The following is a 115343-nucleotide window of genomic DNA, read 5'->3' as shown; positions in this document are numbered from 1 at the left end:
TTCGGCGAGCAGGGTCCGCGGCGGGGTCTTGCGGTGGGACAGGAGTGCGCTGATGCGCGGATCGCGTGCGCTGATGTGCGCGACGGCCATGATGTTCTCCGGACGGAGGGTACGGCTGAGGCAGGCGCGTCGTCCTCATCGGACGGACCTGCTCTCCAAGGCGTGTTGCGCCGGAACGGCGCCCCCGGTTGCGCGCGGTCTACCGGGTGCCCTGGCCGTACATGGCCGAGATCATGTGCGCAGGTTAGCCGCCGCCGAAGCGGCGGCGCACCTGGATTTCGGGTCAGCCGAGCTCCTTGAGCGCGGCCGTGAGCGACTCCGGTCCGGCGGGCAGGAGCGGGAGCCGCACGTCCGGTGTCGGGATCCGGCCCTTGGCGTGCAGCACGGCCTTCGTCACCGTCGGGTTCGGTTCGGCGAAGAGCGAGGCGGACAAGGGGGCGAGGCGGTGTCCGATGGCGCGGGCGTTGGCGACGTCCCCGGCGTGCCAGGCGGTGATGAGCGCGGCGAAGTCGGCGGTGGCGACGTGCGCCGAGGCGAGGATCCCGCCGTGGGCGCCGATGGCGAGCAGGGGCGAGATGTAGATGTCGTCGCCGCCGAGGACGGTGAAGCCGGGCGGCAGGTCGGCCATCAGCGCGATCGTGTCGGGGTTGAGGCCGCCTCCGGCGTACTTCACGCCCGTGACGTTCGGCAGGGCGGCCAGGCGGCGCAGCGCGTCGGCGGAGAGGTACTGGCCGGTGCGGTAGGGGACGTCGTAGACGATCAGCGGCACGGGGGAGCCGGCGGCCAGTCGTTCGAAGTGCGCGACGACTCCGGCCTCGCCGGGCCGCACGAACGGTGGCACGACCGTCAGCGAGGCCACGACCTCCGGGTGCTCGCCGAGGGCGGCCAGCGCCTCGGGTGTGGCGGCGCCGACCACCAGCGGCGCCGACCGTTCGCGGCTCACACGGGCCGCGACCTCGATCACCGCGCGCCTCTCGTCCTCGGTGAGCGATCCCGGCTCGCCGGTCGTGCCGAGCGCGACGAGGCCGGTGGCGCCGTCGTCGAGGACGTCGTTCGCCAGGCGCTCCAAGGCGGCCAGGGCCACGGTGCCGTCCTCGGCGAAAGGCGTGATCAACGGGATGTACAGGCCGTTCAGTGTCATGGTCCCCATGCTGCCCGCCGAGAAGCAGAAGCACCAGTTCCGATTCCTGACGGGATGCGTAAGCTGAGCTTATGCTCGACGTTCGCCGTCTGCGTCTCCTGCGCGACCTCGCCCACCTCGGCACCATCGCCGCGGTCGCCGAGGCGCACACCTACTCACCGTCCGCCGTCTCCCAGCAGCTCGCGGCACTCCAGCGCGAGGCCGGCGTGCCACTGCTCGAACGCGACGGTCGCGGCGTCACGCTCACCGCGGCCGGAGCGGCGCTCGTCGAGCACACCGAGACCGTCCTGGCCGCCCTCGAAGCCGCCTCGGCGACCCTCGCCGCCGCCCGCACCGGCCTGCGCGCCACCGCCCGCATCGGTGCCTTCCCCACCGCCGTGCGCACCCTCCTGCCCGCCGCGCTGGTCGCCCTCGCCCGCGACCACCCCGGCCTCGACCTGATGGTCACCGAACTCGACCCCGTCGACATGCCCGCCGCACTGCGCGACCGCACCCTCGACGTCGCCCTCGTGCACGACTACGACCTCGCCCCCGCCGCCCCCGACCCGACACTCGACTCGACACCACTGCTGGACGAGACCGTCTTCCTCGCCGTACCCGAAGGCACCGACCCCGGCGCCGAACCCGTCGCCGGGGTCCGCGACGCCCACTGGATCCTCGGCACCCCCGGCACGCTCTGCCACACCGTCGCCCTGCGCACCTGCGAGGCCGCGGGCTACACACCCCGGGTCCGGCACCACGCCGACGACTTCACCGCCGTCCTCGCGCTCGTCGCCGCCGGGCAGGGCGTCGCACTGGTCCCGCAGCTCGGCGCGGTCGCATCTCCCGCGGCCGTGCGGCTGCTCCCACTGCCCATCCGCCGCCGGACGCGCGTCGCGCACCGTCGCGGCACGAGCGCCCACCCGGCGGTCGCGGCCTGCGTCGCGGCCATCCAGGCCGCCGCCGCGGACTACCCGCGCGCCACATGACTCAGCGCGCCAACGCCAACTCGATCGCGGCCTCACAGTGCAGCCGCGTCGTGGGGAACACCGGCACCGGGCTGTCCGACGGGCCCACCAGCAACTCGATCTCCGTGCAGCCCAGGATGACGCCCTCCGCACCCCGCTCGACCAGCCGCGCGATGACCTCGCGATAGGCCACACGCGACTCCTCACGCACCACCCCGAGGCACAGTTCGTCGTAGATGACCTCGTGCACGACCCGCTGGTCGTCCTCACCGGGCACCAGCACCGTCGGCCCATGCGACGCGATCCGCCCACGGTAGAAGGACTCCGACATCGTGAAACGCGTACCGAGCAACCCGACCGTGCCCACCCCGGCCGCCGAGACCGCGGCGGCCGTCGCGTCGGCCAGATGCAGCAACGGGACCGAGATCCCGCCGGCGATCTCTCCCGCGACCTTGTGCATCGTGTTCGTGCACAACAGCACGAACTCCGCACCGCCCGCCTCCAGCGCGCGAGCCGCGGCGGTCAGCTCCCCGGCGGCCTGCGACCAGCGCCCCTCGGCCTGCATCGCCTCGATACCGGCGAAGTCGACCGAGTACAACAGGCACCGCGCCGAATGCAGCCCACCCAGCCGCTCCGCCGCCAGCTCGTTCAGGATCCGGTAGTACTCCGCCGTCGACTGCCAGCTCATCCCGCCCAGCAGGCCAATGAGCCGCATGGGAACCGCAGCGCTCGTCACCGCCGTAACCCTAGACGCCGCCGCCGAACCCGCCCGCCGGCCCCGAATTGCTCTACGGTGGGGGACTCCGGCACCGACCCGCATCGGCAGGAGGCCCCCGATGACCGGCGGCGAACCCATCGGCAGGCGCGTCCAGTCGCGCATCTACCGCAACGGAGCCCTCGGCGTGCCCATGGCCACGCCCCGCTCGCCCGACGGACTCGAACGCGCCGCCCGCCGCCGCATGAGCGCCCGCGCCTTCGCCTACGTCGCCGGATCGGCCGGCGCCGAACGCACCGCCCGCGCCAACATCGAGGCCTTCGACCGCTGGCAGATCGTCCCCCGCATGCTCCGCGACGTCGGCGAACGCGACACCTCCGTCGAGATCTTCGGACGCCGCCACCCCACGCCCTTCCTCCTCTCACCCATCGGCGTCCAGGAACTCGCCCACCCCGAGGCCGACGTCGCCACCGCCCGCGCGGCCGCCGCGACGGGCGTCCCGATGGTGTTCTCCAGCCAGGCCTCGCGCCCGATGGAGGAATGCGCCGCCGTCATGGGCGACGCGGCCCGCTGGTTCCAGCTCTACTGGAGCAGCGACGACGACGTGGTCGTCAGCTTCCTCGAACGCGCCGAGGCGTGCGGATGCGAAGCCCTCGTCGTCACACTCGACACCCACGTCCTCGGCTGGCGCCCCCGCGACCTCGACCGGGCCTTCCTCCCCTTCGCGCACGGCATGGGCATCGCCCAGTACACCAGCGACCCGGCCTTCATGCGCCTCGCCGCCGCCCGCGCCGACAAGACCGACCCGAACGCGCCCCGCCCACGCCCCACACTCGCGGCGATCCGGACCCTCCTGGCCATGTCCCGCCGCCACCCCGGCCGTTTCAGCGACAACCTCCGCTCGCCCATGCCCCGCGCGGCCGTGGAGACCTTCCTCGACGTGTTCTCCCGCTCCACACTGACCTGGGACGACCTGGGTTTCCTGCGCGAGCACACGACACTGCCCATCGTCCTCAAAGGAATCCAGGATCCGCACGACGCCGTCCGCGCCGTCGACGCCGGCGTCGACGGCATCGTCGTGTCCAACCACGGCGGCCGCCAGGTCGACGGCGCCATCGGCTCGCTCACCGTGCTCCCCGAGATCGTCGCCCGCGTCGGCGGCGCGCTCCCGGTGTTCTTCGACAGCGGCGTGCGCACCGGCGCCGACGCGTTCAAGGCCCTCGCCCTGGGCGCCACCGCGATCGGCATCGGCCGTCCCTACATGTACGGCCTCGCCCTCGACGGAGCAGCCGGGGTCGAGGCCGTCGTCGACCACTTCGCCGCCGAACTCGACCTCACCATGGCACTGGCGGGCGCGAGCCGCGTCGGTGACATCGACGCGGGTTTCCTGCGGCACCGCTGAGGTCTAGGCGGGCGCCGGTCGCACCTCGATGGTGAGCCCCGGACTGAACGGGATGCGCTTGGCCAGCGCGATCGCCTCCTCGCGGTCGGCGCATTCGAGGATGAACAGGCCGCCGATCTGCTCGGCCGTCTCGGCGAACGGCCCGTCGGTGACCAGGTCGTCGCCGTCGGCGGAGCGCCGCACGGTGAAGGAGGCGCCGCTGCCCTCCAGCCCGACACCGGCGACGAAGCGGCCTTCGGCGCGCATCTCGGCGCCGAAGGCCTCGTGCAGGCGCACGACGCGCGTCAGTTCTTCGGGCGGCAGGCTCCGCTCGGCGTTCTCGTCGGCGTAGCCGAGGAACAGGTAGCGCATGGCCGGGGTCCTTTCGGTCGGGATCGGATGTGCTCGCGATCCTTGACGTTCCAGACCGCCCGGAATCGACAACTCCGGCCCCTCATCTTCCCCGCGGCACGCCTCCTAGAAGAAGTACTGGTCGCCGTAGAGGTGCACGGCCGTCCAGGCGAGGGTCGCGTTGTCCATGCACGACGCGACCGCTTCACCGGCGGGGTAGGTGTCGATGCACGCCCGGTCCATCTCCTCGTGGAAGCGCGCGTCGATCCAGTCCTTGGTCTCGCGGGTCACGCTCAGTTTGAGGGCGTAGTGGGCGCCGTAGTTGCGGTAACCGAAGTCGTGCTGGACGCAGGCGTTGTGGAAGATCTGCTCGGTCGGGCCCGAACACCCGTCGTTGCTCCACTCGAAAGGGGCATCGTGGGGTGCGCCGACGAAGTCCCCGGCGTGCATGTTCATCAGCGCGTCGGCACGGTCCCGGACGTCGTCGGCCTGCGCGGCCGCCGGGAAGAGGACGGCGACGGCGAGGGCGGCGCCGAACGCCGCGATACGTGATCTTGAGGTCATGCCGCCTTTCTACGGACCCCGCCGACGCCCGTCCCGCCGAAGCGCGAGCGCTGGCGGGTTGCCGCCGACTACGGCGAAGTCACCCCGAGGCCGGGGTCACCGCGCCCGCCTCGTATGCCGCGATGACCAGCTGGGCCCGGTCGCGGGCGCGAAGCTTCGCCAAGAGCCTGCGCACGTGGCTCTTCACCGTCGCCGGGCTCAGGTACAGGCGCGCGGCGATCTCGTCGTTGGACAACCCGCGCGCGATCAGCACCAGCACCTCGTGCTCGCGAGCCGTCACCCCCTCCAGCGAAGCGGCCCGAGGCCCGGCGCCCCCGGAGCCGGCGAACTCGCGAATCAGCCGGCGGGTCAGCGCCGGCGCGAGCAGCCCCTCACCCGACGCCGAGACCCGGATCGCCCGCAACAGGTCCGCCGGCGGGCAGTCCTTGAGCAGGAAACCGCTGGCCCCGACCCGCAAAGTGGCGAACAGGTACTCGTCGAGGTCGAAGGTCGTCAAGACCACCACCTTCGTGGCGTCCCCGGCCGCGCAGATCAGGCGCGTCGCCTCCACACCGTCCATCTCCGGCATCCGCACGTCCATCAGCACCACGTCCGGCGACAGGCTGCGCACCGCCCGGACCGCCGCGATCCCGTCGGCGGCCTCACCGACGACCCGCAGGTCCGGCTCGCCCTCGATCAGCACCCGGAAACTGGCCCGCAGCAGCTCCTGGTCGTCGGCGATGAGGACCGTGATCGGCTCGCTCACCGCGCCTCCCCGGGCATGTGGGGAAGCCGCGCCGACAGCGCGAAACCACCACCCGGCCGCGGACCCGCGCAGAACTCGCCCCCATAGGCCTCGACGCGCTCGCGGATGCCGGTCAGGCCGTGGCCACCGGGCAACTTCGTGACGCGGGCGGTGCCGTTGTCGGTGACGTCGACGCGAACGTGCCCGTCCTCGACGCGCAGCAGCACCTCGCAGGCGGCGGGAGCGGCGTGTTTGACGACGTTGGTCAGCGCCTCGGCCACGATCCGGTACACCGACAGCTCCATTCCACCGGGCAGTGGTGGCAGCTCGTGCGGAGGCATGCTCACCTCGACACCGGCGGCCTCGGCGCGGGCGACGAGCTCGGGCAGCTCGGCCAGGCCCGGGTCGCCGAGCGGCGTCTCGGTCTCGGCCCTGCGCAGGGCCTCCAGCAGCTGCCGGACCTCGGCGAGCGCCGTCCGCCCGGTCCGCTCGATGACGCGCAGGGTCTCCACCGCTTCCTCCGGCCGTTGTTCCGCCACGTGCAGGGCCACCCCGGCCTTGACCGTGATGACGCTCAGGTTGTGCGCGACGACGTCGTGGACCTCGCGGGCCAGGTGCAGGCGCCGGTCGGTGTGGTCCTGCCGCTCGGCCTGCGCCTCGGCCAGCGCGGTCAGTTCCCGGTGCCGTCGCACCATCGCCCCGAGCACCCACGCCACGCCGCACACGACCCATCCGATCACGGCGTGCGGCCACCCGTACTGCGCCGGGACGTCGTGCACGTTCCACACCGGGGCCAAGGCCAAGACCCCGGCAATGGCTGCCATGCACACACCGAGGGCGGGAAGCGAGCGCCGTCGCGGATCGTCCCTGGCGACCATGTACAGCGCGTACGCCGTCACGCCGGAGGCACCGGAGACGACCTGAAGTAGGTCGGCGGCGCACGCCGCGGTCAGCACCACGCCAAGGACCGGCAACGGCCACCGCCGCCGCAGCCCCAGGGGCAGCCCGAGGGCGAGCGCGACGGTCACGCCGGCGACCCGCAGCCAGCCGGTGAAGCCCGGATACTCCGGATCCGGCGGTTCGAGGACCGCCAGCAGCGCCGGGAGGGTGAGCAGCACTCCGGCGACCACGTCGAGGCCGACCATGAGGGCATCCCGGTCCCACATCCCCCAAGGCGTGCGCCGCTCGACTCGGTCCATGCCACGACCGTAGCCAGCGGTGTCACGGGCGGACATCAGCCCTGGAGATGACTCCCGGGGGCGGAGACCGGCCGCGTGAGTGCCGCCCGTGAGGTCATGTCGCGGGCGCCCGGCCGCAACAGGCTTGGCGGCATGAGCAAACGCATCCCCGCACTGGCGCTGGCGGCACTGTCGGCGGCGCTGGTCGTCGCCGTTCCCGCGCCCGTCTCGGCCGCCCCTCCCGAACTCACCGCCGCCAACGTCGCCGCCTTCTTCGACGAGCGCCTGCCGCCGCTGCTGGACGGCGGCCCCATGCCGGGCGCGGCCGTCTCGGTCGTGTCCGGCGGCGAGCAGGTCTTCACCGGCGGCTACGGCGTCGCCGACGTCGGCACCGGCGAGCCCGTCGACCCCGAGCGCACCGCCTTCTTCATCGCCTCGGTCACCAAGCTCTTCACCGGGACCGCCGTCATGCAGCAGGTCGAGCGCGGCGTCCTCGACCTCGACACCGACGTCAACGACTACCTCACGACCTTCCAGATCCCCGACACCTATCCCGGCGAGCCCATCACCCTGCGCCACCTGCTCACCCACACCGCCGGATTCGACGGGCTCGTCCTCGGCATCGGCGCCTCCGATCCGGCCGACGTGATCCCGCTCGGCGAGTACGTCGAGAAGTTCCTCCCCGACCGCGTCCGGCCGCCCGGCGAGGTCTCCTCCTACGACAACTTCGCCGTCTCACTCGCCGGGTACGTCGTCGAGGCCGTCACCGGCACGCCCTTCGCCGACCAGGTCCGCGACCACCTCTTCACCCCGCTGGGCATGACCGCGACCTCGCTCGCGCAGCCCGCTCCCGCCGAGATCACCGACGCCCTCGCGCGCGGCTACACCCCCGTGGACGGGAAACAGGCCGAGATCGGCGGACAGTACGGCTTCGACGCGCCCGCCGGAGCCGGGACGATCAGCACGGCCGCCGACATGGGCCGCTTCATGATCGCCCACCTCGACGGCGGCGGAGGCGTCCTCGCACCGGCGACGGCCGCGATGATGCACCAACGGCAGTTCGGCAACCACCCGGCGATGCCCGGCCTCGGCCTGAACTTCATGGAGCAGAACCTCGGCGGGAACCGGGTCGTCGAGCACGGCGGCGACTCCCCGGGCTTCCACAGTGGACTATGGCTCTTCCCCGAGCGGGACACCGGCGTGTTCGTCACCTACAACGGCGACGGCGACGGGACCACCGACCTGCGCGGCGAACTCATCACCGCCTTCACCGAGCACTTCTTCCCCACCCCGGCCGAGGCGCCCGCGCCCTTCCCCGGTGACTCCGAGGGACTCGCCGGCACCTACCAGATCGCCCGCATGAGCCGCACCGACGCCACACGCGTCCTCACCGTCATCACCACGGTCACCGTCGCCACCAAGGACGACGGCACCCTCGACATCGCCGGCGAGACGTACTCCCCGGTCGGCGAGGACCTCTACCGGGCCGCCGACGGCGTCCTCGCCGGATTCCGCCGCGACGCCGAAGGACAGGCCGCCTACCTGTTCTTCAGCGACCAGCAGGCCGAGACCTACGAACGCCTCGCCTGGTACGCCGACCCCGGCCTGCACCTCGTCGTGCTCGCCGCGCTGGCCCTGGCGCTGCTGTCGACCGTCTGGTGGCTCTTCTCGGCGCTGCGGCGCCGCCGCGAAGCCCCCGCGCCCCTGGGCGCGCGGCTCGCCCGCATCACCGTCGCGGTGTTCTTCGCCGCGGTGCTCGGCGCCGTCGTCACCGCGATCCAGGCCGCGGGGGACGAGGCCGCCACGATCGTCGCGGTCCTCGAAGGCGGGTCCGCCCTGCTCAACCGGATCCCGGCATTGCTGACGGCGGCCGCCCTGGCCGGCGCGGCCGCCGTCGTGTTCGCCGTGCTCGCCTGGCGGCGAGGCTGGTGGACCCGCCCGCTGCGGGTCCACTACGGACTCGTCGTGCTGTGCGCGCTGGCGTTCCTGGCCGTGGCCGGGTACTACCAGCTGCTCGGCTGGCCCGTGACGGCCCGCCTGTGAACGGCTACGTCGCGGGCGGCACGAAGGCCGAGGCGGCCGAGCCGGGTTTCCCGCCCGACATCGTGAGGAACCCGCCGTTGACGTCGGTGGTGTACATGCCCTGGTCGGTGTCGTCGGTCAGGCTGACCACGATCTCGATCGCACCGGCGGGGGAGTCGCCGACGATCGCGCGTGTCACCGAGACCTGGAGTTCGGTCGGCGCGGTGATGCCGGTGGCCTCCATGGCCTTGTCGACGAGCTCGGGGATCTTGCGGTAGTCGACCTCACCGGCGTCGAAGAGGGCGGCGAGGGTCTGCTCCGGCGTGGCCTGGAGGGGCTCGTCGGAGCGGGTCGCCTCGCCCTTCTCATAGGTGTAGATGTTCAGGATCGTGGCGCCCGGCTCGCTGGGCGCCACGGCGGTGACCTTGCCCTTTTCGAACATGAGCTGGGCGACCTTGTCGGCTCCGGCCTTCTCGGTCAGCGCGTCGACGGCGGCGTCCTGGCGCCAGTTGCGGGCGTAGTCGTCGGGATCGATGTCGCCGAGCACGCCTTCGGCGCCGACCCGGAAGTCGTCGCGGAACACCCCGACGGGCGCGGCGACGCCGATGGCGAGGGCCAGCGCGTAGAGCACGACGCGCAGCGGCCTGCGCCGCTTGCCCTTACCGAGCAGGGGCTGGCGGCCGATGGGCTTGCCGTCCTTACCGGGCAGCCAGAGCGGCGCCTCTTCGGGGACGTCCTCGCCCTCCTCCTTGATGCGCTTGCGCCACTCGCGGTCGGGACGGCGGACGATGAAGGCCTCGGGCCGTTCCTCGTCGGGTCGGGCGACGAGCTTGACGAGCCCGGGCTGGTAGTCCGAGGTCTCCTTGGGGCCGACGAACAGCTGCGCGCGGGTCTTGTAGGCGTCACGATCCTCGGGCGCGACGACCAGCGTGATGTTGCACAGCGTCGCCTCGTTGATCTCGACGTCGGTGCGGTTGACGCTGGTGATCCTGGCCAAGGCGCCGCCGTCGGCGGCGAGGGCGGCGGCGACCGCCTTCTCCGAGGGCTCGTAGTTGCCGCGCCCGCCGATGCGTGGAATGCCGATCGCCGCGCTGCCCACCGCGACGAGGATCGCCGGCAGCCACAGCCACACGAAGCTCGCGTCGAGGGTCACGTACTCGAGCGCGATCGCGCCGGCGGCGAGTCCGGTGGATAGTAAAAAGACGATGATAAGCATGATGGGCGCCACCTTATAGGCCGCGACGCCCGCGCGCGAGCGGCCTCAGCCCTCGACGCGCCGGAGCGCGATGACGGGGATGTCGCGCTCGGTCTTTTGCTGGTAATCGTCCCAGCCGGTCCAGACCTTCTTCAGTTCCGGCCAGACCCGGGCCTTCTCCTCGGCGGACAGGGTGCGCGCCTCGGCCTCGAAGCGTTCGGTGTTGACGCGCAGGCGCACGCGCGGGTTCTCCTGGAGGCTGAGATACCAAAGGGGGTGCGTCTCGCTGCCGCCGTTGGAGGCGACCACGAGGTGGTCCTCGCCGTCGCGCCCGTACATCAGGACCGTCCGGTGCCAGTCGCCGCTGCGGCGGCCGACGTAGTCCAGGAGCAGGCAGGGGATGCCTTGCGTGGTGGTGCCCTTCGTGCCGCCGGACTCCTCGTAGAGCGCGGCCTGCTTGGCGACCCAGGCGGACTTGCTCTGGCGTACGGCGCTGTCGTTCGGCATGGGTTCTCCTCGCGCGTTTCGGTGGACGCAGCAACCCAACCTCCCGGCCGCGACGGGTATTCCGCGGTGGGAAGGCCGGGTCCACTGTGGCCGGTCAGTCGCTCCCGCGCCTGCCCAGGGCCGCGCCGAGCAGGATCATGCCCAGGGCCAGTCCGAGGTGCAGCCAGTTGTCGGCGGTGTTGACCGGGATGAAGTTGGCGGCGCTGTCGTGGTCGACGATCAGGCCGAAAAGCCAGATCAGCCCGTATACGACTCCGCCGCCGAGCAGGAACGTGCGTGCCCCCGCCCAGGTCCGGGCCATGGCCACACCCGCCACACCGAACAGCAGGTGTACGAGGTTGTGCAGGATCGACACCTGGAAGACGCCGAGCAGCATGGCCCCCGAAGCGTGGCCGGCGAAGGACATCTCGCCGAAGCCGGTGGTGAGGCCCGGGATGAAACCGGCGATCCCCGCCAGCAGGAACACGACGCCGATGGCCAGTGCGGCGATCTGCACGGGCGTGTGCGGAATCGCGGTGGTCGACGGCCGGTGAGCGTGAGCGGTCATGGTGACCTCCTCAGGGCCGGGTGCCCACGAAAAGAGGGCGACCGGATTTAGGCCCTTTCGCCCCCATTCTACGGTCCGGTGGCGCGGTGAGCGCCACCGGACCGCGCCTGGTTCACCAGCCGACGGTGATGGTCAGTCCGCTCGGCGGGTTGGCGTTGGGGAGGATCTTGACGCTGCTCTGGTCGTTGACGTCGTCGTAGGGGAACCCGTAGGCCCGGTTGGCGAGGCCGATGGTGTGGAAGAAGGCCGAGTACTCGTTGTCGGTCGCGCCGGCGTAGTACGCCGAGGCCTGCCACCAGGTCGCGGTGTTGGCGGCGACGCCTCGGTTGAAGGCGGCGCAGAACTCCGCGCCGAGCTCCAGTTCGGTGACGTTCATGCCGGGCGAGGCCAGCGCCCCGGAGCAGGAGAAGACGTCGGCCGATGTCGGCTTGTTGAGGTAGAAGGGCCCGGCGCCGTTCTTGGTGAACTGGAGCCGCCCGCCGCTGACGCGACCGGTGAAGGTCTGGCCGAGGCGGTTGAGGGTGAACTGTCCGGTCGTGTACTGGTTCCAGACGGCGTTGATGTAGCCCTGGAGGTAGCCGGCGTTGGCCCCTCCGGGCCGGAAGGCGGGCGAGCTGCGCGGCGCCAGGATGCGGCGGGAGTCGAGGAGCCCGTCGAAGGCGCTCGACACGGCCTGCGTGAACCGGGCGCGCACCTGGTCGCGGGTCGCGGTGATGCCGACGGTCTGGTCGTAGCCGATGGCGCTCTGGGTGAGGCGGGCGGTCATCGGGAATCCGAACATGTCGACCTGGGTGGTGTTGCCGCCGAAGGGGACGAGGCCGTGGATGTAGGTGAACTCGTACCAGTCGAAGGCCGTCTGGAGGTTGGGGTCGCCGGGGTTGTTGATGTCCGGGCCGCCCCATCCGCGGTCGTCGGGGGAGATGGGGAAGTACATGGGCTCGCCGTAGGAGACTTACATGCGCGCGCCTTCGATGCGCGGGGGCATGGCGACGGTGCGCGCCTGGGCGAGCGTGTAGGACATGTTGGCGTAGTTGCGGCCGTTCTTGGTGAGGTGGCCGGGGGCGTTCTCGTCGTTGTGGTTGATGGGGCGCAGGGTCCCGTCGGTGCGGAGATAGGCCCACTGACCGGGGGAGGACTGGCCCATCACGGTGATGTACACCTGGGCGTCGGACCAGGTGCCGCGAGTGTTGTTGACGACGGTGACGGGGAAGGAGCCGGCCGGGGCGGCCGAAGGCGCGGGGGGAGCGGCCAGTACGCCCGCGACGAGGGCGACGGCGGCGGTCAGTGCGGCGGTTAAGCGGGATGCGGGAGTCATCGGAAGGTGCCTCCTGTGCCGGGTGGCGACCCGTTACTAACAGGTCAGTAACTTTAAGGCCAGGCTAGCGGATATCGGCTGAAATGCAACGGATCGCCGTGGGGAGTGCGGGGATGACACGCGCTGTGGTCGGGGGAGATGTCCCCTGTGGTGGCCCCGGCGCCCCGGCGCTCCGGATCAGCCGGTGACCGGCGGCCGCAGCCCGTCGAGGGCCAGTTCGATGAAGCGGCGCCAGTCGCCGATGCCGTCGCGGCCGATCATGGCGACGGCACCGACGAGCATGTAGAGGTCGGCGGTCGTGGCGTCGGCACGGAACCGCCCGTCGGCGCGCCCACGGGCGAGGATCTCCTCGCCGAGTTCGACGAGCTTCGCGCCCACCTCGCCGCGCGGTTCGGTGTCGCCGAGGACCGCTTCGATGGCCCCCGACAGTGCCCGCTCCCGCTCGTGGACCTCGGCGACGTGGGTGAGGAAGCAGGCCAGCGCGCGCCGGGCGTCCGGCTCGGGCAGGCAGACCCGGCGGGCGTGGTCGAGGATGCCGGTGAAGCGGCGTTCGGCGGTGGCCTCGATGAGCGCGCGGCGGGTCGGGAAGTGGCGGTAGACGGTGCCGATGCCGACCCCGGCTTCGCGCGCCACGTCGGCCATCTGGACCTCGTCGCCGCGTGCGGCGAACAGCGCCGAAGCCGTGTCGAGGACGTGCTCGCGGTTGCGGGCGGCGTCGGTGCGGAGCTTGCGGCTGGTCGGGCTCGGCATCGGAGTCTCCGTCGGAGGGTCGGGGGTCGCGAAGGAGGTTACCCGGCGGCCGGGCGCGGGATGGGGGAACGCGTGCGCTCCAGCACGAGGGCGGCGGCGAGGAGCAGGAGCATGACCAGCGCGATGAACAGCTGCGGGTCGAGCCCGATGAGCTTGAGGCCGTCGGCGTGCTCGGGATCCTGGGCGGCCGTGCCGGGGAAGAGCAGCGCCCCGAACATGCCAAGCCAGGTGACCGAGGCGAGCGCGGCGGCGACGAGGAACTGCCCGCGGAGGTTCCCGGTGCGCCGCCACAGGATCGCGATGCCGACGAGCCCGATCAGCGCGCCCATGACGATGTACTGGGCGTCGTGGAACTTCGCGTGCGGCGGCCACGCGGGGTTGTGCAGGTGGCGCTCGGCGATGTCGGGGACGACGAGGTCGGCGAGGAGCGGTCCGAAGAGGGTGAAGAAGAGGACGACGCGCACCAGGATGCGGGGGAGTGTCCAGTGGCGGGTGGGGGCGGTGGCCGGCATGGGTGGGTCCTGTCGTCGACGAGAATGGAAGCGGAATCCGATTCCGTTTGGAGTGTAGGCGGGAGATCCCACGAACGTCAACGGCGGGGCTCGGGAGGTGGACGCCACCTGGGACCATCCGGCATGCCCACACGCCGCAAGCTCCTCATCGCCGGTGGCGCCGCCGCCGGGCTGACCGCCCTGGCCGCCGGCCTTGTCGAGGCGCGGGTCCTGCCCGGCCGTGCCACCGTGCACGAGTTCCTCGGCCTCACCGGCGAGGACGGCGTCGTCCCCGACATCGAGCCCGGCGAACGCCTCACCGGATCCTTCGTGTCGGCGGCGATTCCCGGAACCGAGACCGCCTGGGCCGTCGCACTCCCGCCGGGCCGCCCGGCGGACGGGCTCCCCGTCGCCGTGTACCTGCACGGTCGCGGCGCCGACCACCGGCACGCCGAGACCGTCGGCCTCGGCCACTTCCTCGCCGCCGCCGTCGGCGCGGGAGTCCCGCCTTTCGCGCTCGCGGCGGTCGACGGCGGCGCCGACGGCTTCTGGCATCCCCGCGCGTCGGGTGATCCCGAGCGGATGATCGTCGAGGAATTCCTGCCGCGACTGTCCACCCTGGGTCTGTCCACCGCCCGGATCGGCCTCCTCGGCCACTCCATGGGCGGATTCGGCGCGCTCTCCGTCGCCGGGCGCCACCGGGACACCGTCGCCGCGGCGGTCGCGGTGTCACCGGCGATCTGGCGGGGCTTCGACGAGGCCCAGCCGGGTGCCTTCGACGACGTCGCCGACTTCGACCGGCATGATCTCTTCACGCGCCGGCCCGAACTGGCCGGACTTCCGCTGCGCGTCGACTGCGGAAACGACGACCCTTTCGCGCCGAACGTCGCCGACTACCTCGACGGGCTCCCCGACTGCGAAGGCGGCATGACCCCCGGGCTGCACACCGACGGGTTCTTGCGCCGGGTCGCGCCCGCGGGGCTCGCCTTCCTCGGCGAGCGGCTCGCCCGCTGACGCATCCGCCACGCGAGCGTCGCCGCGCCGAGGGCCGCCAGCCACGTCAGGCCGAGCAGCCAGCCGCCGAGCACGTCGCTCGGGTAGTGCACGCCGAGGTAGATCCGCGACAGCCCGACCGCGACGGTCCCGACCGCACCGGCCGTCCACGCCGTCGCCTTCGCCGTGGCACTCCCGGTCACCAGGCAGAGCAGCCAGGCGATCACGGCGAAGCCGACCAGTGACGTCGAACTGTGCCCCGACGGGAACGAGAAGCCCGTCGCCGTCACCAGGTGCATCGGCGGATTCGGCCGTTCCCGGGCGATGATGAGCTTGATCCCGTTGACCAGGATCTGGATCCCGCCGAGCCCGGCGAGCGCGAGCAGGACCGGCCCCCACGAGCGCCTCGCCCGCGCGACCACGAAGGCCGTCACCGCCACACCGGCGGTCAGCAGCAGGGTGCCGCCGAGGTCGGTGACCGCGATCTCGACCTGGTTGAGGACCGGCACGCGCCGGTCGGCCAGCCAGTCGACGGTGGGCGCGTCGACGACCGTCATGTCGTCGCCCTCCACGACACCGTCGAGGATCTCGGCGAACATCGAGCCGAACAGCAGCACCGCACCCGCTCCGGCGATGAGGATGAGCGCCTCCGCGGCGACCCACACCGTCAGCCGCGAGAACCCGGCGCGGCCGCGGTCGCCCGCCGCGCGAGCCCACGACGTGCCGCCGATCCGGGCCACCGCGGGCCGCAGGGACCACACGATCGCATAAGCGAAGGCGACTACCTGAGCGGCGATCACCAGGCTCGCCAGCAGGCTCCACTGCACGGTCACTCCATCCGGACGGGGCCGACGCGGGCGACGATATCGCGGATCGGCGGCCCCCGGAGTCGATCTTCAGCGGGGCTTCAGCCTCGCGGTTCACCGAACCAGCGCCAGTCGGTGAGTCTCGGGCGGCCGGGGAGCTCACCGCGCCCGGTCGCCCAGAGCAGCGTCGCCCACGGATCGGTGTCCACCGGCACCGCCGGGAACAACCGGTACAGCACCCGCGCGCACAGCTCCGGCGGCGGCGCCCACGCGAAGCCCAGACCGAGCGAGAGATCGTGGGTGTGGACGAGGGTCTCGACCACGCCCATCGCCGCGAAACCCTCCGGGTCGGCCACGCCGTGCACGTGATGCGCGCGCGTGTCCGGTGAGACCGTGGCGACGACCGCCGACAGGAAGGTCCCGCAGGCCTCGATGATCTGCACCAGCCCGGCCGGCCCCGCCTCCGGATCCCCGAAGACGCTGCTCGCCGGCCCACCCGGAGTCTTGCGCTTCCAGGCGAAGGCGACGTGGGTGTCCAGCGGCGGCCGGCGCGGCCCGAGCTGCCCGGCGTAGGCGAACAGGTCGTCGGCCAGGTGCTCGGCGGTGTCCCAGCAACTCCAGGTCAGCTCCCCGGCGCGAGCCGACCAGTCGGCGTCGAGCACACCGCCGAGCGCGTCGGAGCACAAGGCGACGGCGGCGCGCACGTCGTCAGGGGTCACGGGACCGGGAGACTCGGGCATCCGGCGAGGTTACCGGGTCACTCGCCGAGCAGACCGGCGTCATGGGCCAGCAGCGCGATCTGTACCCGGTTGTTGAGGTCCAGTTTGGTCAGGATCGCCGAGACGTGCGTCTTGACCGTCGGCACGCTCAGGTGCAGCGCCCGCCCGATCTCGGCGTTCGACCGCCCCAGCCCGACCTGCACCGCGACGTCCCGCTCACGCTCGCCCAGGCCCGACAGTCGCGCCTTCGCCCGCGCCCGCCGGTCGTCGCGGCCGTCCTCGGCGACCCGCGCGATCAGCCGCCGCGTCACCGACGGCGACAGCACCGGCAGCCGCCGCGCGACGAGTCGCACCGCCTCGACGATCTCGGCCGGCGGAGTGTCCTTCAGCAGGAAACCGGCCGCGCCGGCGCGCAACGCGCGCAAGACGTGGGCGTCGGCGTCGAAGGTCGTCAGCACGATCACCTCCGGCGCGTCCGGGCGAGCCCGGACCGCCTCCGTCGCCGCCAGCCCGTCGACCGTCGGCATCCGGATGTCCATCAGCACCACGTCCGGAGCGAGCCGGTCGACCAGCGCGAGCACCTCGCCCCCGTCACCGGCCTCGCCGACGACCCGGATGTCCGCGGCGCCGCCGAGCATCATGATCAGCCCTGCCCTCACCAGCGGATCGTCGTCGACGATGAGCACGGAGACGACGGCGGAATCGGGCGAAACCCGGAAAGGCGGGACGGTCATGGCGGCCAGGGTAGCGACGCCCGCACCAGCCACTCGCCGTCCCCCGGGCCGTAGGCGACCTCACCACCGGCGAGGGCGACCCGCTCGGCGAGACCGATCAGGCCCTGACCGCCCTCAGCGGCGACGGCACCGGCGAAGCGATTGCGGACCACCGCGGTCAGACCCCGACCCGGCGCACCCGACACCTCCACCGTCACCGCCTCGCCCGGCGCGTGCTTGCGCGCGTTGGTGAGCGCCTCCTGAACGACCCGGTAAGCCGTCCGCCCGGCCAGGTCCGGCGGCTCCCCCTCGACCGCGAAAGCGAGTTCCACCGGCGTCCCCGCCCGTACCGACTCGGCGACGAGGCGTTCCACGTCGGCGATCGCCGGCTGCGGGAGCTCGCCGACGGGCGCGCGCAGGACACCGATCACCTCGCGCAGGTCCTGCAGCGCCAGGTGCGCGTTCTCGCGGATCACCCCGGCGGCGCGGACGACGTCCTCGGCGGGTGCGTCCGGCCGGAACTCCAGTGCCCCCGCGTGCACGCTCAGCAGCGACAGGCGGTGGCCCAGTACGTCATGGATCTCCCGGGCGATCGCGTCGCGCGTGTCGCGCTGCGCCTGCTCCGCGCGCATCTGCGCCTCGTTCTCGGCACGCGTGGCCCGGTCCCGCAAGGATTCGACGAGCCTGCGCCGGTGGTGCACGAACAGCCCCCACCCGACCGCCGCCGCCATCAGCGACGTCCCCATGAGCAGCGAGACCTCTCGCGGGGTGTCCGGGTCGGGGCGCACGATGACGTAGACGACCCCGGCGAGGACCGCCAGCCCGAACACCGTCATCGACACCCGGGGCCTGCGGTGGACAGCGACGGTGAACAGCGCGATGAGCATCGCCCCGGCCACCAGCTCCGAGATGGTCGAGGCCAGCACCAGGCCGACCGCCAGCTGCACCGGCCAGCGCCGCCGCAGCCACACCGCGCCGCAGCCGATCGCGCCGAGGACCTGGTCGACGTCGAAGAGCCACGCCGGTTCGGGCAGCGCGTTCGCGTCGATCCGCATCCCCGACAGCGTCAGCCCGAACAGGACGGCGAACGCGAACGCGGCCGAGTCCACGATCCAGTCGCGAGCGCCGCGCTTACGGTCCATGCCACGAACCTACCGACGCCTCTCCGGCCCGGCACGCGTTCCCACCGCCGCCGATACCGAAGTCGAGAGACCCGATACCTAAGTCGCGGCGGCCGCGCGCGAGCGGCTACCTCCGTCGCGACATCGCCTGCCGACGGCCGATCCGCTCGAAGGCCCTCGATCCATAGCGTCTGAAGACATGCGAAAGACAGTAGAGACCATCGGATTCATCCTGGTTCTCATGGGCGTCAGCGGCGCCGTGGACCGCCTCTGGACCCAGCCGATCATGAGCCTGTTCCTCAACGCCTTCGACCGCTGGGTGATCCCGCACCTCCCCTTCGCGACGGGCTACGAGGTCTACGCCAACCTCATGCTCGCCGTCGTCGGCGGCGTGATCATCCTCCTGGGCGGGAGGCTCAAGGCATGACCGGGCCCGACCGGACCGTCCCACGCCGTATCCGCTGGTCCCTCGCCCTCGGGCTGATGATCCTGTCGCCGCTGTGCGCCGAGTACCTCGTCGGCTACGACGACAGCACCGGCGACCCCCTGGCGCTGCTCGGCGGGCTGTTCATCTTCATTCCGCTCTACGGCGCCCCGGCGCTGCTCATCCGCGAGGTCGCCCGCCGCTGTGACCTGAACTGGCCGGGGATCCTGGCCCTGGCCGCGGCCGCCGGTGTCGCGCAGGCCGCCCTCATCGACCAGAGCGTCTTCAGCCAGTCCTACCGCGACATCGACTACTGGTCGGAGATGACCGGCCCGACCTACCTGGCGCCCCTGGGCCTCAGCGCCGCCACGACCCTCTCCTTCGTCGCCGGGCACGTCATCTGGAGCTTCGGCGCGCCCATCGCGGTCGTGGAGTCCTTCGCGCGTGACCGGCGGCCCTGGCTGAGGGCGCCTGGCCTCATCGTGGCCGTGGTCCTCTACCTCCTCGCGGCCGCCGTGGTCCTGCGCTGGCATCTCAGCGGTGAAGACGACCACGCCACCGCCCCCGAGCTCATCGGGGCGAGCGCGGTGGTCCTGCTGCTGGTCGTCGCCGCGTTCGCCTTCGGGCGGCGCGCCCGCGAGCCGCGCGAGGCCTTCACGCCGCGCGCGCTGCCGCTGGGGCTCGGCGCCTTCGTGCTCGGCCTGGGATATCAGTTCATGCCGCCGACATGGGCGGGCGTGGCGGGCTCGGCCGTCCTGCTCGGTGTCGCTGCGGTCGCCGTGGCGCGGTTCGCGCGGTCGCGGCGGTGGACCCGCGGGCACATCGCCGCCCTGGCGACCGGTGCGCTGGCCGCTTCGGCGACGACCGGGTACTTCGCCGACCCGATCGGCGAGGTGAGCCGGACGGCCCAGTTCGCGCACAACTCCTTCTTCTTGTTCGGGGTGCTCGTACTCGGGTTCTTCGCCTGGCGGAGTGGCCGGAGTGAGCGATAGGCCCTCGTCCCGCTCGCTCGCAAGCGCACTGTCGTGTGCGACACGTTCCGGTGCGCGCCACTTGTCACCCCGCTCTACCGCTTCGGGGGCCTCGCGCGGCCCGTCTGTGACCAGCGACACGGCTTATTCGATGTGGCGATCGGGCCCTCGCTGGGAAGACTTGGGCCTGCCTGACCCATCACTTAAGGATTCATTGATGTCCACCGTTCCGAACGGTCCAGCAGCCTCCGAGAAACTCGACGGCGGCGTGCTCAAGATCGCCGGGGTGGTCGTGCTCGGCCTGGTGATGTCCATCCTGGACATCACCGTGGTCAGTGTCGCCCTCCCGACGTTCACCACAGAGTTCAACACGAGCCTCGCCACGGCGGCGTGGACGATGACCGGCTACACCCTGGCCCTGGCCACCGTCATTCCGATCACCGGATGGGCGGCGGACCGTTTCGGGACAAAGCGCCTGTACATGCTCGCCCTGGTGTTGTTCCTGGGCGGGTCGGTGTTGTGCAGTTTCGCCTGGGACATCAACTCGCTGATCGGCTTCCGGGTCGTGCAGGGTCTCGGCGGCGGCATGCTGATGCCGCTGGGCATGACGATCATGACCCGCGCGGCCGGTCCGGCGCGCGTCGGCCGTGTGATGGCCGTGCTCGGTGTTCCGATGCTGCTCGGCCCGATCGGTGGCCCGATCCTGGGCGGCTGGCTGATCGAAGAGGTCAGCTGGCACTGGATCTTCCTGATCAACGTTCCGCTCGGCATCGTGGCCCTCATCTTCGCCGCGATCGTGCTGCCCAAGGACGAGCCGCACCCGTCGGAGTCCTTCGACTTCGTGGGCATGCTGCTGATGTCGCCCGGTCTGGCCCTGTTCCTGTTCGGTGTCTCGTCGATCCCCGAGGAGGGGACGGTCGCCGCGGCCCGCGTGCTCATTCCCGCCGCGATCGGCCTGGTGCTGATCATTGCCTTCATCTGGCACGCGTTCCGGCCGCGCCACCCGCTGGTCGACCTGCGCCTGTTCAAGAACAAGCAGCTCACCGTCGCCACGGTCACCATGTTCCTGTTCGGCATCGCCTTCTTCGGTGCCATGCTGCTGATCCCGACCTACTTCCTGCAGGTCCGCGGTGAGTCGACCCTCCACGCCGGCCTGCTGGTCGCGCCGCAGGGTCTCGGCGCCATGATCACGATGCCGATCGCCGGCCGCCTGGTCGACAAGATCGGTCCCGGAAAGATCGTCCTCGCCGGCATGGTGCTGATCCTCGGTGGCATGGGCGTGCTCACGCAGATCGAGTCGACGACGCCGTACCCGGTCCTGCTCGGTGCGCTGTTCGTCATGGGCCTCGGTATGGGTGCCACGATGATGCCGACGATGACCGCGGCGATGCAGACGCTGACCGACCACATGATCGCGCGCGGCTCCACGCTGCTCAACATCGTGCAGCAGATCGCCAGCTCCATCGGTTCGGCGATCATGTCGGTCGTGCTGACCAACCAGATCACGAGCTCGATGCTGGCCGGGCCGGCCATCGCGGCCCAGCACGACCCCGCCGTCGCCGCCCAGCTCCCGCCGGGCGCGAAGGAGCAGGGCCTGGCCGAGGCCGCCGAGGGCTTCGGTGCGACCTTCGTGCTGGCCTTCGTGCTGATCGTCGCGACCATGGTCGCCGCGTTCTTCCTCCCGAAGAAGAAGGCGCCGGCCCCCACCGGCGAAGCCGGTGAGGAGCGCGCGCCGGTGATGGTCCACTAGGACGCACCAGTTCGACAAAAGGGCCGCCCCGGGAGGGCGGCCCTTTTCGCGTGTGACGAACGGTCAAGATCAACCCGTAGACCGGTCGACCCGAACCCGTCGACGCCCAGGAGCGAGATGACACCGGAACAGGAGAGCGACTTCGAGGAATACGTCGCAGCCCAGTCGAAACGACTGTGCCGTTTCGCCTACCTGTGCTGCGCCGACTGGCACCAGGCCGAGGACGTCGTGCAGACGGCGCTGATCCGGCTCTACGGCGCCTGGGCGCGGTCCACCCGATCCTCGGTGGACGCCTACGTCCGCAAGATCATCGTCAACGCGCTGATCGACGAGCGCCGCCTGTTCCGTTTCCGGCGCGAGCAGACCCGCGACGAACTGCCCGAGAATCCCCAGCGCCCCGCCGGGCTGCCCGAGGAGCGCGTCGTCCTCATCGACGCGCTGCTGCGACTGCCCAAGCGGCAGCGGGCCGCCGTGGTCCTGCGCTACTGGGAGGACCTGCCCGGCGAGCAGGTCGCCCGCGTGCTCGGCTGCTCCAACGGCGCCGCCCGCAACCTGACCATGCGCGGCCTTGCCGGACTCCGGGAACTGCTGTCCGCCGAAGCCCTCGAACTCTTCGAAGGAGTGCCGTCATGACCACCGAGGAACTCAACCGAGCGCTCGACGAGGAGCTCGACCGCAGCACCCCCGAGGTCTCATTCCTGCCCGCGGAGGTCCTCCGGCGCGGGCGACGGAGGGCGCGGGCAAGGCTCGGCGGCTATGCCGCCGGGGGAGTCGCCGCCGTCGCGGCCGTCGCCGTCCTGCTGCCCGTGGCCTTCGGCGGGGGCATCGACCCCGACACCGGCTCCTTCGGTTCGCGACAGCAGGACCCCGGCGAATACCCCGTCGCGCTGGACCCGGACGTCGAGTACATCTGGGGTGCCGACGAATCGCGCTTCGACGAGGAGGAGGAGGTGAACGCCTACATCACGACCCCTCTGACCGAAGAGCTGACCGCGGCCTGGACCGCGGCGATCGCGGACCTCGGTATCCAGACGCGGCCCTCCTTCATGGACGAGGTGCAGCGCTACAACGAGGTCCTCACCCCCGACCAGGACCAGTCGGGCGCCTTCGGCGGGTGGGGAGGCGACGAGTCGGTCGTCCTCGCCGAACGCCCGGTCTACGGGGGGCAGGCCGAGAGCGAGGAACGCGTCATCACGATGAGGGTCTACCCCGCCGGCTCGTTCCTCCGGGGCGCGGGGACGCAGTCGAAGAACCCCAACTACCTTCTCCCGGACGCGCGCTATCTCGTCCCGGGCTGTGACCCGTACACCGAGACCGTCCAGTTTCCAGAGCCCAAGCAGGTCGAGACCACGTTCGAGTGCGTCGACGCCGACGGCCCCGACGGCGAGCAGATCCTCAGCGTGCGGCCGACGGAGATCATCGACGGGAACACGATCCGTACGATCACCTACCTGGCCGTGTACCGCCCCGACGGTTCGGCGGTGCTCATCCGCGAGCGCGTGTGGAACGAGCAGAGCGAGCCCGTGCTCACCGACGAGCAGCTGACCGGCCTCGCGCTCGCGCTGCCGTCCGTCCCGGTGGAGTGAGACCGGTGGCCCGGCGCCCGGACGGGGGCGCCGGGCCACCTCACGCGCCGATGAGTTCACCGTCCTCGGCGCGGTAGAGCAGCAGACGACCCGGGACCGGTGCCAGCCGCACGGCGGCGCCGGGCTCGGGTTCGTCCTCCTCGGGGACGGTCGCGCCGACCAGTTCGTCCCCGCAGTCGACGGTCACCAGCGTCGTCGTGCCCAGGTGCTCCAGGATCGAGACCTCGCCCGCCAGACCCTCGCCGGAACGGCTCAGCCGCACGTACTCCGGCCTGACCCCGACGATGACCTTCTCCCCGTCGGTCACCAGCCCCTCGGCCCCGGCGGGGACCGGCAGCGAACCCCCGGCGACGTCCACGGTGGACCCGCGCACGACACCGTCGAGGAGGTTCATCGGCGTCGAACCGATGAAGTTGGCGACGAAGGTGTTGGCGGGACGCCCGAACACCTCCCGGGGAGTCCCGAGCTGGCGAATGCGACCGGCCTCCATGACCGCGATCCGGTCGGCGAGTGCCAGGGCCTCGGCCTGGTCGTGGGTGACGAAGACCGTGGTCACACCGAGTTCACGCTGGAGGCGCTTGAGGAAGGTACGGGCCTCCAGCCGCAGCCTGGCGTCCAGGTTGGACAGCGGCTCGTCGAACAGGAACAGCGACGGGTGGCAGGCGACCGCGCGGGCGAGCGCCACCCGCTGCTGCTGTCCCCCGGACAGCGCCGCCGGACGCCGGTCCATCAGGTCGGCGAGGCCGAGCTGGACGCCGATCTCGGTGGCCCGCGCGTGCCGGGCAACGCGCGCCTGGCGTTTGATGCGCAGCGGATAGGAGATGTTGTCGATGACGGTCATGTGCGGGAAGAGCGCGTAGTCCTGGAAGACCATCGCGACGTCGCGCCGGGCGGGGGTCACGTTCGTGACGTCCCGCCCACCGATCAGGACCGACCCGCCGGTGGCCTGCTCCAGCCCGGCGATGGTCCGCAGCAGCGTCGTCTTCCCGCAACCCGAGGGGCCGAGCAGCGCGAAGAACTCGCCGTCGTCGATGTCGAGGTCGAGCCGGTCGACGGCGTGCACACCGCCGGGGTAGACCTTGTCGAGTTTCCTCGCCGAGATTCCGGCCATCAGCTCTTGATCCCTCCGTGGAAGCGGAAGCCGTACTTGCGGGAAACGTAGAGGTACATCGCGATCACCGGCAGGGAGTACAGCAGCGAGAAGGTCGACAGCAGCGCCAGGTTCGGCTGCCCGGATTCGGTGTAGAGCGTCCGCATCAGCACCGCCGCCGGCTGCTTGCCCGGATCGCGCAGCAGAATGAACGGGACCAGGAAGTTGCCCCACACGTTGACCACGGTCCACACCGCGATCGTCGCGAGGCCGGGCGCGATCAGCGGTGCCACGATGTCCTTGAGGATCCGCAGCGGCGAGGCGCCGAAGACCCGCGCCGATTCCTCATAGGAACGCGGGACGGTGTCGACGAAGTCCTTGAGCATGAAGATCCCGGCCGGCAGCAGGCCACCGGCCATCACCAGCATCACCGCGAAGCTGGAGTCGATGCCCAGCGCCGGATGGACGCTGTCGCCGATCTCGGAGACCAGCAGGAACAGCGGGACCATCGCGGCGGTACCGGTGACCACGCTCGACAGCAGCAGCAGCACGTAGAGCAGGGCGTCCCGGCCCGGCATGCGCACCCGCGACAGGGCGTAGGCCGCCAGGGCGGCGCCCACGACCACGAACAGCGCCGTCCCGATCGACAGCACGATCGAGTTGAACATCGACCCCCAGGCGTAGGGGTTGGCGTTGATCTCGGCGAAGTTGTCCAGCGTCGCCTCCGGCACGTCCACGGCGTAGGTCGGACTCGCGTCGAAAGGCGCGGTCACCAGCCACAGCAGGGGAAGCGCGAAGAACACCGCGATCAGGCAGGTCAGCGCGTAGAACCCGATCCGGGCGGCCATGCGCCAGGCCGCGCGGCGGGCGTCGTCGTCCGAGATCGTCATGACACGCTCCGTTTGCGCAGCATCCGCAGGTACAGCAGGGCCAGCACGACGTTGGCGACGAGGATCAGCAGCGAGATCGCGCCGCTGTAGCCGAGGCGGCCGTCGCGGATGGCGGTGTTGTACACGTAGACCGACACGATCTCGGAGTCGTCGCCCGGGCCCCCGGCGGTGAGCAGGAAGGGCGTGAAGTCGTTGAAGGTCCACAGCGTGATCAGCAGGGTGTTGGTCAGCGCGTGCCCCCGGATGTGCGGGAACACCACGTCGCGCAGGGTCTGGAGACCGGAGGCCCCGGCCAGCCTCGCCGTCTCCAGCTGCGAGGGCGGCACCGAGGACAACGCCGCGCCGTAGAGCATCAGCGAGAAGGCCGTGCCACGCCAGATGTTGAAGATGATCAGGCTCGCCATCGGATAGTCCACGAACCACGCCAGACCGGGCGTGCCGAGCAGCGCGTTGACCGTCCCGCCGTCCCGGTCGAGCATCGCGATCCACAGGAAGGCCACGACAGAGCCGGGCAGGATCCACGCGAACAACACCAGCGTCTCGACGGTCCGCCGCACCCACCCGGCGACGTTGCGCAGCGACCAGGCGAGGGCGAAGCCGAGTCCGTTCTGGCCGATCACCGCCGAGAAGCCGACGAACAGCAGCGACAGCCACAGCGAGTTGTAGAACGACGGGTCGGCCAGCACATCGGTGTAGTTGCCGACGCCCACGAAGGACGGGCTGACGTGCTTCGGGCCGGTCCGCTCGTAGTCGGTGGCTCCGATGTAGAGCGTCCACAGCGCGGGGAACAGCAGGAAGACGCCGATGAGCAGCAGCGCGGGCGCGACGAACGCGAAGGCCCGCGCCCGGCCGAGCCCGACCACGTCGGTCGCCGCGGCGGCGGCGAGCGGCGGATCGACGGCGACCGCGCCGTGGTGGCTCGTCCCGGCGGCGGCCCCGGCCGCCGGGCCGTCGTTCACGCCGGAGGGGTCACTGTGTCGCGATGTGTTCGGCACCGACGATGCTCTCCAGCGTCTTCTGATAGGCCGCGGCGGCCTCCTCGACCGAGGCGCCGTCCACGATCGCGTAGGTCGCCTCCTGGAGCGCCGTCGAGACCTGCAGGTAGGACAGCTCGCCCGGCCGGAACCGGGTCAGCGGCACGACCTCGGTCGCGATGAAACTGAGCATCGGGTCCGCGGCGAGGACCTCGGCGTTGACGTCGTCGCGCTGGGTGATGCGCGGAGTGTCCTTCACCAGTTCCTTGACGGTGTCGGCCGAGGCCATGAACCTCATCAGCTCCCAGGCCTGCTGCGGGTACTCCGTGTTCGGGTTGAGGACCTGCGCGGCCCCGCCCGACATCGACACGAAGTCCTGCCCGCCGATGCCCGCGCCCGGCGTCATCGCCGGGATCTTGGCCCAGCCGACCTTCTCATCACGGTCGGGCATCGGCGCCACCGCCGAACCGGGCTTGATCACGTCCCGCCAGAAGTAGTCGCTCTCCAGGAGCATCCCGATCCGCCCCTTCGAGAAGCCCTCGAAGGACTTGTCGCGCCCCTTCGCCTCCTGCTGGAGCGTGGCGTCGCCGAGGTCGCCCGAGTAGACCTGGTGGTACAGGTCGAGGACCTGCCGGACGGCCGGGGAGTCGCCCTGCCACTTCCCGTCGGCGAAGATCTCCTTACCGGTGCCGGCCAGCAGCGGCAGGACACCCTGCATCGTCGTCGCCTCGCCCATCGCGGTACCGGCGTTGAGCTGGATCGGCGTCGCGTCGGTCTTCTCGGCTATCGCCTCGGCCGCGGTGATGATCTCCGCCCAGCTCGACGGCTGCCACTCGGCGGGCAGCCCGGCGGCGGCGAAGACGTCCTTGTTGAAGTAGATGACGCGGCCGTCGGTGCCCGAGGGGATCCCGTAGCGCTTACCGCCGTAGGAGGCGTTCTGCTGCACCGAGGTCTGGATCTGCGTCCAGCCGTCCCAGCCGTTGGCCGCGTCGGCACCGGCGACCTCTTCGAGCGGCTTGATGAAGTTCGAGGCGGCGAACTCGCCGACCCAGATCCCGTCGATGTCGATGATGTCGGCGCCCTTGCCGGCCTCCAGGTCGAGGCCGATCTTGCTCTTGTACTCGGCGTCGTCGACCCCGTTGGGCTCGAAGTTTATGTGGGCGGTGACGCCCTGCTCCTTCTGCTGCTCCACGAACTTCGGGATCACGTAGTTCGCGAGGAAGTCGGCGCCTTCGGCGTTCTTGCCGCCCGCGATCGCGTTGGAGGTGACGGTGAGCGTGTACTCCTTGGCGTCGGCGTTGCGATTCGGGTCGGTGGACGCCTCCTCGGCGCCGCCGCCGAGGCATCCGGCGGCCGCCGCCGCGGTCAGTCCCGCGAGGGCCAGGACGCGGCCGGCGCGTCGCACCGGCCCCCATGTCGGTAACGAGCTCGGTCGGCGCATCGCGGGTCACCCTCTTCACTGAGGCGGCGTCGACGGCCGCCGGTGGGCTTGGGATCACCGAACGAGCCGGTCGTCTTGGAGGCCCGACCCTAGTCAGGACAAATCGTCGATGTCAACAGTTCGGCGCGGTGGCACCGGAAGCCGCCGATCGGGGACCCGGTCCGGATATGCGCTCGTCTGTACGTTCCGGGGGTAGCGTCCGGGCCGTCCCCTCCTACACCGCGCACGGTCAAGGGAGAAGCCATGAAGCTCCGCTCGATTCCCGCACGACTGCTCGACCGTCTCGTTCCGCGTGCCTCGGCGGCGGCCCACTGCGTGTTCTGCGCGCCGCGGTGCCGTCCCGACGGGATCCTGGAGATGTGGTGCCGCAACCAGTGCACCGACGAGCAGTACAGCGGCGGCGTGATCGGCACCTGCGAACCGCCGAAGTAGTCCTCGCCCGGTCCGGTGGCGGTCAGCCGCCGCCGGACCGCGGCAGCCGGCCCAGTTCGGCGCGCGAGGCGACCCCGAGTTTCGGGTAGGCCTTGTACAGGTGGTACCCGACGGTCCGGGGGCTCAGGAACAGCTGTGCGCCGATCTCGCGGTTGGTGAGTCCGTCGGCCGCCAGCCGCACGACCTGCGACTCCTGCGGGGTGAGCCCGGCGAAGGGGTCGTCGGGTCCGGGGGCCTGGGCGGTGACGCTGTCCCCGGCGGCGCGCAGTTCGAGGCGGGCGCGGTCGGCCCAGACGGTCGCGCGGAACCGCGCGAAGGCCTCGGCGGCCTGCCGGAGGTGAGGCTTGGCGTCGTTGACGCGTCGCCGCCGCCGCAGCCATTCGCCGTAGAGCAGGGTGGTGCGGGCGGCCTCGAACGGGCGGTCGCCCGGCAGGGCGTGGGTGGCGAGTGCCTCGGTGAAGTGCTCCTCGGCGTTCGCGTCGTCGAGGAGGGCCCGGCAGCGGGTGACGACGGCCCTCGCCCAGGGCATGCCGGTGGCGGTCGCCCAGCTCTCGAAGAGCTCGAAGGCGTCACCGAGCTGCGGTGGGCCGTTCAGGCGGGTCGCCGATTCGACGAGGTCGGGGACGTAGGGGATGAGGTCCAGCCGGTGGGGCCGCGCCAGGGTCGTCGACAGGCGTTCGTGCGCGGCCTCGAAGCGGCCCAGTCCGAGGTCGAGGAGCGCGAGTGGGCCTTCGCCGATCGAGCCGGCGCGGTCGCCCGACATCGCCAGGATCTCGGCCATCAGCCGCGTGCAGCGCTCCTCGTCGCCTTCGATGGCGGCGAGGTAGGCCAGGACGCTCGCGGGCACGCCGAACAGGAGGGCGCTGGAGCCGATGTCCTTGGCCAGCCCCACTCCCTCGGTCGCCGCGTCGAGAGCCTGGCCGTGGGCGCCGCTGTACAGGCGGGCGCGGGCGAGCAGCCCCAGCGCTCGGGGCAGCACGCCGAGCGCGCCTCTGGCCCGGCAGCGCGCCACGAGGTCCTCGGCTCGCTCCAGTCCGGTGACGTGGTCGCCGAGCATGAGGTGCCACACCACGACGGTGGTCCCGTCGGCGAGTGCGGTCGGGCCCTTCCCGGTGTGGACGACGCCGAGCATGCGGCGCAGCGCGTCGAGCCCGTCGGCGGGGGTCTTTCCGGCGCGGCCGTTGATGCCGGCGGCCGTGGTGGCGATCGCGGCGACGCGGTCGGCGTTGCGCAGACCGAGTGCGGCGGCGCGTTCGGCGTCTTCGGCGGCGGCGGGGAAGTCGCCGGTGAGCCAGGCCAGTTCGGCGGCGTTGAAGAGCAGGTAGCTGGCGTTGTCCTGCGAGTGGGGGGCGACGCGGAGGGCGGCGTCGGACCAGATGCGGTGGGCGGCGGCGGGGCTGCCGCGCCAGTTCGCCGCCGAGCCCCGCACGCGCGCCACATGCGCGAGCGCGATCTCGTCGGCGAGGTTGCGGGCGGCCTGGTCGGCGAGGGCGTCGGCGCGGTCGAGCTGCCCGGCGTCGAGGGCCGTGCGGGCCGCGGCGAGGAAGCGGCGGCCGCGTTCGGCCGGTAGCGGACTCAGCGCCGCCGCACGCGCGTAGCCGCTGGTCACGGCGGCATATCCGCCGCGGGTGAGGAGGGCGTCGGTCTCGGCTTCGAGGAGGGCGGCGACGGTCTCGTCGGTGCCGGTGGTCGCCGCCGCGAGGTGCCACGCGCGCCGGTATCCGTCGACCTGGGCGTCGAGGACCGTGGCGAGCGCCTCGTGCGCGGCGGCACGCTCCCGGGTGGCCGCCCCCTGGTAGGCGGCGGCGCGGATCAGCGGGTGCCGGAAGAGCAGCTGCTCACCGGCCGGGCGGAGCAGATCACGGCTCTCGACGAGGTCGAGGTCGTCGAGGGTCGCGCCGAGCCGCTCGGCGGCGGCCAGGACGGTCGTGGTGCTGCGGGTGTCGTCGGCGGCGGCGATGAGCAGCAGGTTGCGGGCGCCTTGGGGGAGAGCGGCGATGCGGTCGCCGAAGCTGCGCTGGATGCGGCCGTGGGTGGGCAGGCGGGCGATGCCGGCGGTCTCGGCGCCGAGGTGCCCTTCGCGCTGGGCGGCGGCCAGCTCGCGCAGGGCGAGGGGGTTGCCGCTGGATTCGGCGCGGATCAGGTCGCGGACGTACCCGGGCAGGTCGGCGGCGTGCGCGGCGAGCACCTCACCGGAGGCGTCGTCGTCGAGCGGGGACACGGTGAGCTCGTCGATGCCGTCGGCGGCGAACGCCGGCGCGTGGGAGTCGCGGGCCGTCAGGATCATCACGACGCCCTCGGCCTGGAGCCGCCGGGCGACGAAACGCAGGACCGCGGTCGTCTCGTGGTCGAGCCAGTGCACGTCGTCGACGAGGCACAGCACGGGCGCGTCCTCGGCGAGTTCGGTGAGGAGGCTGAGGACGGCGAGGCCGACGAGGAACCACTCGCGGTCGCCGTCGGCGGCCAGGCCGAGGGCGGCGCGGAGGGCCGCGGCCTGCGGCTCGGGGAGCGACCCGATGCGCCCGACGTGCTCGCGCAGCAGGAGATGCAGCCCGGCGTAGGGAAGCTCCGACTCGAACTCGGCTCCGGAGCTGCGCAGGAGCGTGAACCCATCGGCATGGGCGGCGCAGTGGTCGAGGAGCGCGGACTTGCCGATCCCGGCCTCGCCGCGAAGGACGAGCGCGGCGCTGTGACCGTCCCTGGCCGCGTCGACCAGCCGGTCGAGTCGGGCGATCTCGGAGGGGCGGCCGAACAGCATGGGCGCGATTCTATGCGGAGTGACCTCGGCGGGAACGTGAACGCCCGTCCGGTTCACCCCGTTCATGGCGATCGGTGCCGGCGGGGGCCCGCCTGAACGTGTGGGGGGTGATGGAGGCCACCACCCCGCCACCGGACCGCCGGCCCCCGCCGGCGGTCCACACCACGGCTACGGGACCAGTACGACCTTCCCGACAGTCGACCGACCTTCCAGGGCGGTGTGCGCCGCTGCGGCCTCCGCGAGGGGGAACTCCTCGGTCAGCGCGATGAGTCGTCCGGCGGCCCCTTCGGCGAGGGCCTGGGTCTCCAGGCTGCGGATGCCGCCGGGGCGGGCGACCATGCGCGGGCCGAGGGCGACGGTCACCTGCAGGGACTTGGCGTAGAGGTCGTCGGCGGTCAGTTTCGTGGCCTCCCCCGCCGACCAGCCGTACATGATGAAACGGCCGCCGGCGCCCAGCAGGTCCAGGGTCTCGCGCCCGGCCGCGCCGCCGACGCTGTCGAAGGCGACGGTGATCGCTCGGCCGCCGAGGGCCTCGCGGACCAGTTCGGGCCAGTCGGGCCGCGTGTAGTCGACGGTGATCGCCTGCGGCGCCACGGACTTGACGTGTGCGAGTTTGTCGCCGCTCGCGGCGGCCACGACGACCGCGCCGAGCCCGGCGGCGGCTTGCACCAGCAGCGACCCGATGCCACCGGCGGCGGCGGTGACGAGGACGACGTCGTCGCCGCCGAGGGCCGCCACGTCGAGGATCCCGACGGTGGTCCGCCCGGTGCCGACGAGCGCGACGGCGGCGGCGTCGCCGAGCCCGTCGGGGATCGCATGCACGGCCTCGGCCTCGCGGACGGCGAGTTCGGCGTAACCACCGCTGGCGATGCCGAGGTGCGTGACGACCCGCCGCCCGATCCAGGCGGTGTCGACGCCGTCGCCGACGGCCTCGACGACTCCGGCCACCTCGCGGCCGGGCGTCATCGGCAGTTCCGGGTCGGCGAAGGGGTGGCCCCCGGCGGTGCCGCCGCGGATGGCGGCGTCGAGCAGGTGGACCCCGGCGGCCTTCACCCTGATGAGCAACTGCCCGGGACCGGCGACCGGATCGGGCACCTCCTCGAAGCGCAGCGTCTCGGCGGGACCGACCTCGTACTGGCGAACGGCGTGCATGGTGTGGGCTCCTTCCCGGAGGCTCAGGCGGCGTAGGCGGTTTCGAGGCGGGCGGCGCGCAGGGCCCGGCCCCACCAGGCGAGCTGGCCGAGCATGCCCTTGGCGGCACCGGCGAGGGCCTCCGGATCGGCGAAGCGGCCCTCGGCGTCGAGCAGCGACCAGTAGTTGACCAGGCCGATCGTGTCGCGCACGGTCAGCGCGTGCACCTCGGGGAAGATCTGCCGCAGGTGCTCCACGGCGCGCTGTCCGCCGACCATGCCGCCGTAGGAGACGAAACCGACCGGCTTGGTGTGCCATTCGCTCTGGTAGTGGTCGATCGCGGCCTTGAGGGAGGCGGGGTAGCTGTGGTTGTACTCCGGCGTGACGACGATGAACGCGTCGGCGTCGTGCAGGCGGGCCGACAGGCTCTTCACCGTCGGGTGGTCGTCGCTGTCGCCGGTGATGCGGTGCGGCAGTTCCAGCTCCAGCAGGTCGACCACGTCGACGTCGAAACCACCGAACGCGCGGGCCTCCCCGGCGACCCACTCGGCCGGCACGGGCCCGAAGCGGCCCTCGCGGGTGCTGCCGATGATGACGGCGAGTTTGAGGTTGTCGTTCATGGAAGGGCTCCTGTCTCGACGCTGTGAGCACCGGTCTCGGTGCCGGGCCAACGCTATGGACGCCGCGACCGGCCGCCATCTGTCGCGTGACTGGGGTCGGTGACCGGTCGCCCGCACGTCACCGGTGACCGAGGTCCCGGTAGGCGTGACCAGTCACCCGACAGATGCCTCCCCGGGTCGTTGATCCATAGCGTTCGGGCATGACTCAGCCGCACACCCCCACCACCGAGACGGCCGCCCCACCGCGCTGGGCGCCCGTGTTCGCCCTCGCCCTGGCCATGGTCGTGGTGACCTCCGACCTCATGCTCGCCGCCGTCGCCCTGCCGAGCATCGGCACCGACCTGAGCGTCGGTCCCGCCGCCACCGCCTGGGTCCTGCTCGGCTACGCCCTGCCCATGTCGGCCGCGGCGATCCCGGCGGGCCGCTGGGCCGACCGCGCCGACATCCGCAAGGTCTTCCTGCTGTCGATGTTCGGAGTCGGTGCCGCCAGCGTCCTGGTCGCCGTGGCCCCCACCTTCTGGTTCCTGATCGCCGCGCGCTTCGTCCAGGGGCTCGCCGGATCGCTGGTCCTGTCGGTCTACATGCCGATCGTGGCCGCGGCCGTCTCACCCGACCGGCGCGGGCGCGCCATCGGCTACATCATCACCGTCATGACCATCGGCTCCATGGTCGGCGCGCCCCTGGGGGGACTCGCCGTCGGCGCCTTCGGCTGGCGCGGGCTGTTCCTGCTGAAGCTGCCCGTCGTGGCCGCCGCCCTGTGGCTGGGATGGCGCGCGATCCCCGGCAACGGCAAGGGCCTGCCCGTGCCCGACCGCGTCCTGATCCGCGACGCCGTCGTCATGGGCGGTGCGGTCGCCGCGATCCTGCTCGCCTTCGACCGGATCAGCGAGCAGCCCGTCCTGTCCGCCGTCCTCGGCGCCGTAGCCGTCGTCCTGGCCGCCGGGTGGCTGCGGCTGCGCAGTTCGGCGCCGCTCGTCGCCGTGGTCCGCCGCCGCACGATCGGGATGGCGTTGCTCGGCCTGTTCCTGATGTCCTTCTCGATCGGGCTGATCTCCTTCCTGCTGCCCTACTTCGTCGTCGACGAGATGAGGCTCAGCCCGGCCATGACCGGCGTCGCCCTGCTGTTCCTGTCGGGCGCCATGGCCCCGGTCGCGCCGATCGCGGGCAAACTCGCCGACACCTTCGGCGCCTACAAGGTCGCCGTGGCCGGCGCGGTCGTCTCCGTGGCGACGCTGGCCACGATGCTCACCATCGACGCCGACTCCGGACTCTTCGGCCTGATCTGGCGACTGGTCCTCATCGGCATCGGCTCCGCCCTGTTCAACGGCCCCATCAACACCGCCCTCATGGCCGCCACGCCCGCCGACGCGATCGGTTCGGCCGGGGGAGCCTTCGCCACCGTCCGGACCCTCGCCTCGACCGTCGGGCCCGCGGTGACCGCCCTGGCCTGGACCGTCGGCGGCGGCGGGATGACCGGCTTCACCATCGGCGTGACCACCCTCGTCGTGGTCTACGTCGCCGGCACCGTCGCGCTCCTGGCGGCGAGTCCGTCGCGGGGGAAGACGCGCACGGCGTGACGACCCCGCACGGCCGCCGGACCCCGCGACGGGACGGCGGCCTATTCGGTCAACGTGAAGACGTCCAGCGCGGCGGCCCGGACCTCGGGCTCGGCATGCCGCCGCAGGCGCGACAGCAGCCCACGCCACGGCGGGTCGGCCGAGGACCACCCCGCACCGAAACCGGCGCCGCCCTCGACCAGCGCGAGCGCGAAGAACCCCCCGGCGACGTCCCCGCGTCCGGCCAGGGTCTCGGCGGCCGACCACAGGGCACGCGGTGAGTCCGGCCGCCGTGTGCTGATCGCCCCGAGAAGGTCCTCCCGCGCGCGGAAGGCCGCGATCGGACGGCCCGCGAACAGGTCGGCGACCGGCCCGAGCGCACCGGCGATCGCGTCGGCGTCGGCCGAGGCGAGATCCACCGACGCGATCAGCAGCCGCGCCGCCGCATCCAGGTGATCCGGGGCGGCGGCGAGGAGCCCGCCCGCGCCGACGAGAGCCGGTCGCACCGACTCCCGCGGCGCCCAGCGCAGGCGGTACATCACGATCCGCACGAGCTCGCCGAGCCGCTGCGCGGCCGGTCGGTCCCGATCAGGGGCCTCGACGTTTCCGGCCGCCAGGAGCGCCGCCACCGCGACGGCCACCGCGTCGGTGTCCGGGACGACCACGACCAGTTCGGCCAGGGCCTGCGCGGCGGTCCGCCAGTGCGCACGTTCGTCGAGATCGGCGACGGCGGCGGCGATCCGCGCGCCCGCGTCGGGCGCCCACGACGCCCACAGCGGATAACCGCTCCAGGCCGCCGCCGCGACCGTCACCCGCGGATGATCGCAGGCGGCGGCCACGAGCCCGCCGTAGCGACCGCGGTGTCGTGGCGCCGTACCGAGCGGATCGGCACCGACGACCGCGAGCGCGACGGCCTGTTCGTCGTCGCCGACGGCGTCGTCGAGGATCTGCCAGGCACGGGGATCGTCGAGATGCCCCCGGACGGCCGACACGATCGCGACCTTGAGGTCGCGGTGCGGCTCCGGCCGCCAGACTCCCGCCAGCGCGTCCATCGCACCGGGCACAGACAGACCCGACAGCAACCGCGCGGCCCCCTTGCGCGCGGTGACCTTGCGGCCCTCGGTGAGGACGCCGCCCAGCAGCGGGGCGAGACGCGACGGTGGAGTGAAGCGGGCCGCGCGCCCGGCGGCGTGGACGGCGACGTGGGCACGGTCCCCGTCGACGTGCGCGAGAAGGAGCTCCAGGGCGTCGGCGGGCCGGTCGGTCCAGGCGAGCGCGCCGAGCGCGGCCTCGGCGAGGGCGACGTTCGGGGAGTCGACGTACTTGGTCACGGGCGTCCACCCGTGCCCGGGGATTCGCGCGGCGGCCTGGACGGCGGCGGCCCGCCGGTGCTGCGGGGTGCCGGCGTCGGCGGCGACCGCGGCCAGCAGCTTCGCGTATACCGCGCGTTGCCGTGGGAGCCAGCGGCCGAGGTGCCAGGCCCAGTCGGGCACCCAGCGGGCGCCTTCGGCGATGTGGCGGCCCGAGGGTGCCTTGTCGAGGACGAGGTCGATCAGATCGGTGCGACTGCCGCACAGGACGCTCCACACGATCGGCAACGTGACCGTGGAGGTGTCGCCGCGGACGATCTCCTCGACGCGGGCCGCACGGGTCTTCGGGTCGTCCAGCCAGAGGTGGACGCCGCGTGTGATGACCGGGACGACGTTGCCCGGGTCGCAGGCCTCGCGCAGCAGCCGCTGGAGTTCGCCGAGGCCACGGGCGCGCCGGCCCAGCGCGCTCGCCACCGCGAACAGCGGCTCGAAGCGGGAGCGCCGCACCCCGGCCTCGACCCACGGGAGCACCGCGCGCGAGAAGTCCCGCTCCTGCCCTTTCCGCAGTACCCGGTCGAGCCGCCCGAGCTCGGGCGTCCCGGAACCGAACAGCAGGTCGAAGGTGCCGGTCGCCCAGGCGAGGAGTGGCCCGTCGCCGCTGTGCGCGCCCAGGATCCGGGCGGCGAGATCACCGAGCGCCGCACGTGTCGCCCACGATGAGTCGCGGGCTTCGACGGCGTCGCGGACGAGTGTCCCCAGTACGGCGGCGTCGGCCGGGTGGAACCGCGCGGGCGGCACGGACGCGAGGGCCGCGAGCACCGGTGCCCGGACCGGGTCCTGCTCGTTGCGAAGGCGGTCGAGCGAGTTGAGGGCCACGGCGAGCGCGCCCGGGCCGGACGAGCGGACCGCGCATGCGATGAGCAGGCGGTAGGCCTCCGCGCGGTCGGCGGACTCGTGGCGGCGGGTCGCGGTGAGCAGCACCGGGTGCGCTTCGGCGAAAGGCAGGAACGCCGTGTACCGCAGTACCGCGTCCTCATCACCGGCCACGACGGGCAGCGCGAGGCATCGGCGGGCCTCGGCGACGCGGCGTTCGTGCGGAAGCGCGGCCAGGACCGGTGTCGCCAGGGGCTCGGGACTCTCCTCGCGTTCGGCGGTGACGGCGTCGAAGAGTTCGCCGCGGCGTGCCGGTGGGAGCGCGTCGAGGAGTTCGGCGAGGCCGTCGTCGCCGGTGAAGGAGCCGATGAACGCGGCCAGCACCGGTGTGTCGGCCTTGGCGATACGGCGCAGGACGCCCGATTCGCGCCATTGGCGCCGGGCGGCGGTCTGCTCGGTGTCGGTGAGGAGCCGGACGGCGCGTGCGGGGTCGGCGGCCGCGATCCGGCCGAGGGCGATGTTCAGGCCTGAGACCGACGGCAGCCCAGGGTGGGTCTCCAGCAACTCGGCGACGCGTTCGGGGAAGGCGCCGGCGGCGGTCAGGACGCCTGGGCCGTGCCGCGACCACCACCGGGAGCGCAGGGTGTCGGGCAGGGCGCCGAGCAGGCGCCGGGTCTCGTCGAGGACCGGGCCGGGATGCCGTCGCGCGAGCACCGTCCAGGAGGCGACCGAGGCGCCCAGCTCGGGGAGCAGCCTGGCGACGGTGCCGGTCGCGCAGCCCGCGAGCAGTTTCGCCGCCTCGCGGTCGCCGAAGCGGGTGCGGACGGGCCCGATGAGGGCCTCGGCGACCGGGGCGGCGTGGCGGGCGAGTCGATACACGCGTGCCCGCAGTTCGGCGGGAGCGTCGGTGATCACCTCGGCCAGCAGGCCCGGGTCGACCGGCCGCGCGTGGATCACGCGCAGAGTCCGGGCCATGATCCGCGGGTCCTCGTCGCGCAACCCGGTGAGAACGGACGCCTCATCGCGGGAGACGGCTCCCATGGTCACCGCGAGGTGGCGGTGGTCGGCGTCTCCGGACCACAACTCACCCAGCAGAGCCGGGAGGGTTCCGGCGGCCGCGAGTTCCCGCGCCCTGGCGGCCAGGAGCCGCATGCGTCCGGGGTAGGGGAGCGGGTCGAGTTCGGCGAACAGCTGGGAGACCTGGGTGGCCGGCATGCCGTCATCCTGCCCCAGGCGCGCCACGGCGGGCACGGGCTTTCGCCGCACCGGAAACCGATCACCAGGAAACCACTGAACACTTTGTGTTTATGGCGTGATCACCATGGGTAGTCGGGTTGATGACAGGCCTACGCGAGCGGATCTTTCGGGGGGATACCAATGATCGGCCAAGCGCAACTCGCCCAACTCCACGACGCGACCGTGTACGACTCGGCCGGCGAGAAGATCGGCGGGGTGAAGCAGGTCTTCGTCGACGACGCCACCGGGGACCCGGTCGTGGCCAGCGTGCACACCGGCTTCTTCGGGATGAGTGAGAGTTTCGTCCCGGTTCACGACGGCGACCTCAGCGACGACGGTCGCGTCCGGCTCAGCGTCGACAAGGACAAGGTCCGCGACGCGCCACGCCTCGAACCGTCCGGCGACGGCGACGACGTCCATCTCAGCAACGAACAGCTCGGCGAGCTGTACGCGTACTACAACCTGCCCTACGGCGGCGGCCGTCGCGGCTACGACCGCGCCGACATGCAGGACACCGGACAGCCGATGGCCGGACAGAACACCGCGCAGGGTCGCGCCGAGGTACCCGGCACCGAGGCTCAGGACGCGGCGATGGCCGGCATGGCCGGCTCGGTCGCGGGCGGCGCCGCCGACACCGACTCGCCCGAGGTCACCCGGTACGAGGAGCAGCTGCACGTCGGCACCGAACGCGTCGAGAGCGGCCGCGTGCGACTCCGCAAGTACGTCGTGACCGAGAACGTCACCAAGACCGTCCCGGTACGTCACGAGGAGGTCCGGGTCGAGCGCGTCCCGGTCGAGGGCACCGCCGGCGGCGAGCACGAGTTCACCGACGAGACGATCGAGGCGACGACCTACGCCGAACGGCCCGTCGTGGAGACCGAGGCCGTACCGGTCGAGAAGGTCCGTCTGGAGAAGGACGTGCGGACGACCGATCAGGAAGTCACCGGCGAGGTCCGGCACGAGGAGATCGACGTCGACGACGGACGTCGCGAAAGCTAGCCCACCGCGGCCGGTGCCGGGGCGTTCACGCGCCCCGGCACCGTCACCGTCCTCCGACGGCCGCGTGCTCAGGAGACGCCGTAGTCGGCGTCCCGGACGAAGATCGTGACGTCGTGCCCGATCCAGTCGTGCAGGAAGGACGCGTCCTCGCGGGAGAGCAGCTCCACGCCCGGCGGCGACCAGTCGAGCGAGTACGACTTCCGGCGAGCCTTGCACAGCCGCAGCGCGATCCCGTCGGGGAAGTCGTCCAGACGCCGGTCGGACTCCACCACCAGCTCGCCAAGCGCGAGCACGAGGTAGAGCACGGCGCCGAGCACCTCCCGGCGGTGCCCGGCCGCGCGGGCGAGGGCCCGGTCGCCGAGCGCGAGCACGGCGGGCACGAAATCCGGGTCGCCGGGCATGCGGGGCAGCGTGGTGAGCTGGTGCAGGCGATGCGGATGGCGCACCGAGCGGTGGACGTAGGCGAGGTCGCGCAACGCGCCGGTGCGCGAGGCGGGGTCCGTCCCGGTGAAGGCCGAGGCCAGCAGCGCCATCGCCGAGGAGTACGGCGGGCGCCGGGTGTAGGCGTGCAGCTCGCTGCCGAAGAGGCGGTCGAAGAGGGTCTCCAGGAAGTCGACGGGCAACTCGCGCAGCGGCAGCGATCGCTGCTCCAGGCAGAACTCCCACAACCACGGATGCGCCTGGCACAGCTGCCGCACCTGCCCGGGGTCACGCGCCAGACGTTCGGCCGTGACCGCGGCGAGCACACCCGGGACGGCCCCGGCGTGCCGGAAATGCGGCCCGAGCAGCAACCGCAGCCCGCCGTGCGCCGACGAGGTCGGCATCCGCTCCAGGAAGCCCGACAGGACACCCCGCAGCGCCTCCCGGTTCAGCGGGACGGTGTCGGCGGTCAGGATGCAGAACTCCCGTAGTACACCCGCCTGCGGCTGTTCGGCCCGCTCGGCCTCGGCGAGCAGCTCCAGGATCATCTGCGAGGACCCGGCGGCGCTGTTCTGGCTGACGATGCTCACGCACATCTGCGCCAGGACCGGGTTCTTCTGCGAGACGATGTGCGGTACGAGTTCCCGGGCGAGCCGGTCGACGGAGGCGGCGTGCCGCACGTGGTGCCGCGCGGCGAAGTACTCCATCAGGCTGCGGTGGGTGAAGGCGAAGATCTCCTCGGCGTCGTCGTTGAGGCCGATGTCGGTGAACAGCCAGCCTCGTCCCCGGCACAGTTCGATGACCTCCCCGGCGAGCCGTTCGGCCTCCCGGCGGTCGGCGACGACCTCGGAGAGCAGGTTGCGGGCGGCGACCGTCCGCAGTTGCCGCTCGGTCATCCCACCCTGGTACTCGGGCGTGTGCAGCATGAGCGCGGCGATCTCGATCAGCGCGATCTCGTAGGTGTCGACCTCCCAGGTCCCGTCGACGATCCCCCGGGAGAGGTCCCAGTCGCGCAGCAGCAGTTCGACGCACTTGCGGTAGATCTGCGTGCGCCGCCGGGGGATGTCGGCGTGGCCCCGGTAGAGCACGCAGATGAACGACAGCATGAGCGGATTGCTGCGCAGGTCGTGGATCGAACCGCTGGTCTCCATGAAATGAGCCGTGGAGTCTTGGAGGGCCTTCCCGTCGAGCCCGGCGGCCAGGCGGAACCAGCGGCGCGCGTACTCCTCGACCCGGTGGACGTCGAAGGGTTCGATCTCCAGTTCCCGGAACAGGTCGGCGTCGAGCCGGATCGCCGGGTAGCCGATGCTGCGGGCGGTGACCAGGATCGCGCTGAGCGGAAAGGCGTGGCCGACGGCCTCGATCGTCCGTGACACCGACTTGCGGCGGGCCAGGGAGGTCACCTCGTCGACCCCGTCGAAGACGACGAGCGCGCCGCCCTCCAGCAGCGTCCGCTCGACCAGCCCGCGCGGCGGGCGGAGCTGGAAGCCGCGGGCCAGCCGCCGCTCGATCTCGCGCACCACGTCGAAACCGGAGGGATCGAGGTTCAGCTCCCGCACGGGCAGCAGGAACACCGGGCCGCGCTCGCGCGACCAGCCGATCCCGACGATCCGGCTCAGCGTCGACTTCCCCGCGCCGGGGTTGCCCACGATCACGGTCCGGTCCAGTTCCTCGACGATGCGGTCGACGCCCGTCGGCTCCGGCGCCTCCCGGCCCGCCGTGCGGCCCGGTGGGCGCACCCGGACGTCGACGCGCGCCGACGCCGGTGGTGACACCTCCGGCTCGACGTACAACTCGGTGTGCGGCACCTCGCGACGGGTTCCCAGGTCGGGGAGGGGGATCCGCCCGTACGCCCGCTCGAACTCGCCGCGGTACTTGGTCAGCCAGCGTTCGTCCTCGCCCTCGTCGCCGGTGTCGGCCAGGACGGCGAGGTAGCGCTCGATCGACTCGACGGTGGCCAGCGAGAGCGTCGCCTGGGCCCAGTTGAAGGACTCGCCGGGCTGCACGGGGTATTCCGTCAGCTGTGCGGCGACCCGCTCGCAGGCGGTGTCGAGGCTTTGCCACAGTGCGTCGAAGGCGGGCCGGAACGACGCGTCGAGGGCGCGGCGGCGTTCACCGGTGTCGTCGCCGAACAGGTGCCCGGTGAACAGCGCGAAGAGGGCCTCGCGCAGGCGTTCGGCACCGGCCCCACCGGGCCCGGTGATGCGCAGCGCGATGAGCTGCTTGGCGAAGGCCTGGAAGCGGGGGAGCCCGACGACCTCCAGCAGCCGTGCGTAGGTCACCGTCGGCGGCAGGTCGAAGACCAGCGACAGCGCCGAGAAGTCCCCCGTGTGCGGCCCCCGGATGTGCTGGAGCCGCCCGAAGGCGTCCGGACCGCGCACGTGACCCTTGCGGATCAGCGCGAACCACGCCCGCTGGACGAACGGGCGGGCGGCCGCGGTGAGGACGTTGGTGAGGATCGGGACGAGCCTGGTCAGGTCCACCCCACAGAGGCTAGGCCCGGCCCAGGCGGCGATGCCAGGGCCGAACGGGCAGCGGCCTCAGCGCGGTTCGGCGCTCACCCGGAAGTCCCGCGCGGTCGCCTCGATCGCCGCGGTCACCTCGCCCGATCCCCTGCCACGGAAACGGAAGCGCCCGCCGACGTGCTCGTAGTAGGCGTCGGCGGCGGGCAGGATCTCCCCCGGCCGCAGCAGCGCCTCGGCGTAGGGACCGGGGACGCGGCCGGTCATCGGCGTCGCCTCCGTGATGCGGCAGGGGCGGGCCGCGGGCGCGGGGACGAGCAGCCACCCCGCGGTCTCTCCGGCACGGAAGTCCCGCCAGGGCAGGGGATCGAGGCCCATCGACAGGCGGAATGCCGCCTCCATGAGGTCATAGCCGTGCACCTCGCGCCACAGGAAGGGGATCTCAGCGCCGCCGACGCGGGCGCCCACTTCGAGGAAGGCGCAGTCGCCGCTGTCCTCGTCGACGAACAGCTCCAGGTGGAAGGGCGTCGGGCCCTCCGACAGTGCCGACAGGACCCTGGTGGCGAAGGCGCCGATCGCGTCGAGGAGCGCCTCGTCGTCCTCCTCGACCGAGCCGAGGACGTCGCCGGTGCGGAAACCCAGGCAGGTGTTGAGATAGCGCGACGCGCGCCAAGGACCGAGCGCGACCCCGTCGAAGAGCCCGTCGACGTGGAAGATCTGCCGGGCGTCGAAGGACTGGGCGAGCAGCGGCTCGTCCTCGAAGTCCAGCATGGACAGCGCGTCGGCGGTGTCCACCAGGGAGACTCCCTCGCTGGCGCTGCCGATCCGCGGCTTGAGCACGACCGGCCGGCCGTGCCGCCCGGCGAAGGCCGCGACCTCCCCGGGCGAGGACACCGTCGCGAACGCGGGCGAGGCGATCCCGGCGGCGGCGACGGCCTGGGCCATGACCAGCTTGTCCCGGAAGGGCAGCAGCGCCTGTGCCGAAGGACCGGGGCAGCCCCACTCGGCGCGCAGCCGCGCGGCGACGAGCAGGTCGTCCTCCTTCAGCGCGACGATCGCGGCCGGCGGCCCGTGGTCCTCGGCGAGCTGCTTGACGCGATCGGCGACCCCCGGCAGGTCGTCGGTGGCGGCGACGAGGACGACCTCGGCCGCGTCGGGCGGGACCGCGACCGCGCCCACCTCGGTCGTCACATAGGTGACGGCGTGCGTACGGTGGTCCAGGTAGCGCTCGTACTCGGCGTAGCGCGCCGCCCAGCGGTGGATCACCACGACGTGCGGCCGCTCGGTCATCACGACTCCGCCACGTCGTAGAAGCCCGCGCCGTCGAGGTGACGGAAGGTCCCGAAGTCGCGGTCGACGATCTCCTCGACCGGGTGGCAGAAGTTGGCGATGAAGGGCGTGGACAGGTCGTCCACGGTCGGTGTGAGCCGGTCGCCCGGCTTCACCAGCGGGCGCACGTCGTAGAGGCTCTCCAGCGCCTCGACCCGGTCCAGCAGCGGGTAGGAGCGCAGTTCGGCGTCCACCGTGGACACCGCGAGCGCCGAGATGAAGTGCCGCTTCAGCTCGTAGTCGTCCTTCCAGCGCGCGGCGAAACGCTCGGGCCGTACGTAGGCGTCGACGACCCACTCCATCTGCGCCTCCCCGATGCACTCGGTGGCGTAGAAGGGCGTGTCGAAACCGGCCGTGCGGGCCCCGACCTCGACCAGGCACGGGCCGTCCGGGGTCAGTTTGAGCTCCATGTGCGCCGCTCCGTGCCGGATTCCGAGCGCGTCGAGGACGTCGAGGGCGTAGGGCACGATCTGCTCCTGCACCGGTCCACGCCGGGGCAGCAGGCGGATCCCGCAGCTGAGGTCGGGGATGCCGTTGGCGCTGAGCTTCTCGTACTTCCACAGGTCGGTGACGTGGTGCTGCCCGTCGAGCCCGACGGTGTCCACGACGTACTCGCCGCCGATCAGGTACTCCTGGGCGATCGCGCCCTCGTTGCGGGTGGAGAAGACGTTCTCGGCACCGAGGATCCGCCGGTAGGCGGCGACCGACTCCCCGGGGGTGTCGCAGAACGTGACGCCGTCCCCGGCGGCGCTGCGCACGGGCTTGACCACGATCCGGCCGCCGAGCCCGCGATGCCACTCGGCGAGTTCCTCGGCGTCGGTGATCAGGAGCTGGCGCGTCGCGCGCAGACCGGCGGCCCGGACGGTCTCCATCTGCACGTACTTGTCGCGCCGTGCCGGGCTCAAGGCCGTGCCGTTGGTGAGCAGGCCCATGGCCTCGCTGAGGGTGTCGGCGAGTTCGACGCCCATCTCGCCGCCGGCGACGACCGCCTCGGGGGCGTAGGCCCGCAGCGCGTCGACCGTGGCGGCGACGTCTCCACTGTGGACGATGTTGGCGGCATAGGGCGACAGGTCGAATCCGGTCCGGTAGACCCGCGGTGGTTCGGGGGTGGACTGGACCCGCACGACCTCGTATCCGGCCTTGGCGAACTCCGGGGCGAGGCGCCGGTTGGGCGCGTACACGTCGACGATCACGACGTGCCTTGGCGAGCTCATGGGAATCCTCCACGGGTCTGAAGATGCGCGACCGGGCCAGGATCGCCGTCGCCGCTACAGATCCGCCACGAATCGGCCGGGCCCGGCGCGCAACGGATCCGCAGCGGATCTGCAGGCGTCGTTGCCAGACTCGCCCGGTCTCCACCCCGCCTGACACGGCGGTTCCCCTCGACCCGGATCGGTGAGCGATGACTGAGCTGACGAGCACCCTGCGGCGGATGATCTGGCTGTTCCCAGATCGCGAGTCGACGCGCACGAGAGTCAAGTGGAGCGCGGCCTTCTGGGAGACCTACGCCGAGCTCGCCAAGGAGATCGGCCTGACCTTCGAGCGCGTCGCCCCCGAGGCCGTGGTGATCGACGCCATGGACCCCAAGCGCCCCAAGGTGTACATCGACCGGGAGATCGTCACCCGCGAGGAGACGCTGTTCATCACGTCCCCGTACACGCTGCCCTACCAGTCGGCCGACACCTTCAACCAGCTGACGCTGTACCAGGTGCTCCACGAGGCGGGCTTCTACCTTCCGCACCCGGCGGACATGGCCGTGCTGTTCAACGACAAGCTCGCCACGATGTTCCGCTTCGCCGACTGCCCGGTGCCGTCGGTGCCGACGATCCGGATCGGCTCGGGCCGCGACCTCGTCTACGACGACTACGAACCGGCCATCGCCGGCCTGCCCTACCCGGCCTTCGCGAAACCGGCCGGGTGGTGCTCCTCGCGTGGGATCAACCTGGCCCGCGACTCCCACGACGTGCGGGGCCTGCTCAGCCTCGCCCACGGCGGCGACACCACGATGGTCTTCCAGCCCTACCTGGGCAACGGCACCGCCGACTACCGCGTCTTCATGATCGACGGCGAGCCGCGCGGGGCCATGCTCCGCGCGCCCGGCGACGGCGCCCTCTACCCGCAGTTCAGCACCGGCGCGAAGGTCCGCTGGGTGGACGTGCCCGACGAGCTCGCCGAGGCCGTCGCCTACTTCGGCGACAAGCTCACCGTCCCCTTCGCCTGCGTCGACTTCCTGCACGACGGCGAGCGCTTCTACTTCTCCGAGATCGAGCTCGACGGCAGCATCCTGTGCCCCGATCCGACCGATCCCGAGGCCGTCCGGATCCAGCGTGAGCTGATCATCGCTCGCTTCGAGGCGTACCGCTCCGGCCACGCACGCCTGTTCGCCGCGAAGGGCGGCGCGTGATGTCGGGCTTCCACTCCACCTACCCCGGCGGACGCGACACCGCCCGCGCGATGCTCGGCGGGCTGCGCACGGTCCCCGCGCTCGCCGACCGCTACAGCGACCTCGTGGCCCTCGACAGCCTCGAAGACCTCGTGCACGTCCCGGTGATGTTCAAAGAAGACCTCAACATCGCCCTCGACCACCTCCAGCCCAGGGCCCACGAGGGCGCGACCTGGATGTTCCAGAGCGGCGGCACGACGGGCTCCCCTCAACTGGGCTTCGCGCCCAGCGGCCTGTACATGTCCGAGGTCCACGACCAGTGGAAGCCCATCGGTCCCGACGACCTGTTCGTCAACGGCTGGAGCGCCGGGCGGATGTGGGGCGGCCACTACCTGGTCAGCGCCTACGCCGACCTGACCGGCTGCACCGGGATCGGCCTGGGCGCGGTCGGCCGCGCGGAGTACGACGCGTGGCTGGACTTCTTCGCCAAGCGGCGGGTCACGTCCTTCGGGGGCGCCCCGAGCACGCTGCGCCAGCTCTTCGGGCACGCGCGGGAGACGGGCGTGAAACTCCCCGACCTGCGGACCGTGCTGTGGCTCGGCGAGGGTTGGCACCCCCAGCTCGATGAGGACATCCCGGCCGTCGCACCCAACGCGCGGCGCTGGGGCCTCTACGGCAGCACCGAGACCTGGGTGATCGCGACCAACACTCCCGACTGCCCCGACGACACCTGGCACCCGCTGCCCTCGCAGCTCGTCCACATCGGACCCGACCAGCTCATCGACTTCACCTCGCTCAAACCGCACGGCCTCAACCCGGTGCTGCGCTACCAGACCGGCGACGCGGGGGAGTGGGTCGTGTGCCGCTGCGGCGAGCCCGGCCCGGCCCTGCGGCTCCTCGGCCGCCGTGACGGGATCGTGTTGTTCCGCGGCTTCGGACTCGACGTCGACGCCACCATCGGCGACCTGTCGGTCCAGCCGGGCGTGTCGCGGATCCAGCTTCGCATGACCACTTTCGAGACCAGGCTCGACCACCTGGAGATCCTGGTGGTGCCCGCCCGCGACGCCGCCTCCGACCTCGCCGAGCGGCTCCGCGCGCACATCCTCAGCGGCGGCTTCGGACCCGGCGTGCTGTTCCAGAACGACCCCTCGTCCTTCGAGGTCCGGCTCATCGACGCGGCGATCACCAACGAGCGCACCGGCAAGAGCGCCAACCTGATCCGCCTCAAGGACGAGTCGTGAGCGCCGCGAAGATCCGGCTCGGCCGCGACTTCAACCTCCTGTGGGCAGGCCAGACCGTCAGCTACGTCGGCGACAAGGTCAACATGTTCGTCGTCCCGACGGTCATGATCCTCTTCCTCGACGCCTCCGCCTTCCAGGTCGGCCTGGTCGGCATGGCGCAGTGGGTCGCGATCCCGCTGCTCAGCCTCGTCGCCGGGGTCCTCGTCGACCGCTGGAATCTCCGCTCGACGCTGATCTGGTGCGACGTCATCCGCTTCGCGGTGATCTTGATGCTCCCGGTGGCCTACTGGCTGGACGTCCTCAGCGTGCCGCTGGTGTGGGGGAGCGTCGCCGTGGTCAGCGCGGCCTCGGTCTTCTTCAACATCGGCTACACCGCGACGATCTCGGCGATCACCACCGGCGAGGGCCGCGTGAAGGCCTACTCCAACATGGAGACCAGCCGAACGACCTCCGAGGTCGTCGGCCCGGCCATCGCCTCCGGTCTCTACCAGCTCATGGGCGTCGCCTCGCTGCTCGTCGACGCCGTCACCTACCTGCTGTCGGCCGCCGGGATCCGCGCGATGCGCCCCTACGGCGGTGGCGCCGGCCGCTCCCAGTCGATGCGGACACGCCTCAAGCGCGGCTTCCTCCTCAACTGGAACGACCGCGTCCTGCGCGGCACGATGCTGGCCACCCTGCTGTCCAACATCGGCGGCCCGATCTTCGTCGTCGTCATGCCGATCCTCGCCTACCGCGGCCTCAACCTCTCGGTCGGCGTCTTCGGCACCGTGATGTCCGTGGCCGCCCTCGGCGCCGTCGGCGGGGCACTGCTCGCACAGCGCGTCAGCCGCTGGTTCGGCGCCGCCCGGGTCATGCCCTGGGCGATCTTCCTGCACTCCTTCGTCGGCCTCGGCGTCCTGCTCGCACCGGCGCTGCCCGCCGCGATCGTGCTCGGCGCGACGCTGACCTGCTACGGGATGACGATGGTCTGGTACAACATCAGCACCGCCGCGATCCGCCAGGCCCGCGTCCCCGCCGAGGACCAGGCCGTCTCCCACGCCGCCTTCCGCACCGTCACCTGGGGCATCATCCCCCTCGCGGCCCTGTTCGGCGGGATCGTCGTCGAACAGCTCGACGGCCCGCTCGGGATCCTCGACGCCGCCAAGTACACGATGGTCGGCGCCACCCTCATCGGCACCTTCCTCGCCTGGATCCCCATCGCCGGGAGTCAGCGCCGCCTCGACCGGGAGAAGGCCGCCGCCGAGGCACTCGCCGCCGACGGCGAGGAGAAGGTGAGCGCCACGTGAACACCGGCCGGGTAGTCCTCATCACCGGAACCTCCTCGGGAATCGGCCTCGCGGCCGCCGTCCAGGCGGCACAGGCCGGCTACACCGTCGTGGCCACCATGCGCGACACCACCCGCTCCGACGCGCTGCTGAAAGCCGCCGCCGAAGCCGGGGTCACCGTCGACGTCCGCCGCCTCGACGTCACCGACCCCGAATCCGTCGCCGCGTGCGTCACCGCCGTCGCCGACTCCTACGGGCGCCTCGACGCGCTGGTCAACAACGCCGGCCGCGCCAACACCTTCGCCACGATCGAGACCTGCGACCTGGCGACCTACCGCGAGGTCATCGAGGTCAACTTCCTCGGCGTCGTCGCCGTCACCCGCGCCGGCCTGCCCCACCTGCGCGCGGCGGGCGGGCGGATCGTGACGGTCGGCAGCACCCGCGGCCTGATCGGACAACCCTTCAACGAGGGCTACTCGGCGGCGAAGTTCGCCGTCGAGGGCTTCATGGAGAGCCTCGCGCCCACCGCGGCCGGCATGGGCGTCCGCGTGGTCATGGTCGAGCCCGGGCCCGTGTTCGAGACCGCCTTCGGCGCCAACTCCGGCCTCACCCGCGAATCCCTGCTCACCGAGGCCGGGCCCTACCGCAGGGTCTTGGAGCCCTACCTCGACTGGGTCGCGCGCGGCGCCCACCCCGGTGCCCAGACCGGAAGGGAGATCGCCGAACACATCGTGACCGCCCTCACCGACCCCGAACCGCCCTTCCGGGTCCTGACCAGCGACTGGGCCCGCGAGTACACCGCGATCAAGTACACCGACCCCGAAGGCGGACGGGTACGCGCGATGACCGCGTCCTGGCTCGCCCGCGAGGAGGACTGAAGCCGTGACCGTAACGACCACAGTGGACACCGGCGACCTGGTCGAGGCACTCGCCGGGCACCGGCACACCGGCGGCACCGCGATCATCCATAACGGGCACCCCATCGGCCACGCCGAACTGGCCGAGCGGATCGACGCCATCGCCGCGACGCTCGGGCCCGACCCGGGCACGGTCGCCGTGCTCACCTCGCGCACCCCGGCGACGGTCGCCGCTCTCTTCGGGATCCTCACCGCCGGTGGCGCGTACTGCCCGATCGATCCGGCCTACCCACCCGAACGCCAGGCGGCGATGCTGGCCGCCGCCGGATGCCGCACGATCCTGCTCACCGCCCAGGGACAGCGGGCGCCCGACGGGCCACGCGCCATCGACGTCACCGACACCCCCACGGCACCGGTCACACCGGCCGCCACCGGACCCGACGACCCCGCCTACGTGCTCTTCACCTCCGGCTCCACCGGCGCCCCGAAACCCGTGCTCACCCCCCGAATGGCCATCGCGGCGACCACGGCCTCCCTGCGCGACCTCTTCGCGATCACGCCCGCCGACCGGGTCCTCCAGTTCGCCTCGCTGAGCTGGGACACCTGCTTCGAGGAGATCCTGCCGACCCTCACCGCGGGCGCGACACTCGTCTTCGACGACGAAGCCCACACCGGCTCCTTCCCCCGCCTCCTGCGCATGATCGCCGCGCGCGGCATCACCGTCGCCGACCTGCCCACCGCCTACTGGCACGAACTCGTCCACCACCTCGCCGACCACCCGGCCCACACCGAAGATCCCCTGCCACCCTCCCTGCGGCTCCTGATCATCGGCGGCGAGGCCGCGAACCCGGCTCGGCTCACCGACTGGCACGCCCTCCCCACCGGCGGTGTACGGCTCCTCAACACATACGGCTGCACCGAGACCACCCTCATCACCCACGCCGCCGAACTCACCACCGAGACCGGCGGACCCGTCCCGATCGGCCGCGCCCTGCCGCACGTCGTCGAACACGTCACCGCCGAAGGCGAACTCCTCATCGGCGGCCCGGCACTCGCGCTGGGCTACCCGGGACTGCCCGAGGCGACTACCGAGCGCTTCACCACGTTGCCCGCCGGGCGCTTCTTCCGCACCGGCGACCGCGTCGAGCGTCGCCCCGACGGGCAGCTCCGGCACCTCGGACGGCTCGACGCCGAGCTGAAGATCCGCGGGATCCGCGTCGACCCGGCCGAAGTCGAGGCCCACATCGGCGCCCACCCCGACGTCGCGGCGGTCGCCGTCACCGGCGCCACCGCGGCCGGCCGGACCGTGCTGGCCGCCTACGTGGTCCCCGCGGCCCGGGCCGCCCGCGACGGGCTGCCCGCCGCGATCCGGGCCCACCTGCACGCCACCGTCCCCGGCCACCTGGTGCCCGGGCGGCTGACGGTGGTCGAAGAGCTCGCGCACACCGCGAGCGGAAAAGTCGACCGGGCGGCCACGCACCGGCGCTATGAGAGGGAGGCGAGACGATGAACGTCGACGGGGTGATCGCGATATTCCGCCGGGTGCTGGAGATCGAGGAGATCAACGCCGACTCCGACTTCTTCGAGCTGGGCGGCGACTCACTGCTCGCGACCCGCGTGCTGAGCGGGGTGGCGCGCGGAAGCGGCGTCGAACTGACCTTCGACGACTTCCTGCTCTCACCGACGCCCGGCGCGCTGGCCAAGCGGATCGGCGCCGGGGAATGAGGGTCGTCGTCATCGGCGCCGGCCTCGCCGGACTCAGCGCCGCCGCCCGCCTCACCGAGGCCGGCGCCGAGGTCACCGTCCTCGAAGCCCGCGACCGCGTCGGGGGACGCACGCACGGCATCGAGGTCGCGCCCGGAGCCTGGGCCGACGCCGGCGCCGCCTACCTCGGCGACCGGCACACCGAACTGACCGCGCTCATGGCCGCGCTCGACCTCAAGGCGACGCCCACCGGCATGGTCGGCGACAGCCGCTTCGAACTCGGCCACGGCAGCGAGACCCGGCACGGGCGTTTCCCACCGCTCAACGCCGTCGCCCTCGGCGAACTCTTCGACCGCCTCGCCGAGGTCACCGAGACCGTGCGGACCGACGCGCCCTGGCTCACCCCCGACGCCGCCACACTCGACACGACGACGGCCGCCGACTGGCTGGAGGGTCTCTCACCCCACCCCGACGCGAAACTGTTCTTCCCACTGTTCCTCGGCGAGATGATGGCCGCCGACCCGGCCGCCGTCTCGGTCCTGCACATGGCCTTCTACCTGCGATCCGGTGGCGGGATCCGCTACCTCAACGCCTTCGAGGGCGGCGCCCAGCAAGACCGCGTCGACGGCGGGGCACAACAGATCTGCGCACGTCTCGCCGCCGGACTCGACATCCGGCTCCGGCGGCCCGCGCGCGCCATCGACTCCGGCCCCGACGGCGTCACCATCACCACCGACACCGAGACCTTCCACGCCGACTCCGTCATCGTCGCGATCCCGCCGGTACTCGCCGACGCCATCGACATCCGCCCGGCCCTCGCCGTCCCGCGCTCGACCACGCGGACCGCACCGGGCTGCGCGGTCAAGGCACACCTGATCTACCCCGCCCCACTGTGGCGTGACCACGGCCTGTCGGGCTGGTCGGTCAACGCGCACGGGCCGCTGCTGTCCACCGTGGACGACTCACCCGACGGCGGCCCCGGCGTCCTCACCGGCTTCGTCACCGGCGCCGAGGCACACCGATACGCCGCGCTCTCGCCGCGGGAGCAGCGGGCCACCGCCATCGCGCAGGCCATGCGGCTGTTCCCCTTCCTGCCCGAACCCGACGGGTTCCACGTCACCGACTGGCTCGGCGAGACCTACAGCCGCGGCTGCTACGCCGCCCTGTTCGGACCCGGCGACTGGACCCGCCTCGGACCCGCCCTGACCACCCCGCACCACCGGGTGTACTGGGCCGGCACCGAGACCAGCCTTGAATTCTTCGGCCTCATGGAAGGCGCCATCCGCTCCGGGCACCGCGCGGCCGCCGACATACTCACCGACAAGCAGAGGACCACGTCATGAGCGACACCACCTCGATCGCGCCCATAGCCGCCCGCCGCCGCCTGATGGACGAACCCGGCCTCGGCGCCGGGAACTTCCTCGACCACGCGATCGCGGCCAACCCGAACCGCGCCGTACCCTTCGTCCACACCCACCACCTCGACCACCGCGGCCAGGTCGTCCTGCGCGCCCACAGCCTCCTCGACCTCGCCGCCCTCCGCGACCGCTACGCCCGCTGGTACCACACTTTCGGCGTCAAGCCCGGCGAACCGGTCGGCGTCGTCGTCGCCGAAGGACTCGAACCGCTGATCCACTTCCTGGCGCTCTCGGCGCTCGGCGCGATCCCCGCGATGATCAACGACGCCATGCGGCCCGACGTGATGGTCCGCTACCTCGACCACGTCGGCGTGGTCGGCGTCGTCGCCGACGACACCACCCGCCTCGCCTCGGCCTACCGCGCCGACCCGCGCAACCGCCCGCGCTTCCTCGCCCTGGCCGCCGAGGTCCAGGCCTTCGACGCCGAGTCGGCGACCCTCCCGGAGGTCTACCCCTACCGGCACGACGCCGACGACATCGTCGCGCTCATCCACTCCTCGGGCACCACCGGGACCCCGAAGTCGACCATGCTCGGCCACCACCAGTTCTGGGACGGCAAGCAGCCGCGCATGATCCGCTTCCCCGCCGAACCCACCGACCGGCTCATGTCCCTCATGCCGCACACACACGCCGGCGGCCTGAGCTACTTCCTCACCGCGACCCTGCTCGGCCTGCCCCAGGTCATCATGGGCGACTGGCGCCGCGACGTCGTCGAACCGGTCATGGAGGCCTTCCAGCCGACCATGATCGCCTCCTTCCCCCGCACCTTCGTGGAACTCGCCACCGGTGAGCTCCCCGTCAAGGGCGCCGCGAAGATCCACTCCTGGTTCAACACCGGCGACTCCGCCCACTACGGCCACATCCGCCGCCTGGTCACCCTCGGCGAGCGGCCCGCCGGGCTGATCAAACCCTGGCTGCTGCCCAGCGAGGCCGCCGCGGAGCTGGCCCTGCCCGGTTCGCAGTTCATCGACGGCCTCGGCTCCTCCGAAATGGGCATGGCCCTGTTCGGTCAGGTCACCACGCCCGAGTCCGTGCGCGACGACCGCTGCGTCGGCAAGCCCACCGAAGTCGTCCGCGCCGCCGCGGTCCTCGACGACGACGGCGCGGAGGTACCCGACGGAACCGTCGGCATGCTCGCCATCCAGAGCCCGTCGCGCACCCCGGGCTACTGGAACAACCCGCGCCTGACGGAGTCCTTCGAGCTCAACGGGTACTGGCTCACCGGAGACGTCGCCCGCCGCGACGCCGAAGGCCGCTTCTACCACCTCGACCGCACCGTCGACGTCATCGACACCGCCGCCGGACCGGTCTACAGCCTGCCCCTGGAAGAAGTCCTCATCGCCGACTGCGCCGACCTCGTCGCCGACTGCTCCGTCGTCGGCGTCCCCGCCGCCGACGGGATCGGGCAGTCCCCGATCGCCGTGGTCCGCCTCCAGGACGGCGCCGCCACGACCGGCGACGCCCTCGCCGAGCGGGCCAGCAAGGCCCTCGCCGACGCGGGACTGGCGACGCTGGCCGCCGTGCGCGTCGCCGTCGAACCCGGCGACTTCCCGCTCGGACCGACCGGCAAGGTTCTCAAACGCGAACTGCGGACGCGGCTCGCGGGCATCCTCGCCGGTGATGGAGCCGCCGCCCGATGACACACGACGCCGCCCGGCAGCCCTACCGATACGTCCGTACCCCGTTGACCGAACCGGACTGGCGGCGGCTGCCGGGCTGGCGGCACGTCACCGCGGCCGAATGGCGCGACGCCCGCTGGCAGCGCGCCCACTGCGTGAAGAACGTCCGGGAGTTGCGCGAGGTCTACGGCGCCCTGATCGGCGACCGCTTCTACACCGACCTCGCCGAGGACACCGCGCGATTCGCCACGATGTCGATGCTCCTGCCACCGCAGATGCTCAACACCATGGCGCCCGGCGGCGAACCGGACACCGACGCCCTCTACGCCGACCCGGTCCGCAGCTACATGCTCCCCGTCGCCTCCGACCGAGACCCCGAATGGCCCTCGCATCCCCTCGCCGAGCGGGATTCGCTGCACGAGGCCGACATGTGGGTGACCGAAGGCCTCACCCACCGCTACCCGACGAAGGTCCTCGCCGAACTGGTCTCCACCTGCCCGCAGTACTGCGGGCACTGCACCCGCATGGACCTCGTCGGCAACTCCACGCCCCAGGTCGCCAAGAACCGGCTAGTCCTGCGGCCCGCCGACCGCCAGGAGCAGATCCTCGACTACCTCAAGCGGACACCGGGCGTCCGCGACGTCGTGGTCTCCGGCGGCGACGTCGCCAACGTGCCATGGCCGCGACTGGAGTCCTTCCTCGCCCGCCTGCTCGAACTGCCCTCGATCCGTGACATCAGGCTGGCCACGAAGGCCCTGATCGGCATCCCGCAGCACTGGCTCCAGCCCGAGGTGCTCGCCGGGATGGAGCGGGTGGCCGACACGGCGGCCTCCCGCGCGGTGAACCTCGCCGTCCACACCCACGCCAACCACACGAACTCGGTGACACCACTGGTCGCCGAGGCCGCGCGCGCCCTGCTCGACGCGGGCGTCCGCGACGTCCGCAACCAGGGCGTCCTCATGCGCGGCGTCAACGACACCCCCGCCGCCCTGCTCGACCTCTGCTTCGCCCTCCAGGGCGAGGCCAACATCCTGCCGTACTACTTCTACATGTGCGACATGATCCCCAACGCCGAACACTGGCGCACATCCCTCGCCGAAGCGCGGGCACTGCAGGAGTCGATCATGGGCTACCTGCCGGGCTACGCCACACCGCGGATCGTGTGCGACGTCCCCTTCGTCGGCAAACGCTGGGTCCATCAAGCGGTCTCCTACGACCGTGAACGTGGCACGTCGCTGTGGGCCAAGGACTACCGGGTGACCGGCGAGGACCCCGACGGCGGTTTCGCCTACCACGATCCGATCCGCGCGCTCCCCGAGTCGGGACGCCGGTGGTGGCGCGCGAACCACGGGGGCGTGCGGGAGTAGGCTCGCGAAGCACCTGGGGCGGAATCCACATTGGATACACCGCGGGCGGCGCCGACGCACCGGCGCCGCCCTTACCGCTCTCAGACCCGGCTCGCGGCCAGGCTCGGTACGACCGCGGCGAGCACCCGCCGGCGCAGGTAGAACCACCAGTTCGCCACCGCGAAGACGGCATAGGCGCCGAGGAACACGTACATCGCCGTCGCGATGGATCCGGTGCCGCTCAGGGACATCGCGAACCCTCTCGGGATCAGGAAGCCGCCGAAGGCGCCGATCGAGGACGCGATCCCGATCGCCGCGGCGGACTCCCGTTTGGCCCTGGTCAGCGCGGCGGCGGCGTCGGCGCCCTCCGACAGCTCCCGCCTCGCCCTGGTGGCGAAGATGGCCGGGATCATTCGGTAGGTCGAGCCGTTCCCGGCGCCGCTGGCCACGAACAACAGCAGGAACGAGCCCAGGAAGAGCCAGAACAGGTGCCGGTCGAGACCGACGACGGCCCCGCCGACACCGAGCGCCATCACCCCGAAGGAGCAGCCGGTGACCCGGGCGCCGCCGAGGCGGTCGGCGAGCCATCCGCCGGCGGGACGCGCGAGCGAGCCCACGAGGGCGCCGAGGAAGGCGAAGTAGGAGGCCTTCGACTCCGGGAAGGTCCGGTTGATGACCAGCGGGAAGGCCGCCGAGAAGCCGATGAAGGACCCGAAGGTGCCGATGTACAGAAAGGACATCACCCAGGTGTGGGCGCGTGTGAAGGCGCGGCCCTGCGAGGCGAAGTCGGCCTTGACGACCGTCAGGTTGTCCATGAAGAAGAAGGCCAGGACCGCCGACAGCAGGATCAGCGGCATCCAGATCAGCCCGGCATTGGCCGCGACCGTCCCGGCGCCGATGGTCACCGCGACCGGCACCAGCAACTGCACGACGGCGACGCCGAGGTTGCCGCCTGCGGCGTTGACGCCCAGTGCGATGCCCTTGCTGCGTTCGGGATAGAAGTAGGAGATGTTGGCCATCGACGAGGCGAAGTTGCCGCCGCCGAGACCGGCGGTCGCGGCGGCCGTCAGCAGGACCCAGTAGGGCGTCGACGGGTCGGACACCGACCAGGCGAGCAGGCCGGTGGGGATCAGGAGCAGCAGCGCGCTGACCACCGTCCAGTTCCGGCCGCCGAAGATCGCGACGGCGAAGGTGTACGGCAGGCGCATGGCGGCCCCGCACAGGTTCGGCACGGCCACCAGCCAGAACAGCTGGTCGACGCTCAGCTCGAAACCGGCGGCGGGCAGGTAGAGCACGACCATGCTCCACAGCAGCCACACGGTGAAGCCGAGATGCTCCACGAAGATCGAGTGGATCAGGTTCCGGCCGGCGACGCGGCGTCCGGTCGATCTCCAGAAGGCCTCGTCCTCGGGGTCCCAGCGGTCGATGGTTCGGTGCGATGTCAAGGGGTGTCTCCTCTGTTCAAGGTGGCGGTGAGCGCGGCGACGCGACCGGCGCAGTCGCCGCATCCGGTGCCCGCGCGAGTCGCGGCGGTCAGGGCGGCGGCGTCGGCGGCTCCCGCGCGCCAGGCGTCCACCAGGGACTTCTCGGTGACGCCGTTGCAGCGGCACACCAGTGCGTCGGCGCCCGCCGGGCCCGCCGGAAGTGAGCGGCCGAACATGAGCGCGATCCGGTCGGCGGGCAGGGGCTCCCGGCCGTCGTGGAGCTGTGTGATCCGGGCGGCGGCGTCGTCGAGGCCGAGGAGGATCGCCCCGGACAGGCGGTCGCCGTCGACGGCGAGGCGGGCGTAGCGGCCGCCCGCCGGGTCCTCGAAGCGCAGCACCTCGCCGGTCTCGGCGCGGCCGTCGCCGACGACGGTCAGGTCGATGTTCCCGGCCCGCAGGCGGGTGGGGGCGGGGGAGTGGTGGTAGCGCGCGTCGCCGCCGGTGAGCACGTCGGCGAGGACTTCGGCCTGGCGCCACGCCGGGGCGACGAGGCCTTGCGGGGGCACCGTGGCGCGGGCGCAGTCGCCGATCGCGTGGATCGCGGGATCGGTGGTGCGGAGGCGATCGTCGACCAGGACGCCGCCGTCGACGGCGAGTCCGGCGCACTCGGCCAGGCGGGTGTCGGGCCTGACCCCGGCAGCCACCACCGTCAGTTCGGCGGGGAGGAAGGAGCCGTCGTCGAGTTTCACACCTTCACCCGGATACAGCCGCACGGCACCGCGTCCGAGCACGGTGCATAGACCATGGCGGCGGCACAACCCGTTGAGGATCGCCGCGGCACCGGCGTCGAGTTGCCGGTCCATGAGCCGCCCGGACGGCTGGACGACCGTCACCGACGTGGCGCGCCGCGACAGCGCGAACGCGGTCTCCAGCCCCAGCACGCCGCCGCCGAGGACCACCGCGCGGGCTTCGGCGTCCAGGACCGCCGCGGCACCGAGGAAGTCGTCGACGGTGCGCAGAACGGTGACGCCGGGAGCGTCGGGGGCCAGACCCTCGATCGGCGGCAGCACCGGGCGGCTGCCGGTGGCCAGGACGAGCGCGTCATAGGGGACGTGCGTTCCGTCGGACAGCAGGACGTGCCGACCGTCTCTGTCCACATGGGACACCGAGGTGCCGGTGCGCAGGTCCACGCCGCTGCGCGGCGCCCATCCGGGCTCGTGCAGCGACAGATCGGTCTCGGTGAGTTCACCGGTGAGCAGGCGCGACAACAGGACCCGGTTGGCGGCGGGCCGCGCTTCGGCGCCGATCACGGTGACCTCGACGCCCGCGTCGCGCGCGGCCAGGAGCTCCGCGAGTCGAGCCCCGGCCATGCCGTATCCGGCGATCACGACCTTCACGCCGGCTCCAGCCGGACCGCGCAGGCCTTGAACTCCGGCATGCGGCTGAGCGGGTCGAGAGCGGGGTTGGTGGCCAGGTTGGCCCTGGCCGCGCCGGGGAAGTGGAAGGGCGTGAAGACGGTGTCGGGGCGGATTCCGGGGGCGAGGCGCACGCGCGCGACGATCGTGCCCCGGCGTGACACCACGCGTGCGACGTCGCCGTCGGCGAGTCCGGCGTGGGCGGCGGTGTCGGGGTGGACCTCGACGAAGGGTTCGGCGTCGAGTTCGGCGATTCGGCGGGTCTGCGCGCCGGACTGGTACTGGGCGAGGATCCGGCCCGTGGTCAGCCACAGTGGACGGTCGGCGTCGGTCGTCTCGGCCGGGCCGCGATGGTCGACGGCGCGGAAGCGCGCGCGGCCGTCGGGATGGGCGAAACGCTCGGTGAATGGTCGCGGCGTGCCGGGATGACCGGGAGCGGGACACGGCCAGTGCAGGGCCTCGCCCGCGCGGAGACGGTCGTAGCCGATGCCCGCGTAGTCGGCGGGACCTCCCGCCGAGGCCCTGCGCAGTTCGTCGAACACCGCCTCCGCGTCGACGGGGAAACGTTCGGGCGGCTGGCCGAGCCGCACGGCGAGATCGGCGAGGATCCGCAGTTCGTCGCGGACGCCCGGTGGCGGCTCGGTCGCCTTGCGGCGCAACAGGACCCGGCCCTCCAGATTCGTCATCGTGCCGTCCTCCTCGGCCCACTGGGGGACCGGGAGCACGACGTCGGCGAGCGCCGCCGTCTCGGAGAGCACGAGGTCGGCGACGACGAGGAGGTCGAGGGCGGCCAGGCGCCGGGCGACCCGGGCGGAATCGGGCGCCGACACGACCGGGTTACTGCCGAAGACGAGCAGGCCGCGCGGACCGCCGGGCGTGCCCAGGGCGTCGAGCAGCTCGAAGGCCGAGCGGCCGGGACCGGGAAGCACGTCCGGGTCGACGCCCCAGACTCCGGCGACGTGCGCGCGGGCGTCGGCGTCGGTGATGCTCCGGTAGCCGGGCAGCTGGTCGGCCTTCTGGCCGTGTTCGCGTCCGCCCTGGCCGTTGCCCTGTCCGGTGACGCAGCCGTAGCCGGACCCGGGCCGTCCGGGCAGGCCCAGCGCGAGGGCCAGGTTGATCCAGCCGGAGACCTGGTCGGCGCCCGAGGAGTGCTGTTCGGTGCCGCGGCCGGTGAGGATGTAGGCGTTGCGGGCCGAGGCCAGCGTGGCCACGGCGGTGGTCAGGTCGGCGGCGGCGACCCCCGTGACCGGTTCGGTCCGCTCGGGCCACCACCGGGACGCGATTCGCCACGCCTCGGCGAAACCAGTGGTCCGCGAGGTGATGTGGTCGTCGTCGGTGAGTCCACTGGAGACGGCCGCGTGGAGCATTCCGAGCGACAGCGCCAGATCCGTGCCGGGGCGGGGACGCAGGTGCAGGGCGGCCAGTTCGGCGGTGGGGGAGCGGCGGGGGTCGACGACGATGAGGCCGCCGCGGTCGCGGACCCCGCGCAGGTGCCGCACCAGCGGTGGCATCGTCTCGGCGATGTTGACGCCGACGAGCATGACCGCGTCGGCCCCGGCGAGGTCGGTGACGGGGAAGGGCAGTCCGCGGTCGAGGCCGAAGGCCCGCATTCCCGCGGCCGCCGCCGAGGACATGCAGAAGCGCCCGTTGTAGTCGATCTGGGCGGTACCGAGCGCGACCCGCGCGAACTTCCCGAGCTGGTAGGCCTTCTCATTGGTGAGCCCGCCCCCGCCGAAGACCGCGACGGCGTCGGCGCCGTGCCGCTCCCCGATCGCGCGAATCCCATGGACCACACGGTCGAGGGCCTCCTCCCAGGACGCCTCACGGAGGCGTCCCTTCTCACGCACCAGCGGGGTCCGGAGCCGCTCGGGATGGTCGAGCAGGGCCGTCGCCGACCAGCCTTTGCGGCACAGGGAGCCCTCGTTGACGGGGAAGTCGCGGGCCACGACCTTCAGGCCGCGCCCGTCGGGAACCAGACCCATCGCGCACTGCAGGGCGCAGTACGGGCAGTGCGTCGCGACGGCGTTCACGGCCGCGCCGGGAAAGGGTTCCCGGCCAGGGAGACGCTGTGGCCGCGGAACTCGGCGACGACGCGCCCCTCCGGGCCGGTCACGGTGACGTCGTAGACGCCGTTGCGGCCTTCGCGGACCCGTTCGACGGCCTCGGCGACGAGCGTGTCCCCGACGGCGGCGGCGCGCACGAAGGTGACGCTCGCGTGCTGCGCGACGGTCACCGGGCCGTGCGAGTTGCACGCGTAGGCGAAGGCCGCGTCGGCGAGCAGGAAGACGTAACCGCCGTGCGGGATGCCGTGGCCGTTGACCATCGACCCGGTGAGGACCATGCTCATCCGCGCCCGGCCGGGACCGACCTCGTCGAGGGCGATGCCGAGCTCGCGGCAGGTCAGGTCGCGGGCGTACATCGCCTCGGCGTGCGGGCGGGACATGGATCCTCCTGAGGGGCCGGCCTATGCCGAGCCTGGCGGCCGGCCCCTCAGTTTCGCTTCAGATCCGGTACGGTTCCGCCGCATACGGTTCCGCCGAATACGACTCGGCGACGTTCAGCGCCGGAAGCGCCATGTACACCTCCTCGGCGTGCGCGACCCCGGCCACTGCGGGCACCACGTCCCGAGCCCGCAACGCCAGACCCAGGTCGATCAGCGTCCGGGCCAGACCACGGTCCTGGGGCGTGACCCTGGGCGCCGAGAGCGAGCGCCCGAGGTGGTCGAGGTACTCGTCGGCGAGCCGCCGGTCGAGACACACCCGGCCGCGATCGAAACGCCCGAAACGGCCCTCCTGCCAGCCGACCGCGGCCTGGCACAGGATCACCGCCTGCGCGAAACGCTCGTGTCCCCGGTCGACGGCACCGGAACCGACCAGCACCTCGGCGTAGCCGAGGAGAACCACCGCGTAGGACAGCGGCTCCCGGCCCGGATCGAGATGCGACAGCGCCGACTCCATCGCCTCCCGTGCCTCACCGTGACGGCCCTGGACCGCGCGCGACGCGCCCAGCGCGAACGAGGTCGCGCTGGACAGGCGCCCGTCCCCGGCGTCGAGGAGCTCGACGGCCAGGGTCAGGTGCCCGTCGGCGGCGTCGAAGGACACCGGATCACGCAGCAGGACCAGACCGAGCCGCGCGTGCGCCTCCCCGGCCGCACGACGGTCGCCGAGTTCCAGCGCCGCCGCGAGACCGATCTCGCAGGCCTCGACCGGCACCCGCGCTCCCGACGCGTGCGCCAGCGCCACCAGCCGCCAGGTCAGCGAACGGTCGGGACGACCGGCCGTCCACCGCACCACCGCGAGGAGGTTCGGGCTCTCGGCATCACGGAAGCGCTCGGTGCCCGAACCGTCCGGCTCGAACGGCGACCACTCCGGCTGCCCGGGAGCCGGCGGCCAGTCGCGGTCGGGTTCGAGACGCCTGGCGAGCGTGTCGAACACGGCCACATACCAGCGCACCACACGCTCCTCGACGACCGCGCGGTCCGAGAGGGCCGCGCCGCACCGGCGCGCGAACCGCCGGATCATGTCGTGCAGCGCATAGCGATCCGGCCCGGTCTCGAAGACCAGGTTCGCGCTGATCAGCTCGTCCAGCAACCGCCGCGCGCGCAACACCGAGGTGCCCGCCGTCGCGGCGGCCAGGGACAGGCAGACCGACGTCCCGGGCAGCAGCCCCAGCTGCGCGAACAACCGCCCCGCCGCCGGGTCGAGCCCGGCGTGCGTCTCGGCGAGCGCCGCCCGGACCGTGCGCGAATCGTCGGCCACCGACAACGCGTCGGCGTGCTCGCGCAGCTCCTCGGCGAACGATGACAGCGACTGCCGTGGACGGGCCGCCAGCGTCGCACCGGCGAGCCGGATCGACAGCGGCCAGCCGCCGCACAGCGACACCACCTCGGACGCGCCCTCACCCCGCAGCCGCTCGGGTCCCACGATCGCGCGCAGTAGGGCGTGCGCGGCATCGGGGTCGAGCGGTTCGAGGGTGCGGGAGCGGACGGCGTGATGCGCGCTGAGCGCCGACAGGCTGCTGCGACTGGTCGCCACGACGAGACTTCCCGCCGTCGGTGGCACCAGCGGCAGCAGCTGCGCGACCGAACCGGCGTCGTCTGCCACGATCAGCAGACGGCGCCGGTGGATCATCGTCCGGTAGAGGGCGGCGCGCTCCTCCGCGCTCACCGGCAGCTGATCCGCGGTCACCCCGAGGGCCAGCAGGACCGACCCGAGGGCCGAACCCGCCGAGAGTGCGGCGCCCAGCCCCGCGCCGTGCAGCTCGACGAAGATCTGGCCGTCGGGGAAACGATCGGCGACCGAGTGCGCCCAGGAGACGACCAGGGCCGTCTTGCCGAGCCCACCCGCGCCGGTCACGACCAGCACGCGAGCCTCGTCGGACGGTCCCGGGAGCGAGGCCGACAACCACGCCAGATCGCCTTCCCGGCCGGTGAAATGGCCTACCCCGGCCGGCATCTGCGCCGGCCGTGGCTCCTCCTCTCTCGGTTCCCGCGACGGCGGCTCCGGCACCGGCGGGTGCACCGCTGCCTCCCCACCGCGCAGGATCATGGCGTGCAGTTCACGCAGATCCGCGCAGGGATCACCACCCAGCTCCTCGGCCAGCCGCTCCCGCAGCGCCTGATAGGCGCGCAAGGCGTCGGCCTGACGGTTGCAGCGGTACAGGGCCAGCATTAACTGACCCGCGAGCCGCTCCCGCAGGGGCTGGGCCGCGACGGCGGCGATGAGCTCACCGACGAGCGCGGCGTGCTTTCCGAGGCCGAGTTCGACCTCGAAACGTTCCTCCAGCAGACCCACCCGGAGTTCGGTGAGGCGGGCCCGGTCGGCGTCGATCCCCGGCGCGGTGACCCCGTCGAGGGGGTCGCCGCGCCAGAGGGCGAGGGTTCGGTTGAGCAGTTCGGCGGCCGAGACGGGGACGGTCGCCGAACGTGCCTGACGGGCGAGGTCCTCGCACCGGCTCAGGTCACTGCCGTCCGGGGGGACGGCGAGAAGGTACCCGGGGTGCCGGGTGATGAGCGTGTCGCCGAGCTTGCGGCGCAGGGTCGACACCAGGCCCTGTACACGGGAACGGGGCTGCGCCGGTGGGCGCTCACCCCAGAGACTGTCGATGATCCGCTCGGTGGAGAGCACGGTGCCCGGTGACAGGGCGAGCAGTGCGAGCAGGTTTCTTTCCAGCGGCGCCAAGGGCACGCCGACACCATCGACTCGGGCCTCCACCGGCCCGAGCAGGACTACCTCCAACAACGCAGCACCTTCGCTATCGTCGAATCGGTTGCCCACCGCTCGCCGAGTTGTTCCGCGAGGACGCAAAGGCCGTCTCGATTCGTCTTGAGCGAAATTGGGGCTCCCGCTTGAGACTTCGAATTCTCGTGTTCGCGGTGGACGTGGTTTCTGTAAGCGTTTTCGGGATCGTTCGGTCAGGAAAACCGGCCACTCGCGTGACGGTTTTCGACATGACGGTGACATGGAGAAATCGGTGCTTCACGCAACGCGAGAGCACCTGGCGGAACGCCGGCCGTCATCGGTCGCCGCGGCCGACGGAACCGGCGGCACGCGCCGGAACCGAAGGGTGTCGCGGCGGCCTCGAAGGCCGGGCGTGGGGGTGGGTCGGGCGCGTGCGAGCAAGCGCGATGGACAGTGCGGCACATCCGTTCGGGCAGCGTCGCCGACCCATTCGCCGAGGGGGTCGCCCGGAATGCGCACGGCGGTGAACTCGCGCATTCCGGTAGCGACTCGCTCGCGCACGGGAGTCGGTTGACCGCGAGAACGGACATGGCTTCACACTACCGACCGACTACAAGGTTCCGGCCAATCCGGCAGATCGTCCTTTAGGGCTAAGTCGCGGGGCCGGAAGGGGTGGAAGGGTCGATTTTTCGGGGGCGGGAAAAGGGAACGAAAAGGGGCTTGATGAGTGAAGGCGATCATTTGGGGGGCCAGGTCTGGTTTGTAAGGCAACATCGTTTAGGTCCGGGTTTTCCGGCATCGGCGGCGCAGGAGAGGGGACACCGGCCGCGCCTGTGATGCCCAGGCCGCGGCCGCATGCCCCGGGGGGCCGCACCCACCGAACCGCGGAGCCGCCCCCGTCGCCGAACTCACCCACCACCCCACCGGCCCCAAACCCCCCACCAACCCCACGCGTCGCCACCCGTCCCCTCCCGAACACCGCATCTCCCCAGTCGGCGATCCGACGGCGCTTCGGCGTGCTTGTATCGGATCATCGCTGGTGAAGCCCAGATGACGGCTGCCGCGGCCGTCGCGCGACCAGTCGCGTGGGCGCGATCGGCCTCGGCCGCCAAGGGGGAGCACGACATGTCGTACATCAAGTGGGGGACGGCCGCGCCGAGCGGGCGGATCCTCGTCATCGGCGGTGCCGAGAGCCACTGCGAGCACGACGACACGATCCTCGACCGCTTCGTCGAGATCTCCGGTCGCGGGTCGGCGCGCATCATCGTCATCGCCACCGCGAGCGGGGATCCCGACAAGATCGAGGCCGAGTACATCGAGGTCTTCACCCGGCTCGGCGCCGGACATGTCGAGGCGCTGCGACTCGAACACCGCGAACAGGCCAACAGCGACCACGCCGTGGCCCTCCTGCGCAGCGCGACCGGCGTCTTCTTCACCGGCGGCGACCAGCTGCGCATCACGACCGTCCTCGGCGGCTCGCGCGTCGACACGATCCTCCACGAACGCGCCGAGGACGGGCTCGTCCTGGCCGGCACCAGCGCGGGCGCCACGATGATGGCCAGCACGATGATCGTCGAAGGTCAGGGCTCGCGCGTCTCACCCGGCAGCGTCCGCACCGGCCCCGGCCTGGAGTTCGTGCACGGCGTCCTCATCGACATGCACTTCGCCGAACGCGGCCGCCTCAACCGGCTGCTCAGCGCCATCGCGCAGTATCCGCACGAACTCGGTCTCGGCATCGACGAGAACACCGCGATCCTCGTCGAGGGCTCGCGTTTCGAGGTCATCGGCGCCGGATCGGTGACCGTCATCGACGCCGGCCCGGCCAGCACCATCGAGACTCCCAGCGAGGAGCTCGGCCCCATCGCGCTCTGCGGAGTGCGGCTGCACGTCCTCCCCCACGGTTACACCTTCGAGCTCAACGGCCGCCAGCCACGCATCACCGAAGCACCCGAACCGGAGGAACAGCCATGAGGATCGAGTCCGTACGCCGACTGCGTGGACCGAACCGATACCTGCCCCGGCCGGTGGTGACCGTCCGTCTCGAACTGGACGGCCTCACCGGCGACGAGACCACCGACCACGACGGCTTCACCGAGGCCCTTCTCGCCCTGCTGCCGGGCCTCACCGCGCACCACTGCGCGAGCGACCGGCCCGGCGGCTTCGTCAAGCGTCTCCACGGCGGCACGTACTTCGGCCACGTCGCCGAGCACGTCGCGCTGGAGCTGTCGGCGATGATCGGCCGCGACGTCACCTTCGGCCGCACCAGCCTCGCCGGGCCCGCGGGCCGCTACGACGTCGTCATGGAATGCCCACGCGACGAGCCCCTCGACTCCACGGTGCCGCGTTCGCTCATCGAACTCGCCGTCGAGATCGTCGGCGCGCTCGTCGACGGACGCGAACCGGTCTGGGCCGACGCCTTGGCGGCGATCCGCGCGGCCCACGAGAGCGAGCGCCCGGGGCCGAGCACCGAGGCCATCGCGCAGGCGGCCCGCCGGCGCGACATCCCGGTCGAGCGCGTCGGGCGGCTCGGACTGCTGCGCCTGGGATACGGACGCCACCGCCGCCTCGCCTGGGCGGCGATGACCGACCGGACACCGGCGGTGGGCACCGACATCGTCGCCGACAAGCAGCTGACCCGCGAGTTCCTCGCCGCCGCCGGGATCCCGGTCCCGCAGGGGCGCGTCGCGCAGACCGTGCAGGACGCGATGCGGCTCCTCGCGGAGATGGGCGCGCCGCTGGTGGTGAAACCGCGCCGCGGTCGCCAGGGCCACCACGTGTACCTCGACCTGTCCACACCGCGCGACATCACCGAGGCCTTCGCCGAGGCGTCCCGGGACGGCGACGTGCTGGTGGAGCGGCAGTTCGAGGGCGCCGACTACCGCGTCCTGATGATCGAGGGCGAGCTCGTCGCGGCCGCCGAACGCCGCCCGGCGCACGTGACCGGCGACGGGCGGCACGACATCACCGCGCTCGTCGCCCAGGTCAACACCGACCCCCGGCGCGGTGAGCATCACGACCGGGCGCTGACCCGCCTGCGGCTTGACGCGGGCGCGCTGCGCCTGCTCGCCTCGCAGGGCAAGACACCCGCGTCGGTTCCGGGCGAGGGCGAGGTCGTGTGGCTGTGCGCGAACGCGAACCTGTCGACCGGCGGGACCAGCCGCGACGTCACCGACCGCGTGCATCCCGACATCGTCGAGCTGTGCCGCCGCACGGTCGCCGCCGTCGGGATGGACGTCGCGGGCATCGACCTGCGGCTACCCGACATCTCCGAACCGCTCGAACCGACCGTCGCCGCGCGCCCGGCGACGGCCGGGGTCATCGAGGTCAACGCCGCGCCGGGCCTGCGCATGCACCTGTCGCCTTCGGAGGGCCGCTCGCGGCGGGTGGGGTCGGCGATCGTCGAGGCGATGTTCCCGGCGGGGACGCCCTCGCGGATCCCGCTGGTGTCGGTCACGGGCACGAACGGCAAGACCACGACGACCCGCCTCGTCGGGCACCTGCTCGGCGTCGAGGGCACGCGCGTCGGGATGACGACCTCCGACGGCGTCTACATCGCCGGGCGGCTCGTGCACCGCGCCGACGCGACGGGACCGGCGTCGGCGGACATGATCCTCGGCGACCCGACGGTCGACGTGGCGGTTCTGGAGACCGCGCGCGGCGGGATCGTCCGGCGCGGCCTTGGTTACGAGTGGTCGGACGTCGGCGTCATCACCAACATCGAGGCCGACCACCTCGGGCAGGACGGGGTGAGCACGATCGGTGAACTCATCGACGTCAAGAGCCTCGTCGCCGAACGCGTCCGCGACGGGGGCGCCCTGGTCCTCAACGCCGACGACCCGAACACCGTGAGTGTCGCGGACCAGCCGGGTGTGCGGGCGGCGTACAAGGAGCAGATCTGGTTCGGGACCGACGACCGCAATCCCGTCATCGCCGCGCACCTGCGCGCGGGTGGGCGCGCCTTCCTCGCCGAGGACGGGCGCCTGGTGGAGGCGAGCGGCCCGCGGCGCGAGGCGCTGATGTATCTCGCCGACATCCCCGGCTCCTTCGACGGGAAGGCACCGCACGCGCTGGCCAACGCACTCGCGGCGGTCGCGGCCGCGCGGGCGCTGGGCACGCCGGCCGAGGCGATCGTGGACCGGCTGCGGTCCTTCGACCCGTGGACCGGGAACCCCGGGCGGGGCATGCTCTGGAATCTCGACGGCGTCGATGTGCTCGTCGACTACGCGCACAACGCGCCGGGCCTTGCCGCGATGGCCGGGACGGTCGGCGAGATCTGGGACGGCGCCGTCGCGGCGGTGACCTTCCCCGGCGACCGGCGCGACGACCTCCTGGAGGCGTCGGCGCGGGCCGTCGCCGACGGTTTCGCGCGTGTCGTCGTCTACGAGGACGTCGACAAGCGCGGACGCCGGGCGGGGGAGACGTCGGCGATCATCCATGACGCGATCACCGCGCACCGGCCGGACACGGAGTGCCGGACGGCCATCGGACTGCGGGAGGCGCTGCCCGTCGCGCTGGGGATGGCGCGGCCGGGTGAGGTCGTCCTGCTGACCTACGAGAAGCTCGCGCCGGTGGTCACGCTGCTGGAGGCACTGGGGGCGACACCGGTGACCGCGCCGCGCCTGTTCGCGCCGGGCGGGGTGCTCGGTGAGCCGCTGGGGCTCAGCGAGAACCTGACGGAGGCGATCGGGCGCGGCTGAGGCCGCGACGGTTCGGGGGAGGGGCGAGCGTGCCCCTCCCCAGTAGACTCGGCGTGCCCGTCCCCTCGACCCCAGGGCCGCCCATGAGCACGTTCAAGCGCACGCTCGTCCTGCGCGTCCTCGGTTTCCTCGTCCTCTTCGTCGCCGGGCAGTGGATCCTGCGCCTTGGCGCTCGCGAGGCCTCGCTCGTCGAGTGGGAGTGCTACGGCGGGGAGTGCTCGACCAACGACTTCGCCGGAGCCGCACCGGTTCTCGGCCTCTTCGTCATGTTCGCCGCGGCCTACGCCGTCCTTCCACCGGGCCGTGGGCATCTCATGTTCGGCGTGGGGCTGTTCCTCTCGGCCGGCGCGACCCTCGTCGGCCTCGAAGAGGCCGTCGGCGAGGGCCTCATCGAACGCGACGGTCCCGCGCACTTCCTGTTCTTCGGCGGTATCCCGACCTCGACCATCGAGATCGCCCTCGCCGTGATCGCGGGATTCGGGCTGGTCACCGTCGCGGTTCTGCTGGTCAAGGTCCCGCACAAGCCCGAACCGACGTCGCAGCCGGCCCCCGAGCCCTCCGGCGCGGGGGAGGACGACGAGGCCGCCCGAACGGCCCGGGTCATCGCCCAGCTGACGAAGCTGCGGGAGTCCGGTGAGATCGATCAGGCGACCTACGACACGGCGGTCGCGAAGCTGCTGAAGTAGGCCGCGGACGGTCGGCCCGATCGCGAACCGGCCGATGCGGACTCGCCTGTGCGACGCGGACCGTGCCGCCGGGCTCTTTCTCCACCATCTTGAAAACGCTCCCACGCGCGCGGGACTTAAGTCCCCTGGCGTTCATGGGGGGCCGGAAAGAGGGTCAGGGAAGGCCCGCATGGACGCCAGTCCGCACGCGGGAGGAGCTCGCGGGGCGGCGGGGGCCAGGACCGAACCGGAGACTTCCATGCTGTCCATCTCCATCGACACCACATCCCTCCACCGGCGTGGGCGGCGCTGGGTGATTCTGGCCGCCGCGAGCATGCTCGGGCTGGCCATGGCGACCGTGACCACGGCACCGGCGTGGGCGGCGCCGCCCGCCAACGACGACTTCGCCAACGCCGAAGGCCACACGACCGTGTTCGGGGCCAGTGGTTCCACCGTGGACGCCACCATCGAGGCCGGTGAGGACAACACCTCGCCGTGCAAGGTGAACGCGCTCGACACCGTCGACAACACCGTTTGGTACAGCATCACCCCGTCGGTGTCCAGGAACATCCAGGCCGACACCGCCGGGTCGAACTTCGACACCATCCTCGACGTCTACACCGGGTCGGCGGTCAACGCGCTGACCAACATCGCCTGCAACGACGACGGCATCGCCCCCGGAGGCGCCTCGACGGTCACCTTCGCCGCCACGGCCAGCACCACCTACTGGATTCGCCTCGGCGGCTACCACAACGTCGGGGCCGGAACCATTGCCGGGTCCTACAACATCAACGTCACCCCACTGAGCCCCGACCTGATCGTCGGCGTCGCCGACTCGGCCGACCCGATCACCGTCGGCGCGGGGAACGTCACCTACACCACCACCGTGACCAACGAGGGCACCCCCGCCACCGGCGTCTCGGTCGCGACCACCCTCTCCGGTAGCGCCGCGACGATCGTGTCGAGCAGCACCAGCCAAGGCTCCTGCTCGACATCCGCCCCGGTCGTCACCTGCACCGTGGGGTCGATGGCTCCCTTCGCGTCGGCCACCCTCACCGTCACCGTGACGCCGACCGCTGCGGGCACCCTCACCGCGACCTCGGTGGCGAGCCTGAACGAGACCGACGCCAACGCCACGGACAACACCGACGCCGAGTCCACCACCGTCAATCCCGCCGGTGCCGACGTGTCCGTCGCGGTTTCCGACTCCGCCGACCCGATCGCCCTCGGCGGTGCGAACCTCACCTACACCGTGGCGGTCGCCAACGCCTCGGGTGTCGCCAACGCCACCGGTGTCTCGGTGGCCACGACCCTTACCGGAGCATCGGTGGCGATCGTGTCGTCGACGACGTCGCAGGGGTCCTGCTCGACCTCCGCCCCGACGGTGACCTGCACGATCGGCGCCCTCAACGCCGGAGCCGGTGCCACCATCACCGTGACGGTGACACCCGCCGCTACCGGGACCGTGACCGCCACCGCCGTGGCGACTCTGAACGAGACCGACCTCAACGGTTCGGACAACACCGATGCGGAGTCGACGACGGTCAACAACTCCCTGGGGTGCTCGATCCTGGGGACGAACGGCAACGACACCCTCAACGGCGGCAACGGAAACGACGTCATCTGCGGCCTCGGCGGCAACGACACCATCAACGGTGGGAACGGGACCGACACGATCTACGGCGGGCCCGGTGTCGATGACATCGACGGCGGCAACAACGACGACACCATCTACGCCGGGTCGGGCAACGACATCATCGACGGCGGCAACGCCGACGACGTGATCTACGGAGGCGACGGCGATGACGCCATGGGCGGCGGGAACGGCGCCGACTACCTCTATGGAGAGAACGGCAACGACACCAACTACGGAGAAACCCTCCTCGGATCGCTGCTGTACCTGTTCGACAACGGCGCCGACCACATCTACGGCGGCCCCGGAAACGACGACCTCGACGGCCAGAACGGCAACGACACGATGCTCGACACCGACGGCACCGACATCATGAGCGGCAACCTCGGCAACGACAGCATCAACGTCCAAGACGGCGTCGGCGGCGACAGCGCCAACGGCGGACTCGGATCCGACACCTGCACCACCGACGTCGGAGACACCACATCGAGCTGCTGAGCGGCTTCCCACAGACGATCGGGCGGGCCGCGGGAACCGCGGACCGCCCGGTCGCACCCCCGTCGCCCTCGCGCCAAGCCCACCCGCGAGAAACGAGGCACCATGTCCACACCATCCCGTGCACGCGCTCGGTTGAGGCGCGCGATCACCACCGTCCTCGGCTGCGCCGTGGCCCTCGCCGTCATCACGGTCCCGGTCACTCCGGCCCACGCCGCGTCGACGACCACCTGCACCGGAACCAGCCACGTCGCCCTGAGCCCAGGGATGACACTCACCCCACAGACGGTCACGGTCACGGAGAACGACGCTCTCACGTCCTGCACGTCCACCGACCCGACACTCACGAGCGGGTCTCTGGGCCCCTTCGTCTACAGCGTTCCGAACGCCTCCTGCAACTCGATCTTCCCCCTCGGCACCGGTCCGCTCCTGCTCGCCTGGAACAACGGCCAGACCTCCACCGCCACCCTGACCTACACGGCCAGTTCCACCGCCGGAATCGTGCAGCAGACCGGCGTCGGCTCCATCATCGCGGGCCAGTTCACCGGCGCCGCGGCGGTCGTCACCTGGATCTACCTTCTCGTCAACCCGCTGGAATGCCTGGTTCCCGGCGGGATGACCAGCCAGAACGGCACCATCCTCGTCCAGATCACCGGTCTGTGACGCGCACGGACGGGTGCGCGGTCCGCGCATCCGTCCCTCGTCACGCGCCGATGTCTCCGAGCAGTCCCGTCAGCACGCGCCTGAGCAGCCCGGGGAACCGGTCGGCGCCGGTGTCACCGGCCTCCGCGAAGACCGCCGCTAGCCGGGGATGCCCGCCGTCGCCGGCGACGTGCGCGAGGTAGGCCGTCTGCCGCCGCATGAGCTCGCCCTCCGCACCGGCTTCGTGGTGGGCGTACATCGCGATGAATCCCTGGAGCAGCGCGAAGCCCTCCATCTTGGCCGTGGCGTCGAGCGGTAGCCCGTCGACGACGGTCAGGAAGTGCTCCAGGAGGTCCGCGCCGCCGGGGCCGAGGGTCGAGCGGGTGAGCACCAGCGTCGGCAGCCACGGATGGCGGCGCATGATCGCCAGACTCCGGGTGCCCAGAACTCCGAGGTCGGCGAGGGGATCGCCGCTCGGCGGCCGGAGTTCGTACTCGGCGGCGGTGGCGTCGGCCATCAGGTCGAGCAGGTCGTCGCGATTGGCGACGTAGCGGTAGAGGGAGGCCGCGCCGGTACCGAGTTCCGCGGCGACCTTGCGCATCGACACCGCGTCGAGGCCTTCGCGGTCGGCCAGGCCGATCGCGGCGGCGGTGATCTCGGCGCGGCTGCGTTCGGCGGGTCGGCCGACGGCCGCGTGCTCGGGCCGCAGCCAGATGACCTCCTCGGACATCGCTCCCCCTCCTCGGTGTTTGCGAACACCGTACCCGATCGGCTAGCCTTATTTGCGAACGACGTTCGCGAAAGGAGTCGGCATGTCCACCCGGTACACGACCAGCGGAACGATGACCATCGCCTACGAGGACCACGGAGGAAAAGGCGGCGACCCGCTTCTGCTCATCATGGGCCTCGCGGCCTCCCGCTTCTGGTGGCCGCCCGGCCTCATCGACGACCTCGTCGCCGCCGGGTTCCACGTCGCCACCTACGACCACCGGGACTCCGGCGAGTCGAGCCGCTGGCCCGACCGGAAGCGCGGCAACCCGATCACGTCCCTCTTCCGCCGCCGCCCGGCCGCCTACACCGCCGAAGACCTCGCCGACGACGCCGTCGCCGTCCTCGACGCGCTCGGCTGGAGCGGCGCGCACCTGTTCGGGCACTCGATGGGCGGCGTCGTCGCCCAGCACATCGCCCTGCGGCACCCTGACCACGTCCACACCCTCACCACCTCGGCGTGCGTCCCCAGCGGAGCCGGGCCCCTCGCCCTGATCCGCTACATCCGGCCGGGAGTCATGGTGCGCATGTCCCGCATCCGCTTCGCCGACGGCCACGAGGGCGACGTCGCGGCCGGGATCGCACTGGCCCGGATGCTCGCATCGCCCGCCCACCCCTTCGACGAGGAGTCCGCCCGCGCGGCGGCCGAACGCGACCGCGTCAGCGGCTTCCGCGACACCGCCGCCCAAGCCCGCCAGACCGGCGCGCGCTGGAGCGGCCCGGAGCTTGGCACCCTGCGTGCGCCCACCGTGGTCTTCCACGGCGAACAGGACCCGCTGCTGCGTCCCCGCGCCTCCCACGACCTCGCCGCCGCCGTGCCCGGCGCCCGGCTGATCACGCTGCCGGGCGTCGGGCACGACCTGCCTAGAGCCCTGTGGCCGCGCTATGTGGACGAGATTCGCGCACAGGCCGACCGAAGCCCGACACGATCGCCGCGATGAGAGCCAAGGCCACCAGCCCGGCACTGACCCACAACGGTGACCGGAACCCAAGCCCGGCACCGATCGCCAGGCCACCCGCCCACGGCCCGAGGGCACCACCCACGTTGAACGCGGCCGTCGCGAAACCACCGGCCAGAGTCGGGGCGGTCGGCGCCGCGTACAGCGCCCGTGCGATCAGCGTCGAACCGACCGCGAAGGACAGCGCCGCCAGGACCGGCACCAGCACGACCGCCGGCACCGGGTTTCCCGCCGTGAGCGCGAACAGCGCCCACCCCGCGGCCAGCGCGCCCCCGCCGCCGAGGACCATCCGCCGCGGCCGGGCGTCGGCGAAGCGCCCCCCGGCCGTGACGCCCGCGAAGGAACCGAGACCGAACAACGCCAGCAGCGCCGGGACCCAGACCTCGCCGATGCCGCCGACCTCGGTCAGCAGCGGGGCCAGGAAGGTGAAGGCGCAGAACGTGCCGCCGTTGACCAGGGCCCCGAGCAGCAGCGTCGTCAGCAACCGGGTGTCCCGCAGTGCCCGCAGCTCACGACGGGCGCTCGTGCCCGCCGAAGGCGGCGGCCCGGCCGGGACCGACCGCAGGATCGCCACGACGGCGGGCACCGAGACCGCCGCAACCGCCCAGAAGGCGGCCCGCCAGCCCCAGACCTGCCCGAGCAGGGCCCCGCCGGGGACCCCGGCGACGCAGGCGACGGTGACTCCGCCCAGCAGTACCGAGGTCACGCGGCCCTTGGCGCCGCCGGCGACGAGCGCGCCCGCCGTCGTGAGTGCCACGGCGAGGAAACCCGCGTTGGCCAGGGCCGCGATCACCCGCGTGGCCAGCAGCACCGCGTAACTGGTGGTCACCGCGCCGACGATGTGTACGAGCAGGAACGTGATCAGGAAGATCAGCAGCGCCCGGCGGCGCGGCCGGCGCAGACTGAGGATCGCCATGAGCGGCGCCCCGATGATCATCCCCAGCGCGAAGGCGGAGGTGAGGTTCCCCGCCGCGGGAATGGACACCGACAGGTCGCCGGCGATGTCGGGCACCAGGCCCGCGAGCATGAACTCCGAAGTGCCCTGCGCGAAGACCGCGAGGGCGAGCATGTAGACGGCGAAAGGCATGAAGAGACTCCGTGACCGTGGAATGGACCGTTGTGGACACGGCGGTACCGAGAAACGGACCGCCGGGGAACGGCCGCCGGTGGCGGAGCCAGAGCGTGCGGAAAAGGGCGCCCGGAGCCGGGCGCGATCAGCGCGAGGTCGGCGAACGGCCACCGGAGACCGGTGGCCCGGGTCTGGACGCCTCGGGGCTGGACATGGCCGAGACCTTAGCCGGGAGGCCCGAACCGTGTCGAAGGAGTTTTCGCGGCCTGCACCTTCGGGTGCCCTTTCGCCCCGTCGCCCGGCCGTGCGCCTTCCTAGAATTGGTGCCCCGTGCTGGGAGGAGACCGCCTTGCGCGACCGCCACCGCCCGCCCGCCTCGGCCATCCGGGCCGTGCGACAGGGGGGCACCGAGGACAAGACCGACGAATCCCTTCTGGACCGTGCCGCGGCCATGCAGAGCCGGGTCGGCAACCGGGCCTTCGGGCGGTACCTGGACGCGAGCGCGGCCGACCGCCCGACCGTCCAGCGCCGCGTGTTCATCGCCGGAGTGCGGGTCCACGCACCCGACCCGCGCCTCAACGCGATCACGACGCCGTGGGCTGGCGACGGGCTCATGCGCGACTACCACGACGTCGCCGAGATGAACGCCCACGCGGCGGGCACCACCGACCACATCGGCAACCTGCCCGGCCCACCCAGCGCCGACACCTGGGTTCGCTTCCCCCGCACCGGTTTGAACATCCTCGGCGAGGACCACACCCAGGTGAAGTTCGAGATGGTCGCGCCCGCGATCGGCACCACCAACTTCACCTACGAACCCTTCTCCAGCGACCGGCTTCCGGCCGGCTCCCAGATCAGCGCGGCCTACAACACCGAGAACAACGCCGGCTACGCCGCCTTCGGCGTCGGGGCGGCACCGAACCGGCGCCGCTTCGGAGGGGAGTCGCTCTACCCCAAGATGGCCTTCGCGATGAACCTGCTGATCCCGTACTTCAACGGAACCAGCGCGCTCGCCGGCCTGGCCACCGGAGGCTACGTCGGTGAGCCCACCCAGCGATACCTGAAGATCTCCTGGGCCTTCGCCAAGGACGTCGTCGCCGAGGTCGCGGGAAGGCGCCGCTGGCAACGCGCCCTCTCCGCCGAGAAACGAAACCTCGCCGCGGTGACCACCGCCCAGATGGCGACCCTCGACGCCTGGATCACCGGGCTGGTCGTCGACGGCCACCTCGGTGACACGCTCGACACCGTCGCCCACCGCCCGAAACTGCCCAACCTGCTCGCCTTCGTCAACGCCCTCCTCCCGGTGCTCAACGCCCGCGCGGGAAGTGACGCCGGCCTGAACTGGCGAGAACGACGAAGACTGCGCCGCATGCCGAGCGCCACCGAGGCCGACCGCGCGAGCAAGTTCGCGCTGTGGCGCAATCTCCACTTCAAGCACGTCGTCGCCGACGCCGCCAGGCGCGGGGTCCGCTACGCGGGCATGGGCAGGGCGCACATGGACTACCTGGTGACCGATCACGCCGTACCGCGCGGAGCCCGCACCTTCGACATGACCGGCGCCGACCTCGCCGGCTTCGAAGGGCGCACCGCCCACCTGGCGACACTGCCGTGACGGGCCTCAACGTCCGCGTGCGGCTGCTGCGCACCCGCATCGCGCCGGGCGCACCGGTGCTCACCACGCGGCTGACCATCTGGTGGCGCGGCACGCGTTTCCGGATCCACGACGAGTCGGGTCGCGCGTACGCCGATCTCGCCGCCGACGTGAGCGAGCCGCGCGGCTTCGGGCGCACCCCGCGCACCATGGAGGAGTTCATGGACGCCGCCACCGCGGTCCCGGACCGCGGGCGCACCGACCTCTACGGGGATCTCGACGAGCCGGTCGGTCTCGTCGACGAACCGCGGGCGCGCCCGTGGGAGGTGCCGGTCGCCAGGATCGCGCCGATCGCCGCGCAGGTGCTCGCCGGAGACCTCGACGGCCAGGTGCCCGGCGGGCGGGAGACCGTGCTGGGCCGGGAGTGCGTGGAGTACCTCGGCGTGCTGGAGGGGAACGAGGGCGGCCGGGCGTTCCGCAGCGAGGTTCGGCGTCTGGTGTCGGGGCCGTATGTGCTGTTGCGGGAGGTCGTCGACCTGGACGGCGGCCTGCTGCGGCTGCGCGCCGAGGCGGCGTCGCTGGACGAGGGCGCCGTCACCGCGTCCGATGTGGACCCACCGGGGTAGCTCAGTCCAGGTCCATTTCCATGGCGACGCCGGCGAGGGTCGTCCCGTCGGGCAGCGGGAGGTCTTCCCGGCCGAGCTCGCGGAAGCCGAAGGCCTTGTACAGCGGCACACCCGGCAGGGTCGCCATGAGCACCAGCGAGCGGTAGCCGTCGGCCTTGGCCGCCTCGGCGCAGGAGGTGAGGATCGCGCGGCCGATTCCGCGCCGGGCGTGGTCGCCGCGCACGAACATGGCCCGGACCCGGGCCGGTTCGGTAGCCGGGTCGAGGAGGCGGGCGTCGCCGTCCCTGTCGCCCGAGCCGGTGTAGAGCTTGTCGCGCTTGCTCCAGCCGCCGCAGGCGATGATCTCGCCGCCGTCCTCGTGCACGTAGTAGGTGCCGTCGTCGATGAGGACGATGTCGGGGACCGTGAGGTACTTCGCCGCGGCGGCGGTGTCGCCGGCGTCGTGGAAGAGGGGGAACAGCTCTTCGACGGAGCGGCGCATGAGCGCCTCGATCGCGGGGACGTCGTTGCTGAGGGCCTTGCGCTGGGGTGGTGTCGTTCTCACCGGGATGATCATTCCATCGCGCGGCCGCCCTGGGAAGGGTCCGCGGGCGGGTGGCCCGCGGACCCTACCGGTCAGGTGAAGGTCCAGTTCTGGTTGGCCGCGCCGGTGCAGGTCCAGAGCTGCAGTCTGGTCCCGTCGGCGCTGTTGTTGCCGGTGACGTCGACGCACTTGTTCGCCGCCGGATTCACCAGATCCTGGGTCGACGCGTTGTACGTCCACTGCTGGTTGGCCGCCCCGGTACAGCTCCACAACTGCAGCTGACTGCCGTTGGCGGTCCCGTGGTTCGTCACGTCGAGGCACTTGCCGAGCGCGCGGACGGTCCCGTCGCCGGGGCGCGACCACTGCTGGGCGGTGGTTCCGTTGCACCCGTAGAGCTGCACGGCGGCACCGTCGGCGGTGCTGCCCCCGGCGACGTCGGCGCACTTGCCCGCGAGGCCGGTGAGCCGGCCGCCGGTCGGGTCGCCACCGGGGGTTCCCGACCAGGTGAACGTCGCCGTGGTGCGGGCCGGGAGGCTGTAGGTGAAGGACTGTCCGCCCCAGTTGACCCGGACCTGCTGGGCGGAGCCGCCTCCGTTGTGGGCGATGAGGGCCTTCGAGCCGTCGGGGTTCTTCCACGCGACGTTCGGGACGGACCCGTTGGCGGTCGAGTCGATCCGGTACGCGCCCGGCTTGACGAACTTGGTCAGGTGCCCGGTGGTGTAGTACTCGATCGTGTAGTCGACCTGCCCGGCGCGCGGGCCGCCCTCCTGGACGGTGATCAGGCCGGTGCAGGTGCCGCAGCCGCCGTTGTGCGGGCCCATGTTCTGGTTGAGGGCCAGGCTCCACTTGACCAGGCTGCCCGACCAGTTGCGGGTGTAGTTGACGATGTCGGCGAGGTCCTCGTTGTGCTGATTGCCGATCCACGTTCCGCCGGAGTGCTCGGTGCTGAACTGCTTGACGTTCGGGTACTGGCCGTGCACCTGTGTGCCGACCGCCGGGTCGCCGAAGTAGCCGTGCCAGGCGATGCCGCCGAACAGTGGATCGCCGCGCAGCGCCGAGTCGGCGAGGATCTGGCCGCCGAAGTTCGGGTAGTCGCCGTAGTTCCAGTCGTGCACGAGCACCTTGGTGGTGATCCCGGCGGCCCGGAAGGCCGGGAAGACGTGGTTCTTGGTGAGCTCGATCAGCCCGGAGGCGTTCCAGCTCATGCCCGGGTAGTTCATCGCGGTGGGGTTTCCCGACTGGCAGCAGTTGGGCTCGTTCTGCACCGAGATGTAGTTGACCGGGACGCCGGCGGCCTGATAGCTCTGCACGTACTTCACCAGGTACTGGGCGTACATGGCGTAGTACTCCGCCTTGAGCCAGCCCATCTGGTCCATCCGGCCGTTGTCCTTCATCCAGCCCGGCGCGCTCCAGGGCACGCCTTTGACGCGCAGTGCCGGGTTGAGCGACTTGGCCTGCTGGGTCAGCAGCCGGACGTTGGTGTCGTACCCGTTGGCGTTGAAGTCGTTGAGGTTGCAGCAGGTGTCGTCGAGCGAGACCATGCCGGGGCGGGAGAGGTCGGAGGCGCCGATCGGGTTGCGGACGAAGGACAGCCCGATCCCGTCGGTGGGGGAGAAGAGCTTGCGCATGACCGCGTCGCGGGTGGCGCCGCTGATCGGGCCGCCGCGCATGAGATAGGCGGTCGTGTCGGTGATGGAGGCGCCGCCGCCCTCGAACTGCTGGTAGGTGGTGCCCTCGTTGACGGTGATGGTCTGACCGCCGCCGCCGGGGGCGCCGAACGCGGTGGGCGCCTGCTGTTCGAGGCCGCGGGTGACAACGCGGCCGCCGCCGTCGGAAGTGGTGGTCAGCCAGACGTCGACCCGTTCACCGGCCGCGCCGGCCGGTTGCGGGGAGACGGTGGTCCCTAATGCGACCAGACAAGCGGCGATGACGCCGATGCCGAGGAAGCGTCGATGTGTTCTGTGCACGCCGGGCTCCTTTCACGGAGGGAGCGCGAGCGATGGAACAAATGAAACAAAACTGGAACACGCTCGCCAAACCAGAGAAACACGGCGCACACGCGCTGTCAAGAATCTGAAACGTTTACTCGGGTGACGGGACCGGTCGAGCCCCGCACGACCAGTTCGGTGGCGAGCTCGACGTGCAGCGCCTCCAGCTCGTGCCGGTCGAGGAGCCGCATGAGCAACGCGACCGCCATCCGCCCCATCTCCTGAAGGGGCTGCCGGACCGTGGTGAGCATCGGCCGCGTCGCACGGCTCAGATCCAGGTCGTCGAAACCGGCGATCGACAGGTCCCCGGGCACCGACAGGCCGCGCTCGGCCGCCGCGTGCAGAGCCCCGACGGCCATCTTGTCGTTGAACGCGACCAGCGCGGTCGGCCGCTCGGGCAGGTCCAGCAGCTCACCGGCGACCCGGCGACCCAGGTCGGTCGTCGGCTCGGCGACGTCGCGCACCAGCTCGGGCGCCGTGATGACACCGGCCTCGGCGAGCGCGGCGGCGTACCCCGCGAGACGCGCGTCGTTGGTCAGCCACGCACGCGGCCCACCGACCACGCCGACCCGCCGGTGCCCCAACTCGACGAGATGCGCCATCACCTGGCGGGCGCCCGCGAAATGCGCGGCCGACACCGAGACGATGTCGCGGGGGAGGGACGTGCGCGGATCGACGACCACGAAAGGGAAACGGCGGTCGCGCAGGTGGATGATCTCGGCGGCGTCCTCGGGCGGGAGGATCAGCACCGCCGCGGCGAGCTCCGGCTGGGCGGCGAGCCCGGCGAGCACGGGCTCGCCCTGCGAGGACTCCCCGGCGTTGAGGACGACGCGGCGGCCGTGGCGTTCCAGGGTCTCGGCGATCGACGAGACGATCAGTCCGAAGTAGTCGGTGAGGACGTAAGGACAGCGCACGAACACCGCCCCCTCGGCCGGGCGCACCGCCGCCACGCGCGGCCGGGGCGCCTGCGCGCCCAGCCGGTCGACGGCCTTGAGCACGAGCTCGCGAGTGTGGGGCGCGACGTTGGCCTGGCCGTTGAGCACACGGGAGACCGTCGCGATCGACAGCCCCGTCTCGGCGGCGACGTCACGCACGGTGGCGCGGACGTCCGGCCTGGACTGTCTGGACTGCCCGGTCATGTGGCACCCTCCCTGGCGCAGAACGTTACCCGGCACGGCGAAGCGGGCAGGCCCGGCCGGTGATCCACAGTGGAGCGCGCCGGTAGGCCTAGGTCCCGGCCAAGAGGGGTCGTGAACCCAGTGTTCCGACCTGACGATCACGCCATTCTCACTGCATGACGACCCGAACCCCACTACTCAAGACGGCCACGGCGATCCTCGTCGCGATGGCCGCCACCGTCGCGGCACTCGCCGGGACCACCGCCCCGGCGCACGCCGAGACGCCCGACCTCCCCGGCCTCGCCGAACTGACCGACCGCGTCATGAACCAGCAGCTCGCCGACGGCGACGTCCCCGGCGCCGCCGTCACGATCGTCGCCGGTGGACAGGTCGCCTACACCGCGGGCTACGGCCTGGCCGACATCGCCGCGGGGGCGCCTGTCGACCCGGCCACCACCGGCTTCTACACCGCCTCCACGGCCAAACTCTTCACCGCCGCGGCCGTCCTCCAGCTCGCCGATCAGGGAAGGCTCGACCTGAACACCGACGTCAACGAATACCTGACCGACGTCGAGGTCCCCGACACCTACCCCGGGAAACCGGTCACCCTGGAGCACCTGCTCACCCACACCGCGGGCTTCGACCCCGACGCGGGCATGCTCGGCATCGCCGCCACCACGGCCGAGGAGCTGCCGAGCCTCGGCGAAAGCCTCACCGAGGTCCCCGAGCGGATCCGCGAACCCGGCACCGTCCTCGCCTACGACAACTACGGCGTCGCGCTCGCCGGGCACATCGTCGAACTCGTCGCCGGCGTGCCCTACGACCGCTACATCAACGAGAACATCTACGCGCCCCTCGGCATGACCGGCGCGACCGCGTCGCAGCCCCACCCGGCGGCCGTCGACGAGAACCTCGCGACCGGTTACCGGCCGTCCGGTGACGGCCAGAGCGAGACCGCGGGGGACTACAACCCCTGGTCGCCGACCGGCCCCGGCCAGGTCACCACGGCCGCCGACATGGGCCGCTTCATGCTCGACCAGCTCTCCGGCGCCTCGGTCCTCGGCGCGGGAATCCCCGAACGCATGATGGCTCGGCACTACGCCCAGGACCCGCGCATGCCCGGCATGGGCTACATCTACGAGGAGCGCCCGCGCAACGGCCAGCGCGTGATCTTCAAAGGCGGCGACGGAACGGGCTACCACAACGACATGTCCCTGCTGCCCGACCAGGGCATCGGCGTCTTCGTCACCGTCAACGGCGACGGGAACGACGACTTCGACGGAGGCGCCCTGATCGACGCCGTCCTCGACGAGTACTTCCCGCAGGCGCCCCCGGCCACGGCGCCCCGGGGCATCGGCGGGGACGTGAGCGGCTACGAGGGCAGCTACCAGACCTCGCGCCTGTCCACCGACGGGATCCTGCGGGCCCGGGCCCTCACCCAGTCCGTCGTCACCGTGACCGCCAACGATGACGGCACCATCACCACCAGCGACCGGACCCTGTCGTCGAACCCCGACGCAGACACCCAGGTCTGGGTACAGACCGAGCACGGCTTCTTCCAGGAGATCGACGGCCACGGCACCCTCGCCATCAGCGACGACGGCGTCCTGACCGAATGGCGCGGCCAGAACCAGGTCTACCTCAAGATCGCCTGGTACGAGCTGCCCACCTTGCACTTCCAGGTGCTCCTCGCCGCCGTCGCGCTGCTCCTCGTCGGGGTCATCGCGATCCCCGTGGCCGCGCTGGCCGGACGCAAGCGGGCGGCGAGCCCGCGCGTCGCCCGCTACGCCGGACTCACCGGCTGGATCACCGCCGTGCTGAGCGTCGGCCTCGTCACCGGCGTCGTCATGCTCCTGTCCGACCAGAGCGCCGCCATCGAGATGGTCACGCTCGGCACACCGGTCCTCTATGGACTGATGATCCTGGCGACCCTCACCGTGGTCGGCGCCCTGGCCGTCGCCGTCGCGGCGGTCGCCGCCTGGTGGCGCGGCTGGTGGCGCCCGGCCGGCCGGATCGCCTATGCGGTCCTGGCGCTGTCCGGCCTGGCCTTCGCGGCGGTGATCTACACCTACAACCTCACCGGACCGCCTTTCAACTGACGGCCGTCGCGGAGGGGGAGTCGGTCTCGTCCCGGCTTCCCCTCCGCAGCAGGAAGCCCGCCGCGGTGGCGGTGAGGAACATCCACAGCCCGTAGGTGAGCGCCGGAACGGCCATCCGCGAGTCGTTCAGCAGCGTCGGGCTCAGCGCGATCGCGATGGCGAGGGTCCCGTTGTGGATCCCGATCTCCATGCACGTCGCGATCGACTGCTCCCGCCCGACCCGCGTCAGCCTCGGCGCCCAGTAGCCCACGGCCAGGCTCAGCACGTTGAACAACAGCGTGACGGCGCCGATCGCGACGATGTACTCGCCGATGTGCTCGAACTCCTGGAAGACCGCCGCGGCCAGGGCCAGAACCAGCACCACGATCGACGTGATCCGCACGGGCTTGGCCATCCGGTCGGCGAAACCGGGGTAGCGGTGCCGCAGGAACATGCCGAGGGCGACGGGGATGAGGATGATCGCGAAGACCTGGAGGCTCTTGTCGAACTGGAGCCCCACGGCCCCTTCGGCCGACATGAAGTAGTCGAGCGAGAAATTGACCACCAGCGGCAGCGTGACCACGGCCAGGACCGAGTTGACCGCGGTGAGCGTGACGTTGAGGGCGACGTCGCCGCCGAAGAGGTGGCTGAACAGGTTGGCCGTCGAACCACCCGGCGAGGCGGCCAGCAGCATCATCCCGACCGCGAGCGCCGGCGGCGGATCGAAGAGCAGGATCAGCCCGAAACACGCCGCCGGGAGCAGCAGGACCTGGCAGAGCAGCGCGACCAGCGTCGCACGGGGATAGACGGCGACGCGTTTGAAGTCGGCGACGGTGAGACTCAGCCCGAGCCCCAGCATGACGATGCCGAGGGCGATGGGTAAGAGGGTGCTGATGACCTGCATCGAAGGCTCCTGGAAGTCGAGGGGCCTGCGAACGTACCGCGCCCGGAGCCGCGATGGTGGGAGGGCGCGGTCGGCGGGCCGCTAACCCCAGAGCATCTCCGCGCCGGTGTGCCCGGCCCGGAACACGTAGAACAGCGAGGCCAGCGCCAGGGCGATCAGCACGACGCCGAGCACCGCCAGGAACGCCTTGCGTCCCGAACCGGGCTCCTCGCCCTCGCTCAGCCAGGCGCTCGCCCGGCCGATCGAGCGCGCCTTGGCGAAGGCGTCGAGGCGGCGGCTGGCCAGTCCGGCGTAGACGAGGGCGCCGATCGCGAGGGCCAGGACCAGCCAGACGAGGACGTCGCCGTACTGGGAGTGGTTGTTGAAACTGTCGGCGGCGGCCCGCGCGGCCTCGGGCGACTCGCGGAGTTCGGTGAGCTTCTGCTCGGCGAGGTTCTGGCCGCTGAGCTTGGCCGCGAAGGAGACCACGGGCGCGATCACCGACAGCAGCACGACCCACCAGCCGATGTTGCGGCGGATCCGGGGCACGAGCACGTACCCGGCGGTGAACAGGGCCAGCAGCGGCACGAACACGACCGGCAGGTGCACCGCCAGGGGGTGCAGGGGCAGTCCGAGGAACTCCGTGGGCATACCGGCATCGCCTTCCGTTGGTCATCGACCGGGCGGCGGGTTTCGCCCACCCCATCATGACTACGGCGAGGTCGCCCGGATGGTTCAAAGCGGGAAAGACCTCATCGCGTCCAGTGCAGGATGACCTTCCCGTCGAGGTCCTGGATCTCCATCGCGCTGATGTTCTCCGGCGCCCAGCGCGTGAACAGCAGGATGCCCTCCGACAGGCCGTCCTTGGCGTGCCAGCTGCCGGCCATGTCCTCGTCGCCCTTGTCGTTGGTGACCACGAGCCGGTACGGCAGGCCACCGAGGTAGGAGTCCTTCCCGACGGTGTAGGCGCAGTCGATGCGTATCTGCGTCCCGCCCGGCAGGCGGGTCAGAGCGGCGTCGCCCCACACGTCGAAGCCCTCGGCGGCGGCGAACCGCACGTCGATGGACTCCGGCTGCGCCACCACCGGCGCCTGCGGGGGATCGGTCCGCAGCAGCTCGGCCGTCCCGAGCGAACCGGCCGCGAGGAGCACCGCCGCGGCGGCCCCGACCAGCGCCGTGCGCCACTTGCGCTGGCGGCGGTCGACGCGGACGCGGTGGATCAGCACGGGCAGGGTGTCCTCGGGCGGCGGTGGGCCGGCCGCGGCGAGGAGGTTCTCGATGGGCGCGTGGGCGAGCACGCCCGGCAGTTGCGCGAGACCGCGGACGGTCCCGGTGCATTCGGCGCAGTGCGGTAGATGGGCCTCGAAGGCCGTGCGGTCGGCGGGATCGAGGGCCCCGAGCACGTAGGCGGCCCCGTCGTGATGGTGCTGACAGGTCATCGGGACTCCTCGGTGACCACTCCGGCCTCTTCCAAGGCGAGTTTCAGTGCGCGCAGCGCGTAGTGGAGGCGGGATTTGACGGTGCCCTGCGGCACGCCGAGACGGGTGGCCGCCTCGCCGACGCTGCGGCCGCCGTAGAAGCACTCGACGAGCACCTCGCGGTGGGCGGTGGTGAGCTTGCGGAGCGCCTCGGTGACCAGAAGGCCCTGTATCGCGGTGTCGACGTGGTCGGCGACCTGGTGTTCGGGGATGTTGTCGGTGACGACCTCGGGGCGGACGCGACCGGCGCGCCAGTCGTCGATCACCCGTTGCCGCACGGTCGTGAACAGCCAGCGGCGGGCGTGTTCGGTGCTGACCGACAGCACCCGCGGATGGCGCCACGCCCGCAGCAGCGTCTCCTGCACGGCGTCTTGGGCGCGCTGCTCGTCACCGCGGGTCAGACGCAGCGCGTAACGCCACAGCGCGTCGGAGTGTTCGGCGTACAGCGCCCGCGCGAGGCGTTCCTCGTCGGGTGTGGCGGCGCCGGCGAGTCCGCCGCCGCGCTCGGGCGTGCCGTCTTTGTCCATGCCGTGGGTCCTCGTCCAGGGGAATCCGCCCGGGCCGCACGCCGCGGCCGCGATCTCCATGCCGGTTACTACGGTGACGGGCGCCGAAGCGTTCAAGCCGTCGCGCACGTCACTCGGCGCTCCCGGGGCGGATCCGAGCCTAACCGGGAAAAGATTGAACCTTTTTCGCGTCGTGGCCGTAGTGCTGGGGAGCGGCGCCCGGCCGCGGGCCGTGACGGGCTGGGAACGTCCCGGCACGCCTCGGCCGGGCGAAGCGTTTCGATCCGGCTATCCAGACGGGAAACAACGTGAACGAACTCAAAGAGGCAATGCCGGTCCAGTCCGCCTCGGCGGTGCAACTCGCCACCGAGGTCGTCCGCTCCTCCCGGCGCGGCGTGCTCTGCGGCGCCTTCGGCGTGTCCGCCGTGGCCGTGCTCGCCGCCTGCGGCTCCGAGACCGACGCCCCGCCGCCCACCGGCGCCGACACCCCCGCCGGAAACGGCGAGAGCAGCCCGTCCACCGACGGCGGCGACCCGCCGAGCGAGGGCGCGCTGGCCAAGCTCGCCGAGATCCCCGTCGGCGGCGGACTCGTCGCCGGGAACCTCGTGCTCGTGCAGCCCGAGGACGGCAAGGTCGTCGCCTTCAACCGCACCTGTCCCCACAAGGGTGTTCAGCTTCCGGCTCCGCAGGACGGGACCATCACCTGCCCGTCCCACGGCTCGGAGTTCAAGGCCGCCGACGGCTCCCTCAGCAAGGGACCCGCCACCTCGGGCCTCACCGAGGTGCCGGTGAAGATCAAGGGCGACGAGGTCTTCCCCGCCTGAGACGCGTCGATCCGTGAGGGCTGGCGCCGCGACGCGGCCGGGGCGCACAGGTGCCCCGGCCGGCCGGCGTTCGCCGCCGCTACCGCAGCCCGCGGAAGAACTCCCGCACGTCCGCCGCGACGAGCTCCGGCTCCTCCTTGGCGACGAAGTGACCGCCCCGCGGCAGGTCGTTCCAGAAGCGGATGTCGGCATAGGTCCGCTCGGCCAGTGAACGCGGCATCCCGAGGTCGGCCCTGCTCACCGTGATCCCCGCCGGGACGGTGATGACCGGGAGGGCCGGTTCGAAACGGTCGTCGTGGTAGGCCCGGAACGAGGTCCCGATCGTGCCCGTGACCCAGTAGAGCGTCACGGTGGTGAGGATGTCGTCGTAGGTGAAGCGGTCGCCGTCGCTCCAGGCGCGGAACTTCTCCGCGAGCCACGCGGCCAGGCCCGAGGGCGAGTCGAGCAGGGCCGCCGCGAGGGTGTCCGGCCGGGTCGACTGGATCGCGCTGTAGCCCTCGCCCCGGTCCCAGCGGGCGGCGAGCCAGTCCAGGAAGGCCCGCTCCTCCCCGGTCAGATCGCCTTTGCGCTCCTCGGGCGGGTACGCCGGATGGGCGGCATGGATCCCGATGACGCGCTCGGCGTGCCGGGCGGCGAGCCAGTCGCTCACCCCCGCGCCGACGTCCTCGCCGTAGGTCCCGAAACGCTCGTACCCGAGCATCGCCATCAGCCCGGCCCACACGTCGGCGGTCGCCGGGCCGATCACCGGCCCCTCCGGCGCCGAGGACCACCCGTAACCGGGCAGGGAGGGCACGACGACGTCGAAGGCGTCGGCCGGATCCCCACCGTGCGCTCCCGGGTCGGTCAGCAGGGGCACGATCGGCAGCATGTCCGCGAAGGAGTACGGCCACCCGTGCGTGACGACGAGTGGCAGCGGCGGCGGGCCACCGGGCACGCCGACGCCGCGGACGTGCGCGAAGTGCACCGTCTGCCCGCCGACGTCGGCCAGGAACTGCGGGAAACCCGCCAGCCACTCCTCGGTGGCGCGCCAGTCGAAGCCCTCGGCCCAGTACTCGACGAGTTCGCGCAGGTAGTCCGGATCCGTACCCGCCGACCACGGCTCGCCCGGCGTTCGCTCGGGTATTCGCGCCGCCGCGAGACGGTGGCGCAGGTCGTCGAGCACGGCTTCGGGGACCTCGATCCGGAACGGCTCCATGCCGACAGGATGCCATCGTCATGCGACAGGCCGGTGTCTACGAGGCGATGCTCGCCGCCAGCACCAGGCTCGCCGCGCCCCGCGCGTGGGCGCTGTCGTCCCACGGCCGGACCCGCACGTCCAGGTCGGGGAAGGCGACGACGCCGGCGGCGACGGCCTCGGTGAACCCCGGCTCCAGATGGGGCCACAGCACGTGGCTCTCGCCGATCACGGTCAGCGCGCGCACGGCCAGCACGTTCACGACGCCCGCGACGGCCCGCCCGAGGATCGCGCCGGTCTCGGCCAGCAGTTTCGCCATCCCGGGATCCCCGGCGGCGTCGCGCAGCCCGTCGACGGTCAGCGTCTCCTCGGTCAACCCCAGCTCGCGGGCGCGGGCGGCCAGGGCGTAGTCGGCGACATAGGCCTCGACGCAGCCCCTCCGGCCGCACATGCACGGCGGCCCGGCCGGGTCGACCGGCACGTGCCCGAACTCCCCGGCGACGCCGTCGGGTCCGCGGTGGACCCGTCGGCCCAGCACGATCCCCATGCCGACGCCGTCGCCGATGGCCAGGACGAGGAAGTCGTCGTGTGACCGGCCGGCGCCGAAGAGCAGTTCGGCGGTGGTGCTGGCACGCGTGTCGTTGTCGATGAGGACGGGCACCGGCAGCCGTGCGGCGAGCAGCGGCCCGAGCGGCATGTCGGTCCAGCCGAGCCTGGGGGAGAGGCGGACGGTCCCCGTGGACGGGTCGATGACGCCGGGGAGGGCGACGCCGACGCCCCTGATGCGCGAGACGGGCGCGGCGGCGTCGGTGTTCTCGGCGAAGGCGTGGGCGCAGGCGTCCGCCAGCTGGGAAACCGGGTCGTTCGCGGGATCGAAGGGGAGCTCGAAGCGCTCGACCTCCGAGCCGTCGAGCCGGACCAGCACCCCGACCACGTGCGTAGGGTGGACGCGCAGCCCGAGGGTGTAGGCGGCGTCGGCCACCACTTCGAGTGGCACGCGCGGCCGTCCGGGCCCGCTGACCTGGGGCGCGAGCTCGCGAACGTAGCCGAGCGCGACGAGTCTGCGGGTGTGCTCGGTGACGGTGGCGGCGCCCAGGCCGAGGCGCGCGGCTATCTCGGAGCGGTTGAGCGGACCGGCTCCGAGGAGGGCGAGGATCTCGGTCCGGGTGAGGTCTTCGCGGTACCGGGGGTGGCTTGGCACAGGTTCATTCTCCGTTGCGTCTTGACGACCCGGCCGATGGGGGCCTACAGTCCGAGCTTATTAATTCGCCTCCGAAATTACTACCCGTGGTGGGTGTTTCGCCCGGAGGTCCCCAGGAGGAACAAGATGCGAAAGCTCAGGAGGGCCGCCCTCGCCCTCGGCGCCGTGGCCGTGGCCGCGGGCGCCCTCACCGCCTGTGGCGGCGATGCCGACTCGGCCGGTGGCACCAAGGCCGAGGACGGCACCGTCACCCTCGACTGGGAGATGTGGGCCGGCAGCGAAGACGAGAAGGCCCAGCTGGACCACCTCGCGCAGATGGTCACCGACGCGAACCCCAAGATCAAGGTCAACCTGCGGACCGCGCCGTTCAACGACTACTTCACCAAACTCCAGACCGAGTTCGCCACCGGCGAGGAGGCCTGCCTCGTCTCCATGCAGAGCCTGCGCCTGGCCGGATACACCGACCTCCTCGAACCCCTCGGCGAGCACGTCCCGGCCGACGGCTTCGACCCCGCCTCCACCGCCGCCCTCAACCTCGGCGGCAAGCAGCTCGCCATGCCCTTCGACCTCGCCTCGATGCTCGTCTACTACAACAAGGACGCCTTCAAGGCGGCCGGACTCGACGAGCCGAAGGCCGGCTGGACCATTGCCGACTTCGAGACCGCCGCGAAGAAACTGACCACCGGCGGCAAGTCCGGCTTCGGCATGTCCTTCGCCGACCTGCACACCCTCTCGCTGCTGCTGTCCTACAACGACGCCGCACCCGTCACCGACGACGTCAAACTCCAGTTCGACGAGCAGAAGATGATCGACGCCGTCACCTGGTACGCCGGACTCGCCAAGGACGACGTCGGCAGCGTCCCGGCCAGCGCCGCCGACGGCGGCTGGGGCGAGACCCAGTTCGTCAACGGCAACGCGATGATGGCCGTCGACGGCTCCTGGAACATCGGCTCCAACATCTCCTCGGCGAAGTTCGACGTCGGCGTCGCCCCGCTCCCCGCGGGCGTCGGCGGCTCCAAGACCTACGTCGCCAACTCCGGCTTCGGCGTCTCGAAGAGCTGCGGCTACAAGGACGAGGCCTACCAGGCCCTCCAGATCCTCACCGGCCCCGAGGCCGCGCAGTACCTCACCGACCAGGGCCGCAGCTTCCCGGCCCGCACCGAGCAGCAGCCCGCGTTCAAGGAGTTCCTGGTCGCCCAGGACCCCGACAACGCCGAGGCCGTCTCGGCCGCCGTCGACTCCATCACCGCCAGCCTGAGCACCGGCGTGCCCCTGTTCACCACCAAGAACTGGGACGAGGTCACCAAGAACATGGCCCGCTACCTGATCGAGGTCTACACCGGAGCCTCGACACCGGCCGACGCGCTCGCCGCGATCCAGCAGCAGGGCGCCCGAAACCAGTGATTCCCCGCGGCGGGCCGGGCCACGTCTCCCCACCCGGCCCGCCGCCCTCAACGACGAGGTGACCCGTGGCGACCACGCCCCTTTTGAGTACGGCCGCGCCCGGCCGCGGCAAGCCGCCGCGGCGCAAGCGGCCCGGCCGGCGCGCCGAACAGTGGAGCGCCTTCGGCTTCGCCGGCCCCAGCGTCGTCGGCCTGGGCCTGTTCACACTGTTCCCGGTCGCGATGGCCGTCGTGATGAGCCTGTTCCACTGGCCGATGCTCGGTGAACCGAGCTTCCTCGGCCTCGACAACTTCAAATACCTCTTCGGCGAGGACCCCAACTTCGGCGTCGCGCTGCGCAACACCTTCATCTTCACCGGCCTGTACGTGCCGCTCAACGTGATCGTCGCGCTCGGGCTCGCCTTCTGGATCAACAACTCGCGCTTCGCGCAGCTGTGGCGGGTGCTGTTCTTCATCCCCGCGATCACGCCGATGGTCGCCAACGCGGTGATCTGGAAGATGCTCCTCCAGCCCGACGGGACCTTCGCGTACTACCTGGAGAGCCTGTTCGGGATCTCCGCGCCGAACTTCCTCGCCGACGGGCGCACCGCGCTGCTGTCGGTGGTCGCGATGAGCGTCTGGCAGGGCTTCGGCTACAACCTCATCGTCTTCTCCGCCGCCATCAACGAGATGCCCTCCAACGTGCTGGAGGCCGCCCAGCTCGACGGCGCCACCGGCCTGCGGAAGTTCTGGTCGGTGCAGCTGCCGCTGATCTCCCCGGCGATGTTCTTCGCCACGACGATGACCCTGATCACCTCGATGCAGGTCTTCACCCAGCCCTACATCCTCACCGCCGGAGGACCCGGGAACTCCACCGAGACCCTGGTGATGAACGTCTACCAGGCCGGTTTCCAGTCGCGCGATCTCGGACTGGCCGCCTCGGGCGCCTGGATCCTGTTCGCGATCATCCTGCTGATCACGGCGCTTCAGTTCGTCGGCCAGAAGAAGTGGGTCCACTATGAGCACTGACGCACCGGCCCGCCCGGCCCGGACGCTGAAGCGGATCGTCTCGCACGTCCTGCTGGCCGCCGTCGCGCTGCTGTTCCTCTACCCGCTGATCTTCGCCGTGGCCACGGCCCTGAAACCGCCCGGGGAGACCTTCGCCAGCCCGCCGTCGCTGATCGGCTCCGACGTGCGCTGGCAGAACTTCGCCGACGTGTTCACCTACGTCCCGTTCCACCGCTACATCCTCAACGGCCTGTTCGTGGCCGGTGCGGGAACACTGGTGGTGCTGGCCGCCTCGGCGATGTCGGCCTACGCCTTCTCCTCCCTGCGCTGGAAAGGCCGCGACTCGCTGTTCCTGGTGTTCCTGGCGACCCTCATGGTCCCGCAGGAGGTCCTGGTCGTGCCGATGTTCCTGCTCATGCGCGAACTCGGCTGGGTGGACAGCTACGCCTCCCTCATCTTCCCCTGGGCCTTCACCGCCTTCGGGACCTTCCTGCTGCGGCAGTTCTTCCGGGCCGTGCCCTACGAACTGCACGAGGCCGCCCGCATCGACGGCGCCGGACCGGTCCGCATCTTCCTGCGGATCATGCTGCCCATCGCCAAACCCGCCCTGGGCGTGCTCGCGGTGTTCACCTTCATCAACTTCTGGAACAGCTTCCTGTGGCCGCTGATCATGATCAACGACGTCAGCGAGCGCGGGACCGTGCCCCTGGGCATGCAGCTGTTCTTCGGGCAGAACGGCAACCAGTGGCACCTGGTCATGGCCGCCGCCGTCGTGTCCATCCTGCCCACGCTCCTGCTGCTCATCGCCCTGCAGAAGCACCTGGTCAAGGGCATCGCCACCGCCGGGCTCGGCGGCCGCTGAGGCCCGCCGCGCGCCTTCACCGAAAGGGATCCATTGCTTCTCTTCGACCGCCGCACCGGGCCCGACCTCGGCGATGCCGCGCCGGTGTACCCCGAACGCGACGTGCCCGCCTGGTACCGCGACGCCAAGTTCGGCGTCTTCGTCCACTGGGGCCTCTACTCGGTCCCGGCATGGGCGACCCCGCACACACCGGGACACCACGTCCCGACCGAACTGGAGTTCAGCCACCACCAGTACGCCGAGTGGTACGCCAACACCGTCCGCATCGACGGCTCGCCCACCCGCGCGCACCACGAGGCCGCCTACGGCGTCGGCGCGTCCTATGAGGACTTCGCCGACGGCTGGACCACCGGAGCCTTCGACCCCGCCGCCCTGGTCCGGCTCTTCGCCGACAGCGGCGCCCGCTACATCGTCCCGACCGCGAAACACCACGACGGCTTCTGCCTGTGGGACACCGCCACGACCGGCTTCAACAGCGTCCGCCGCGGTCCCGGCCGCGACCTCGTCGCCGAGTTCGCCGACGCCACTCGCCGGGCCGGACTCAAATACGGCCTCTACTACTCCGGCGCCCTCGACTGGCACGTCTCCGACTTCCCGCCGATCCGCTCGCTCACCGAGCTGTTCACCTTCCGCCGCAACGACCCCGCCTTCGCCCGGTACTGCTTCGACCAGGCAGCCGAACTCGTCGAACGCTTCGCCCCCGACGTCCTCTGGAACGACATCGACTGGCCCGACGCGGCCAAGTCCGCCGACGTCCCCTACGGCCTCGCCGCCCTCTTCGACGCCTACTACGCGACCGTCCCCGAAGGCGTCGTCAACGACCGCTGGGGCGTGCCCCACCTCGGCTACCGCACCCGCGAGTACCGCACCGAAGAGGACATCCAGCACGGCGTCTGGGAGGCCACGCGCGGCATCGGCCGCTCCTTCGGCCACAACCGCGCCGAGGACGACCGCCACCTCGCCGGCACGACCGACCTCGTCCACCTGCTCGCCGACACCGTCGCCAAGAACGGCAACCTGCTGCTCAACATCGGCCTGCGCGCCGACGGATCCGCTCCACCCGAACAGGTCGAGCGCCTGCGCGGCCTGGGGGAGTGGCTCGCCCGCGACGGCATCGCCGTCTACGGGACGCGCCCCTGGCGGCGGCACGCCGAGCCCGTCGGGGACCCGGTTCGGTACACCACGTCGCCGGACGGCACACTGCACGTGATCATGCTCGACCCGGCCGCGGGCGCGCTGCGGTTGCCCGGTGACCTGCCCGGCACCGGCCTGCGCTGGTACGGCGAACCGGCCGAGGCCGACGCGACGGGCGCGATCGAGGTACCCGGGCGGCTGCGCGGCGAGTCCGCCGCCGTCCTCACCATCGAGGGAGGTGCGGTGTGAGCGAGCTGAAGGACACCGGGACGGCCGTGCGGATCGCCGAGGTGGTCCGCGGCGGCTTCGTGGAGAGCGTCCACCTGGGCCACGCGGTCGTCGTCGACGGCGACGGGAAGGTCGTCTGGGCGGCCGGGGATCCCGGCGTGACGATGCTGCCGCGCTCGTCGGCCAAACCGCTCCAGGCGGTCGCGAGCCAGCGGGCCGGGGCCGGTCTGTCCGGCACGCTCCTGGCCGTCGCCTGCGGGAGCCATACCGGCGAGGAGTTCCACGTCGAGGCCGTCGACGCGATCCTCGATCGCGCCGGACTGCCCCGGGAGTCGCTGCGCAACGTCGCCGACTACCCCGAGGACCTGCCCGCCCGCTACCGCCTCGTGCGCGCGGGCGGCGAACCGGCGCCGGTGTACATGAACTGCTCCGGGAAGCACGCGGCGATGCTCGCCGCCTGCGTCGTCAACGGCTGGGACCTCGACGGCTACCTCGAACCCGCGCACCCGATGCAGCGGCTCGTCGTCGAGACCGTCGAGCGCCTGTCGGGCGAGACGGTCCCGCTGACCGTCACCGACGGCTGCGGCGCGCCCTGCCCCGCCGTCACCCTCACCGGACTCGCCCGCTCCTTCGGGCGGATCGCCGCGGCCCCCGCCGGGACCGCCGACGGCGACGTCGCCACCGTCATGCGCGCCCACCCGGAATACGTGGGCGGAACAGGGCACGTCAACACCCGTTTCGCGCAGCTCGCGCCGGGTGCCGTCGTCAAAGGCGGAGCCGAGGGCGTCCTCGTCGCCGCCCTGCCCGACGGCACGGCCGTCGCGGTCAAGTGCCTCGACGGGAACCCACGCGCCGGCACGGCCGTCGCCGTCCACGCACTCCGCGCGGCGGGTGCCGACCTGCCCGGTCTCGGTGAACTGACCGAGCTCGCCGTGACCGGCGGCGGGCTGCCGGTCGGCCGGATCGACATCACCGTGAAGGGACAGTCGTGATCACCTACGAGGTCTGCGTCGACAGCGTCGCCGGCACCCTGGCCGCCGAGGCGGGAGGCGCGCACCGGGTCGAACTGTGCGCCGCCCTCTTCGACGGCGGGCTCACCCCGACCCTCGGCACGGTCGAGCGCGCGATGGAGCGCGTGACCTCGATCCGCGTGCATCCGATCATCCGGGCGCGCGGCGGGGACTTCGTCTTCGACGCCGACGAGGTCGCGGCGATGCGCCGGGACACCGAACTGTTCGCCGGGACCGGCGTGCACGGGATCGTCATCGGCGCGCTGACCCCCCAGGGCGATGTCGACGTCGACACCTGCCGCGCGCTGATGGAGGCGGCGCCCGGCCTGTCGGTCACCTTCCACCGCGCCTTCGACATGGCCCGCGACCCCTTCGCCGCGCTGGAGACCCTCGTGGAACTCGGCGTCGACCGCGTCCTCACCTCCGGCCAGGAATCCCTCGCACTGGAGGGCGCGCCCCTGATCGGTGAGCTGGTCAAGGCGGCCGGCGAGCGGATCATCGTGATGCCCGGTGCGGGCGTCACCGCCCGCAACATCGACCGGATCCACGCCCAGACCGGTGCCCGGGAGTTCCACATCGGCGTGTGGGAGCACGTGGAGAGCCCGATGGTCCACCGCAACCCGCACCCCTTCATGGGCGGCGAGCTGCGGCGGCCGGAGTTCGCCCGCGACGTGACCAGCGGCCGGGGCGTCGCCGAGTTCGTCGCCGCGGCTCGCCGCGCGATCGGCTAGGGCGCGGCCCGCGGCTTGGTAGCCTCGAAACGGCCGAGTCGATCTTTCCGGCCCAGGGAGGTCCGGATGAGACGCGCCGCCTACATCACCGCCACCGGTGAGCCGGAGACGATCCGGGTCGGCGAGCTGCCGGTCCCGAGGCTCGGGCCCACCGACGTGCTCGTCGCGCCCGAGGCGCTGGCGGTCGACCCCGTCGACACCTTCATCCGCTCCGGCGCCTACCGCACGCCGATGACCTTCCCCTTCGTGCTCGGCCGCGACCTGGTCGGCGAGATCGTGTCCACCGGCCCCGACGTCGTCGGGTTCACCGCAGGGGACCGGGTGTGGTGCAACAGCATGGGCCACGCCGGGCGCCAGGGGAGTTTCGCGACCCTCGTGGTCGTCTCGGCCGACCGGCTCTACCGGCTCCCACGCGGTGTCGACGCCGCCGAAGCCGCCGCCGCGCTGCACCCGGCGGCGACGGCCGCGCTCGGGCTGCGCCGGACGGGTCTGCGCGCCGGCGAGACCGTCTACGTCGGCGGAGCCGGAGGCAACGTCGGCGCCTGCGTCGTGCGGCTGGCCCGCACGGCCGGAGCCCGGGTCGTCGCCACGGCGAGTCCCGCCGACCACGAGCGTTGCCGGGGCCTGGGCGCCGAGGCGGTCTTCGACTATCGCGAACCCGGCCTCGCCCGCCTGCTCGCCGAAGCCGCTCCGGGAGGCTTCGATCTGCATTGGGACACCTCCGGGCACCATGATCTGGACACGGCCGCCGAGGTGCTCGCCCACGGTGGCCGGATAGTGGTGATGGCCGGGCTGGGCGCGCGGCCGGAGCTGCCTGTCGGCGGTCTGTACACGAAGGACGCGAGCCTCGTCGGCTTCGCGATCTCGAACGCCTCGATCGGTGACCTCGCCGCGGCGGCGGAGGTGGTCAACCGTGAGCTGGCGGTGGGCGGTCTGCCGGTGCGGATCGCCGGGGAGTTCTCCCTCGCCGAGACCGCCGAGGCCCACCGCCGCACCGAACGGGCGCCCTCGGGCCGGATCGTCGTGCGGCCGTGAGGGCACAATCGTCGGCGTGAACACCCGTGATCCGATCATCGTGGCCCTCGACTTCGACGACGAGCGCGCTGCCGAGGCGCTCGTGGACCGGCTCGGCGAGCACGCCGTCCACTACAAGATCGGCCTCGAACTGCTGACCGCCGCGGGACCCGGCCTCGCCCGGCGTCTGGCCGCGGACGGCAACGGGGTCTTCATGGACCTCAAGCTGTTCGAGATCCCCAACTCCGTGGCCGGGGCCGTGCGCGCGTGCGGGCGGCTCGGGGCGTCGATGGTCACCGTGCACGCCTCGGGCGGCCCGGGCATCCTGACGGCCGCCGTGGAGGCCGCGCGTGACTTCCCCGGACTTCAGGTCATCGCGCTGACGGTGGTCACGAGCATGACCGACGCCGACCTCGCGAGCGTCGGCGTCGCCTCGGGCGTCGGCGAGCAGGTCGAACGCCTGGCCGCACTGGCCCGCGACTGCGGATGCGACGGCGTGGTCGCCTCACCGGGTGAGGCGGGCGAGCTGCGGGCACTGCTCGGGCCCGAGGCGGTCATCGTGACGCCGGGCGTGAGCGTGTCGGGAGCCTCGGGCGAGCACGCCCGGACGGGTGGCCCGGGCGCGACGGTCCGGGCGGGCGCGACGCACATCGTGCTCGGCCGCGGGGTGACCCGGGCGGCCGACCCGGTCGCCGTCCTCGCCGAAGTGCGCGCCGAACTCTCCTGACCTGCGTGGACATTCGAAATCGAGCTGCTTCGCGATAAAGTTTGCTTGACCGTGCTAAATTCAGCTCATGCAAGCAAAACCTCGGCGGCCCGCCCCGACGCTCACCGAACAGGCACGCCGGGCCCAGATCGTCGCCGCCACGATCGCCACGATCGCCGAGGCCGACCTGGCCAAGGCCTCCTTCACCCGCATCGCCGAACGCGCGAAACTGTCCAGCACCGGCCTGATCTCCTACCACTTCGCCGGGCGCCAGGACCTCCTCGACGAGGTCGTCCGCACCGTGACCGCCGACTTCACCGCCTACGTCCTCGCGCGCGGAGACGACGGCACCCCGGCGGGCGGCCTGCGCACCTTCCTCGCGGCCAGCCTCGACTTCATGCGCGACCACCGCGCGCACCTCGTGGCGATGCTGCGGGTGCAACTGGCCTCCCCGCCCACCGACGGAAGCACCGCCCACCTGGCCGCCTCCGACCGCGCGAAACTCGCCGAACTCCTCGCCGACGGTCAGCGCTCCGGGGACTTCCGCGACTTCGACACCGACGTGATGGCCGGTTTCATCCTCTCGCTGCGCAACGGCGTCATCGCCCGCGTGGCCGCCGAACCCGGCTTCGACCCGGCCGCGTGCGCCGCGGAACTCCTGCGCGTCGTCGAGCTGGCCACCCGAAGGGAACCCACATGAGAAGGCGACGACTGATCGCGGTCGCGGCGGCGCTGGCGCTGCTCGCGACCGGAATGACCGCGTACGCGACGGAAGGGGACGGCATGAACAGGGCGGTGGCCGACACCGGCTACGGCAAGGTCCGGGGAACCATCGAGGCCGCCAACCGGGTGTTCCAGGGAATCCCCTACGCCGCCCCACCCGTCGGAGAACGACGCTGGGCCCCGCCCGCCGAACCCGGCACCTGGAAAGGCGTCCGCGACGCCACGAAACCCGGCAGCCCCTGCCCGCAACTGCCCACGCCCTACGGCGGCGAGGGCAGCCTGGACGAGGACTGCCTCTTCCTCAACGTGACCACCCCGCGGCACACGAAAGGCCCGCTGCCGGTCATGGTCTGGATCCACGGCAACGGCTCCATCGGCTCCGGTGACGTCTTCGACGCCCGCCGCCTCGCCGCGCAGGGCGAGGTCGTCGTGGTGACCCTCAACTACCGGATGGGCGTGTTCGGCGCCTACGGCCACCCCGACCTGCCCGACTCGGGCACCATGGGCCTCCAAGACCAGCGAGCGGCCCTGACCTGGGTCCGCGGCAACATCGGCGCCTTCGGCGGCGACCCCGCCAATGTCACCCTCTTCGGCGTCTCCTTCGGCGCGACGGCCACCGCCGCGCACATGGTCGCCCCCGCCTCGCGCGGCCTGTTCGACAAGGCGATCATGCACAGCGGGTTCGCCACCATGGACGCCCCCGCCGGTGCCCTCTACCCGCAGCTCGGCGCCATCGAGCACTTCGGCTGGAAGACCGCCGCCGAGAACCGCGACGTCGGCGCCATGGTCGCCGCCGAACTCGGTTGCGAAGGACCCTCGGCCCTGGAATGCCTGCGGGGTAAGGAGGTCGAGGAACTCCTCGCCTACCCCGAGGTCATGAACATCTTCCAGACCTACGCCTTCGGCAACCGTGAACTCCCCGTCGACCCGGCCGTCTCGCTCGCCGAGGGCGACTTCGCGAACGTCCCGGTGATGGCCGGAGCGACCCGCGACGAGCACCGCACCTTCGTCGCCATCCGCGCCCTCAGCGGCCATCCGATGAACGAGACCGCATACGAACCCGCGCTGCGCCAGGCCTTCGGCGTACACGCCGAAGCCGTCGCCGCCGAATACCCCCTCACCGACTACGACGGCAACGCCGGCCTCGCGTTCGCCGCGGTGATGACCGACCGGATGTGGGCGAAGAACATCCACCGGCAGAACGCACTGATCGCCGCGCGCGGGCCGCTCTACTTCTTCGAGTTCGCCGACCGCGAGCCGCCCGAGGAGTTCCCCTTCCCGGAGGACCTGCCCTCAGGCGCCTACCACAACGCCGACATCAGCTATCTCTTCCGCTCACCGGGCTTCGATGGGCAACTGCGTCCCGGCCAGCGCGAACTGTCCGACACGATGATCGCCTACTGGACGGCCTTCGCACGCACCGGCGACCCGAACACCGACGGTGCCCCACAGTGGACCCCCTTCGGCGACGACGGCACCGTCCAGTCCCTCGCCCCGGGCGACGGCGGGATCGCACCGGTCGACTACGCCGAAGAGCACCGTCTCGGCTTCTGGGCCGGGCTGGACTCCTGAGCCCGCCCGGCGCGGTGTGACCGGCCTCGCAGTCACAACCGGGCGGGGAGCGGCATCTAGTGGGCGAACCGAACAACCACGGTCACGAAACGTGAGAGGAACACCGACATGACCACCGCCTCCCGCCTGCCCAACCCCGCAGCCCTCGTCCCCGCCATCGTCGACGTCGCCATGGCGGTCAACAAGGTCAACGACGGCGTGCTCCCGCAGACCACCGTCGACCTCATGCAGCTGCGCGTCGGGCAACTCCTCGGCAGCGCCTACTTCACCGCCCGTATCGTCCGCGAGTCCACCGACACCCCCGAACGCCTCGGCGCCGTCGCGACCTGGCGGGAGGCCCCGTACTTCACCCCGGCCGAAAGGGCCGCGCTCGCCATCGCCGAAGCCGTGCACACACCGAACCCTTCGGGCGTGCGCGTCTCCGACGAGCTCTACGCCGAGGCGGGCGGGCACTTCGACGAGCGCGAGCTCGTCACCATCGCCGCCGTACTCGGCCAGATGGGCTTCTTCATCCCGCTCGCACTCATCGGCCGCCCCGTCCCCGGCGTGGCGCCGGCCGAGCAGTGGCGGGCGCTCTAGCCGCCGGCCGAGAAGACGGTGGGACGCCCGCGTTCGCGCGGGCGTCCCACCGTCAGGGAAGCTGATCGAAGGCCGGGCGGAGACCGCCGTCGGCGAGATGCTTCCGCCAGAGCGCGGTCTCCTCCGCACCGGCGCGTGCGGAGTCCCACAACCGGACCTCGACGGGAGCGGCCGGCGGGGCACCGACGGAGTCATAGCCGCCGTCGGCGACCGGGATCGCCGAGACGACGCGGCCGTCGCCGTCGGTGAACTCCCAGATGACCGCGCGGGCGACAGGCCCCGTGAGCGGGTGGTCGAGGTACAGCCGCCGCCAGTCGCGGCAGTCCCAGGTGCGTGTCCGCGACAGGCGGCCGACACGGTGGCGCTCGGTGGCTAGTCCGGCCAGCACCCGCTTGGCGGCACGCTGCGTCGCCTCGACGTTGTGACTCCCGAACCGGCGCTTGAACCCCGTCGGCGAAGGGAAAGGATGGTCCGTGACCTTGACCGACCCGTCGGTGTCATGCCAGGTCAAGGTGACGTCGAAAGCGCCCTCGACGGTGATCTCGGCCGGGTAGGGGGAACTGCCGTAGACGGTCCCCTCACCCAGTGCGCGCAACGTGGCCACGCCCTCGGGCCCGACACCCCAGGCCGGAACCGAACGCTCCGTCCAGTCCTCTTCGGACACCCCCTGCGCCGCGGCGGCCCCACCGAGGACCTCGGTGACCTTCTCGTGCAGGATCACGTAGCTCACCTCCCGGCGCAGCCGGCACAGCGCGTCAATGGACTCGGGTACCGCGAGGTCGGCCAGCGCGTAGAGCGCGACCTGCGCGAAACCGTCGTCGCGGCCCAGCATTCCCGTGCCGTGGAGGGACCCGGCACGCCGGGCGAGACGCGTCAGGACCGGCACGGCGTCGGTACGGGCGCTGAGCCCGGCGGCGACGACGAAGCCCATGGCGAGATCACGGTTCTCCGTGCCGATGAGGACCCTGCGGTCGGCACCGTCGGCCAGTGCGGCGACCGCGCCGAGCACGAAGTCGTGCGTGCCGGGGACGAGCAGCCTGGCGACCTTCCCCAGCCAGGCCTTCTTGAGTTCGCGGCGTTTGGTGAAGGCCCCGCCGAGCGTCGCCAGGTGCGCGCCCAGCTCGGCGAGTCCACCGGGGACGGACGCGGTGAGCCGTTCGCGGATCACCGTGCCCCACTCGTCGGCGGTCGTCGGTGCCCACTCCGGGACGGTCGCGTCGGTCATGACCGCGATTCTGCTCGACCGGCGCGAACCTCCCGCGCGGCGTACCGTGAAGTCGTGGCGGACGCTTATCCCGACGGGCTCTCCATGGAGATCGCCGACCGGCCCGACTGCCGGATCTTTCGTCTCTCCGGCGAACTGGATCTGCTGGTGGCCGGTGCCCAGGAGGCGGAGTTCGCCACGCTCGTCCTGGCCTCCCCACGCCACACGGCCGTACTCGACATGTCCGATGTGGCCTTCTGCGACTCCACCGGCCTCGGCATGCTCATCCGGGCGGCGAGGCAGCTCTGGCCGCGCGGCGGCTCCCTGCGCATCGCCGCGCCACAGCCACAGGTGACACGGCTGATCACGACGAACGGACTGGCCCGCGCGCTGCCCCTGTTCGACTCGGTCGAGCTGGCCTGCGCCGCCGAGGAGCACGGGCCCTTCGGAACGCCCGCCTAAGAGTCGACGGGCTCCTGCGCGATCATGAACCGATAGCCCTCGATGCGCGCCTGGAAGACCCACTCACCCCACGCGCGCTGCTCCAGCTCGCGGGTGACGACGCCCGCGTCGGCGTGGCGGGTATGGATCGCGTCGATGCTCACGCCAGGCGGGAGCCGGATGTAGATCTCGGCCCCGGCGCCACGATGGGCACGGGCGGCCTCGGGCAGGAACTCCGGCCCGGCCGAGCCGAGCATCACCTGGGCGCCGCCGAGTTCCACGCAGGCGAGCAGGTCATCGGCATCGGGCGGACTGGCGAACACGAGGTTCCAGCCCAGCAGACTGGTGAATAAACCCGCGGTCTCCAGCGGGTCGTCGCAGGCCAGGATCACCGACAGCATGGCCGTCATCCTAGGTGGCGCAGGGCTTGTCCGGACTCCACCGCTCGGCCGACCTCGCCCCCTCGGCGGAGCTGTGTCGCACCCCACGTCGACATCGGGCGCCCCCGTCGGCGAAGCTGACCGGCGTGTCAGACAACGCGAAAGTCCGCCTCGGCATCATCGGCCTCGGCGCCATGGGCGGCCACGTCCTCGCCTCGGCCCGCGACCACGCCGACATCACCGTGACCGTCGCCGCCGACCTCGACCCGGCGACCGTGGAACGCCACCGCGCCACCGATCCGGCCGTCACGTACACCACCGACCCCGCCCAGGTCGTGGCCGCCGACGACATCGACGCCCTCTACATCGCCACACCCCCGGCCTTCCACGCCGAACTCGCCGTCGCCGCGCTGCGCCGGGGCATCGCGGTGTTCTGCGAGAAGCCCCTCGCCGTCAGCGAGGCCGACGGGCGCGCCATGCTCGCCGCCGCGGAAGAGGCCGGTGTGGCCTGCGCGGTCAACTTCGCGCTGTCCGACCGGGCCGCCGTCCTGGAGATCGAACGCGCCCTCGCCGCCGGTGAGGCCGGCGAGGTCCTCGGTGTCGACGTCCGGCTGCGTTTCCCGCGCTGGCCCCGGGCGTTCCAGGCCGACGCGCGGTGGCTGGACGGCCGCGAACAGGGCGGCTTCGTCCGCGAGGTCTTCTCGCACTTCGTCTACCTCACCGACCGCCTCCTCGGCCCGGTCGAGGTCGTCGACGCCGGCCTCGACTACGCCGAAGGCGCCTCCGAGACCGCCGCCCGCGGCCACCTGCACGCCGGGGGAGTCCCGGTGCACCTGTCGGCCTTCGCCGGGATCGCGGGACGTGAAACCTACGAGTGGGTCCTGTGGGGCACGCGACGGTCCTACACCCTCGACGCCTGGAGCAGGCTCCTCGTCTCCGACGGCGGCGACTGGACACCCGTGGAGCTCACCGGGCCGCAGGGCGGCGAACCGTCCCGGCTGGCCGCGTTCGCGCGCGCCGTGCGCGGCGGCCCGCAGGTGAACCTCGCCGACTTCGCCGCCGGGTTCCGGGTCCAGCGCGTCATCGAGGCGTTCCACGCCTGAGCCCGGCGCGAGACGCCCGCGGGCGATCAGCCGCGCACGACCGTGCGAAGGCGGCCGCCGCATCGACATCGCGGGGGACGGCACCATGTCGTCGCCTGCACACGGCCCGAACCGGGCCGCCCGAACTCAGTCGAGCGTCACCACGACCTTGACGTCGCCCGGCCGCGCTTCGAGCGCCTCGGCGAAGTCGCCGAGCGGGACACGGCGGGTGATCAGACCCTCCAGCCACGCGAGGTCGGCGGCCAGCAGGGCCTTCGCCGCCGCCTCGTAGTGGCCGACGTTGGCGTTGACCGTGCCGATGACGACGTCGTTCTCCAGCACGATCTCGCGGTTGACGGCCCCGGCGTCGACGCCGATGCTGTGCCCGCCGGTCGACACGCCCGTCAGGCACACGATCCCGTAGGCGGCGGTGTTCCGCATGGCGTCGAAGACGACCTGGCCGACACCGGTCGCCTCGATGACGATGTCGGCGGTCAGCGCCTTGGCGACCTCCGCGGCCGGTTCGCTGTGATAGGTCGCGCCCAGCGCCTCCACCGCGGCCGGTTTCGGGCCGTCGGTCGCGAGGTCCACGACGTGCACGTCGAGACCGCGCTGCACGCCCATCAAAGCGCCCAGGAGCCCGATCGGGCCGGCACCGGTGACCAGCAGCCGCCGCGGCTCGAACCACGAACGGCCGCCCACCCGCTCGATCTGATCCCAGGCCTTCGCCAGCACCGAGGCCGGTTCGATCAGCATCCCGACCGACTCCAGCCGCGCGTCGACCGCCACGGCGTAGTCCGCCTCGACCGTCCACAGTTCACTGGCGAAACCGTCGATCTCCTTGATGCCCCGCTCGGTGTACTTCCCGTTACGGCACATGTCGAACTGGCCGCGCGCGCAGGCACCGCACGGCTCCGGGTCCGGCCTGCGCACCACGCCCGCGACGAGGTCGCCCTCGATGAAGCCGCTCCCGCCGGGCGCCGACACGACGCGCCCGAGCGACTCGTGCCCGAGGACCAGCAGATCGCGTCCGGGCGGCGCCCAGCCGTAGTCGCCGGCGATGATCTCCCGGTCGGTCCCACACACACCCACCGCGATGCCACGGACCAGCAGCTCACCCTCACCGGGCACCGGATCGGGCACCTCGCGGACCGCGACGGCCCCGGCCTTCAGCGGTTCCATCGTCAGAGCACGCATCGACGACCCCCTTTGTCAGCCTCACCCTAAATGCCCCGGCGCGGACACGAGACGGGATCGCCGGACACGGTGGGCACGCCCGGCCCGGCACCCACGCGGGCGTTAACCTACCGAGGTGACCGCCGAGCTGATCCTCCTCTCGCGAGTGGCCCACCGCGACAAGGAGATCACCGCTCCGCGACTGCGCGGCCTCCTCGCCCTCCTCGCCGACGACCTCACCGCCGGATGCGGCACCGCACGCCTCGTCGACGGACTCTGGCCCGAGGACCGCCCCGAGAACCCCGGCAAGGCCCTCCAGGTCCTCGTCTCCCGCGCCCGCGCCCTCCTCGGCGCCGACGTCCTCGCCAGCACCCCCACCGGCTACCGCCTCGCCCTCGGCGAGGACGCCGTCGACGCCGCCGCCGTCCTGGCCCGGTCCGACGAGTCGGCCCGCGCCGCCCGCGCCGGAGACCACGTCACCGCCCTCGCCGCCGCCGACCGGGGACTCGCGCACTGGCACGGCGTCACCCCCAGACCCGACGCCGACACCGACGACCCCCTCGCCGTCCTGCGCGCCGACCGCGCCCGGACCCACCGCGCCCTCACCCGCGGACGAGCACTCGCCCTCTCCCGCCTCGGCAGGCGCGCCGAGGCCGTCGAGGCGCTCACCGCGATCTTCGACGCCAATCCCCGCGACGAGGAGGTCCTCCTCGAACTCCTCCGCAGCGAGGCCGCCACCCTCGGCACGGCCGCCGCCCTCGCCCGCTACGACGACCACCGCGTCCGCCTGCGCGACGAACTCGGCTCCGACCCGGGCACCGCCCTCAAGGCCGCCCACCGTGAGCTCCTCCAGGCCGAGACGCCCGTCGTCCGCCAGGGCGTCACCCACGAACCCAACCGCCTCCTCGGCCGCGACACCGACCTCCAGGCCGTCGCCGACCTCCTGCACACCTCCCGCGTCACCTCCATCGTCGGCCCCGGCGGCCTCGGCAAGACACGGCTCGCCCACGCCGTCGGACGCGCCGCCGACCAGCGCCTCGTCCAGTTCGTCGCCCTCGCCGGCGTCACCGCCGAGGAGGACGTGGCCGCCGAGGTCGCCGGAGCGCTCGGCGTGCGCCAGAAACCCGGCCTCGAACTCGTCGCCGGCATCGTCTCCGCCCTCGCCGGCCGCTCGACCCTGCTCGTGCTCGACAACTGCGAACACGTCCTCGGCGGCGTCGCCGAACTCGTCGGCGCACTGGTCTCCATGGCCCCCGAGACCCGTGTCCTGACCACCTCACGGGCACCGCTCGGCCTGTCCTCGGAGACCGTCTACGCCCTCCCCGAACTCGACCTCGCCACCGCCGTCGAACTCTTCACGCAGCGCGCCCGCGCCGCCAGGCCCAACGCCGAACTCCCCGCGGCCGCCGTCGAGGAGGTCTGCCGCAACCTCGACGGGCTCCCGCTCGCCGTCGAACTCGCCGCCGCCCGGATCCGGGTCATGTCGGTCGCCGAGATCGCCCGCAACCTCGACGACCGCTTCAGCCTCCTGCGCGGCGGGTCGCGCGACGCCCCCGAACGCCACCGGACCCTCCAGGCCGTCGTCGACTGGAGCTGGAACCTCCTCGACGAGGACTCCCGCGCGGCCCTGCGCGCCCTGTCGATCTTCCCCGGCGGGTTCACCGCCGAGGCCGCGCGGCACCTCCTCGGCCCCGGCGCCATCGACATCCTCGAACAGCTCACCGAGCAGTCCCTGCTGCGCACCCGCGACTCGATCACCGGCGTCCGCTTCGGCATGCTGGAGACCGTCCGGGAGTTCTGCGCCGCCCGCCGCGCCAACGACGGCGAGTCACCGCGGGTCGCCGAGGGTTTCCTCGCCTGGGTCCGGGCGCTGGCCGCCGCCCGCCACCTCGACGGCCTCGGCCCGCAGCCGTTCGCGTTCACCGCCGCGATACGCGACGAGCAGGACAACCTCCTCCTCGCCCTGCGCATGGGCCTCGAACACGGCGACGGTGCCACCGTGGCCTCAGCCACCGCGCTCCTGGCCGGCATGTGGACCGTCGACACCAACCACGCGCGCATCTCCCGGCTCACCCTCGAAGTCGACGGGATGCTGTCGCACTACCGCCCCGAGCCCGCATACGTCGACGTGACCCGGGCCGCCGTCACGCTGTGCCTGGCCAACACGCTCCTCGTCACCGGCCCCGGCCCGTACCGGTCCATCGCCACCCTCCGGCGCCTGCCCGCGCCCGCCGCCGGCGAGGGACTCGGCGCCATCGCGCTGATCATCCGCGACATCGGCCACTACCTCGGCCCCGACCGCACGCACATCCGCGAACTCTGCGACAGCCCCGACCGGCACCTCTCCGGAGGGGCCTGCGGGATCTACAGCTACCTCGCCGAGGCCGACGGCGACGCCGAGGGCGCCATGGCCGCGGCCTGGCGCATGCTGTCGGCCTTCGACCCCCGCACCGACCCGTGGATGCGCTGCATGGCCCACGGCCGCATCTCCGACCTCTGCCTCCAGCAGGACCGCCCCGAAGAGGCGCGCGACCAGCTGGAGGCCGCCATGCGGATCATGGAGTCGCTCGGCGAGTGGACCGACCAGGTCGGCGTCCGCTGGGGACTCGTCCTGGCCAACCTCCAGATCGGCGACGTCGACGCCGCCGAGGACTGGATGCGCAAGATCCTGCCCGAGATCACCGACAAGCTCGTCGGCGTCCTGCGACCCGATTTCGGCATCGAGGCCGAGATCCTGCTCGCCCGCGGCCAGATCGACGCGGGCCTGCGCATGTGGCGGGCGACCACGCTCCAGGTGCAGGGCCCCGACATCGTCGTCGACCCCTACCTGGAGGCGTGGGTCCTGGAGGCCGAGTCGATCACCGTCGTCGCGCACGCCCGGCACGGGCGCATCGACCTCGTCACCGAGATCGCCGACACGCTGCCCCTCAAGCTGCGGGCACTGCTTCCGGGGAGGTTCCCGGTCGCCTCGGGCACGATCATGCACGATCCGATCCGGGGCATCGCGCTGGTGGCGATCGCGATGGCCGACCTCGCCCGCCACAGTGGCGATCCGGTGGTCGCGCGGCGTGCCGTCCGGATGATCGCCCTCGCCGAGCGGATGCGCTTCCTGCGCGGTTTCCAGCCGACCATGGCCCCGGCCGGGGTCGCCGCCGCCGCGCGGGAGGCCGACGGGCCGGCCTACGACGAGGCGATCTCGTCGTACGCCGGCCTGAGCCCCGAGCGGCTCCGCGAGCACGTCGCCGAGCTGCTGTCCGAGCGCGGCTAACGCCTCGGGTCGCGGTTGAAGGCGCTGCGGGCCCACAGGAACCCGAGCAGCGTCAGCCCGAGGCACCACCCGACGGCCAGGTAGCCGCTGTTCCCGATCGGCGTGCCCAGGAGCAGGCCGCGCAGGGTGTCGATGATGGGCGTGAAGGGCTGGTACGCGGCGAACCAGCCGATGCCCGAAGACATCAGGTCCGGCGCCATGAACGCGCTGCTGACCAGCGGCAGGAACTGCATCGGCATGGAGGCCATGTTGGCGCCCTCGGCAGACCTGACGACCAGCCCGAAGGCCACCGCGAGCCAGGTGAAGGCCAGGATCAGCAGGGCGAGGAGCCCGATCGCGCCGAGCCACGCGACCGGTCCGGCGGCGGGCCGGAAACCGACCAGCAGGGCGACGCCGATGACCAGCGCGAGGCTCACGAGGGTCCGGATGGTGCTGCCGACGACCTGCCCGGTGATGACCGACCCGCGCGAGATGGCCATCGTCCGGAAGCGGGCGATGATGCCCTCCTTCATGTCCACCGCGACGCTCACCGCGGTCGACGCCGACCCCGCGCCGACGGCCATGACCAGGATCCCCGGGGTGAGATAGTCGATGTAGGAGACACCGCCTCCGGTGCCGGCGCTGATGGCGGGGCCGATGGCGCCGCCGAAGATGTAGACGAACATCAGCATCATGAGGACCGGCAGGAGCAGGCCGCTCAAAGTCATCGCCGCGTAGCGCACGGAGTGCGTGAAATTACGGCGGAGCATCGTGGTGGAGTCGGCGATGGCGCTCATCGGGAGTCTTCCTTGTCGGTGGTGGCGGAGTGGCCGGTGAGGGCGAAGAACACGTCGTCGAGGTCGGGCCGGTGGACGGTGAGGTCGTCGACGGTCACGGCCGCCGCGTCGAGGGCGGCGAGGACGTGCCTGAGAGTCTCGACGCGGCCGTCGCCGGGGACGGTCAGCGTGAGGGTCTCGTCGTCGCGCGAGGAGCCGGGGAACACGGTGAAGGCCTTGTCGAGGCCGCCGAGTTCGGCGAAGGTGAGGCGGACGTGGCCGCCGGGGATCAGCCGCTTGAGTTCGTCGGAGCTGCCTTCGGCGACGATGCGGCCGCCGTCGAGAACCGCGATGCGGTCGGCGAGCCGGTCGGCCTCCTCCAGGTACTGCGTGGTGAGGAAGATCGTGGTGCCGGCGGCGACGAGCTCCTCGATGATCTCCCACATGGTGCGCCTGCTGCGCGGGTCGAGGCCGGTGGTCGGCTCGTCGAGGAAGATGATCCGCGGATCACCGACGAGCGTCATGGCCAGGTCGAGGCGCCGCCGCATGCCGCCGGAGTAGGTGACCGGCGACTTCTTCGCCGCGTCGGCGAGCTCGAAGCGCTCCAGCAGGGCCGCGACGCGTCGGCGCCCGTCACGCCTGGGCAGGTGGTTCAGGTCGGACATCAGGAGCATGTTCTCCTCACCGCTGAGGAGGCTGTCGACGGCCGAGAACTGCCCGGTCACGCCGATGGCGCGGCGGACCGCCTGCGGGTCGCGGGCGAGGTCGTGACCGGCGACGCGGATCTCGCCGGCGTCGGCCCTGATGAGCGTGGACAGGATCTGCACGGCGGTGGTCTTCCCCGCGCCGTTGGGGCCGAGCAGGGAGAAGATCGAACCCTCGGCGACGGTGATGTCGACGCCGTCGAGGACCTTCTTGTCGCCGTAGGACTTGCGGAGCCCTCGTGCCCCGATCGCCTGCCCGGAAGGGACGGTCGTCATGTCGTTTCCTCGCCTCGTCTCGCATGGCCGGTGCGGCCACGACCAGGTGAGTCTGCGAGGGGCGGGGTTCAGGCGGGTTTCAGCGCACTTTCACGGCGTCGCCGGTGCCGTCACCGGACTGAAACCCCTGCTCGGCGCCGATCGCGGCGGCCTTCGCGCGCAGGAAACGCTGCTGCTGGAGGTTCGCGGTGAGCGCGGCCGCCGTCAGATAGGCCGCACGCGCAGGGGCGGCGTCGCCGGTCATCTCCAGCAGGTGAGCCCGCGCGGCGTGGAGGCGGTGGTCGCGTCCGAGCGGCCCGTCGAGGTCGTCGAGCAGCGCCAGCCCGGCCTCCGGCCCGTCGGCCATGGCGACGGCCACGGCGTGGTTGAGCCGCACCACCGGGTTGTCGCCGACGCGCATGAGCAGCCCGTAGAGCGCGGCGATCTCGCGCCACTCGGTGTCGGCGGCCGAAGGCGCCCGGTCGTGCACGGCCGCGATCGCGGCCTGGAGCTGATAGGGGCCGGTGTCCCCGCGGGGAAGGGCGGCGGTGATCAGCGCGATGCCCTCGGCGACGTAGGCGGCGTTCCACCGGCTCCGGTCCTGCTCGGCCATCGGGACCAGGGCGCCGTCGGGGCCGGTGCGGGCGGCCCGGCGGGCGTCGGTGAGCAGCATCAGCGCGAGCAGTCCGGCGACCTCGCCGTCCTCGGGGAGCAACCGCCGGACCACACGGGCCAGGCGGATCGCCTCGTCGGCGAGGTCGGCGCGCTGGAGACTGTCGCCGGAGGTGCTCACGTAGCCCTCGTTGAAGATCAGGTACAGCACGTGCAGGACCGAACCGAGCCGCTCGGCGCGGGCCTCGCCGGCGGGCAGCGCGAACGGCACGCCGCTGTCCTTCACGGCCGCCTTCGCACGCGTGATCCGGCGCGTCATGGTCGCCTCGGGCACCAGGAACGCGCGGGCGATCTCGGCGGTCGACAGGCCCCCCACCGCGCGCAGCGTCAGCGCGATCTGGGACGCCGGCGACAACGCCGGATGGCAGCACATGAACAGCAGTATCAGCGTGTCGTCGGCGGCGGGACCCGTGCGGTCGGCGGCGGGCGCCAGCCAGTCGTCCGGCAACCGCCACCGCGCGACCCTGTCCTCACGGCGACGGCGCGCCTGTTCGGTGCGCAGGAGGTCGGTGAGGCGACGGGCCGCGACCGTGATCAGCCACGCCTTCGGGTCGTCGGGGACGCCCTCGCCCGGCCAGCGCGTCGCCGCCGCCAGCAGCGCCTCCTGGGTGGCGTCCTCGGCGAGGTCGAAGTGGCCGTACCGGCGCACGACGGCGCCGAGGACCCGCGGCGCCAGCGAGCGCAGCAGGTCCTCCGGCCGTTCGCCGTGCTCGGTCACAGCATGTCGCCCGCGGCCTCCTGGATCGGCCGCACGTCGATGTAGCCCTTCTCGGCCACGTGGGCCGGCCCCGGGCACCTGCACAGTTCGGCGGCGATCTCGGTGGCGCGGTCGATGCCGTCGCATTCGACGACCCAGTAACCGGCGAGGACCTCCTGCGTCTCGGCGTAGGGACCGTCGGTCACGACCGGCACGCCGTCCTTGAGCCCACTGACCCGGCGCGTGTGCACCGGACCGGCCAGGCCACGCGTCTCGACGAGCTCGCCGGACTCCTCCAGGGACTTGTTGAAGCGCGTCATGAACTCGACCATCGCGCTGAACTCCCCGGCCGTCCAGGCGGGCTCGCCGCCGGCCTTGCCTCCCATGCCGTCGTAGTCCTGCTGGGATCCGTTGGTGCTGAGCATGAACTTCACGGTTCTCTCCTTCGCTCCGGCGCCCTCGCGGCGCCTGTTCACCGGAGACGTCGAAGCCGCGGCGCCGGACCGGACATCGCCGTGCGGGTTTTCCCCGACGAGTCATCTTCGCCCATCCGGCGGCCTACGGTGAGGTCATGACGCATCCCTATCGAGGCAACGACGACCGGCAGATGAGCGGCGAAGGGGAAGTCGACGAGGAAGCCGAGCACGAGGCCGAGGAACACGCCGAGGACGTGCGCCGCGAAGACCCCGGCGCCATCGCCGACGAGGACGCCGACGACGATGAGACGCCGCCTGTCGCACCCGTGTGATGGCATGACCGGGTGTCGATCCCGGGTCTGACCCTCGCCTCCTCTTACCTCGACGACGCCGCGCAGGACACCCTGCTCGGCGTCGTCGACGCGCTGCCCTGGTCGGCCGAACTCAGACGGCGCGTCCAGCACTACGGCTACCGCTACGACTACAAGCGCAAGTCCGTGGACGCCACCGACCACCTCGGCCCCCTGCCCACCTGGGCCGCCGCGCTCGCCGCGCGCCTGCACGCCGACGGCCACGCCCCCGCGACCCTCGACCAGCTCATCGTCAACGAGTACCAGCCGGGCCAGGGCATCGCCTCGCACGTGGACTGCGTGCCGTGCTTCGCCGACACCGTCCTGTCGATCAGCCTCGGGTCGAGCTGCGTGATGGTGATGTCGCGCAGGGACGGAGAAGGCGAGAAGGTGCCGCTGCTGCTGGAGCCGGGAGCCCTGCTGGTGATGACGGGCGAGGCGCGCTACGACTGGCTGCACGGGATCCCCGCACGCAAGACCGACCGCCACGACGGGGGAGTCGTGGTGCGGGGGCGGCGGGTGTCGTTGACGTTTCGGACGGTGGTGGCGGCTCAGCGCCCCCAGGTCGTGGGCAGCCCCAGCTCCTGACACCGCGCGACCACGGCCTCCACCTTGGGCAGTGCCTCGGGGAAGTCGAGTTCGCCCAGATCGAGCGCGACCATGCCCTCGAAGACGCCGGTGTCCGCCGACCGGACGCCGTCGATCTCCTCCAAGGGCGCCGCGTCGATCTCGGGACCGTAGCCGCGGCCCGCGATGACGATCACCCGCTCCCTCGTGCGCTCCCAGTCCTCGTCCTCGTCGGCGAAGGTCGAGTCGTGGGCGTGGCTTCCGTGGGGGCCGGGGTCGTGGCTGCCGCCGTCCTCGGGGTCGACGTCGTTGTCGGTCTCGATCGTGACCGACCATGCCATCGCCAGCCGGTCCTCCCAGGCTTCGGCGTCGGTGAAGTCGGAGAAGTACGGCGTCCGATAGCGCTCACAGGACCAGGTGACGTTCTTCGCCTCGGGCTGACCGAGTTCTTCGAGGATCGCGGTCATGCACTCCGTGGTGCCCTCGTTGATCTGGGTGAGGCCCATCGTGGTGACCTGCAGGCGCGTCCGGAGCCTGCCGTTGTGAGTGTCCCAGCGCGGGAGCCACAACCGGTAGTTCAGCGGCCCGGTGTCGGGGATGCCGCCGGAGGGTTCGGTCACGGGGGATCGTCCTTTCCTCGGAAGTCGGGTCCCACCTCGGGCTGGTACTTGGGACCGCTCTTACTGCCGTTGCAGCTGGTGCAGATGGTCGCGTGGTTCGAGATGAGGTTGTACCAGGTCTCGCGCGGCGAATGGGGCGTGTTGTGCCCTTCGTCGTTCCATTGGGCGGCGACCTCGTACTTGTGGTCGATGGCGGGAAGGCCCTTGGGATCCGTCTTGTCCGTCAGGTGCGCCGCGCTGGAGCCGTTTCCGGGACAGACGTACCAGTCGGACGAGGCCAGCTGCTGCGGCGTCGGCTTCCAGATGTGCTTCTCGTCGTTCTTCCGCTTGACGTGCTCCTTGAGCTGACGGCGCTTCTCGGCGGTGGCGGCGGAGTTCCAGCTGGTGTAGAAGTTCGCCCGGATCGCGTCGCTGCCCTGGTACTGGGGCAGCAGTTTGCCGTTGGCGGTGTACTTGCTCTTGGTGAAGTCGGTCAGGTCCTTCATCTTGAAGACCTGCCCGAGGACCTGCAGCGCCTCGGTGATCTTGATCAGCTGCGCCTCGATCTTGTCCTTCTTGGCCTGCGTCAGCGGCCCGGACTCCTGCTTCTCGAAGTCCTTGATCTGCCGGTCGATGCCGCCGAGCATCCGGCGCAACTCCGGGTCCTTGGCCTTGCCGAGCGCGGCGGTGACCAGCCCGCCGATCCACTGGCGCCGGGCCGAGGCCATCTCGACGCGGACCTTGCCGTTCTTGACGTCGGCGTAGACGGTGTGGCCCTCACCGGCCATCTCGGTGCTCTTGGAGGTGTGCAGCTCACCGGTGGCGGCGGGATCCTTCTTGTCCTTCCCGTCCTTGTCCTTCTTCCCGAACTTCCCCTTGATCTTCGCCCAGATCTTCTTCCCGAAGCCGACGATCTTCCCGACCACCCAGTCGACCGCCTTCATCACCGGCTTCGACAGGGACGCGAAGAACTTCTTCACCTTCTCCGCCAGCCCGCCGATGCCGAGGAGGGCCGCGAGGAAGCCGATGAGCACGGGGATCGACTTGGCCAGCGCGTTCTCGATGAGGGCGCCGACGCCGCCGGAGCCGCCCTTGGCGATGGCGATCACGGCGTCGAGCACGGCGTTGACGAACTCGGCGATCTGGGCGCCCTTGGTCACGATGAAGGTGACGATGTCGATGATCGCCTTGCAGGCCTTGATGAACGCCGACGCCGGGTTGAGCAGCGACAGGATCCACGTCACGCCGGCGATGAGCACCGTCGGGATCAGGTACTCGGCGATCTTGCCGAACAGGTTCTCCTTGAGGTCGCCGATGTAGTCCTTGATGTCCTCCCACACCGCGCCGATGCCACCGCCGGCGATCTTCTGCGCGATCGGGACGCTCGCCTCGACCGCCCTCATCGCCTCGGCGGGCACGCCCTTGGCGATGACACGGCCCTTGATCGAGCCCCAGGTCAGTCCGAGCATCGAGGCGATCATCGTGAGGATGCCGCGCAGGTCGAACTTGTCGGGCAGCTGCAGCCCGGCGCTGGAGGCCGCCCCGAGCAGCCAGCCCAGCACGCCCTTCTTGAGGTGACCGGCGATGTTGGCCATGAACGACTTGATGCCGCTGCCGATCGCGCCGATGAGGTTGCCGAGGAAGCCGATCGGGTCCTTGATGATCCCCGCGATCGCCGACGCGGCCTTCGCCAGGATCCCCAGCAGCAGGTTCTTCAGCTCAAGGATCGTCTTGACGACGCCGACCACCGCGTCCATCGCCTTGGCGACCAGACCCTTGTTCTTCTCCTTCTCCGAGGCGATCTCCTCGTCGACCGACTTCAGCGCGTCGGTGTACTTCGAGGCGAGGGTGTCGACGAGTTCGGTGCCCTTGCTGTCGACCGACTCGGTCAGTTCGTCGAACTTGCCGGAGAACTCACCGGCGGCCTCCTTGCCGATGGACTGGAGGTCCTTGGGCAGCTTGTCGACCTCGGCCTTGAGATCGGCGCGGCCCTTGGCGATGCGCGCCTTCGCCGCGTTCAGCTCGGTGCCGATCAGGTCGGCGACGCCGGCGATCACCGTCTGCATCGCCGTGGTGTAGCCCTGCCGGGACACCGCGAAGATGTCGTTGGCCTCCGACGGCATGCCCATGAGCTTGTCCTTGGCCCATTTCAGCCCGCCCGACCAGCCCGAGTACCGCTTGTCCTTGTAGGCGTCCATCCGCCGCTTGTGGTCGGCGGTGAACGCGTCCCGCGCGACCTTCTCGTCCTTGCCGAACTTGTCGTCGACCTTCTTGTCGAGGTCGCCGAGGATCTTCTCCACATCGGTCTTGGTGGCATCGAAGACGGTCTGGAGCTTCGCGGTGACCTGCGCGCGCTTCTGCTCGTCGGCCGACTGCGCCTTGCCCTTGCCGGAGGTGAGGTCCTGCCCGGACTTGTTGCGGGCGACCGACATCGACGACATCGCCGACGCGCCCTCCTGCTTCGCCTCGGCCTTGGCGGTGCTCAGGGTGGCGTTCTCCTTGGCGCGCACCTCACCGGGCGCGGTCGCCGAGTGCTCCTCCCCGGCCTTCTTCTCCTTGAGCGCACCGGTGAACTCCGGTTCGTTCGACTTAGCCAGCTGCTCCTCGGTGACCTCGGCGTCGGCCATCTCCTTGTCGACCTGCTTCGGTCCCTCGGAGAAGTCCGTGGCGGCGGGCGGCGCCTTGTCCGGCACCGCCATCGACGGGTCGGGGGTACCCGGCAGTGGCGGCGGCTTGTCTGCCGCCAGGGGCGTGACCGCCTTGTCCTTGGCCGCCGAGGTGTCCGGGGGAGCCTTCGTCGTCGACTCGATCGCCGAGGCCGACTGCTTCTTGCCGTCGCCGACCTTGCCCTGCACCTGGTCCTTGACGCCGTCGGCCTTGCCCGAGGAGCCGAACTCGTCGGCCTCCTCCAGGTTCTTCGGCGCCTTGGCCGCGATGGCGGCGTTGACGGCCGTGATGAACGCGGCCTTGTCGAACTCGCCGGGCTTGGCCTCGTTCATCTTCTCGGCGTTGGCGGCCTTGCCCTGGGCGAGCTTGTCGTCCTGCGGCGGCTTGGCCGCCTTGGCCGCGGCGTCGGCCTCGTTCTTGGCCGGCGGATGCTTGGCGAGCGTGCCCTGCTTGGTCTTCACGTCCTTGGTGAGGGCGTTGAACTTCGGGTCCTGCCCGGGTGAGTCCGGGCGGGCCGGTGCGGCGGCGGGCGCGCTCGCGAGCCGCTGCAGGGGAACGAACTCGACCGGCGCGGCCTCCGGCGAGGCCTGCGTGGCGGTGGCGCCGAGAGCGGCCGCCGGGGCGGGGCTCGGCGCGGCCTGCTTCGGGACCGCGGGGGCCTTCGGCGCCTTGGTGCGCTGGGCCATCATCCGCGACACGGCGCGGTTGCCGACGCGGCCCTGCAACGCGAGCGCCGACCGGGGGCTTAAGCCGGGCGCGGTCCGGGCGCCGGGCAGCGCCTCCTCCGCCGTGGGACGCGCGGACTCGGGCCGCTCGGCACGTGGCCGGGCGGCGGCCTGCTCCTCGCGGTGGGGCTCCGGGCCGAACTCCACGCGGACCTCCTCGACCGGTCGCCGTGATCGCTTCAAGCGTCGGATCGCACACCCCGTGTGCGGCAGGCGCACGGGCAGCGGGACGGGCAACCGGGATTGCCCCAAGGGGCCTTCCGTCCGCCCGTCCCGCCCTGCTCAGGCGACGCGCCTGGTCAGTTGCAGGAGGTACTCGCGCCGGTTGAGCGGGTTGCCGTCGGTCCGCGACCGTTCCGGCACGACGGCGCCGCGCACCGGCTCGTAATGGTCGAACGCCGAGTCGAGCACCCCTTCGCCGCGCGCGATCCCGGGCAGCCGCTGTTCGAGGTCGTGCACGGAGGCCGCCGGGATGTCGCCTTCCAGTTCGCACACCTCCCCGCGGGTGAGCGTGGACTGCGGGACGGCCCGCAGTCGCGCCAGGACGGGCAGGACCGCCCCGAGCGTGTCGCCCGGGATCTCCAGGTGGAAGCGGTGCATCGGTTCGCACACCTCGGTTCCCGCCTTCCGCAGCGCGTCCATCAAGACCAATGGGGTGAGGTTGCGGAAGTCCCCGGCGGTGCTCGACATGCTCGGGTCGAAACTGCCGTGGCTGTGGCTCTGCCGCGCCCAGTACCCCGAGCGGGTCATGGTGACGACGACGTCGGTGACCCGCCATCCGTGGATCCCCTGGAGCAGGGTCTCCCGGACGGTGTCCTCCACGGCCCGGAAGAACGACGGCGGCATCGAACCCAGCTCCACGCCGAGCCGGAAGTCCACACCGCCGCCCGGCGGTCCCGCCTCGACGCGCAGCCCGACGGTCGCCAGGAACGGATTGGGCTCCTTGGCGATGATCTCCAGTGACTCCCCGGTCCCGACCGGCCGTTCGATGTGGACGGTGGTGGTCTCCCGGAAGGTGACCGCCACACCGAACTCCTCGGCGAGGGTCGCCTCGATGACCTCCTTCTGCACCTCCCCGTACAGCGACACGAAGACCTCGCCGCGGACGTCGTCCTGCCGCAGGTCGATCAGCGGGTCCTGTTCGGCGAGCTGGGCGAGGGCGGCGTGCATGGCTCCCTTGTCGGCGGCCCTGACGGGGACGACGACGGTCTCCAGCGACGGCGGTGAGAAGTGC

At 71.7% G+C, this 115343-nt stretch carries 99 protein-coding genes and 2 pseudogenes (2 of these 101 only partly in view); 47 read left to right on the top strand and 54 right to left on the bottom strand.

Annotated features, from left to right (window positions below):
- Nucleotides 1–90, bottom strand: the beginning of a protein-coding gene (locus HNR73_RS09195; RefSeq protein ID WP_184786871.1) for a TrmH family RNA methyltransferase. Its footprint begins 696 nt before the window's first position; 90 of the gene's 786 nt are visible here — the first part of the coding sequence; the start codon lies at nucleotides 88–90; its stop codon lies off the left edge, out of view.
- Nucleotides 91–283: 193 nt separating this feature from the next.
- On the bottom strand, nucleotides 284–1141 hold the full coding sequence (locus HNR73_RS09190; protein ID WP_184786870.1) for a 4-hydroxy-tetrahydrodipicolinate synthase family protein: 858 nt from the start codon (nucleotides 1139–1141) through the stop codon (nucleotides 284–286).
- Between the two features lie 71 nt (nucleotides 1142–1212).
- Between HNR73_RS09190 and HNR73_RS09185 the strand changes: the two genes are divergently transcribed.
- Nucleotides 1213–2109: a LysR family transcriptional regulator gene (locus tag HNR73_RS09185; RefSeq protein ID WP_184786869.1), complete on the top strand. Its 897-nt coding sequence runs from the start codon at nucleotides 1213–1215 to the stop codon at nucleotides 2107–2109.
- 1 nt (nucleotide 2110) lies between these two features.
- On the opposite strand, the gene HNR73_RS09180 is transcribed toward HNR73_RS09185, so the two are convergent.
- Nucleotides 2111–2824 carry an aspartate/glutamate racemase family protein gene (locus HNR73_RS09180; protein WP_239121954.1) on the bottom strand — a complete coding sequence of 238 codons (714 nt, stop codon included), beginning with the start codon at nucleotides 2822–2824 and terminating at the stop codon, nucleotides 2111–2113.
- Between the two features lie 100 nt (nucleotides 2825–2924).
- Here HNR73_RS09180 and HNR73_RS09175 point away from each other — a divergent pair, with 100 nt between their 5' ends.
- On the top strand, nucleotides 2925–4205 hold the full coding sequence (locus HNR73_RS09175; RefSeq protein ID WP_184786868.1) for an alpha-hydroxy-acid oxidizing protein: 1281 nt from the start codon (nucleotides 2925–2927) through the stop codon (nucleotides 4203–4205).
- Nucleotides 4206–4208: 3 nt separating this feature from the next.
- Here the strand turns inward: HNR73_RS09175 and HNR73_RS09170 are convergent, their stop codons facing one another.
- The 4 genes from HNR73_RS09170 to HNR73_RS09155 all read right to left on the bottom strand — a co-directional run bounded on the left by HNR73_RS09170 (nucleotide 4209) and on the right by HNR73_RS09155 (nucleotide 7022).
- Nucleotides 4209–4556 (bottom strand): YciI family protein, encoded by a 348-nt coding sequence (locus tag HNR73_RS09170; RefSeq protein WP_184786867.1) that lies wholly within the window; start codon nucleotides 4554–4556, stop codon nucleotides 4209–4211.
- A gap of 105 nt (nucleotides 4557–4661) precedes the next feature.
- The gene (locus HNR73_RS09165; protein WP_184786866.1) at nucleotides 4662–5099 is read right to left on the bottom strand and encodes a phospholipase A2; all 438 of its coding nucleotides are present in this window, start codon (nucleotides 5097–5099) and stop codon (nucleotides 4662–4664) included.
- 79 nt (nucleotides 5100–5178) lie between these two features.
- Nucleotides 5179–5844: a response regulator gene (locus HNR73_RS09160; protein ID WP_184786865.1), complete on the bottom strand. Its 666-nt coding sequence runs from the start codon at nucleotides 5842–5844 to the stop codon at nucleotides 5179–5181.
- Entirely contained in the window at nucleotides 5841–7022 is a 1182-nt protein-coding gene (locus HNR73_RS09155; RefSeq protein WP_184786864.1) for a sensor histidine kinase, read from the bottom strand. Before HNR73_RS09155 ends, HNR73_RS09160 begins: the two co-directional genes overlap by 4 nt.
- Before the next feature lie 132 nt (nucleotides 7023–7154).
- On the opposite strand from HNR73_RS09155, the gene HNR73_RS09150 reads away from it, so the two are divergent.
- Nucleotides 7155–9044, top strand: coding sequence for a serine hydrolase domain-containing protein (locus tag HNR73_RS09150; protein WP_184786863.1), 1890 nt, complete (start codon nucleotides 7155–7157; stop codon nucleotides 9042–9044).
- 4 nt (nucleotides 9045–9048) lie between these two features.
- On the opposite strand, the gene HNR73_RS09145 is transcribed toward HNR73_RS09150, so the two are convergent.
- From HNR73_RS09145 to HNR73_RS09115, 6 genes and pseudogenes are all read right to left on the bottom strand, one after another.
- Entirely contained in the window at nucleotides 9049–10239 is a 1191-nt protein-coding gene (locus HNR73_RS09145) for a hypothetical protein (RefSeq protein WP_184786862.1), read from the bottom strand.
- Nucleotides 10240–10284: 45 nt separating this feature from the next.
- A complete protein-coding gene (locus tag HNR73_RS09140; protein WP_184786861.1) occupies nucleotides 10285–10725 on the bottom strand; it encodes a nitroreductase family deazaflavin-dependent oxidoreductase in 441 nt (146 codons plus the stop codon).
- A gap of 94 nt (nucleotides 10726–10819) precedes the next feature.
- Nucleotides 10820–11272, bottom strand: coding sequence for a DUF4383 domain-containing protein (locus HNR73_RS09135; protein ID WP_184786860.1), 453 nt, complete (start codon nucleotides 11270–11272; stop codon nucleotides 10820–10822).
- Between the two features lie 112 nt (nucleotides 11273–11384).
- Nucleotides 11385–12587 (bottom strand): annotated as a pseudogene (locus tag HNR73_RS09130) (glycoside hydrolase family 64 protein).
- A 177-nt stretch (nucleotides 12588–12764) separates the two neighbouring features.
- Nucleotides 12765–13337 carry a TetR/AcrR family transcriptional regulator gene (locus HNR73_RS09120; protein WP_184786857.1) on the bottom strand — a complete coding sequence of 191 codons (573 nt, stop codon included), beginning with the start codon at nucleotides 13335–13337 and terminating at the stop codon, nucleotides 12765–12767.
- A 38-nt stretch (nucleotides 13338–13375) separates the two neighbouring features.
- A complete protein-coding gene (locus HNR73_RS09115) occupies nucleotides 13376–13849 on the bottom strand; it encodes a DUF6640 family protein (protein ID WP_184786856.1) in 474 nt (157 codons plus the stop codon).
- A 123-nt stretch (nucleotides 13850–13972) separates the two neighbouring features.
- On the opposite strand from HNR73_RS09115, the gene HNR73_RS39630 reads away from it, so the two are divergent.
- On the top strand, nucleotides 13973–14842 hold the full coding sequence (locus tag HNR73_RS39630; RefSeq protein WP_184786855.1) for an alpha/beta hydrolase: 870 nt from the start codon (nucleotides 13973–13975) through the stop codon (nucleotides 14840–14842).
- 41 nt (nucleotides 14843–14883) lie between these two features.
- Here the strand turns inward: HNR73_RS39630 and HNR73_RS39625 are convergent.
- The 4 genes and pseudogenes from HNR73_RS39625 to HNR73_RS09095 all read right to left on the bottom strand — a co-directional run.
- Nucleotides 14884–15378: pseudogene (locus HNR73_RS39625) on the bottom strand (phosphatase PAP2 family protein); the annotation flags it as partial.
- Between the two features lie 350 nt (nucleotides 15379–15728).
- Entirely contained in the window at nucleotides 15729–16367 is a 639-nt protein-coding gene (locus tag HNR73_RS09105; protein ID WP_184786854.1) for a maleylpyruvate isomerase N-terminal domain-containing protein, read from the bottom strand.
- A gap of 17 nt (nucleotides 16368–16384) precedes the next feature.
- Entirely contained in the window at nucleotides 16385–17080 is a 696-nt protein-coding gene (locus HNR73_RS09100; RefSeq protein WP_184786853.1) for a response regulator, read from the bottom strand.
- On the bottom strand, nucleotides 17077–18201 hold the full coding sequence (locus tag HNR73_RS09095; RefSeq protein ID WP_184786852.1) for a sensor histidine kinase: 1125 nt from the start codon (nucleotides 18199–18201) through the stop codon (nucleotides 17077–17079). Before HNR73_RS09095 ends, HNR73_RS09100 begins: the two co-directional genes overlap by 4 nt.
- Before the next feature lie 178 nt (nucleotides 18202–18379).
- On the opposite strand from HNR73_RS09095, the gene HNR73_RS09090 reads away from it, so the two are divergent.
- The 5 genes from HNR73_RS09090 to HNR73_RS09070 all read left to right on the top strand — a co-directional run bounded on the left by HNR73_RS09090 (nucleotide 18380) and on the right by HNR73_RS09070 (nucleotide 22911).
- On the top strand, nucleotides 18380–18607 hold the full coding sequence (locus HNR73_RS09090; RefSeq protein ID WP_184786851.1) for a hypothetical protein: 228 nt from the start codon (nucleotides 18380–18382) through the stop codon (nucleotides 18605–18607).
- Entirely contained in the window at nucleotides 18604–19596 is a 993-nt protein-coding gene (locus HNR73_RS09085) for an AF_0692 family protein (RefSeq protein ID WP_184786850.1), read from the top strand. Before HNR73_RS09090 ends, HNR73_RS09085 begins: the two co-directional genes overlap by 4 nt.
- A 196-nt stretch (nucleotides 19597–19792) precedes the next feature.
- Nucleotides 19793–21325 carry a DHA2 family efflux MFS transporter permease subunit gene (locus HNR73_RS09080; protein ID WP_184786849.1) on the top strand — a complete coding sequence of 511 codons (1533 nt, stop codon included), beginning with the start codon at nucleotides 19793–19795 and terminating at the stop codon, nucleotides 21323–21325.
- Between the two features lie 117 nt (nucleotides 21326–21442).
- Nucleotides 21443–21958 carry a SigE family RNA polymerase sigma factor gene (locus tag HNR73_RS09075; protein ID WP_184786848.1) on the top strand — a complete coding sequence of 172 codons (516 nt, stop codon included), beginning with the start codon at nucleotides 21443–21445 and terminating at the stop codon, nucleotides 21956–21958.
- A complete protein-coding gene (locus HNR73_RS09070; RefSeq protein ID WP_184786847.1) occupies nucleotides 21955–22911 on the top strand; it encodes a hypothetical protein in 957 nt (318 codons plus the stop codon). Before HNR73_RS09075 ends, HNR73_RS09070 begins: the two co-directional genes overlap by 4 nt.
- A 40-nt stretch (nucleotides 22912–22951) precedes the next feature.
- On the opposite strand, the gene HNR73_RS09065 is transcribed toward HNR73_RS09070, so the two are convergent.
- Genes HNR73_RS09065 through HNR73_RS09050 form a run of 4 tightly spaced genes read right to left on the bottom strand, consistent with a single transcriptional unit; the run spans nucleotide 22952 to nucleotide 27270 of the window.
- On the bottom strand, nucleotides 22952–24022 hold the full coding sequence (locus tag HNR73_RS09065) for an ABC transporter ATP-binding protein (RefSeq protein WP_184786846.1): 1071 nt from the start codon (nucleotides 24020–24022) through the stop codon (nucleotides 22952–22954).
- Nucleotides 24022–24891, bottom strand: coding sequence for a carbohydrate ABC transporter permease (locus HNR73_RS09060; protein WP_203685783.1), 870 nt, complete (start codon nucleotides 24889–24891; stop codon nucleotides 24022–24024). Before HNR73_RS09060 ends, HNR73_RS09065 begins: the two co-directional genes overlap by 1 nt.
- Nucleotides 24888–25850, bottom strand: a complete 963-nt coding sequence (locus tag HNR73_RS09055) for a carbohydrate ABC transporter permease (protein WP_184786845.1) — start codon at nucleotides 25848–25850, stop codon at nucleotides 24888–24890. Before HNR73_RS09055 ends, HNR73_RS09060 begins: the two co-directional genes overlap by 4 nt.
- Nucleotides 25851–25860: 10 nt before the next feature.
- Nucleotides 25861–27270, bottom strand: a complete 1410-nt coding sequence (locus HNR73_RS09050) for an extracellular solute-binding protein (protein ID WP_203685785.1) — start codon at nucleotides 27268–27270, stop codon at nucleotides 25861–25863.
- A 279-nt stretch (nucleotides 27271–27549) separates the two neighbouring features.
- Between HNR73_RS09050 and HNR73_RS09045 the strand changes: the two genes are divergently transcribed.
- On the top strand, nucleotides 27550–27738 hold the full coding sequence (locus HNR73_RS09045; RefSeq protein ID WP_184786843.1) for a hypothetical protein: 189 nt from the start codon (nucleotides 27550–27552) through the stop codon (nucleotides 27736–27738).
- A 22-nt stretch (nucleotides 27739–27760) separates the two neighbouring features.
- Here HNR73_RS09045 and HNR73_RS09040 read toward each other — a convergent pair whose 3' ends face one another.
- From HNR73_RS09040 to HNR73_RS09030, 3 genes are all read right to left on the bottom strand, one after another.
- Nucleotides 27761–30496: a helix-turn-helix transcriptional regulator gene (locus HNR73_RS09040; protein WP_184786842.1), complete on the bottom strand. Its 2736-nt coding sequence runs from the start codon at nucleotides 30494–30496 to the stop codon at nucleotides 27761–27763.
- A 168-nt stretch (nucleotides 30497–30664) separates the two neighbouring features.
- Entirely contained in the window at nucleotides 30665–31648 is a 984-nt protein-coding gene (locus tag HNR73_RS09035; protein ID WP_184786841.1) for an alcohol dehydrogenase catalytic domain-containing protein, read from the bottom strand.
- 23 nt (nucleotides 31649–31671) lie between these two features.
- Nucleotides 31672–32247, bottom strand: a complete 576-nt coding sequence (locus HNR73_RS09030) for an NADPH-dependent FMN reductase (RefSeq protein ID WP_184786840.1) — start codon at nucleotides 32245–32247, stop codon at nucleotides 31672–31674.
- A 200-nt stretch (nucleotides 32248–32447) separates the two neighbouring features.
- On the opposite strand from HNR73_RS09030, the gene HNR73_RS09025 reads away from it, so the two are divergent.
- Complete coding sequence (locus tag HNR73_RS09025; protein ID WP_184786839.1) at nucleotides 32448–33824, top strand: MFS transporter; 1377 nt, start codon at nucleotides 32448–32450, stop codon at nucleotides 33822–33824.
- 41 nt (nucleotides 33825–33865) lie between these two features.
- On the opposite strand, the gene HNR73_RS09020 is transcribed toward HNR73_RS09025, so the two are convergent.
- The gene (locus HNR73_RS09020) at nucleotides 33866–37201 is read right to left on the bottom strand and encodes a hypothetical protein (protein WP_184786838.1); all 3336 of its coding nucleotides are present in this window, start codon (nucleotides 37199–37201) and stop codon (nucleotides 33866–33868) included.
- Between the two features lie 162 nt (nucleotides 37202–37363).
- Here HNR73_RS09020 and HNR73_RS09015 point away from each other — a divergent pair, with 162 nt between their 5' ends.
- The gene (locus HNR73_RS09015) at nucleotides 37364–38221 is read left to right on the top strand and encodes a DUF2382 domain-containing protein (protein ID WP_184786837.1); all 858 of its coding nucleotides are present in this window, start codon (nucleotides 37364–37366) and stop codon (nucleotides 38219–38221) included.
- 68 nt (nucleotides 38222–38289) lie between these two features.
- On the opposite strand, the gene HNR73_RS09010 is transcribed toward HNR73_RS09015, so the two are convergent.
- Genes HNR73_RS09010 through HNR73_RS09000 form a run of 3 tightly spaced genes read right to left on the bottom strand, consistent with a single transcriptional unit; the run spans nucleotide 38290 to nucleotide 43646 of the window.
- Nucleotides 38290–41124, bottom strand: coding sequence for an NACHT domain-containing protein (locus HNR73_RS09010; RefSeq protein WP_184786836.1), 2835 nt, complete (start codon nucleotides 41122–41124; stop codon nucleotides 38290–38292).
- Nucleotides 41125–41181: 57 nt separating this feature from the next.
- Complete coding sequence (locus tag HNR73_RS09005; protein ID WP_184786835.1) at nucleotides 41182–42393, bottom strand: ATP-grasp domain-containing protein; 1212 nt, start codon at nucleotides 42391–42393, stop codon at nucleotides 41182–41184.
- A complete protein-coding gene (locus HNR73_RS09000; RefSeq protein WP_184786834.1) occupies nucleotides 42393–43646 on the bottom strand; it encodes an ATP-grasp domain-containing protein in 1254 nt (417 codons plus the stop codon). Before HNR73_RS09000 ends, HNR73_RS09005 begins: the two co-directional genes overlap by 1 nt.
- A 188-nt stretch (nucleotides 43647–43834) precedes the next feature.
- On the opposite strand from HNR73_RS09000, the gene HNR73_RS08995 reads away from it, so the two are divergent.
- The 9 genes from HNR73_RS08995 to HNR73_RS08960 are packed head-to-tail and all read left to right on the top strand — an operon-like array spanning nucleotide 43835 to nucleotide 54286.
- Entirely contained in the window at nucleotides 43835–44836 is a 1002-nt protein-coding gene (locus HNR73_RS08995; RefSeq protein WP_184786833.1) for an ATP-grasp domain-containing protein, read from the top strand.
- Nucleotides 44836–46056 carry an AMP-binding protein gene (locus tag HNR73_RS08990; RefSeq protein WP_184786832.1) on the top strand — a complete coding sequence of 407 codons (1221 nt, stop codon included), beginning with the start codon at nucleotides 44836–44838 and terminating at the stop codon, nucleotides 46054–46056. The genes HNR73_RS08995 and HNR73_RS08990 overlap by 1 nt, the downstream gene beginning before the upstream one ends.
- Entirely contained in the window at nucleotides 46053–47342 is a 1290-nt protein-coding gene (locus HNR73_RS08985; protein ID WP_184786831.1) for an MFS transporter, read from the top strand. The genes HNR73_RS08990 and HNR73_RS08985 overlap by 4 nt, the downstream gene beginning before the upstream one ends.
- Nucleotides 47339–48199 carry an SDR family NAD(P)-dependent oxidoreductase gene (locus HNR73_RS08980; RefSeq protein WP_184786830.1) on the top strand — a complete coding sequence of 287 codons (861 nt, stop codon included), beginning with the start codon at nucleotides 47339–47341 and terminating at the stop codon, nucleotides 48197–48199. The genes HNR73_RS08985 and HNR73_RS08980 overlap by 4 nt, the downstream gene beginning before the upstream one ends.
- A 4-nt stretch (nucleotides 48200–48203) precedes the next feature.
- A complete protein-coding gene (locus HNR73_RS08975; protein ID WP_184786829.1) occupies nucleotides 48204–49688 on the top strand; it encodes an amino acid adenylation domain-containing protein in 1485 nt (494 codons plus the stop codon).
- Complete coding sequence (locus tag HNR73_RS38995; RefSeq protein ID WP_203685787.1) at nucleotides 49685–49903, top strand: phosphopantetheine-binding protein; 219 nt, start codon at nucleotides 49685–49687, stop codon at nucleotides 49901–49903. Before HNR73_RS08975 ends, HNR73_RS38995 begins: the two co-directional genes overlap by 4 nt.
- Nucleotides 49900–51225: a flavin monoamine oxidase family protein gene (locus tag HNR73_RS08970; protein ID WP_203685789.1), complete on the top strand. Its 1326-nt coding sequence runs from the start codon at nucleotides 49900–49902 to the stop codon at nucleotides 51223–51225. The genes HNR73_RS38995 and HNR73_RS08970 overlap by 4 nt, the downstream gene beginning before the upstream one ends.
- Complete coding sequence (locus tag HNR73_RS08965; RefSeq protein ID WP_184786827.1) at nucleotides 51222–52940, top strand: class I adenylate-forming enzyme family protein; 1719 nt, start codon at nucleotides 51222–51224, stop codon at nucleotides 52938–52940. The genes HNR73_RS08970 and HNR73_RS08965 overlap by 4 nt, the downstream gene beginning before the upstream one ends.
- Complete coding sequence (locus HNR73_RS08960; protein ID WP_184786826.1) at nucleotides 52937–54286, top strand: KamA family radical SAM protein; 1350 nt, start codon at nucleotides 52937–52939, stop codon at nucleotides 54284–54286. Before HNR73_RS08965 ends, HNR73_RS08960 begins: the two co-directional genes overlap by 4 nt.
- 80 nt (nucleotides 54287–54366) lie before the next feature.
- Here the strand turns inward: HNR73_RS08960 and HNR73_RS08955 are convergent, their stop codons facing one another.
- The 5 genes from HNR73_RS08955 to HNR73_RS08935 are packed head-to-tail and all read right to left on the bottom strand — an operon-like array spanning nucleotide 54367 to nucleotide 62344.
- The gene (locus tag HNR73_RS08955; RefSeq protein WP_239121955.1) at nucleotides 54367–55710 is read right to left on the bottom strand and encodes an MFS transporter; all 1344 of its coding nucleotides are present in this window, start codon (nucleotides 55708–55710) and stop codon (nucleotides 54367–54369) included.
- A complete protein-coding gene (locus HNR73_RS08950) occupies nucleotides 55707–57086 on the bottom strand; it encodes an NAD(P)/FAD-dependent oxidoreductase (protein ID WP_221330782.1) in 1380 nt (459 codons plus the stop codon). Before HNR73_RS08950 ends, HNR73_RS08955 begins: the two co-directional genes overlap by 4 nt.
- The gene (locus HNR73_RS08945) at nucleotides 57083–59134 is read right to left on the bottom strand and encodes a molybdopterin oxidoreductase family protein (RefSeq protein WP_184786824.1); all 2052 of its coding nucleotides are present in this window, start codon (nucleotides 59132–59134) and stop codon (nucleotides 57083–57085) included. The genes HNR73_RS08950 and HNR73_RS08945 overlap by 4 nt, the downstream gene beginning before the upstream one ends.
- Nucleotides 59131–59547 carry a hydroxyphenylacetyl-CoA thioesterase PaaI gene (gene paaI, locus HNR73_RS08940; protein WP_184786823.1) on the bottom strand — a complete coding sequence of 139 codons (417 nt, stop codon included), beginning with the start codon at nucleotides 59545–59547 and terminating at the stop codon, nucleotides 59131–59133. The genes HNR73_RS08945 and paaI overlap by 4 nt, the downstream gene beginning before the upstream one ends.
- Before the next feature lie 58 nt (nucleotides 59548–59605).
- Entirely contained in the window at nucleotides 59606–62344 is a 2739-nt protein-coding gene (locus HNR73_RS08935; RefSeq protein ID WP_184786822.1) for an AfsR/SARP family transcriptional regulator, read from the bottom strand.
- 1065 nt (nucleotides 62345–63409) lie between these two features.
- On the opposite strand from HNR73_RS08935, the gene HNR73_RS08930 reads away from it, so the two are divergent.
- The 5 genes from HNR73_RS08930 to HNR73_RS08910 all read left to right on the top strand — a co-directional run bounded on the left by HNR73_RS08930 (nucleotide 63410) and on the right by HNR73_RS08910 (nucleotide 70437).
- Nucleotides 63410–64255 carry a cyanophycinase gene (locus HNR73_RS08930; RefSeq protein ID WP_184786821.1) on the top strand — a complete coding sequence of 282 codons (846 nt, stop codon included), beginning with the start codon at nucleotides 63410–63412 and terminating at the stop codon, nucleotides 64253–64255.
- Nucleotides 64252–66981, top strand: coding sequence for a cyanophycin synthetase (gene cphA, locus HNR73_RS08925; RefSeq protein WP_184786820.1), 2730 nt, complete (start codon nucleotides 64252–64254; stop codon nucleotides 66979–66981). The genes HNR73_RS08930 and cphA overlap by 4 nt, the downstream gene beginning before the upstream one ends.
- Nucleotides 66982–67064: 83 nt before the next feature.
- The gene (locus HNR73_RS08920) at nucleotides 67065–67667 is read left to right on the top strand and encodes a hypothetical protein (RefSeq protein ID WP_184786819.1); all 603 of its coding nucleotides are present in this window, start codon (nucleotides 67065–67067) and stop codon (nucleotides 67665–67667) included.
- A 238-nt stretch (nucleotides 67668–67905) separates the two neighbouring features.
- Nucleotides 67906–69777, top strand: a complete 1872-nt coding sequence (locus HNR73_RS08915; RefSeq protein ID WP_184786818.1) for a calcium-binding protein — start codon at nucleotides 67906–67908, stop codon at nucleotides 69775–69777.
- A gap of 102 nt (nucleotides 69778–69879) precedes the next feature.
- Entirely contained in the window at nucleotides 69880–70437 is a 558-nt protein-coding gene (locus HNR73_RS08910; protein ID WP_184786817.1) for a hypothetical protein, read from the top strand.
- 40 nt (nucleotides 70438–70477) lie between these two features.
- Here the strand turns inward: HNR73_RS08910 and HNR73_RS08905 are convergent, their stop codons facing one another.
- The gene (locus HNR73_RS08905) at nucleotides 70478–71146 is read right to left on the bottom strand and encodes a TetR/AcrR family transcriptional regulator (RefSeq protein ID WP_184786816.1); all 669 of its coding nucleotides are present in this window, start codon (nucleotides 71144–71146) and stop codon (nucleotides 70478–70480) included.
- An 82-nt stretch (nucleotides 71147–71228) separates the two neighbouring features.
- Between HNR73_RS08905 and HNR73_RS08900 the strand changes: the two genes are divergently transcribed.
- On the top strand, nucleotides 71229–72125 hold the full coding sequence (locus HNR73_RS08900) for an alpha/beta fold hydrolase (protein ID WP_184786815.1): 897 nt from the start codon (nucleotides 71229–71231) through the stop codon (nucleotides 72123–72125).
- Here HNR73_RS08900 and HNR73_RS08895 read toward each other — a convergent pair.
- A complete protein-coding gene (locus HNR73_RS08895) occupies nucleotides 72049–73230 on the bottom strand; it encodes a Cmx/CmrA family chloramphenicol efflux MFS transporter (protein ID WP_184786814.1) in 1182 nt (393 codons plus the stop codon). The genes HNR73_RS08900 and HNR73_RS08895 overlap by 77 nt on opposite strands.
- A 331-nt stretch (nucleotides 73231–73561) precedes the next feature.
- Between HNR73_RS08895 and HNR73_RS08890 the strand changes: the two genes are divergently transcribed.
- The gene (locus HNR73_RS08890; protein ID WP_184786813.1) at nucleotides 73562–74824 is read left to right on the top strand and encodes a hypothetical protein; all 1263 of its coding nucleotides are present in this window, start codon (nucleotides 73562–73564) and stop codon (nucleotides 74822–74824) included.
- Entirely contained in the window at nucleotides 74821–75429 is a 609-nt protein-coding gene (locus HNR73_RS08885; RefSeq protein WP_184786812.1) for a hypothetical protein, read from the top strand. Before HNR73_RS08890 ends, HNR73_RS08885 begins: the two co-directional genes overlap by 4 nt.
- 1 nt (nucleotide 75430) lies before the next feature.
- Here the strand turns inward: HNR73_RS08885 and HNR73_RS08880 are convergent, their stop codons facing one another.
- The 3 genes from HNR73_RS08880 to HNR73_RS08870 all read right to left on the bottom strand — a co-directional run bounded on the left by HNR73_RS08880 (nucleotide 75431) and on the right by HNR73_RS08870 (nucleotide 79079).
- Nucleotides 75431–75973 (bottom strand): GNAT family N-acetyltransferase, encoded by a 543-nt coding sequence (locus HNR73_RS08880; RefSeq protein WP_203685791.1) that lies wholly within the window; start codon nucleotides 75971–75973, stop codon nucleotides 75431–75433.
- 71 nt (nucleotides 75974–76044) lie between these two features.
- Nucleotides 76045–77919, bottom strand: a complete 1875-nt coding sequence (locus HNR73_RS08875) for a ricin-type beta-trefoil lectin domain protein (RefSeq protein ID WP_184786810.1) — start codon at nucleotides 77917–77919, stop codon at nucleotides 76045–76047.
- A gap of 98 nt (nucleotides 77920–78017) precedes the next feature.
- Nucleotides 78018–79079: a LacI family DNA-binding transcriptional regulator gene (locus tag HNR73_RS08870; protein ID WP_184786809.1), complete on the bottom strand. Its 1062-nt coding sequence runs from the start codon at nucleotides 79077–79079 to the stop codon at nucleotides 78018–78020.
- 155 nt (nucleotides 79080–79234) lie between these two features.
- On the opposite strand from HNR73_RS08870, the gene HNR73_RS08865 reads away from it, so the two are divergent.
- The gene (locus HNR73_RS08865) at nucleotides 79235–81157 is read left to right on the top strand and encodes a serine hydrolase domain-containing protein (protein ID WP_184786808.1); all 1923 of its coding nucleotides are present in this window, start codon (nucleotides 79235–79237) and stop codon (nucleotides 81155–81157) included.
- On the opposite strand, the gene HNR73_RS08860 is transcribed toward HNR73_RS08865, so the two are convergent.
- The 4 genes from HNR73_RS08860 to HNR73_RS08845 all read right to left on the bottom strand — a co-directional run bounded on the left by HNR73_RS08860 (nucleotide 81150) and on the right by HNR73_RS08845 (nucleotide 84024).
- The gene (locus HNR73_RS08860; RefSeq protein WP_184786807.1) at nucleotides 81150–82040 is read right to left on the bottom strand and encodes a bile acid:sodium symporter family protein; all 891 of its coding nucleotides are present in this window, start codon (nucleotides 82038–82040) and stop codon (nucleotides 81150–81152) included. The two genes, HNR73_RS08865 and HNR73_RS08860, sit on opposite strands and share 8 nt — an antisense overlap.
- A gap of 81 nt (nucleotides 82041–82121) precedes the next feature.
- Complete coding sequence (locus HNR73_RS08855) at nucleotides 82122–82670, bottom strand: DUF2231 domain-containing protein (protein ID WP_184786806.1); 549 nt, start codon at nucleotides 82668–82670, stop codon at nucleotides 82122–82124.
- A 101-nt stretch (nucleotides 82671–82771) separates the two neighbouring features.
- Nucleotides 82772–83458, bottom strand: a complete 687-nt coding sequence (locus HNR73_RS08850) for an anti-sigma factor family protein (RefSeq protein WP_184786805.1) — start codon at nucleotides 83456–83458, stop codon at nucleotides 82772–82774.
- Complete coding sequence (locus HNR73_RS08845) at nucleotides 83455–84024, bottom strand: sigma-70 family RNA polymerase sigma factor (RefSeq protein WP_184786804.1); 570 nt, start codon at nucleotides 84022–84024, stop codon at nucleotides 83455–83457. Before HNR73_RS08845 ends, HNR73_RS08850 begins: the two co-directional genes overlap by 4 nt.
- Before the next feature lie 287 nt (nucleotides 84025–84311).
- Here HNR73_RS08845 and HNR73_RS08840 point away from each other — a divergent pair, with 287 nt between their 5' ends.
- Entirely contained in the window at nucleotides 84312–84827 is a 516-nt protein-coding gene (locus tag HNR73_RS08840) for a Rieske (2Fe-2S) protein (RefSeq protein ID WP_184786803.1), read from the top strand.
- A gap of 79 nt (nucleotides 84828–84906) precedes the next feature.
- On the opposite strand, the gene HNR73_RS08835 is transcribed toward HNR73_RS08840, so the two are convergent.
- Nucleotides 84907–86022, bottom strand: a complete 1116-nt coding sequence (locus tag HNR73_RS08835; RefSeq protein WP_184786802.1) for an epoxide hydrolase family protein — start codon at nucleotides 86020–86022, stop codon at nucleotides 84907–84909.
- 37 nt (nucleotides 86023–86059) lie between these two features.
- Nucleotides 86060–87202, bottom strand: coding sequence for an ROK family transcriptional regulator (locus HNR73_RS08830; protein ID WP_184786801.1), 1143 nt, complete (start codon nucleotides 87200–87202; stop codon nucleotides 86060–86062).
- Between the two features lie 126 nt (nucleotides 87203–87328).
- Between HNR73_RS08830 and HNR73_RS08825 the strand changes: the two genes are divergently transcribed.
- The 11 genes from HNR73_RS08825 (at nucleotide 87329) to HNR73_RS08775 (ending at nucleotide 98151) form a co-directional block, all read left to right on the top strand.
- A complete protein-coding gene (locus HNR73_RS08825) occupies nucleotides 87329–88606 on the top strand; it encodes an ABC transporter substrate-binding protein (protein ID WP_184786800.1) in 1278 nt (425 codons plus the stop codon).
- A 65-nt stretch (nucleotides 88607–88671) separates the two neighbouring features.
- Nucleotides 88672–89613: a carbohydrate ABC transporter permease gene (locus HNR73_RS08820; protein ID WP_203685793.1), complete on the top strand. Its 942-nt coding sequence runs from the start codon at nucleotides 88672–88674 to the stop codon at nucleotides 89611–89613.
- Complete coding sequence (locus HNR73_RS08815; RefSeq protein ID WP_184786799.1) at nucleotides 89603–90454, top strand: carbohydrate ABC transporter permease; 852 nt, start codon at nucleotides 89603–89605, stop codon at nucleotides 90452–90454. The genes HNR73_RS08820 and HNR73_RS08815 overlap by 11 nt, the downstream gene beginning before the upstream one ends.
- A 33-nt stretch (nucleotides 90455–90487) precedes the next feature.
- Nucleotides 90488–91837 carry an alpha-L-fucosidase gene (locus tag HNR73_RS08810; RefSeq protein ID WP_184786798.1) on the top strand — a complete coding sequence of 450 codons (1350 nt, stop codon included), beginning with the start codon at nucleotides 90488–90490 and terminating at the stop codon, nucleotides 91835–91837.
- Entirely contained in the window at nucleotides 91834–92808 is a 975-nt protein-coding gene (locus HNR73_RS08805) for an asparaginase (RefSeq protein ID WP_184786797.1), read from the top strand. The genes HNR73_RS08810 and HNR73_RS08805 overlap by 4 nt, the downstream gene beginning before the upstream one ends.
- Nucleotides 92805–93557 carry a copper homeostasis protein CutC gene (locus HNR73_RS08800; RefSeq protein WP_184786796.1) on the top strand — a complete coding sequence of 251 codons (753 nt, stop codon included), beginning with the start codon at nucleotides 92805–92807 and terminating at the stop codon, nucleotides 93555–93557. Before HNR73_RS08805 ends, HNR73_RS08800 begins: the two co-directional genes overlap by 4 nt.
- Before the next feature lie 66 nt (nucleotides 93558–93623).
- Nucleotides 93624–94592 carry an NADPH:quinone reductase gene (locus tag HNR73_RS08795; RefSeq protein ID WP_184786795.1) on the top strand — a complete coding sequence of 323 codons (969 nt, stop codon included), beginning with the start codon at nucleotides 93624–93626 and terminating at the stop codon, nucleotides 94590–94592.
- A gap of 16 nt (nucleotides 94593–94608) precedes the next feature.
- Entirely contained in the window at nucleotides 94609–95298 is a 690-nt protein-coding gene (pyrF, locus tag HNR73_RS08790; RefSeq protein WP_184786794.1) for an orotidine-5'-phosphate decarboxylase, read from the top strand.
- 67 nt (nucleotides 95299–95365) lie between these two features.
- Complete coding sequence (locus tag HNR73_RS08785) at nucleotides 95366–95977, top strand: TetR/AcrR family transcriptional regulator (RefSeq protein WP_184786793.1); 612 nt, start codon at nucleotides 95366–95368, stop codon at nucleotides 95975–95977.
- The gene (locus tag HNR73_RS08780; RefSeq protein WP_184786792.1) at nucleotides 95974–97572 is read left to right on the top strand and encodes a carboxylesterase/lipase family protein; all 1599 of its coding nucleotides are present in this window, start codon (nucleotides 95974–95976) and stop codon (nucleotides 97570–97572) included. The genes HNR73_RS08785 and HNR73_RS08780 overlap by 4 nt, the downstream gene beginning before the upstream one ends.
- Nucleotides 97573–97680: 108 nt before the next feature.
- The gene (locus tag HNR73_RS08775; protein WP_184786791.1) at nucleotides 97681–98151 is read left to right on the top strand and encodes a carboxymuconolactone decarboxylase family protein; all 471 of its coding nucleotides are present in this window, start codon (nucleotides 97681–97683) and stop codon (nucleotides 98149–98151) included.
- Between the two features lie 52 nt (nucleotides 98152–98203).
- Here the strand turns inward: HNR73_RS08775 and HNR73_RS08770 are convergent, their stop codons facing one another.
- The gene (locus tag HNR73_RS08770) at nucleotides 98204–99376 is read right to left on the bottom strand and encodes a DUF4132 domain-containing protein (protein WP_184786790.1); all 1173 of its coding nucleotides are present in this window, start codon (nucleotides 99374–99376) and stop codon (nucleotides 98204–98206) included.
- Nucleotides 99377–99430: 54 nt separating this feature from the next.
- Here HNR73_RS08770 and HNR73_RS08765 point away from each other — a divergent pair, with 54 nt between their 5' ends.
- Nucleotides 99431–99817, top strand: coding sequence for an STAS domain-containing protein (locus HNR73_RS08765; protein ID WP_184786789.1), 387 nt, complete (start codon nucleotides 99431–99433; stop codon nucleotides 99815–99817).
- Here HNR73_RS08765 and HNR73_RS08760 read toward each other — a convergent pair.
- Nucleotides 99814–100197, bottom strand: coding sequence for a VOC family protein (locus HNR73_RS08760; RefSeq protein ID WP_184786788.1), 384 nt, complete (start codon nucleotides 100195–100197; stop codon nucleotides 99814–99816). The genes HNR73_RS08765 and HNR73_RS08760 overlap by 4 nt on opposite strands.
- A 125-nt stretch (nucleotides 100198–100322) precedes the next feature.
- On the opposite strand from HNR73_RS08760, the gene HNR73_RS08755 reads away from it, so the two are divergent.
- Nucleotides 100323–101279, top strand: coding sequence for a Gfo/Idh/MocA family protein (locus HNR73_RS08755; protein ID WP_184786787.1), 957 nt, complete (start codon nucleotides 100323–100325; stop codon nucleotides 101277–101279).
- Nucleotides 101280–101405: 126 nt separating this feature from the next.
- Here HNR73_RS08755 and HNR73_RS08750 read toward each other — a convergent pair whose 3' ends face one another.
- Nucleotides 101406–102455: a glucose 1-dehydrogenase gene (locus HNR73_RS08750; RefSeq protein ID WP_184786786.1), complete on the bottom strand. Its 1050-nt coding sequence runs from the start codon at nucleotides 102453–102455 to the stop codon at nucleotides 101406–101408.
- Nucleotides 102456–102570: 115 nt separating this feature from the next.
- Between HNR73_RS08750 and HNR73_RS08745 the strand changes: the two genes are divergently transcribed.
- Complete coding sequence (locus HNR73_RS08745) at nucleotides 102571–105702, top strand: ATP-binding protein (protein WP_184786785.1); 3132 nt, start codon at nucleotides 102571–102573, stop codon at nucleotides 105700–105702.
- Here HNR73_RS08745 and HNR73_RS08740 read toward each other — a convergent pair.
- The 4 genes from HNR73_RS08740 to HNR73_RS08725 all read right to left on the bottom strand — a co-directional run bounded on the left by HNR73_RS08740 (nucleotide 105699) and on the right by HNR73_RS08725 (nucleotide 109210).
- Nucleotides 105699–106478, bottom strand: a complete 780-nt coding sequence (locus HNR73_RS08740) for an ABC transporter permease (protein ID WP_184786784.1) — start codon at nucleotides 106476–106478, stop codon at nucleotides 105699–105701. The genes HNR73_RS08745 and HNR73_RS08740 overlap by 4 nt on opposite strands.
- Complete coding sequence (locus tag HNR73_RS08735; protein ID WP_184786783.1) at nucleotides 106475–107437, bottom strand: ATP-binding cassette domain-containing protein; 963 nt, start codon at nucleotides 107435–107437, stop codon at nucleotides 106475–106477. The genes HNR73_RS08740 and HNR73_RS08735 overlap by 4 nt, the downstream gene beginning before the upstream one ends.
- Before the next feature lie 79 nt (nucleotides 107438–107516).
- Nucleotides 107517–108806, bottom strand: a complete 1290-nt coding sequence (locus HNR73_RS08730) for an RNA polymerase sigma factor (protein WP_184786782.1) — start codon at nucleotides 108804–108806, stop codon at nucleotides 107517–107519.
- Nucleotides 108803–109210 carry a YciI family protein gene (locus HNR73_RS08725; protein ID WP_184786936.1) on the bottom strand — a complete coding sequence of 136 codons (408 nt, stop codon included), beginning with the start codon at nucleotides 109208–109210 and terminating at the stop codon, nucleotides 108803–108805. Before HNR73_RS08725 ends, HNR73_RS08730 begins: the two co-directional genes overlap by 4 nt.
- 146 nt (nucleotides 109211–109356) lie before the next feature.
- Between HNR73_RS08725 and HNR73_RS08720 the strand changes: the two genes are divergently transcribed.
- Together HNR73_RS08720 and HNR73_RS08715 are read left to right on the top strand one after the other, a co-directional pair.
- Entirely contained in the window at nucleotides 109357–109533 is a 177-nt protein-coding gene (locus HNR73_RS08720; RefSeq protein ID WP_184786781.1) for a hypothetical protein, read from the top strand.
- A 12-nt stretch (nucleotides 109534–109545) separates the two neighbouring features.
- The gene (locus HNR73_RS08715; RefSeq protein ID WP_184786780.1) at nucleotides 109546–110139 is read left to right on the top strand and encodes an alpha-ketoglutarate-dependent dioxygenase AlkB; all 594 of its coding nucleotides are present in this window, start codon (nucleotides 109546–109548) and stop codon (nucleotides 110137–110139) included.
- Here the strand turns inward: HNR73_RS08715 and HNR73_RS08710 are convergent.
- From HNR73_RS08710 to HNR73_RS08700, 3 genes are all read right to left on the bottom strand, one after another.
- A complete protein-coding gene (locus HNR73_RS08710) occupies nucleotides 110103–110738 on the bottom strand; it encodes a hypothetical protein (RefSeq protein WP_184786779.1) in 636 nt (211 codons plus the stop codon). The genes HNR73_RS08715 and HNR73_RS08710 overlap by 37 nt on opposite strands.
- Nucleotides 110735–114256, bottom strand: a complete 3522-nt coding sequence (locus tag HNR73_RS08705; protein ID WP_203685795.1) for a phage tail protein — start codon at nucleotides 114254–114256, stop codon at nucleotides 110735–110737. Before HNR73_RS08705 ends, HNR73_RS08710 begins: the two co-directional genes overlap by 4 nt.
- A gap of 135 nt (nucleotides 114257–114391) precedes the next feature.
- Nucleotides 114392–115343 carry the 3' portion of an elongation factor G gene (locus tag HNR73_RS08700; protein WP_184786778.1) on the bottom strand. It continues 1016 nt past the right edge of the window, so only the last 952 of its 1968 coding nucleotides appear in the window; its start codon lies beyond the right edge, outside the window; its stop codon occupies nucleotides 114392–114394.

Source organism: Phytomonospora endophytica (assembly GCF_014202425.1).
GTDB lineage: Bacteria > Actinomycetota > Actinomycetes > Mycobacteriales > Micromonosporaceae > Phytomonospora > Phytomonospora endophytica.
The sequence above is the reverse complement of the archived record's forward strand: the minus strand, read 5'-3'. Positions and strand labels throughout refer to the sequence as shown.

Coding starts and splice junctions, on each gene's coding strand:
- HNR73_RS09190 (WP_184786870.1), bottom strand. CDS start 1,141: ATGACACTGAACGGCCTGTACATCCCGTTGATCACGCCTTTCGCCGAG.
- HNR73_RS09185 (WP_184786869.1), top strand. CDS start 1,213: ATGCTCGACGTTCGCCGTCTGCGTCTCCTGCGCGACCTCGCCCACCTC.
- HNR73_RS09175 (WP_184786868.1), top strand. CDS start 2,925: ATGACCGGCGGCGAACCCATCGGCAGGCGCGTCCAGTCGCGCATCTAC.
- HNR73_RS09170 (WP_184786867.1), bottom strand. CDS start 4,556: ATGCGCTACCTGTTCCTCGGCTACGCCGACGAGAACGCCGAGCGGAGC.
- HNR73_RS09165 (WP_184786866.1), bottom strand. CDS start 5,099: ATGACCTCAAGATCACGTATCGCGGCGTTCGGCGCCGCCCTCGCCGTC.
- HNR73_RS09155 (WP_184786864.1), bottom strand. CDS start 7,022: ATGGACCGAGTCGAGCGGCGCACGCCTTGGGGGATGTGGGACCGGGAT.
- HNR73_RS09150 (WP_184786863.1), top strand. CDS start 7,155: ATGAGCAAACGCATCCCCGCACTGGCGCTGGCGGCACTGTCGGCGGCG.
- HNR73_RS09145 (WP_184786862.1), bottom strand. CDS start 10,239: ATGCTTATCATCGTCTTTTTACTATCCACCGGACTCGCCGCCGGCGCG.
- HNR73_RS09140 (WP_184786861.1), bottom strand. CDS start 10,725: ATGCCGAACGACAGCGCCGTACGCCAGAGCAAGTCCGCCTGGGTCGCC.
- HNR73_RS09135 (WP_184786860.1), bottom strand. CDS start 11,272: ATGACCGCTCACGCTCACCGGCCGTCGACCACCGCGATTCCGCACACG.
- HNR73_RS09120 (WP_184786857.1), bottom strand. CDS start 13,337: ATGCCGAGCCCGACCAGCCGCAAGCTCCGCACCGACGCCGCCCGCAAC.
- HNR73_RS09115 (WP_184786856.1), bottom strand. CDS start 13,849: ATGCCGGCCACCGCCCCCACCCGCCACTGGACACTCCCCCGCATCCTG.
- HNR73_RS39630 (WP_184786855.1), top strand. CDS start 13,973: ATGCCCACACGCCGCAAGCTCCTCATCGCCGGTGGCGCCGCCGCCGGG.
- HNR73_RS09105 (WP_184786854.1), bottom strand. CDS start 16,367: ATGCCCGAGTCTCCCGGTCCCGTGACCCCTGACGACGTGCGCGCCGCC.
- HNR73_RS09100 (WP_184786853.1), bottom strand. CDS start 17,080: ATGACCGTCCCGCCTTTCCGGGTTTCGCCCGATTCCGCCGTCGTCTCC.
- HNR73_RS09095 (WP_184786852.1), bottom strand. CDS start 18,201: ATGGACCGTAAGCGCGGCGCTCGCGACTGGATCGTGGACTCGGCCGCG.
- HNR73_RS09090 (WP_184786851.1), top strand. CDS start 18,380: ATGCGAAAGACAGTAGAGACCATCGGATTCATCCTGGTTCTCATGGGC.
- HNR73_RS09085 (WP_184786850.1), top strand. CDS start 18,604: ATGACCGGGCCCGACCGGACCGTCCCACGCCGTATCCGCTGGTCCCTC.
- HNR73_RS09080 (WP_184786849.1), top strand. CDS start 19,793: ATGTCCACCGTTCCGAACGGTCCAGCAGCCTCCGAGAAACTCGACGGC.
- HNR73_RS09075 (WP_184786848.1), top strand. CDS start 21,443: ATGACACCGGAACAGGAGAGCGACTTCGAGGAATACGTCGCAGCCCAG.
- HNR73_RS09070 (WP_184786847.1), top strand. CDS start 21,955: ATGACCACCGAGGAACTCAACCGAGCGCTCGACGAGGAGCTCGACCGC.
- HNR73_RS09065 (WP_184786846.1), bottom strand. CDS start 24,022: ATGGCCGGAATCTCGGCGAGGAAACTCGACAAGGTCTACCCCGGCGGT.
- HNR73_RS09060 (WP_203685783.1), bottom strand. CDS start 24,891: ATGACGATCTCGGACGACGACGCCCGCCGCGCGGCCTGGCGCATGGCC.
- HNR73_RS09045 (WP_184786843.1), top strand. CDS start 27,550: ATGAAGCTCCGCTCGATTCCCGCACGACTGCTCGACCGTCTCGTTCCG.
- HNR73_RS09040 (WP_184786842.1), bottom strand. CDS start 30,496: ATGCTGTTCGGCCGCCCCTCCGAGATCGCCCGACTCGACCGGCTGGTC.
- HNR73_RS09035 (WP_184786841.1), bottom strand. CDS start 31,648: ATGCACGCCGTTCGCCAGTACGAGGTCGGTCCCGCCGAGACGCTGCGC.
- HNR73_RS09030 (WP_184786840.1), bottom strand. CDS start 32,247: ATGAACGACAACCTCAAACTCGCCGTCATCATCGGCAGCACCCGCGAG.
- HNR73_RS09025 (WP_184786839.1), top strand. CDS start 32,448: ATGACTCAGCCGCACACCCCCACCACCGAGACGGCCGCCCCACCGCGC.
- HNR73_RS09020 (WP_184786838.1), bottom strand. CDS start 37,201: ATGCCGGCCACCCAGGTCTCCCAGCTGTTCGCCGAACTCGACCCGCTC.
- HNR73_RS09015 (WP_184786837.1), top strand. CDS start 37,364: ATGATCGGCCAAGCGCAACTCGCCCAACTCCACGACGCGACCGTGTAC.
- HNR73_RS09005 (WP_184786835.1), bottom strand. CDS start 42,393: ATGACCGAGCGGCCGCACGTCGTGGTGATCCACCGCTGGGCGGCGCGC.
- HNR73_RS09000 (WP_184786834.1), bottom strand. CDS start 43,646: ATGAGCTCGCCAAGGCACGTCGTGATCGTCGACGTGTACGCGCCCAAC.
- HNR73_RS08995 (WP_184786833.1), top strand. CDS start 43,835: ATGACTGAGCTGACGAGCACCCTGCGGCGGATGATCTGGCTGTTCCCA.
- HNR73_RS08990 (WP_184786832.1), top strand. CDS start 44,836: ATGTCGGGCTTCCACTCCACCTACCCCGGCGGACGCGACACCGCCCGC.
- HNR73_RS38995 (WP_203685787.1), top strand. CDS start 49,685: ATGAACGTCGACGGGGTGATCGCGATATTCCGCCGGGTGCTGGAGATC.
- HNR73_RS08970 (WP_203685789.1), top strand. CDS start 49,900: ATGAGGGTCGTCGTCATCGGCGCCGGCCTCGCCGGACTCAGCGCCGCC.
- HNR73_RS08965 (WP_184786827.1), top strand. CDS start 51,222: ATGAGCGACACCACCTCGATCGCGCCCATAGCCGCCCGCCGCCGCCTG.
- HNR73_RS08960 (WP_184786826.1), top strand. CDS start 52,937: ATGACACACGACGCCGCCCGGCAGCCCTACCGATACGTCCGTACCCCG.
- paaI (WP_184786823.1), bottom strand. CDS start 59,547: ATGTCCCGCCCGCACGCCGAGGCGATGTACGCCCGCGACCTGACCTGC.
- HNR73_RS08930 (WP_184786821.1), top strand. CDS start 63,410: ATGTCGTACATCAAGTGGGGGACGGCCGCGCCGAGCGGGCGGATCCTC.
- cphA (WP_184786820.1), top strand. CDS start 64,252: ATGAGGATCGAGTCCGTACGCCGACTGCGTGGACCGAACCGATACCTG.
- HNR73_RS08920 (WP_184786819.1), top strand. CDS start 67,065: ATGAGCACGTTCAAGCGCACGCTCGTCCTGCGCGTCCTCGGTTTCCTC.
- HNR73_RS08915 (WP_184786818.1), top strand. CDS start 67,906: ATGCTGTCCATCTCCATCGACACCACATCCCTCCACCGGCGTGGGCGG.
- HNR73_RS08910 (WP_184786817.1), top strand. CDS start 69,880: ATGTCCACACCATCCCGTGCACGCGCTCGGTTGAGGCGCGCGATCACC.
- HNR73_RS08905 (WP_184786816.1), bottom strand. CDS start 71,146: ATGTCCGAGGAGGTCATCTGGCTGCGGCCCGAGCACGCGGCCGTCGGC.
- HNR73_RS08900 (WP_184786815.1), top strand. CDS start 71,229: ATGTCCACCCGGTACACGACCAGCGGAACGATGACCATCGCCTACGAG.
- HNR73_RS08895 (WP_184786814.1), bottom strand. CDS start 73,230: ATGCCTTTCGCCGTCTACATGCTCGCCCTCGCGGTCTTCGCGCAGGGC.
- HNR73_RS08870 (WP_184786809.1), bottom strand. CDS start 79,079: ATGACCGGGCAGTCCAGACAGTCCAGGCCGGACGTCCGCGCCACCGTG.
- HNR73_RS08865 (WP_184786808.1), top strand. CDS start 79,235: ATGACGACCCGAACCCCACTACTCAAGACGGCCACGGCGATCCTCGTC.
- HNR73_RS08860 (WP_184786807.1), bottom strand. CDS start 82,040: ATGCAGGTCATCAGCACCCTCTTACCCATCGCCCTCGGCATCGTCATG.
- HNR73_RS08855 (WP_184786806.1), bottom strand. CDS start 82,670: ATGCCCACGGAGTTCCTCGGACTGCCCCTGCACCCCCTGGCGGTGCAC.
- HNR73_RS08850 (WP_184786805.1), bottom strand. CDS start 83,458: ATGACCTGTCAGCACCATCACGACGGGGCCGCCTACGTGCTCGGGGCC.
- HNR73_RS08845 (WP_184786804.1), bottom strand. CDS start 84,024: ATGGACAAAGACGGCACGCCCGAGCGCGGCGGCGGACTCGCCGGCGCC.
- HNR73_RS08835 (WP_184786802.1), bottom strand. CDS start 86,022: ATGGAGCCGTTCCGGATCGAGGTCCCCGAAGCCGTGCTCGACGACCTG.
- HNR73_RS08825 (WP_184786800.1), top strand. CDS start 87,329: ATGCGAAAGCTCAGGAGGGCCGCCCTCGCCCTCGGCGCCGTGGCCGTG.
- HNR73_RS08815 (WP_184786799.1), top strand. CDS start 89,603: ATGAGCACTGACGCACCGGCCCGCCCGGCCCGGACGCTGAAGCGGATC.
- HNR73_RS08795 (WP_184786795.1), top strand. CDS start 93,624: ATGAGACGCGCCGCCTACATCACCGCCACCGGTGAGCCGGAGACGATC.
- HNR73_RS08785 (WP_184786793.1), top strand. CDS start 95,366: ATGCAAGCAAAACCTCGGCGGCCCGCCCCGACGCTCACCGAACAGGCA.
- HNR73_RS08780 (WP_184786792.1), top strand. CDS start 95,974: ATGAGAAGGCGACGACTGATCGCGGTCGCGGCGGCGCTGGCGCTGCTC.
- HNR73_RS08775 (WP_184786791.1), top strand. CDS start 97,681: ATGACCACCGCCTCCCGCCTGCCCAACCCCGCAGCCCTCGTCCCCGCC.
- HNR73_RS08770 (WP_184786790.1), bottom strand. CDS start 99,376: ATGACCGACGCGACCGTCCCGGAGTGGGCACCGACGACCGCCGACGAG.
- HNR73_RS08760 (WP_184786788.1), bottom strand. CDS start 100,197: ATGCTGTCGGTGATCCTGGCCTGCGACGACCCGCTGGAGACCGCGGGT.
- HNR73_RS08750 (WP_184786786.1), bottom strand. CDS start 102,455: ATGCGTGCTCTGACGATGGAACCGCTGAAGGCCGGGGCCGTCGCGGTC.
- HNR73_RS08740 (WP_184786784.1), bottom strand. CDS start 106,478: ATGAGCGCCATCGCCGACTCCACCACGATGCTCCGCCGTAATTTCACG.
- HNR73_RS08735 (WP_184786783.1), bottom strand. CDS start 107,437: ATGACGACCGTCCCTTCCGGGCAGGCGATCGGGGCACGAGGGCTCCGC.
- HNR73_RS08725 (WP_184786936.1), bottom strand. CDS start 109,210: ATGCTCAGCACCAACGGATCCCAGCAGGACTACGACGGCATGGGAGGC.
- HNR73_RS08720 (WP_184786781.1), top strand. CDS start 109,357: ATGACGCATCCCTATCGAGGCAACGACGACCGGCAGATGAGCGGCGAA.